The 112910-nt window shown below is 57.9% G+C and carries 109 protein-coding genes and 3 tRNA genes (2 of these 112 cut by a window edge); 43 read left to right on the top strand and 69 right to left on the bottom strand.

The annotated features are described in order from the left end of the window. On the top strand, positions 1 to 652 hold the 3' portion of the coding sequence (locus GS612_RS07035; RefSeq protein ID WP_171639498.1) for an acyl-CoA thioesterase II. Its footprint begins 218 nt before the window's first position; only the last 652 of its 870 coding nucleotides appear in the window; the start codon falls outside the window, past its left edge; the stop codon is at positions 650 to 652. On the opposite strand, the gene GS612_RS07030 is transcribed toward GS612_RS07035, so the two are convergent. From GS612_RS07030 to GS612_RS06980, 11 genes are all read right to left on the bottom strand, one after another. Beyond that, on the bottom strand, positions 649 to 1416 hold the full coding sequence (locus GS612_RS07030) for an SDR family oxidoreductase (protein ID WP_171168171.1): 768 nt from the start codon (positions 1414 to 1416) through the stop codon (positions 649 to 651). The two genes, GS612_RS07035 and GS612_RS07030, sit on opposite strands and share 4 nt — an antisense overlap. A gap of 185 nt (positions 1417 to 1601) precedes the next feature. Next, complete coding sequence (gene phoB / locus GS612_RS07025; protein WP_152457978.1) at positions 1602 to 2291, bottom strand: phosphate regulon transcriptional regulator PhoB; 690 nt, start codon at positions 2289 to 2291, stop codon at positions 1602 to 1604. A 12-nt stretch (positions 2292 to 2303) separates the two neighbouring features. Continuing rightward, positions 2304 to 3005 carry a phosphate signaling complex protein PhoU gene (gene phoU / locus GS612_RS07020; protein ID WP_171115921.1) on the bottom strand — a complete coding sequence of 234 codons (702 nt, stop codon included), beginning with the start codon at positions 3003 to 3005 and terminating at the stop codon, positions 2304 to 2306. Between the two features lie 16 nt (positions 3006 to 3021). Further along, positions 3022 to 3819: a phosphate ABC transporter ATP-binding protein PstB gene (gene pstB, locus GS612_RS07015; RefSeq protein ID WP_152457980.1), complete on the bottom strand. Its 798-nt coding sequence runs from the start codon at positions 3817 to 3819 to the stop codon at positions 3022 to 3024. Positions 3820 to 3831: 12 nt separating this feature from the next. Beyond that, positions 3832 to 5163: a phosphate ABC transporter permease PstA gene (gene pstA / locus GS612_RS07010; RefSeq protein WP_171639497.1), complete on the bottom strand. Its 1332-nt coding sequence runs from the start codon at positions 5161 to 5163 to the stop codon at positions 3832 to 3834. Beyond that, complete coding sequence (pstC, locus tag GS612_RS07005; RefSeq protein WP_171639496.1) at positions 5160 to 6632, bottom strand: phosphate ABC transporter permease subunit PstC; 1473 nt, start codon at positions 6630 to 6632, stop codon at positions 5160 to 5162. Before pstC ends, pstA begins: the two co-directional genes overlap by 4 nt. A 92-nt stretch (positions 6633 to 6724) precedes the next feature. Further along, the gene (locus tag GS612_RS07000; RefSeq protein WP_171639495.1) at positions 6725 to 7765 is read right to left on the bottom strand and encodes a substrate-binding domain-containing protein; all 1041 of its coding nucleotides are present in this window, start codon (positions 7763 to 7765) and stop codon (positions 6725 to 6727) included. 194 nt (positions 7766 to 7959) lie between these two features. Next, positions 7960 to 9000 (bottom strand): cell wall metabolism sensor histidine kinase WalK, encoded by a 1041-nt coding sequence (locus GS612_RS06995; RefSeq protein ID WP_171639494.1) that lies wholly within the window; start codon positions 8998 to 9000, stop codon positions 7960 to 7962. A 27-nt stretch (positions 9001 to 9027) separates the two neighbouring features. Next, positions 9028 to 9552: a gamma carbonic anhydrase family protein gene (locus GS612_RS06990; RefSeq protein ID WP_171639493.1), complete on the bottom strand. Its 525-nt coding sequence runs from the start codon at positions 9550 to 9552 to the stop codon at positions 9028 to 9030. Beyond that, positions 9549 to 10190: a guanylate kinase gene (gene gmk, locus GS612_RS06985; protein WP_171639492.1), complete on the bottom strand. Its 642-nt coding sequence runs from the start codon at positions 10188 to 10190 to the stop codon at positions 9549 to 9551. The genes GS612_RS06990 and gmk overlap by 4 nt, the downstream gene beginning before the upstream one ends. Before the next feature lie 17 nt (positions 10191 to 10207). Further along, positions 10208 to 11098, bottom strand: coding sequence for a YicC/YloC family endoribonuclease (locus GS612_RS06980; RefSeq protein ID WP_171639491.1), 891 nt, complete (start codon positions 11096 to 11098; stop codon positions 10208 to 10210). 245 nt (positions 11099 to 11343) lie between these two features. Between GS612_RS06980 and GS612_RS06975 the strand changes: the two genes are divergently transcribed. Further along, positions 11344 to 12018, top strand: a complete 675-nt coding sequence (locus GS612_RS06975) for a PAS domain-containing protein (protein WP_171639490.1) — start codon at positions 11344 to 11346, stop codon at positions 12016 to 12018. 68 nt (positions 12019 to 12086) lie between these two features. Here the strand turns inward: GS612_RS06975 and GS612_RS06970 are convergent, their stop codons facing one another. Beyond that, positions 12087 to 13457 carry a class II 3-deoxy-7-phosphoheptulonate synthase gene (locus GS612_RS06970; protein WP_171115908.1) on the bottom strand — a complete coding sequence of 457 codons (1371 nt, stop codon included), beginning with the start codon at positions 13455 to 13457 and terminating at the stop codon, positions 12087 to 12089. Between the two features lie 169 nt (positions 13458 to 13626). On the opposite strand from GS612_RS06970, the gene GS612_RS06965 reads away from it, so the two are divergent. Next, complete coding sequence (locus GS612_RS06965; protein WP_171168156.1) at positions 13627 to 14631, top strand: GlxA family transcriptional regulator; 1005 nt, start codon at positions 13627 to 13629, stop codon at positions 14629 to 14631. A gap of 9 nt (positions 14632 to 14640) precedes the next feature. Here the strand turns inward: GS612_RS06965 and GS612_RS06960 are convergent, their stop codons facing one another. Together GS612_RS06960 and GS612_RS06955 are read right to left on the bottom strand one after the other, a co-directional pair. Then, positions 14641 to 15168 carry a GNAT family N-acetyltransferase gene (locus tag GS612_RS06960; RefSeq protein WP_171639489.1) on the bottom strand — a complete coding sequence of 176 codons (528 nt, stop codon included), beginning with the start codon at positions 15166 to 15168 and terminating at the stop codon, positions 14641 to 14643. Between the two features lie 96 nt (positions 15169 to 15264). After that, positions 15265 to 16362 (bottom strand): PQQ-dependent sugar dehydrogenase, encoded by a 1098-nt coding sequence (locus GS612_RS06955; RefSeq protein WP_171639488.1) that lies wholly within the window; start codon positions 16360 to 16362, stop codon positions 15265 to 15267. Between the two features lie 153 nt (positions 16363 to 16515). Between GS612_RS06955 and GS612_RS06950 the strand changes: the two genes are divergently transcribed. The 7 genes from GS612_RS06950 (at position 16516) to GS612_RS06920 (ending at position 23061) form a co-directional block, all read left to right on the top strand. After that, positions 16516 to 17697 (top strand): ABC transporter substrate-binding protein, encoded by a 1182-nt coding sequence (locus GS612_RS06950; RefSeq protein ID WP_152457993.1) that lies wholly within the window; start codon positions 16516 to 16518, stop codon positions 17695 to 17697. 125 nt (positions 17698 to 17822) lie between these two features. Continuing rightward, a complete protein-coding gene (locus GS612_RS06945; RefSeq protein ID WP_152457994.1) occupies positions 17823 to 18611 on the top strand; it encodes an ABC transporter ATP-binding protein in 789 nt (262 codons plus the stop codon). Beyond that, positions 18608 to 19438 carry an ABC transporter ATP-binding protein gene (locus tag GS612_RS06940; RefSeq protein WP_171204766.1) on the top strand — a complete coding sequence of 277 codons (831 nt, stop codon included), beginning with the start codon at positions 18608 to 18610 and terminating at the stop codon, positions 19436 to 19438. Before GS612_RS06945 ends, GS612_RS06940 begins: the two co-directional genes overlap by 4 nt. Before the next feature lie 327 nt (positions 19439 to 19765). Further along, positions 19766 to 20095, top strand: a complete 330-nt coding sequence (locus GS612_RS06935; RefSeq protein ID WP_171639487.1) for a hypothetical protein — start codon at positions 19766 to 19768, stop codon at positions 20093 to 20095. 209 nt (positions 20096 to 20304) lie between these two features. Further along, on the top strand, positions 20305 to 21315 hold the full coding sequence (locus GS612_RS06930) for a branched-chain amino acid ABC transporter permease (RefSeq protein ID WP_152457997.1): 1011 nt from the start codon (positions 20305 to 20307) through the stop codon (positions 21313 to 21315). After that, on the top strand, positions 21312 to 22625 hold the full coding sequence (locus GS612_RS06925) for a branched-chain amino acid ABC transporter permease (protein ID WP_171639486.1): 1314 nt from the start codon (positions 21312 to 21314) through the stop codon (positions 22623 to 22625). Before GS612_RS06930 ends, GS612_RS06925 begins: the two co-directional genes overlap by 4 nt. Before the next feature lie 181 nt (positions 22626 to 22806). Beyond that, positions 22807 to 23061 carry a hypothetical protein gene (locus tag GS612_RS06920; protein WP_171115893.1) on the top strand — a complete coding sequence of 85 codons (255 nt, stop codon included), beginning with the start codon at positions 22807 to 22809 and terminating at the stop codon, positions 23059 to 23061. 32 nt (positions 23062 to 23093) lie between these two features. Here GS612_RS06920 and GS612_RS06915 read toward each other — a convergent pair whose 3' ends face one another. Then, on the bottom strand, positions 23094 to 24641 hold the full coding sequence (locus GS612_RS06915) for a helicase HerA-like domain-containing protein (protein WP_171639485.1): 1548 nt from the start codon (positions 24639 to 24641) through the stop codon (positions 23094 to 23096). Between the two features lie 448 nt (positions 24642 to 25089). Here GS612_RS06915 and GS612_RS06910 point away from each other — a divergent pair, with 448 nt between their 5' ends. Next, the gene (locus GS612_RS06910; protein ID WP_171228322.1) at positions 25090 to 25668 is read left to right on the top strand and encodes an invasion associated locus B family protein; all 579 of its coding nucleotides are present in this window, start codon (positions 25090 to 25092) and stop codon (positions 25666 to 25668) included. Between the two features lie 51 nt (positions 25669 to 25719). On the opposite strand, the gene GS612_RS06905 is transcribed toward GS612_RS06910, so the two are convergent. Genes GS612_RS06905 through GS612_RS06890 form a run of 4 tightly spaced genes read right to left on the bottom strand, consistent with a single transcriptional unit; the run spans position 25720 to position 29961 of the window. Continuing rightward, positions 25720 to 26928, bottom strand: a complete 1209-nt coding sequence (locus tag GS612_RS06905; protein ID WP_171639484.1) for a beta-ketoacyl synthase — start codon at positions 26926 to 26928, stop codon at positions 25720 to 25722. A 9-nt stretch (positions 26929 to 26937) separates the two neighbouring features. Further along, positions 26938 to 27195, bottom strand: coding sequence for an acyl carrier protein (locus GS612_RS06900; RefSeq protein WP_152458003.1), 258 nt, complete (start codon positions 27193 to 27195; stop codon positions 26938 to 26940). Between the two features lie 32 nt (positions 27196 to 27227). Next, positions 27228 to 28319 (bottom strand): UDP-3-O-(3-hydroxymyristoyl)glucosamine N-acyltransferase, encoded by a 1092-nt coding sequence (gene lpxD, locus GS612_RS06895; RefSeq protein ID WP_171639483.1) that lies wholly within the window; start codon positions 28317 to 28319, stop codon positions 27228 to 27230. A gap of 34 nt (positions 28320 to 28353) precedes the next feature. Continuing rightward, complete coding sequence (locus tag GS612_RS06890; RefSeq protein WP_171639482.1) at positions 28354 to 29961, bottom strand: L,D-transpeptidase family protein; 1608 nt, start codon at positions 29959 to 29961, stop codon at positions 28354 to 28356. Between the two features lie 351 nt (positions 29962 to 30312). Between GS612_RS06890 and GS612_RS06885 the strand changes: the two genes are divergently transcribed. Next, positions 30313 to 30882 carry a DUF882 domain-containing protein gene (locus tag GS612_RS06885; RefSeq protein WP_171639481.1) on the top strand — a complete coding sequence of 190 codons (570 nt, stop codon included), beginning with the start codon at positions 30313 to 30315 and terminating at the stop codon, positions 30880 to 30882. Positions 30883 to 30937: 55 nt separating this feature from the next. On the opposite strand, the gene GS612_RS06880 is transcribed toward GS612_RS06885, so the two are convergent. From GS612_RS06880 to GS612_RS06830, 11 genes are all read right to left on the bottom strand, one after another. Beyond that, complete coding sequence (locus GS612_RS06880) at positions 30938 to 31270, bottom strand: hypothetical protein (RefSeq protein WP_171639480.1); 333 nt, start codon at positions 31268 to 31270, stop codon at positions 30938 to 30940. Positions 31271 to 31736: 466 nt separating this feature from the next. Beyond that, positions 31737 to 31813: transfer RNA gene (locus GS612_RS06875), tRNA-Arg, on the bottom strand. 77 nt (positions 31814 to 31890) lie between these two features. After that, a complete protein-coding gene (locus tag GS612_RS06870) occupies positions 31891 to 33111 on the bottom strand; it encodes a cysteine desulfurase (protein ID WP_152458008.1) in 1221 nt (406 codons plus the stop codon). Positions 33112 to 33123: 12 nt separating this feature from the next. After that, on the bottom strand, positions 33124 to 33690 hold the full coding sequence (locus tag GS612_RS06865) for a YIP1 family protein (RefSeq protein WP_171168083.1): 567 nt from the start codon (positions 33688 to 33690) through the stop codon (positions 33124 to 33126). Then, positions 33687 to 34172, bottom strand: coding sequence for a YIP1 family protein (locus tag GS612_RS06860; RefSeq protein ID WP_171639479.1), 486 nt, complete (start codon positions 34170 to 34172; stop codon positions 33687 to 33689). The genes GS612_RS06865 and GS612_RS06860 overlap by 4 nt, the downstream gene beginning before the upstream one ends. Further along, positions 34172 to 35452: a SufD family Fe-S cluster assembly protein gene (locus GS612_RS06855; protein ID WP_152458011.1), complete on the bottom strand. Its 1281-nt coding sequence runs from the start codon at positions 35450 to 35452 to the stop codon at positions 34172 to 34174. The genes GS612_RS06860 and GS612_RS06855 overlap by 1 nt, the downstream gene beginning before the upstream one ends. Further along, a complete protein-coding gene (sufC, locus tag GS612_RS06850; RefSeq protein WP_152458012.1) occupies positions 35452 to 36207 on the bottom strand; it encodes a Fe-S cluster assembly ATPase SufC in 756 nt (251 codons plus the stop codon). The genes GS612_RS06855 and sufC overlap by 1 nt, the downstream gene beginning before the upstream one ends. A 49-nt stretch (positions 36208 to 36256) precedes the next feature. Further along, positions 36257 to 36460: a hypothetical protein gene (locus GS612_RS06845; RefSeq protein WP_152458013.1), complete on the bottom strand. Its 204-nt coding sequence runs from the start codon at positions 36458 to 36460 to the stop codon at positions 36257 to 36259. Then, positions 36460 to 37980, bottom strand: a complete 1521-nt coding sequence (gene sufB, locus GS612_RS06840) for a Fe-S cluster assembly protein SufB (protein ID WP_171639478.1) — start codon at positions 37978 to 37980, stop codon at positions 36460 to 36462. The genes GS612_RS06845 and sufB overlap by 1 nt, the downstream gene beginning before the upstream one ends. 18 nt (positions 37981 to 37998) lie before the next feature. After that, positions 37999 to 39042 (bottom strand): cysteine desulfurase family protein, encoded by a 1044-nt coding sequence (locus GS612_RS06835; RefSeq protein ID WP_171639477.1) that lies wholly within the window; start codon positions 39040 to 39042, stop codon positions 37999 to 38001. 50 nt (positions 39043 to 39092) lie between these two features. Further along, on the bottom strand, positions 39093 to 39551 hold the full coding sequence (locus GS612_RS06830; RefSeq protein ID WP_152458016.1) for an Rrf2 family transcriptional regulator: 459 nt from the start codon (positions 39549 to 39551) through the stop codon (positions 39093 to 39095). Positions 39552 to 39732: 181 nt separating this feature from the next. Between GS612_RS06830 and GS612_RS06825 the strand changes: the two genes are divergently transcribed. From GS612_RS06825 to GS612_RS06800, 6 genes are all read left to right on the top strand, one after another. Beyond that, positions 39733 to 40386 (top strand): alpha/beta hydrolase, encoded by a 654-nt coding sequence (locus GS612_RS06825; RefSeq protein WP_152458017.1) that lies wholly within the window; start codon positions 39733 to 39735, stop codon positions 40384 to 40386. Beyond that, positions 40386 to 40631, top strand: a complete 246-nt coding sequence (locus GS612_RS06820; protein WP_152458018.1) for a hypothetical protein — start codon at positions 40386 to 40388, stop codon at positions 40629 to 40631. Before GS612_RS06825 ends, GS612_RS06820 begins: the two co-directional genes overlap by 1 nt. Beyond that, entirely contained in the window at positions 40628 to 41791 is a 1164-nt protein-coding gene (locus tag GS612_RS06815; RefSeq protein ID WP_171639476.1) for an HD domain-containing protein, read from the top strand. The genes GS612_RS06820 and GS612_RS06815 overlap by 4 nt, the downstream gene beginning before the upstream one ends. Before the next feature lie 379 nt (positions 41792 to 42170). Next, positions 42171 to 42506: a multidrug efflux SMR transporter gene (locus tag GS612_RS06810; RefSeq protein ID WP_152458020.1), complete on the top strand. Its 336-nt coding sequence runs from the start codon at positions 42171 to 42173 to the stop codon at positions 42504 to 42506. 76 nt (positions 42507 to 42582) lie between these two features. Beyond that, positions 42583 to 44400 (top strand): translational GTPase TypA, encoded by a 1818-nt coding sequence (typA, locus tag GS612_RS06805; protein WP_152458021.1) that lies wholly within the window; start codon positions 42583 to 42585, stop codon positions 44398 to 44400. A 463-nt stretch (positions 44401 to 44863) separates the two neighbouring features. Further along, positions 44864 to 45343, top strand: coding sequence for a hypothetical protein (locus tag GS612_RS06800; RefSeq protein WP_171638650.1), 480 nt, complete (start codon positions 44864 to 44866; stop codon positions 45341 to 45343). 74 nt (positions 45344 to 45417) lie between these two features. Here GS612_RS06800 and GS612_RS06795 read toward each other — a convergent pair whose 3' ends face one another. From GS612_RS06795 to recA, 4 genes are all read right to left on the bottom strand, one after another. Continuing rightward, positions 45418 to 46041, bottom strand: a complete 624-nt coding sequence (locus GS612_RS06795; protein WP_253286106.1) for a transglutaminase-like cysteine peptidase — start codon at positions 46039 to 46041, stop codon at positions 45418 to 45420. 369 nt (positions 46042 to 46410) lie between these two features. Then, the gene (locus GS612_RS06790; RefSeq protein WP_170344227.1) at positions 46411 to 46698 is read right to left on the bottom strand and encodes a DUF1330 domain-containing protein; all 288 of its coding nucleotides are present in this window, start codon (positions 46696 to 46698) and stop codon (positions 46411 to 46413) included. A gap of 1 nt (position 46699) precedes the next feature. Continuing rightward, positions 46700 to 49372 carry an alanine--tRNA ligase gene (alaS, locus tag GS612_RS06785; RefSeq protein WP_171639475.1) on the bottom strand — a complete coding sequence of 891 codons (2673 nt, stop codon included), beginning with the start codon at positions 49370 to 49372 and terminating at the stop codon, positions 46700 to 46702. Positions 49373 to 49546: 174 nt separating this feature from the next. Further along, positions 49547 to 50614 carry a recombinase RecA gene (recA, locus tag GS612_RS06780; RefSeq protein ID WP_152458025.1) on the bottom strand — a complete coding sequence of 356 codons (1068 nt, stop codon included), beginning with the start codon at positions 50612 to 50614 and terminating at the stop codon, positions 49547 to 49549. 192 nt (positions 50615 to 50806) lie between these two features. On the opposite strand from recA, the gene GS612_RS06775 reads away from it, so the two are divergent. Then, positions 50807 to 51400 carry a sulfotransferase family 2 domain-containing protein gene (locus GS612_RS06775; RefSeq protein WP_171639474.1) on the top strand — a complete coding sequence of 198 codons (594 nt, stop codon included), beginning with the start codon at positions 50807 to 50809 and terminating at the stop codon, positions 51398 to 51400. Between the two features lie 5 nt (positions 51401 to 51405). Here the strand turns inward: GS612_RS06775 and GS612_RS06770 are convergent, their stop codons facing one another. From GS612_RS06770 to guaB, 3 genes are all read right to left on the bottom strand, one after another. Beyond that, on the bottom strand, positions 51406 to 53697 hold the full coding sequence (locus tag GS612_RS06770) for an ATP-binding protein (protein ID WP_171639473.1): 2292 nt from the start codon (positions 53695 to 53697) through the stop codon (positions 51406 to 51408). A 109-nt stretch (positions 53698 to 53806) separates the two neighbouring features. Continuing rightward, the gene (locus GS612_RS06765) at positions 53807 to 54964 is read right to left on the bottom strand and encodes an RsmB/NOP family class I SAM-dependent RNA methyltransferase (protein ID WP_171639472.1); all 1158 of its coding nucleotides are present in this window, start codon (positions 54962 to 54964) and stop codon (positions 53807 to 53809) included. A 93-nt stretch (positions 54965 to 55057) separates the two neighbouring features. Further along, entirely contained in the window at positions 55058 to 56506 is a 1449-nt protein-coding gene (gene guaB / locus GS612_RS06760) for an IMP dehydrogenase (RefSeq protein WP_171168056.1), read from the bottom strand. Positions 56507 to 56722: 216 nt separating this feature from the next. Here guaB and GS612_RS06755 point away from each other — a divergent pair, with 216 nt between their 5' ends. After that, positions 56723 to 58768, top strand: a complete 2046-nt coding sequence (locus GS612_RS06755) for an ASKHA domain-containing protein (RefSeq protein ID WP_171639991.1) — start codon at positions 56723 to 56725, stop codon at positions 58766 to 58768. 52 nt (positions 58769 to 58820) lie between these two features. On the opposite strand, the gene GS612_RS06750 is transcribed toward GS612_RS06755, so the two are convergent. The 11 genes from GS612_RS06750 to GS612_RS06700 all read right to left on the bottom strand — a co-directional run bounded on the left by GS612_RS06750 (position 58821) and on the right by GS612_RS06700 (position 67837). Then, positions 58821 to 59927: an alpha-hydroxy acid oxidase gene (locus GS612_RS06750; RefSeq protein ID WP_171639471.1), complete on the bottom strand. Its 1107-nt coding sequence runs from the start codon at positions 59925 to 59927 to the stop codon at positions 58821 to 58823. Next, positions 59927 to 60481: a sulfopyruvate decarboxylase subunit beta gene (gene comE / locus GS612_RS06745; RefSeq protein ID WP_171639470.1), complete on the bottom strand. Its 555-nt coding sequence runs from the start codon at positions 60479 to 60481 to the stop codon at positions 59927 to 59929. Before comE ends, GS612_RS06750 begins: the two co-directional genes overlap by 1 nt. Then, complete coding sequence (comD, locus tag GS612_RS06740; RefSeq protein WP_152458032.1) at positions 60478 to 60984, bottom strand: sulfopyruvate decarboxylase subunit alpha; 507 nt, start codon at positions 60982 to 60984, stop codon at positions 60478 to 60480. Before comD ends, comE begins: the two co-directional genes overlap by 4 nt. A gap of 49 nt (positions 60985 to 61033) precedes the next feature. Next, positions 61034 to 61444 (bottom strand): universal stress protein, encoded by a 411-nt coding sequence (locus GS612_RS06735; RefSeq protein WP_171115849.1) that lies wholly within the window; start codon positions 61442 to 61444, stop codon positions 61034 to 61036. A 23-nt stretch (positions 61445 to 61467) separates the two neighbouring features. Next, on the bottom strand, positions 61468 to 62448 hold the full coding sequence (locus GS612_RS06730; protein ID WP_171639469.1) for a zinc-binding dehydrogenase: 981 nt from the start codon (positions 62446 to 62448) through the stop codon (positions 61468 to 61470). After that, positions 62445 to 63206: an SDR family NAD(P)-dependent oxidoreductase gene (locus GS612_RS06725; RefSeq protein ID WP_171204787.1), complete on the bottom strand. Its 762-nt coding sequence runs from the start codon at positions 63204 to 63206 to the stop codon at positions 62445 to 62447. Before GS612_RS06725 ends, GS612_RS06730 begins: the two co-directional genes overlap by 4 nt. Next, positions 63199 to 64506, bottom strand: a complete 1308-nt coding sequence (hisD, locus tag GS612_RS06720; RefSeq protein ID WP_171639468.1) for a histidinol dehydrogenase — start codon at positions 64504 to 64506, stop codon at positions 63199 to 63201. Before hisD ends, GS612_RS06725 begins: the two co-directional genes overlap by 8 nt. A 12-nt stretch (positions 64507 to 64518) precedes the next feature. Beyond that, positions 64519 to 65847 (bottom strand): TRAP transporter large permease, encoded by a 1329-nt coding sequence (locus GS612_RS06715; protein ID WP_171639467.1) that lies wholly within the window; start codon positions 65845 to 65847, stop codon positions 64519 to 64521. Between the two features lie 11 nt (positions 65848 to 65858). After that, positions 65859 to 66371 carry a TRAP transporter small permease gene (locus tag GS612_RS06710; protein ID WP_171115839.1) on the bottom strand — a complete coding sequence of 171 codons (513 nt, stop codon included), beginning with the start codon at positions 66369 to 66371 and terminating at the stop codon, positions 65859 to 65861. A 111-nt stretch (positions 66372 to 66482) separates the two neighbouring features. After that, positions 66483 to 67628, bottom strand: a complete 1146-nt coding sequence (locus GS612_RS06705; protein ID WP_171168041.1) for a TRAP transporter substrate-binding protein — start codon at positions 67626 to 67628, stop codon at positions 66483 to 66485. A gap of 23 nt (positions 67629 to 67651) precedes the next feature. Beyond that, positions 67652 to 67837: a hypothetical protein gene (locus GS612_RS06700; RefSeq protein WP_171115836.1), complete on the bottom strand. Its 186-nt coding sequence runs from the start codon at positions 67835 to 67837 to the stop codon at positions 67652 to 67654. A gap of 134 nt (positions 67838 to 67971) precedes the next feature. Here GS612_RS06700 and GS612_RS06695 point away from each other — a divergent pair, with 134 nt between their 5' ends. Next, positions 67972 to 68994: a LacI family DNA-binding transcriptional regulator gene (locus GS612_RS06695; RefSeq protein ID WP_171639466.1), complete on the top strand. Its 1023-nt coding sequence runs from the start codon at positions 67972 to 67974 to the stop codon at positions 68992 to 68994. A 125-nt stretch (positions 68995 to 69119) separates the two neighbouring features. Here GS612_RS06695 and GS612_RS06690 read toward each other — a convergent pair. The 6 genes from GS612_RS06690 to GS612_RS06665 form a co-directional block, all read right to left on the bottom strand. Beyond that, positions 69120 to 69193, bottom strand: a tRNA-Gly gene (locus GS612_RS06690). A 70-nt stretch (positions 69194 to 69263) separates the two neighbouring features. Further along, entirely contained in the window at positions 69264 to 70091 is an 828-nt protein-coding gene (locus tag GS612_RS06685) for a polyphosphate kinase 2 family protein (RefSeq protein ID WP_152458042.1), read from the bottom strand. Between the two features lie 126 nt (positions 70092 to 70217). Next, positions 70218 to 71279: a methyltetrahydrofolate cobalamin methyltransferase gene (locus tag GS612_RS06680; RefSeq protein ID WP_171639465.1), complete on the bottom strand. Its 1062-nt coding sequence runs from the start codon at positions 71277 to 71279 to the stop codon at positions 70218 to 70220. Positions 71280 to 71288: 9 nt separating this feature from the next. Then, on the bottom strand, positions 71289 to 72215 hold the full coding sequence (locus tag GS612_RS06675; protein WP_171639464.1) for a methylenetetrahydrofolate reductase: 927 nt from the start codon (positions 72213 to 72215) through the stop codon (positions 71289 to 71291). A gap of 25 nt (positions 72216 to 72240) precedes the next feature. Next, positions 72241 to 72537, bottom strand: a complete 297-nt coding sequence (locus GS612_RS06670) for a virulence factor (protein ID WP_117868895.1) — start codon at positions 72535 to 72537, stop codon at positions 72241 to 72243. 247 nt (positions 72538 to 72784) lie between these two features. Next, positions 72785 to 74671, bottom strand: a complete 1887-nt coding sequence (locus GS612_RS06665) for a PhoX family phosphatase (RefSeq protein ID WP_171639463.1) — start codon at positions 74669 to 74671, stop codon at positions 72785 to 72787. Between the two features lie 180 nt (positions 74672 to 74851). On the opposite strand from GS612_RS06665, the gene GS612_RS06660 reads away from it, so the two are divergent. Together GS612_RS06660 and GS612_RS06655 are read left to right on the top strand one after the other, a co-directional pair. Further along, positions 74852 to 75964, top strand: a complete 1113-nt coding sequence (locus tag GS612_RS06660) for a Ppx/GppA phosphatase family protein (protein WP_171115826.1) — start codon at positions 74852 to 74854, stop codon at positions 75962 to 75964. After that, positions 75964 to 76686 carry an RlmE family RNA methyltransferase gene (locus GS612_RS06655; RefSeq protein ID WP_171204794.1) on the top strand — a complete coding sequence of 241 codons (723 nt, stop codon included), beginning with the start codon at positions 75964 to 75966 and terminating at the stop codon, positions 76684 to 76686. Before GS612_RS06660 ends, GS612_RS06655 begins: the two co-directional genes overlap by 1 nt. On the opposite strand, the gene GS612_RS06650 is transcribed toward GS612_RS06655, so the two are convergent. The 3 genes from GS612_RS06650 to GS612_RS06640 form a co-directional block, all read right to left on the bottom strand. Then, positions 76683 to 76874: a hypothetical protein gene (locus GS612_RS06650; protein ID WP_171639462.1), complete on the bottom strand. Its 192-nt coding sequence runs from the start codon at positions 76872 to 76874 to the stop codon at positions 76683 to 76685. The two genes, GS612_RS06655 and GS612_RS06650, sit on opposite strands and share 4 nt — an antisense overlap. Positions 76875 to 76961: 87 nt before the next feature. After that, complete coding sequence (locus tag GS612_RS06645; RefSeq protein ID WP_171639461.1) at positions 76962 to 78863, bottom strand: cytochrome c3 family protein; 1902 nt, start codon at positions 78861 to 78863, stop codon at positions 76962 to 76964. Beyond that, complete coding sequence (locus GS612_RS06640; protein ID WP_171231599.1) at positions 78860 to 79726, bottom strand: YihY/virulence factor BrkB family protein; 867 nt, start codon at positions 79724 to 79726, stop codon at positions 78860 to 78862. The genes GS612_RS06645 and GS612_RS06640 overlap by 4 nt, the downstream gene beginning before the upstream one ends. Before the next feature lie 170 nt (positions 79727 to 79896). Between GS612_RS06640 and GS612_RS06635 the strand changes: the two genes are divergently transcribed. The 8 genes from GS612_RS06635 to GS612_RS06600 all read left to right on the top strand — a co-directional run bounded on the left by GS612_RS06635 (position 79897) and on the right by GS612_RS06600 (position 88335). Then, a complete protein-coding gene (locus GS612_RS06635) occupies positions 79897 to 80982 on the top strand; it encodes an AI-2E family transporter (protein WP_171639460.1) in 1086 nt (361 codons plus the stop codon). A 3-nt stretch (positions 80983 to 80985) separates the two neighbouring features. Next, complete coding sequence (locus GS612_RS06630; RefSeq protein WP_171639459.1) at positions 80986 to 82098, top strand: acetoin utilization protein AcuC; 1113 nt, start codon at positions 80986 to 80988, stop codon at positions 82096 to 82098. Positions 82099 to 82214: 116 nt separating this feature from the next. Continuing rightward, positions 82215 to 83192, top strand: a complete 978-nt coding sequence (locus GS612_RS06625) for a MoxR family ATPase (protein WP_171168023.1) — start codon at positions 82215 to 82217, stop codon at positions 83190 to 83192. Between the two features lie 17 nt (positions 83193 to 83209). Then, positions 83210 to 84157: a DUF58 domain-containing protein gene (locus tag GS612_RS06620; RefSeq protein WP_171639458.1), complete on the top strand. Its 948-nt coding sequence runs from the start codon at positions 83210 to 83212 to the stop codon at positions 84155 to 84157. Next, positions 84154 to 84621 carry a DUF4381 domain-containing protein gene (locus tag GS612_RS06615; RefSeq protein WP_171639457.1) on the top strand — a complete coding sequence of 156 codons (468 nt, stop codon included), beginning with the start codon at positions 84154 to 84156 and terminating at the stop codon, positions 84619 to 84621. The genes GS612_RS06620 and GS612_RS06615 overlap by 4 nt, the downstream gene beginning before the upstream one ends. Before the next feature lie 5 nt (positions 84622 to 84626). Then, positions 84627 to 85610, top strand: a complete 984-nt coding sequence (locus GS612_RS06610; RefSeq protein ID WP_171639456.1) for a VWA domain-containing protein — start codon at positions 84627 to 84629, stop codon at positions 85608 to 85610. Between the two features lie 2 nt (positions 85611 to 85612). Continuing rightward, positions 85613 to 87109 (top strand): VWA domain-containing protein, encoded by a 1497-nt coding sequence (locus tag GS612_RS06605; RefSeq protein WP_171639455.1) that lies wholly within the window; start codon positions 85613 to 85615, stop codon positions 87107 to 87109. Then, positions 87106 to 88335, top strand: a complete 1230-nt coding sequence (locus tag GS612_RS06600; protein WP_171639454.1) for a BatD family protein — start codon at positions 87106 to 87108, stop codon at positions 88333 to 88335. Before GS612_RS06605 ends, GS612_RS06600 begins: the two co-directional genes overlap by 4 nt. A 3-nt stretch (positions 88336 to 88338) precedes the next feature. Here the strand turns inward: GS612_RS06600 and GS612_RS06595 are convergent, their stop codons facing one another. After that, complete coding sequence (locus tag GS612_RS06595; RefSeq protein WP_171204803.1) at positions 88339 to 89019, bottom strand: Crp/Fnr family transcriptional regulator; 681 nt, start codon at positions 89017 to 89019, stop codon at positions 88339 to 88341. 198 nt (positions 89020 to 89217) lie between these two features. Between GS612_RS06595 and GS612_RS06590 the strand changes: the two genes are divergently transcribed. From GS612_RS06590 to cls, 3 genes are all read left to right on the top strand, one after another. Continuing rightward, positions 89218 to 90828: an arylsulfatase gene (locus tag GS612_RS06590; RefSeq protein ID WP_152458060.1), complete on the top strand. Its 1611-nt coding sequence runs from the start codon at positions 89218 to 89220 to the stop codon at positions 90826 to 90828. Positions 90829 to 90902: 74 nt separating this feature from the next. Then, positions 90903 to 91877: an HAD family phosphatase gene (locus tag GS612_RS06585; protein ID WP_171639453.1), complete on the top strand. Its 975-nt coding sequence runs from the start codon at positions 90903 to 90905 to the stop codon at positions 91875 to 91877. A gap of 23 nt (positions 91878 to 91900) precedes the next feature. Beyond that, on the top strand, positions 91901 to 93313 hold the full coding sequence (gene cls, locus GS612_RS06580; RefSeq protein ID WP_171639452.1) for a cardiolipin synthase: 1413 nt from the start codon (positions 91901 to 91903) through the stop codon (positions 93311 to 93313). On the opposite strand, the gene GS612_RS06575 is transcribed toward cls, so the two are convergent. After that, positions 93310 to 93744: an ion channel gene (locus GS612_RS06575; protein ID WP_170344179.1), complete on the bottom strand. Its 435-nt coding sequence runs from the start codon at positions 93742 to 93744 to the stop codon at positions 93310 to 93312. The genes cls and GS612_RS06575 overlap by 4 nt on opposite strands. 173 nt (positions 93745 to 93917) lie before the next feature. Here GS612_RS06575 and GS612_RS06570 point away from each other — a divergent pair, with 173 nt between their 5' ends. From GS612_RS06570 to GS612_RS06560, 3 genes are read left to right on the top strand one after another with little or no spacing between them, the layout of a single operon-like run. Next, positions 93918 to 94565 carry an ABC transporter ATP-binding protein gene (locus GS612_RS06570; protein WP_171639451.1) on the top strand — a complete coding sequence of 216 codons (648 nt, stop codon included), beginning with the start codon at positions 93918 to 93920 and terminating at the stop codon, positions 94563 to 94565. After that, a complete protein-coding gene (locus tag GS612_RS06565) occupies positions 94562 to 96976 on the top strand; it encodes an FtsX-like permease family protein (protein ID WP_171639450.1) in 2415 nt (804 codons plus the stop codon). Before GS612_RS06570 ends, GS612_RS06565 begins: the two co-directional genes overlap by 4 nt. After that, complete coding sequence (locus tag GS612_RS06560; RefSeq protein ID WP_171639449.1) at positions 96966 to 98006, top strand: lipocalin-like domain-containing protein; 1041 nt, start codon at positions 96966 to 96968, stop codon at positions 98004 to 98006. The genes GS612_RS06565 and GS612_RS06560 overlap by 11 nt, the downstream gene beginning before the upstream one ends. Positions 98007 to 98084: 78 nt before the next feature. On the opposite strand, the gene GS612_RS06555 is transcribed toward GS612_RS06560, so the two are convergent. The 4 genes from GS612_RS06555 to GS612_RS06540 all read right to left on the bottom strand — a co-directional run bounded on the left by GS612_RS06555 (position 98085) and on the right by GS612_RS06540 (position 102866). Next, positions 98085 to 98516, bottom strand: coding sequence for a universal stress protein (locus GS612_RS06555; protein ID WP_171328294.1), 432 nt, complete (start codon positions 98514 to 98516; stop codon positions 98085 to 98087). Continuing rightward, a complete protein-coding gene (locus GS612_RS06550; RefSeq protein WP_171639448.1) occupies positions 98513 to 101122 on the bottom strand; it encodes a TRAP transporter permease in 2610 nt (869 codons plus the stop codon). Before GS612_RS06550 ends, GS612_RS06555 begins: the two co-directional genes overlap by 4 nt. Before the next feature lie 99 nt (positions 101123 to 101221). Continuing rightward, positions 101222 to 102190 carry a TAXI family TRAP transporter solute-binding subunit gene (locus GS612_RS06545; protein ID WP_171115786.1) on the bottom strand — a complete coding sequence of 323 codons (969 nt, stop codon included), beginning with the start codon at positions 102188 to 102190 and terminating at the stop codon, positions 101222 to 101224. A 590-nt stretch (positions 102191 to 102780) separates the two neighbouring features. After that, a tRNA-Leu gene (locus GS612_RS06540) sits at positions 102781 to 102866 on the bottom strand. A gap of 147 nt (positions 102867 to 103013) precedes the next feature. Here GS612_RS06540 and GS612_RS06535 point away from each other — a divergent pair. Then, complete coding sequence (locus tag GS612_RS06535) at positions 103014 to 103592, top strand: YqaA family protein (RefSeq protein ID WP_171639447.1); 579 nt, start codon at positions 103014 to 103016, stop codon at positions 103590 to 103592. After that, the gene (locus tag GS612_RS06530) at positions 103589 to 104059 is read left to right on the top strand and encodes a disulfide bond formation protein B (RefSeq protein ID WP_171639446.1); all 471 of its coding nucleotides are present in this window, start codon (positions 103589 to 103591) and stop codon (positions 104057 to 104059) included. Before GS612_RS06535 ends, GS612_RS06530 begins: the two co-directional genes overlap by 4 nt. Here the strand turns inward: GS612_RS06530 and GS612_RS06525 are convergent. Continuing rightward, positions 104056 to 104643 (bottom strand): HNH endonuclease, encoded by a 588-nt coding sequence (locus GS612_RS06525; protein ID WP_152458073.1) that lies wholly within the window; start codon positions 104641 to 104643, stop codon positions 104056 to 104058. The two genes, GS612_RS06530 and GS612_RS06525, sit on opposite strands and share 4 nt — an antisense overlap. A 213-nt stretch (positions 104644 to 104856) precedes the next feature. On the opposite strand from GS612_RS06525, the gene GS612_RS06520 reads away from it, so the two are divergent. Together GS612_RS06520 and GS612_RS06515 are read left to right on the top strand one after the other, a co-directional pair. Further along, positions 104857 to 105462 (top strand): rRNA large subunit pseudouridine synthase E, encoded by a 606-nt coding sequence (locus GS612_RS06520; protein WP_171639445.1) that lies wholly within the window; start codon positions 104857 to 104859, stop codon positions 105460 to 105462. 32 nt (positions 105463 to 105494) lie between these two features. Beyond that, a complete protein-coding gene (locus GS612_RS06515; RefSeq protein WP_171639444.1) occupies positions 105495 to 105920 on the top strand; it encodes a VOC family protein in 426 nt (141 codons plus the stop codon). 45 nt (positions 105921 to 105965) lie between these two features. Here GS612_RS06515 and GS612_RS06510 read toward each other — a convergent pair whose 3' ends face one another. Both GS612_RS06510 and GS612_RS06505 read right to left on the bottom strand, forming a co-directional pair. After that, the gene (locus GS612_RS06510) at positions 105966 to 106631 is read right to left on the bottom strand and encodes an alpha/beta hydrolase (RefSeq protein WP_152458076.1); all 666 of its coding nucleotides are present in this window, start codon (positions 106629 to 106631) and stop codon (positions 105966 to 105968) included. Continuing rightward, a complete protein-coding gene (locus GS612_RS06505) occupies positions 106628 to 107260 on the bottom strand; it encodes a DNA-3-methyladenine glycosylase (RefSeq protein ID WP_171115777.1) in 633 nt (210 codons plus the stop codon). Before GS612_RS06505 ends, GS612_RS06510 begins: the two co-directional genes overlap by 4 nt. Before the next feature lie 97 nt (positions 107261 to 107357). On the opposite strand from GS612_RS06505, the gene GS612_RS06500 reads away from it, so the two are divergent. Continuing rightward, entirely contained in the window at positions 107358 to 108584 is a 1227-nt protein-coding gene (locus tag GS612_RS06500; protein ID WP_171362803.1) for an MFS transporter, read from the top strand. On the opposite strand, the gene GS612_RS06495 is transcribed toward GS612_RS06500, so the two are convergent. Genes GS612_RS06495 through cysS form a run of 3 tightly spaced genes read right to left on the bottom strand, consistent with a single transcriptional unit; the run spans position 108585 to position 112395 of the window. After that, complete coding sequence (locus GS612_RS06495; protein WP_171639989.1) at positions 108585 to 109361, bottom strand: squalene/phytoene synthase family protein; 777 nt, start codon at positions 109359 to 109361, stop codon at positions 108585 to 108587. Positions 109362 to 109363: 2 nt separating this feature from the next. Further along, entirely contained in the window at positions 109364 to 110998 is a 1635-nt protein-coding gene (gene cimA / locus GS612_RS06490) for a citramalate synthase (RefSeq protein ID WP_171639443.1), read from the bottom strand. Next, positions 110998 to 112395, bottom strand: coding sequence for a cysteine--tRNA ligase (gene cysS, locus GS612_RS06485; RefSeq protein ID WP_171639442.1), 1398 nt, complete (start codon positions 112393 to 112395; stop codon positions 110998 to 111000). The genes cimA and cysS overlap by 1 nt, the downstream gene beginning before the upstream one ends. 218 nt (positions 112396 to 112613) lie before the next feature. Here cysS and GS612_RS06480 point away from each other — a divergent pair, with 218 nt between their 5' ends. After that, positions 112614 to 112910 carry the 5' portion of an MmcQ/YjbR family DNA-binding protein gene (locus GS612_RS06480; protein ID WP_171639441.1) on the top strand. 48 nt of this gene lie beyond the right edge of the window, so 297 of the gene's 345 nt are visible here — the first part of the coding sequence; the start codon lies at positions 112614 to 112616; its stop codon lies off the right edge, out of view.

The raw sequence follows: 112910 nt of genomic DNA, 5'->3' as shown, positions 1-112910 counted from the left end.
CGTTATTTATCAAGTAGATAGAGCGCGTGACGGGGGGTCGTTCACAACCCGTCGCGTTGTTGCCATTCAAAATGGCAAGCAGATCCTGAACATGTCAGCTTCCTTTCACGTTCAGGATGAAGGTTGGGATCATCAGCATCCGATGCCAACCGTGAATCCTCCACAGACATACCCATCACGTTCCGAGCTTCGACACGCATATGTGGATCGCGTGCCCGAAGGTTTTCGCGGTGAGCTTCTGCGTGAACGCCCGATCGAAGTCCGCGAGGTGGACCATCTGGATCCGTTCAACCCCGAAGTGTCGGACGACCGCAATAAAACCTGGTTTCGCATGGCGGCTGCCGTGTCTGCGGACGCGAAAACTCAACATCTGCTTTTGGCCTATGCGTCAGATATGAACCTGATGTCGTCAGGTTTGCGACCGCACGGGCTGAGCTGGTTTTCCGGAGAGTTCAACGGCGCCAGTCTGGACCATGCCTTGTGGTTTCATGCACCCGTGAAATTTCAGAACTGGCATCTGTATGTGATGGATTCTCCGTGGACGGGGCAGGGACGCAGCTTCAATCGCGGATCGATCTATTCAGAAGACGGAACCCTGGTCGCGTCGGTGGCTCAGGAAGGTCTTATGAGGAAGGTTCAGAGAAAACGTTAAGTATCTGGCGTAAACTGTTGATTCAACTTTCGCATCCCGCCCAGCCAGCGATCGTAGTCAGCCGCTTTGAGTTGCAGATAATCCAAAACCTGCGGATGCGGAAGAACCAGAAATCGTTCTTCCCGGATGGCTTGTACGCAGGTTTCAGCGACGTCATCGGGCTCCAGCATTCCGTCGATCGATGCCACTGAAACCTCATGTCCTTCAGTCATTTTTGACCGAACCGCCTGAGGACAAAGAACCGAAACCCGCAGACCTTTGGCCCCATATGTCAGCGACAGCCACTCGGCAAATCCGACTGCCGCGTGTTTCGTGACACCGTATGGCGCTGCACCCGGTTGGTTCAGCAAACCCGCCGCAGAGGCCGTCGTCAGAATATATCCGCCGCCGCGACCGATCATACGAGGCACCAAATGGCGCGCGGTCCACACGTGCGACATCACGTTGATTTTCCAAATTTTTTCCCATTGATCATCGGGAACATCCAGACCGCCAAGCGTCAGGATGCCGGCATTTGCGCAGAACAGATCAATTGGGCCAACAGTATCTTCGGTGAAATCAATCAACGCCTTGATCTGTTCCTCATCCGAAACGTCACATGTGAACGCAACACCGCCAGTTTGGGTTGCGACTTCACGGGCTCCGGCTTCGTCAATATCCGAACAGATGACGCGCGCACCTTCCTGAGCAAAACGTTCCGCCAAACCCCGGCCAATGCCATCTGCGGCACCGGTCACGATGACAGTTCTATTTCTGAGCTCCATGGCGCATTCCAAAACAAGTCTTATGTGTTCTGGGCAGAGTGTTCACTTTGCTGCCAAGTTACAAGCGGCCATTAATTACCATAATACTGATTATGCGAATACCGACTACCGCCACGGGGCGCCACCCACAAATACGGCTCCTGTCAAAATTCAAACGATTTTGGCGCCATATACGCAGGATGTGGTTATCCCAAGGCGTATCCAGCGCCGCGGACGGTTCGTACTGGATCGGTCCCACCATATTGCGTCAAAGCTTTGCGCAATCGCCCGATATGCACATCAACGGTTCGGGTATCGACATAGATGTCGCGACCCCAAACCCGGTCCAGCAATTGCTCGCGGCTCCAGACCCTGCCCGGCTTTTCCATGAATGTGCTTAGAAGACGGAACTCGGTCGGCCCGAGTTTTAGGGGTTTGTTGTCCCGGCTGACCTTGTGCGTCTCGGAGTCAAGAATGATGTCATCGAATTCCAGGCGCAAACCAACGGTCGAAGGACGGACGCGGCGCAATTGCGTGCGAACGCGCGCCATAAGCTCGACCACGGAATATGGCTTGACCACGTAATCATCCGCGCCGGTCTCAAGACCGCGAACTTTGTCGACTTCCTCGGTCCGGGCCGACAACATGATAATCGGGATTGAACGCGTGTCTGGGCGGCTTTTCAGGCGTCGGCAGACTTCGATTCCGCTCAGATTGGGCATCATCCAGTCCAGAACAATGATGTCCGGGCAGTCTTCGTCTACCAACAGCATGGCTTCTTCGCCGTTGCCAGCCTTGGAAACCCGAAACCCTTCAGCTTCCAGGTTGTAGGCCAAAACCTCACGCTGGGCCATTTCATCCTCTACAACCAAAACGGTAGGTTGATCTGCGGACATCTCGCTCGTCTCCTACACGGTTTGCGACGTGTTGTCAGCCTTGGGCCGGGCTTCGGCCGGGCGGTCGCCGGTTACCAGATACACGACCTGTTCAGCGATCGAGGTTACGTGATCGCCCATGCGTTCGATGTTCTTGGCGATGAAATGCAGGTGCATGCAGGCCGAGATATTGCGCGGGTCTTCGGCCATGAAAGTCAGAAACTCCCGGAACAGGCCGTTATACATCTGGTCAACCTCTTCATCGCGGTTGATGACGTCTGTGGCCAGTTCCGCATCGCGCTGAATGTAGGCATCCAGCGCATCACGCAGCATCCGTTCGACCTCGCGTGCCATACGGCGCAGGGCCGCAGCGCTTCCGTTGATCTCGCTGGCATTGACCAGAACCGTGGTTCGTTTGGCGATATTCTTGGCATAGTCGCCAATGCGCTCAAGGTTGCCGGATACCTTCAGAACCGACAGGATCAGACGCAAGTCACTGGCCGTGGGTGCCCGCAGCGCAATCAACCTGGCCGTTTCTTCGTTGATCAGTTCTTCAAGCGCGTCGATGGCTTTGTCGCCTTTTCGCACCTCTTGCGCCAACTCTTCATCACGGGTTTCCAGCGAGCGGGCCGCGCCTATGATGGCGGCCTCGACCAGCCCGCCCATCTTCATGATATGCGCTTGGATCGCCTCGAGGTCGCGATCAAAAGCAGTTGCAATATGTTGTTCGCTCATTGTCAGATACCTGTGCTTAGCCGATACGGCCTGTAATGTAGCTTTCCGTGCGCGGATCTATCGGATTGGTAAAGATCTGGCCGGTTTCACCGAATTCAACCAGATTGCCCAAGTGGAAGAAGGCCGTTTTCTGACTGACCCGTGCCGCCTGCTGCATCGAGTGGGTGACGATCACAACAGAAAACCGCGACCTCAGTTCATCGATCAACTCTTCGACCTGTGCGGTCGCAATCGGATCAAGAGCCGAACACGGCTCGTCCATCAACAGAACTTCGGGTTCGGTGGCGACGGCCCGGGCGATGCACAAACGCTGCTGCTGGCCGCCGGAAAGGCCGGTGCCCGGTGCATCCAGACGATCCTTGACCTCATCCCAGATCGCGCCGCGGCGCAGGGATTTTTCCACGATTTCATCCAGTTCCGCCTTGTTGCGGGCCATGCCGTGAATGCGCGGGCCATAGGCCACGTTGTCATAGATCGATTTCGGGAACGGGTTGGGTTTTTGAAACACCATTCCGACCTTGGCGCGCAACTGGACAGGATCGACACGCTTGTCATAGATGTCTTCACCATCCAGCAGGATGTCGCCTTCGACGCGGCAGATATCGATGGTGTCATTCATTCGGTTCAGGCAGCGCAGGAAGGTGGACTTGCCACAACCAGATGGCCCGATGAAGGCCGTGACAGTCTTGTCTTCGATCTCAACGCTCACGTCCTTGATGGCATGGGTTTCACCGTAGAAAACCTGTACGTTCTTGGCGTTGATCTTGATGTCTTTGGAGTCCACGGTTCTCTCCACTCGTGTCATGTCGTTCATTCCAGCCCCCATTTACCAGCGACGTTCAAAGCGGCGGCGCAGGATGATTGCGATAATGTTCATGGTCAGCAGGAAGATCAAAAGGATGATGATCCCGCCCCAGGCTTTTTCGTAAAAACCCACATCGGCGCGTGCTGCCCAGGTGTAGATCTGTGCCGGCATGGCTGAATTCGGCTCGGTAAAGCCTGCAAGAAAGCCGTCGGGATATCCGCGTGCGACAAACCCCACCATGCCGATCAGCAAAAGAGGTGCGGTTTCACCCAAGGCTTGCGCCAGACCGATGATGGTACCTGTCAGAATGCCCGGCGCAGCCAGCGGCAACACGTGGTGAAACACCGCCTGCATTTTCGACGCCCCTACCCCAAGTGCCGCGTCGCGGATCGACGGAGGCACCGCCTTCAAAGACGCGCGGGTCGAGATGATGATCGTCGGAAGCGTCATCAGGGTCAGAACCAGACCACCGACCAGCGGTGCCGATTGCGGCAGATGCATGAACTGAATGAAAACGGCCAGCCCCAGAATACCGAAGACGATGGACGGAACCGCAGCCAGGTTCGAAATGTTCACTTCGATCAGATCAGTCAACTTGTTCTGTGGCGCAAATTCTTCAAGATAGATCGAAGCTGCAACGCCAATCGGCAGAGACAGACACAGAACGACCAGCATCATGAAGAATGATCCCACAACTGAGACACCGATGCCTGCGCCGCCGGGGTTGTCCACGCCTGCGTCCGCTCCGGTGATGAAGGGCCAGTTAAATGCCTGCCTGATGATGCCGGCCTGTTCCAGCGCATCGACCAGATCCAGATCGCTTTTTTGCAGAAACCGGCTGTCCTGTATCGTGTCGCGGGATACGCGGCCTTTGAAATACCCGTCCACCCGGCTGGATGCTGCCAGATCGAATTTGACCGGTTGACCCAGCTTGTCCGGGTTTTCGGTGTAAAAGGTCCGAATCGTGCCGCCGACTTTACCCAAAAGACGCTCGATCGCGGCCTCATCAAAATCAACGCTGATTCCGCGTTCAGCAAGTTCACTGTTCAACTGGGCGACGAACAGGTTGGAATAGACTTTTGTCTTGAACAGGGCCCCTTCGGCCTCGTCCCGCTGCGGTTCGGTCAGTGTGAAATCAATGCTGACGACCGTGCGTTGGAAGGCCGGAATCCCCTGCGACAGGATCGAAGCGAACAGAACAACCAAAAAGAACAGACCGGTTGCGATTGCGGCGATGCCATAAGCACGGAACCGTTTCTCGGCCTTGGCACGTTTCTTCGTGCGTTCATCCGAAGCCGTGAGCGAGATCGTATGGCGACCAGATTGGGGGCTTTGCATACTGGTGTCGGTCATTCGTACTGCTCCCGGTACTTGCGCACGATATACAGGGCACACACGTTGAGCCCCAAGGTGAGAATGAAAAGGGTCATACCAAGCGCGAAGGCGACCAGCGCCTCGGGCGAGGCAAAGTCGGCGTCCCCCGTCAACTGGCTGACGATCTTGGCTGTCACGGTTGTCATGGCTTCGAACGGGTTCAGGCTGAGGCGGGCCGCGGCCCCTGCCCCAAGAACCACGATCATGGTCTCGCCGATGGCGCGCGATGCCGCCAGAAGGATCGCGCCGACGATTCCGGGCAACGCGGCGGGCAGAACGACCTGACGGATGGTTTCGGATTGCGTGGCGCCAAGACCGTAGGAACCGTCGCGCATGGCCTGCGGCACCGCGTTGATGATGTCGTCAGACAGAGATGAAACAAACGGGATCAACATGATCCCCATCACCAGACCAGCAGTCATGACGGCGGTGCCGGCTTTCATCCAGCCCAGGCCACTTTCACCAAAAACATCCAACAGCAGCGGGCCGACGGTCAACAAAGCGAAGAGACCGTAAACGATGGTCGGAATCCCCGCCAGCACCTCAAGCAGCGGCTTGGCGATAGACCGCAAGCGGGGCGAAGCGTATTCGCTGAGATAGATCGCGGCGAACAACCCGATCGGCACCGCAACCAGCAATGCCACGACAGAGATGTAGAGCGTCCCCCAAAGCAGCGGCAGGATCCCGAGTTCGGACAACCCGCCGCGGCCCGAAAAGCTGGGCGCCCAGGTCATGCCGAAAAAGAAATCTGACGCCGGGTACAGTTTGAAGAATTCCCAGGTGTTGAACACAAGAGACAGGACAATGCCTACCGTTGTCAGGATTGCAACCGACGCGGCCGCCAGAAGCAGGACACGAACCCCCTGTTCCACAACGTTGCGCGCACGGTATTCGGCGTTGGTTTGCAACCAGCCCGCTACGGCACCGATCAAGGCAACCGCGACAACTGCAATGGACATGATCGCATACCCGGTCGAGCTCATGGCGCGATAGCGCTGCGCGGCACGCAATACCGGTTGAGTGATGTCCGAGGTCACCACCTGCCCCGCGTCCTTCAAAAGCTGGGTGATCTCGGCGATATTTGCATCGGCATCACTGGCGGCGTTCTCGGTCAGGTTTCCTTGCGCAACCGCATTGTCCAGCCCGGCGGCGGTGCGGCGTACTTCGGCCATCACCAGGCTGCGGGAGGAACCTTCCTTTATCACGGAGTCCGGTATCATGTCCGACACCTGCGCATTGAGGAAGAAAGGCTGCGCCAACAGCCACACGATCAAGAGACCGAAGGCCGGAACAAGTGTCTTCAGCGCAACGTTTGCGCCGTAAAAGGATGGCAGGGAATGCAGATTCCGACTGTCACCACCTGCGTTTTGCAGTGCGCGTGTGCGTCCCAACAGATAGCCGACAGCCGCGATCGCCGAAACGATCAGAAAGAGCCAAAGTATCGGCATGACACCCCCATTGCCTTCGATTGCGAGTAGTAAAAAGACAGTGAAGGGGCGACTGATCCGTCGCCCCTATTTGCGTTAAACTGACGTCAGGCTTAGCTGCCCGAACCCATGGTGACTTCGTTGGCGATTGCGTCCTGAGTTTTTGCCAGTTCAGGATCGGCGACCAAGCCATAGTTGGCAAGCGGGCCCGAGGGACCGGCGATTTCGTCATGGGTGAAGAACTGCGCGTATTCCTTCAGGCCCGGGATCACGCCGATATGAGCTTTCTTCACGTAGAAGAACAGTGGGCGGGAAACCGGATATTCGCCGGTCGAGATGGTTTCGGTCGACGGTGCGACACCCGACATGGTGGCAACCTTCAACTTGTCGGTGTTGTTCTCGTAGAACGCCAGACCAAACACGCCGATACCGTTGGGGTTGGTGTCGATACGCGCCAGGGTTTCGGTATAGTCACCGTCGATATCGACCGATTTGCCATCGGTGCGTACTGCCAGACAGGCATCTTCAGCGTCGTCTTCGCTCATGCCGCCCGCGATCATGGCTTCCATGGCGCCGGTTTCTTCACAGCCGATCAGCAGAACTTTTTCTTCGAACACTTCACGGGTGCCGTGCTTGGTGCCCGGGATGAAGCTTGCGATTTCAACATCGGGCAGTTCCGGGTTGAACTCGGCCCAGGTGTTGTACGGGTTGTCAACGATCTGACCGTCTTTCAGAACTTTTGCACCCAGAGCGTTGAAAATGTCGGACGGTTCGAACGCGGTGAAGGCAGGCCCGGTCTGCTGGCTAGCGAATACGATGCCGTCATAACCGATGCGGACTTCCATGATGTCGGTCACACCGTTTTCGGCGCAGGCTTTGATCTCTTTTTCACGGATCGCGCGCGACGCGTTTGCAACGTCGATGGTGTTTTCGCCAACGCCTTCGCAGAAACGCTTCAGACCAGCCGACGAACCGCCGGATTCAACAACCGGAGTTGGAAAGTCTGTGTTTTCACCGAACAGTTCGGCTACGATCGAGGCATAAGGCAGAACGGTCGACGAACCGGCGATCTGAACGTTGTCACGCGCCGCAGCAGTGGTCGCCGAGACGGCAGCGATAGCCAGCGCAGATGCCGACAGTTTTACAAAGGACATTTCAGTCTCCCTGAAAAGGTGTACTTGATCACCACCATGATGATCCTGCGGGGACCCCTATGGGGCGTGCGTAAGCCTTTTGTGACACATGCGTAACGGTTTTATGACAGCAGGGCATTTTTTTGCGTTTGACCCCTGGAACAGCCAATGCCCCGTGGGGTCAGATTAAAAGCAAACTTGCATTCCAAGTTGTTTCAACGGGGCAAAATGACCGTAAAAACAGAACCTTTTCCCAATTCGCTTTCGACACGAAGTCTTCCACGATGGCGATTGACGATGTGCTTCACGATCGCAAGGCCAAGCCCGGTTCCACCCAGCTGCCGCGACCTGTGGCTGTCGGCGCGATAGAATCGCTCTGTCAGGCGCGGCAGGTGAACGGCATCTATGCCGGGCCCTTTGTCTATGAACTGGATTCGGACAGCCGGGCCGCGCATCGCCGGATCCCTGTCCGCCGGCAGGACACGTACCGTAACACTACCGCCACTGGCGCCATACTTGATCCCGTTCTCGATGAGATTGGTGAAAACCTGTCGCAACTGGTCGCTGTCACCGGTGACTGAAAGCGGACCGTTTTTCACATCCAGCGACAAAACCACGCCAGCATCCTCCGCAAGGGGCCGCAGCGAGTTTATTGTGGATTGAAGAAGACCGGTAAGTTCCAGCTGTTGCTTGGGTCGAACACGTTCTTCGCTTTCGACCCGGTTCAACGACAACAGATCCCCGACCAGACGGTTCATCCGGTTGGCCTCATCGGCCATGATCTTGAGGAACCGGTCACGCGCGGCGGGGTCATCCCGGGCCGGACCGCGCAGGGTTTCGATAAACCCCATCAAGGCAGTCAACGGCGTGCGCAATTCATGGCTGACATTGGCCACGAAATCCCGCCGCATCTGGCTGGCATGCTCCAGATGGGTGGTATCCTGAAACGTGACCATGACGGCCCCTTCGGAAGCGACCCCGTTCATGTATCTGCATTCAACTGTGTATGTTGTGTCCTGCGCACCGTCATTGGACAGATGACGTGCTTTCTTTGCGCTTCTGCTTGCCAGGCTTTGCTCGATCGCGTCCAGAACCTGCGGCTGTCGCAATATGGTCGCAAAATGACGTCCAACGATGTTCTGGCCCAGGAGGGACGTTGCATCCGTGTTCGCGGCAATGATCCGTTCGGTCTGATCCACCATCAGCGCCGGCAGAGGGATCGCAAGAACAATGTCCTCAAGAACGTCTTCGGTCATGGTTCAAAACCCACTCATTCCGCCACGTCAAAGCGCAGGTTTCAGGGATTCGCGGAATTTGCGCATGTTTTCCTGATAGTGCAGCGCACTGAACGTGATCCTTTGGGCTGCGGCCTCATCCAGCTGACGCACGACCTTGCCCGGCGATCCCATGACAAGCGAATTGTCGGGGATTTCCTTGCCCTCGGTGATCAGGGCCCCTGCTCCGATCAGACAGTTCCGGCCGATCTTTGCGCCGTTCAAAACGATTGCGCCCATTCCGACCAACGTGTTTTCGCCTATGGTGCAGCCATGCAGCATCACCTTGTGCCCGATGGTGCAATTTCGACCAATCGTCAGGGGAAAGCCGGCGTCGATATGCATCACGCAGTTTTCCTGAACGTTGCTGCCCTCGCCGATCCGGATTTCTTCGTGATCCGCGCGAATCGTGCAGCCGAACCAGACCGAGGCCCCCTGCTCCAGCACAACCTTGCCAATCAGATTGGCATCGGGCGCGACCCAGGTGTCCTCGTGAATGTGCGGAGCGTGCTCGCCCAAAGCGTAAATGGTCATGACAGTCCCTCGAATTCGCTCTGCAACTTGCGGACGTGCTGTTGCAACCTGGGTTGCTGAATGCGGCGCATCCGTTCCGCGCTGACGATGGTTTTCAGCTTTTCTTCGGTTGCCTCGAGGTCGTCGTTGATCAGAACGTAGTCGTAGTAGCCCCAGTGACTGATTTCATCCCAGCTTTTGAGCATCCGACGGGCGATGACGTCATCACTGTCCTGCCCGCGCGTTTCCAGCCGGCGGCGCAGCTCGGGGATGGACGGCGGCAGAATGAAGATCGACAAAGCGTGTTTGCCCAGATCCGAATTTCGGATCTGCACCTCGCCCTGCCAGTCGACGTCGAACAATACGTCCTTACCGGCATTGATCGAATTTTTGACCGGCTCGGCAGGCGAGCCATAGAAGTTTCCGAATACATGGGCGTGTTCCAGCATCTGCCCATCAGCGACCTGCTGTTTGAACTCGTCCTCGGACAGAAAGAAATACTCGCGCCCATGCTCTTCCCCGGGGCGTGGGGCGCGGGTCGTCGCCGAGATCGAGAATTCCAGATCCGTATCCCAGGCCATCAGCCGTCTGGCCAGGGTCGATTTGCCCGCTCCGGACGGAGAAGACAGGATGATTAGTAGGCCTCGGCGGTCCGCCATGTCAGTCGTTCCCATTCTTATTCCACATTCTGCACTTGCTCGCGCATCTGATCGATCACCGCTTTCAGTTCCAGCCCGACCGATGTCAGGTCCGAGCTTTGCGCCTTGGAACACAGCGTGTTGGCTTCGCGATTGAACTCTTGCATCAGGAAATCCAGCTTGCGACCCACGGCCCCGTCCTGCGCCAACAATTCACGAGCGGCCGCCACATGCGCGGTCAGGCGATCGATTTCTTCGGTGATATCCGCCTTGACCGCGATCATCGCCAGCTCTTGCGCGACACGATCGGGATCCGCGCCCTGCGCATTCTCCAGCACCCGCGCGAGATTCTCGCGCAGCCCCTCGGTCATCTTGTCCTTGCGCTGCTCGGCAATCTCTGCGGCTTGCGCCGTCAGTTCCGCGACCTGATCCAGTTGCGTGTTCAAAACCGCGGCCAAAGCTGCCCCTTCGGTTTTGCGCATATCTATGAACGCCGCCAGAAGATCTTTGAATTCGGACGTCAGATGAGCAACAAGCGGAGCCGGATCGTCGGCCTCGGTTCCTGCGTCCATCATCCCCTTGAGCGCCAAAAGATCTGACGCACGCGACGGCGCAAGCGTGATGCCGCGCGCAGCCGCCAGCGCTTCCGTTCGCTCAAGAGCCGTCAGGGCCGCAGCCATCGCGGTTTCGTTCAAGGCCAGTTCCGGGGGAGAATCCTCGCGGTTCAAGCGCATCGACAGGGTCACGTTTCCCCGGCTCAGGGATTTGGACAGGGACGCCCGCAACGCGACTTCGAGGCCGGTCAACCAGTCGGGCACGCGCAGACGCATGTCCAGCCCCTTGCCATTTACGCTGCGAAGTTCCCACGACCAACTGTGCGGGCCGAAAGTTCCCTTCCCCGAGGCAAACCCGGTCATGGATCTGATCATGATGGCCCTTTCCTGTTCCCCTGCTGTTTCGAGCATGTGCCGCACCTAATGCCATTGACTGGTGCAGAGCAAGAGTTTGCTGACGACGCAATTGTTTGGCGCAAGTTAACCATTCGTTAAAGAATTGCTCCAAAATTGAATTAACCCGAGTCAAAATGCCTATAGCAATGGTTTGCGGGCCGCAGATGCTTCCAATGTGTTGCATTTTATGAAAAAGGCGGCCAATTGACGGTAGGGTGATGAAAATGAAAACCTTTTTCGGGATAGGTTCCGGGTCAGAATTTGGAAAGATCGTCGCAATGGATCGCTTTGACAGTGGGCGCAGCCTATCGCCGATCCGCCAGGCCGAGGCGTATTGGACCGCATTGTTGAGCGGCGACAGCGTGCCGATGCGGTCTCAAATCGACCCGCGCGGTCTTGAGAATGTTCTTGAATATACTTTTATCCTGGAACGCATCGCACCCGGCCTGGCCCGTTTTCGTCTGGCAGGCAGTCATCTGAACGCGCTTGCAGGTATGGAAGTGCGGGGGATGCCGTTGACCGCGTTCTTTCAACCCGATGCCCGCGCGCAGACCAAAGATGTACTGGAACAGGTATTTGCGTCCCCCGCTGTTGCCGAATTGAGTCTGAAGTCGGGCGGGGTGTTGGGACGTACCCGGATGCAGGCCCGGATGATCCTTCTGCCGCTGAAAAGTGACCTTGGGGATGTCAGTCGTATTTTGGGGGTCATGATCGCCGATGGCGCAATCGGCAAGACACCGCGCCGGTTTACACTGACTGATACGCGGATCAAACCGGTTTCTGAAATTCAGGTACCCGCGCCCACACAGCGCCGCCCTGTGGACGGTTTTGCCGAGGAACAACGCGAATTCAAACGCTCTGCCGGCCATCTTCATCTGGTGGTGTCTCGCGACGACTGAGACCCGCCGATTGCCGTGATCAGAAACAGCGGGCCGATGGCCCGCTGTTGTCATTGTTACAGATGCGCTCAGCTTACCGCGCGTTTCGAACCGTTGCGGCGCAGGTTGGTCAACTCTTCCGCCACCAGGAACGCAAGTTCCAGCGACTGCGACGCGTTCAAGCGCGGATCGCAAGCGGTGTGGTAGCGGTCCGACAGGTCCTCTTCCGTCACGGCACGTACACCGCCGGTGCATTCGGTCACATCTAGCCCGGTCATTTCGAAATGCACGCCACCGGGGATGGTTCCCTCGGCCTGATGCACTCCGAAAAAGTCACGCACCTCGCGCAGAACAGAATCGAACGGGCGGGTTTTATAGCCCGTGGCCGATTTGATCGTGTTTCCGTGCATCGGGTCGCAGACCCAAGTGACCTTGGCACCCTCTTCCTTGACCGCCTTGATCAGACGCGGCAGATGCTCGCCCGCCTTGCCCGCACCGAAGCGCGCGATCAGGGTCAGACGCCCCTCTTCGTTGTCGGGGTTCAGCTTGGACATCAGAACTTTGAGGTCCTCGGCCGTGGTGGTCGGGCCGCATTTCAGACCGATCGGATTCAGAACCCCGCGGCAGAACTCGACATGCGCGCCGTCGGGCTGACGGGTGCGGTCGCCGATCCAGATCATGTGACCAGAGCCAGCCAGCCAGTTGCCCGAGGTGGAATCCAGACGCGTTAGTGCCTCTTCGTATTCAAGCAGCAGCCCTTCGTGGCTGGTGTAGAATTCGACGGTCGAGAATTCATGGGTTGTTTCCGCAGTGATTCCAGCGGCTTCCATGAAGTCGATGGTGTCCTGAATGCGATCGGCAACCTCGGAATATTTCTGAACGTCCTGTTCATCCGCGAAACCCAAAGTCCAGGCATGAACGCGGCTCATATCCGCGAATCCACCGGTCGAGAATGCGCGCAGCAAGTTCAGTGTCGCCGCCGCTTGCGTGTAGGCCTGCAACATCTTGTTGGGATTCGGAATCCGGGCTTCCGGCGTGAAGGCCAATTCGTTGATGATATCGCCGCGGTAGCTTGGCAGTTCCACACCATTCACGACTTCGGTCGGTGCACTGCGTGGTTTGGCAAATTGCCCGGCCATACGACCAACTTTGACCACTGGCACCTTGGCGCCATAAGTCAAAACCATGGCCATTTGCAGCATCACCTTGAAGGTGTCACGGATCGCATCAGCGCTGAATTGTTCAAAGCTTTCAGCGCAATCCCCACCTTGCAGAAGGAAGGCCTCGCCGCGCCCCGCGGCACCCAGATGCTGTTTGAGACGCCGCGCCTCGCCGGCAAAGACCAGCGGGGGATACTTTGAAAGCTGAGCCTCGACCTTGGCCAGCGCGGCCGCGTCGGTATAATCTGGCATCTGAACCCGGGGCTTGTTGCGCCAGTTCGATTTTTGCCATTCGGTCATAGCTTTGATCTCCGCTGAAGTTTTCAGGTGGTCTCTATACAAAATGCAATGAAGAGTGACCATATCCCATTTGCGCCTCTTGACGACGTAAACAAGCTTTGATCATGGTGGCTGTCAAATCTGCTGCTGGATAATCAACTGACCAGCAGCGAAGCAAGGACATCTCGCCATGCAAGAGCAACGCCAAGTTGTCACGGTGGAAGACACTGCGGCCCCACCCCGGAATTTCGTGTTTGTCCTTTTGGACAAATTTTCGCTTCTGTCCTTTGCTTCGGCGCTTGACAGTCTGCGCATCGCCAACCGCATGGCGAACAGACAGCTTTACACATGGAAGCTGATGGGAGAAGGCGGAGAGACGGTAACTTGCTCGGCTGGGACCGAGTTCAAGCTTGACAGTGATCTGGTAGAGTTGCAGCGAGACGACGTTGTTCTGATTTGCGGTGGCGTGGACGTTCAGGCGGCCACTAGCAAGCGCGTGCTGAACTGGCTGCGGCGCGAAGCCCGAAGGGGATTGCGGATCGGTGGCCTCTGCACTGCGGCCTATACTCTGGCAAAGGCCGGGTTGCTGGACAACAAGAAGGCGACGATCCACTGGGAGAACTCTGACAGTTTCATCGAGGAATTCGATGAGGTCGAACTGACCAAAGCCGTCTTTCAGATCGATGGCAGCCGCATGACGACTGCGGGCGGCACCTCGTCGATTGACCTGATGCTCAAGCTGATTGCAGATGACTATGGCGAGGATCTGGCCAACGCGGTGGCGGATCAGATGATCTATTCCTCGATTCGAACCGACCAGGACACGCAGCGCCTGTCAACTCCGACCCGAATCGGTGTGCGGCATCCGAAGTTGAGCCAGGTTATCCTAATGATGGAAAAAAACATCGAAGAGCCGATCTCGCCCTCGATCCTTGCCAAGGACGTAGGTATGTCGACCCGCCAGTTGGAGCGTCTGTTCCGCCGGTATCTCAGCCGTTCCCCCAAGCGCTATTACATGGAACTGCGCCTGCACAAGGCCCGCAACCTGCTGATGCAGACCGATATGAGCGTCATTAACGTGGCGCTGGCCTGTGGTTTCGCCTCGCCCAGCCATTTTTCAAAATGCTACCGGGCGCATTACAACACCACGCCCTATCGCGAGCGTGGTGCGCAAAGTGGAAGACTGTCAGTCTAAGGCTCAGCGTCAAAGCTCTTTGACGAAATAGTGCAAGTGCGGTCGGAGCATGGGCTGATCTTTGTAGGTTGTTGTCTCGATCGGAGAGTCCAGTTCCACAAACCCGAGCTTGGGATACAAAGATCTCATTTCCACATTTGGAGTGAGTGTATCTGCGATCAACCGCTTTAGCCCCATAGCTCTGGCGGCTTGTTCTCGTGCTTGAATCAATGCGCGCCCGACTCCGGTACCCCGAGCGTCTTCGGTTACAAATACACGTTTCAACTCGCCGGTAGACTGATCAAACCGTTTCATCATTCCACACCCCACGATTTTGCCATCGCGGTTTCTTGCGACGATCAGGCATCCGTTCGGAGGCATGTAGTCATCCGTGTTCGCCCAGAATTCCTCAAGTGCGCTTTGCGGTGCGGAAGGATCCAATTCGAACCCCATACCCTGCATTCTTTGAGCGATAAGAGCATAATATTGCTCCAAAATCATATTCAGCTCGGTTCTTGGCGGGATACTTGTGCACAATTCAATGTCGAAATCACTCATTGATATCCCCTTAACCGTGTAACCTGTTGGACAGAGTGACTGCGACGATGGAAACGCGCAAATGGAATTGTAAAGTCTGCTGGCATGCTTCGTATGTCACTGTTTGACAGACATCCTGTAAACCGCGCCCTGCCCGACTGAAATGAACCAGATCGCCCCATCCGGGGCCTGCACTATGTCACGGACCCGTTCGGTCTCGGGGCCCTTGATCTGCTCGACCTCGCGCAGCGGGTCTCCGGACAGGCGCGCGATATAGTCGAATTTCAGCGAGCCGACGAATATGTCGCCCCGCCATTCTGGAAACATGTCGCCGGAATAGACCATCAACCCCGACGGCGCGATAGACGGGTCCCAGTACAGGCGAGGCTGTTCCATACCGGGCTTGCTGGCGCCCTCGCCGATCTTCTCTCCGGAATAATGTGTGCCGTACGAGATGACCGGCCAGCCGTAATTAGCGCCAGGTTTGACAAGGTTCACCTCGTCACCGCCGCGCGCACCGTGTTCCGACACCCACAATCGGCCGCGCGCATCCAGATCGGCCCCCTGTGGGTTGCGGTGCCCATAGGTCCAGGTTTCAGGTCGGATATCTGCCTGACCGACGAAAGGATTGTCTGACGGCACCGAGCCGTCGCGGTTGATACGGATCACGGACCCTATGGCGTTCGAGCGATCCTGCGCCTGTGGCGCATCTCCTCGGTCTCCGATGGTTACAAAAAGCGTGCCGTCATTGGCTTCTACAACACGTGAGCCGAAATGCCGCCCGCCTGATCCGCCGGGGGAAGCCTCGAAAATGACCCGCAGATTCGTCAGACGCGTGCCGTTTTTAGACAGGCGCGCCACCGCGACAGCCGTGCCTGCGCCACCCTTTTGCGGTTTTGAAAAGGTCAGAAAGACCTCGCGGCTTTGATTGAAATCGCGCGGGATCGTAACGTCCAGCAATCCGCCCTGCCCCGAAGCTACAACCTTGGGAACGCCGGATATGGCATTCGCCTCTCCGTCCTTGACATACAGCAGGTTTCCGTCCCGTTCGGTGACAAGAAAACTGCCGTCAGGCAGGATGCCGACGGCCCAAGGCGTATCCAGCCCGCCTGCCATTTCGATAAGTTCAGTTTTCCCGACCGAGGTCGACAACGCCTGTGCCAAGGCGCTTTGAGTGCAAAAAGTGAAGAACAGAATCGCGGCAGCTCTGAGCATGTTGACACTTCTCCGGACAATCTTAGGCAAACCCTAACAAAACAGATAGATTTCCGATCGATAAAAGCACGATTGCGTTAGGACTTTTCTTTTCCGGGCAGCTTGCCTAGGTTCGTGGCCAGAACGAATACGTTCACAATAGGGAGTAACCATATGAAAAAGCTGCTTACAGCAACTGCAGCATCCGCTTTGCTGGCCGGACCTGCGCTGGCCGAAGACATTACGCTTGGTGTTTTGTTCGGATTCACCGGCCCAATTGAATCGCTGGCACCCGCAATGGGTTCGGGCGCTGAATTGGCGATGGCGGAAGTCACCGAGTCCGGAAAACTGCTGGATGGATCCAAAGTGACCGCATCGCGCGCCGACACCGGCTGCATTGATAACGGTCTGGCCACTTCGAACGGCGAACGCATGATTGCCGACGGTGTTGCCGGCATCATCGGCGGCGATTGCTCGGGCGTGACCGGTGCGATCCTTCAGAACGTCGCGATTCCGAATGGCATGGTCATGATCTCGCCCTCGGCGACCTCGCCGGGCCTGTCGACCATGGAAGACAACGGCCTGTTCTTCCGCACCGCGCCTTCAGATGCGCGCGAAGGCCAGGTGATGGCGGATATCCTGAAGGATCGCGGCATCAACTCGATCGCTCTGACCTATACCAACAACGACTACGGCAAGGGTCTGGCGGACGCGATCCAAACCTCTTTCGAGGCAGCAGGTGGTGAAGTGACCATCGTAGCAGCGCACGAGGATGGCAAGGCCGACTATTCGGCCGAAGTTGGTGCTCTGGCCTCGGCCGGTGGCGACATTCTGGTTGTTGCGGGCTATCTGGATCAGGGCGGTTTGGGCATCATCCAGTCGGCGCTGGACAGCGGTGCGTTTGACACCTTTGGCCTGCCCGGCGGCATGATCGGTGACTCGCTGCCGGCCAATGTCGGCCCCGACCTGAACGGTTCGTTCGGTCAGATCGCCGGTTCGGGCGGTGAAGGCGCCGAGAAGTATTTTGCCATGGCCGAGGCAGCAGGCTTCGACGGTTCGTCGCCCTATTCGCCCGAATCCTATGACGCTGCGGCTCTGTTCATGCTGGCCATGCAGGCTGCCGGATCGACCAATCCGGCCGACTATGGCGGCAAGATCATGGACGTTGCCAACGCTCCGGGCGAAAAGATCTATCCCGGCGAACTGGCCAAGGGTCTGGAATTGCTGGCAAACGGTCAGGACATCGACTATGTCGGTGCGTCCGGTGTCGAGCTGATCGGCCCCGGCGAAAGCGCGGGGTCCTATCGTGAGATCGAAGTGACCGACGGTGAAAACAAGACCGTCAACTTCCGTTGATTGATCGCCAAAAGCTATGAATGCAAGCAGCCCGGGCCTTGTGTCCGGGCTGTTTCAATGAAAAAAGACCGCACCCGGCAAACGGGGTCGAGACAACAGCGCCGAACAGGCGGCAAGGGGAAAAGATGATCGTCGTCGAGGACGTGCACAAGCATTTCGGCGGATTTCATGCGGTGGACGGGGCATCGCTGGAAATCCAGAAAGGGTCGATCACCGGCCTGATCGGGCCCAACGGGGCAGGAAAAACCACTCTGTTCAATGTGATCGCAGGTGTTCTGCCGCCGACCAGCGGCAAGGTGGTGATGGACGGCGAGGATATCACCGGTCTGCCCCCGCATGAATTGTTCCACAAGGGTCTGTTGCGCACGTTTCAGATTGCACATGAATTCCCGTCGATGACCTGCCGCGAAAATCTGATGATGGTGCCCGGCGCGCAATCAGGCGAGTCGCTGTGGAACACGTGGTTTGGCCGCAAACGCATCGCTGATGAAGAACGCGCGCTGAAGGCCAAGGCCGATGAGGTGCTGGAGTTTCTGACGATTGAACATCTGGCCGATCACAAGGCGGGTCAGGTCTCGGGTGGTCAGAAAAAACTGCTGGAGCTGGGCCGCACGATGATGGTGGACGCCAAGATCGTGTTTCTGGACGAGGTCGGCGCGGGTGTGAACCGCACCCTGTTGATGACCATTGCCGACACGATCCTGCGCCTGAACAAGGAGCGCGGCTATACCTTCGTCGTCATCGAACATGACATGGATTTCATCGGCAAGATCTGTGATCCGGTCATCTGCATGGCTGAAGGCAAGGTTCTGGCCGAGGGTACCTTGGACGAGATCAAGGCGAACGAGCACGTGATCGAAGCCTATCTGGGCACCGGCCTTAAGAACAAAGACAAACTGGAGGCAGGCGCGTGAGCGACAACCCCTATCAGGATGACAAGGGCAACAAGGACGCCTCGATCACCAATCCGCACGGTGTCGGCACCATGACACCGGCCCATAGAAAAAGTGGTGCGACGCATAAGGTCGAGGGCGGCCCGTTTCTGATCGGCGACACCATGACGGGTGGCTACGGCAAAGGGCCCGACATCCTGCATGATTGCACCATCGCGGTGGACAAAGGTGAAATCGCAGTCATCGTCGGCCCCAACGGTGCGGGAAAGTCTACGGCGATGAAAGCCGTGTTCGGGATGCTGGATGTCCGTTCAGGGTCTGTGCGTCTGGATGGCGAGGATATTACAAACCTCACCCCGCAGGATCGGGTTATGCGTGGCATGGGCTTTGTGCCGCAGACACAGAACATCTTTACCTCGATGACGGTGGAGGAAAACTTGGAAATGGGCGCCTTCATCCGTCGCGACGACATCAGCCAGACGATGGAGCAGGTCTATGACCTGTTCCCCATCCTCCGCGACAAGCGCAATCAGGCCGCCGGAGAGCTGTCGGGCGGACAACGCCAACAGGTTGCCGTGGGCCGCGCCTTGATGACCCAGCCCAAGGTGCTGATGCTCGACGAGCCTACGGCAGGTGTTTCGCCGATCGTGATGGATGAGTTGTTCGACCGGATCATCGAAGTGTCCCGCACCGGCCTGCCGATCCTGATGGTCGAGCAAAACGCCCGCCAGGCCTTGGAGATTGCCGACAAGGGATACGTTCTGGTTCAGGGGCGCAACGCCTATACCGGAACAGGCAAGGAACTGCTGGCCGACCCCGAGGTGCGAAAGTCGTTTTTGGGCGGCTGATCGACGCTTTTCAATGGCAGGTTTTCATGTGGGGCCAGTCGAGATTCTCGGCTGGTCCTTTTGCTTGATCGCAATGCGCAAAATTGAAGGCCAGAACATGGCAAACGGTGCTTCAAACCGAGGCTCAGGACATGAGAGCCTGTATTAGGTGTCTGAAAAATATCAATTAATCTCCTGCGGGCCGCTGCGGAAAAAGACTTTGAAAACGCGCCGAATGCCAATCTGCTGCTTTAATCAGGCCCAATTTCAAAAATATCGCTGCGCCCGAACACCTAAACCAATCCCCGAAACGCGCCCCGGTTGGGGATACAAGAATTGGAAGTCAAAATGAAAAAATGGATGATCGCCGCCCTGGTCGCACAACTGGCAACCGGTGCCGTCGCTCAGCAGCGCGAATTTGTGTGTACATCGGAAATTGATGGAACCGAGTATCGGCTGACACGGTTCGAAGGTGCGCAAAAGGGATCGGTCAAATTCGGTGACACGACCGGGGACGCGCAGGTGTTTCCGGGGCTGAACAACTTGACGTTCATCCTGACGACCGAGCAGCATGTCATGACGTTCTTCGTCAAAAGCCCGGATCTGTCCTACAACCTGTCCATCCGCCGCCCGGTTCTGCACAATGACCGCGGCCAATGCACGGAAACCGGTGCCTAGCCCCGCGATCTTTCACGATTTCGGACCGCGCCCCTCAGTGTGGCGCGGTCTTTTTCTTTGGGGAAGAACCAAGGGGCCTCTGCCAACGTGTCCGAAGCCTGCCAAGCGGCATAAAAACATGCATCAAGCCCTAAAAATCATGTTCCAAATTGTTGTGTCTTTCGTCGGCGTCGTGCCATAAAGCCGCACCCGGACAGTGAGAAGAAATAATGGATCTACTCAACGCGCTTGTTGCGCTTGCGAATTTTGTGTTGGTGCCAGCGGTCGCCTATGGCAGCCAACTGGCATTGGGTGCGCTTGGCGTGACCCTGATCTACGGCATCCTGCGGTTTTCGAACTTTGCCCATGGTGACACCATGGCCTTTGGCGCGATGGTCGCTGTACTGGTCACATGGGGGTTGCAGGCCGCCGGAATCAGCTTTGGACCGTTGCCAACCGCCCTGCTTGCCCTGCCCTTTGCCATCCTGGGCTGTATCGTGCTGGTGCTGATCACCGACAGGCTGGTCTACAAATTCTACCGTGAACAAAAGGCAAAGCCCGTTATTCTGGTGATCGTCTCCATGGGCGTGATGTTCATCATGAACGGCCTTGTCCGGTTTATCATCGGGCCGGATGACCAACGGTTCTCGGATGGGGCTCGGTTCATTGTTTCGGCACGCGATTTCAAGGCGATGACCGGTCTGCGTGAGGGTCTGGCCATCAAGACGTCGCAAGGTATCACGGTGATCGTGGCCGTTGTTGCCGTGGCGCTGCTGTTCTGGTTTCTGAACAAGACGCGCACGGGCAAGTCGATGCGGGCCTATTCGGACAATGAGGATCTGGCGCTGCTGTCAGGCATTAACCCGGAACGTGTGGTGATGATCACATGGATCATCGTTGCGGCGCTGGCCACAACTGCTGGCGTACTTTACGGGCTGGACAAAAGCTTCAAACCCTTCGTCTACTTCCAGCTTCTGCTGCCGATCTTTGCCTCGGCCATCGTGGGTGGTTTGGGCAATCCTCTGGGCGCCATCGCAGGCGGGTTTATCATCGCGTTTTCCGAAGTGACGATAACATACGCCTGGAAGAAGGTGCTGACCTATGTGTCGCCTGAAAGTCTGGCGCCGTCAGGTTTGGTCCAGCTCCTCTCGACCGATTACAAGTTCGCGGTCAGCTTTGTCATCCTGTTGATTGTGCTTTTGTTCAAGCCCACGGGACTTTTCAAGGGAAAGGCCGTATGACCGACTCTGTCAAAAACACGCTGCTGTTCGCAATTGTCGGTGGCCTGATCCTGTTGACCGGTTTCACGCAAAGCTGGAACACCGCGATCCTGATCCTGAATATGGGGCTGATTTCCGCCATCATGGCGATCGGTGTAAACCTGCAATGGGGTTTTGCCGGTCTGTTCAATGTGGGCGTGATGGGCTTTGTCGCACTGGGCGGTCTGGCCGTCGTACTGGTTTCAACGCCGCCTACGCCCGGTGCTTGGGCCGCCGGAGGTTATGGCATCGTTCTGTCTTTGCTGCTGGGCGCCGCGACAGTGGTTGCCGCCGTTCTGGTGGCAACAAAGCTGCCGAAGGGCCGTGTGCAAACCCTGACGATCATCGCCGTTCTTGTCGTGGGCTTTTTTGTCTATCGCGCGGTGTTCGATCCCAGCATTGCGGCGGTCGAGGCCATCGACCCGGCAATTGCCGGCAATATCGGAGGTTTGAATCTGCCGGTTCTGCTGGCCTGGCCGGCGGGTGGTTTGCTGGCGGCGGGTGCTGCGTGGCTGATCGGTAAAACGGCGCTGGGCCTTCGCTCGGATTATCTGGCGATTGCCACATTGGGGATCGCCGAAATCATCATCGCCGTCATGAAAAACGAAGACTGGCTGGCCCGGGGCGTCAAGAATGTCTACGGCATTCCTCGCCCGTCCCCCGTTGTGGGCTACGAAGTGGATTTGCAGAACGACCCGGCCTTTCTGGCGCGGGCAGAATGGTTGGGGTTGGACTCCGTCACCGCGTCCACCCTCTCGGTCAAACTCGGCTATTCGCTGCTGTTCATGATAGTACTTCTGGTTCTGCTCTGGATGGCACAGATGGCGCTGAAAAGCCCTTGGGGCCGGATGATGCGCGCAATCCGTGACAATGAAGTGGCGGCTGAGGCCATGGGCAAGGATGTCACCCGTCGTCATCTGCAAATATTCGTACTGGGTTCGGCCATTTGCGGTATCGCGGGTGCGATGATGACAACGCTGGACGGCCAGTTGACGCCAAGCGCCTATCAACCGCTGCGCTTTACCTTTCTGGTCTGGGTGATGGTGATCGTGGGTGGTTCGGGCAACAACTTCGGGGCCGTTCTGGGCGCATTCCTGATCTGGTTCCTGTGGGTTCAGGTTGAACCGATCGGGTTGTGGCTGATGAATGTCATTACCGCCGGCTTGCCGGACGGAAGTGCATTGAAAGCCCACCTGCTGGACAGCGCTGCGCATATGCGCCTGTTCACGATGGGTCTGATCTTGTTGATTGTTCTCAGATTCAGCCCAAGAGGGCTGATCCCAGAGAAATAGATCACTTCCACCTTCAATAAGCGAAACCGCGCCTCTCATCCGGCGCGGTTTCTTGATTCTTAACGATTTTTTGAATAAACGGACACACCGCAGTGTTTTCTTTTTGCGGTATGTCGCCGGCACTCACATCCGTCTACGCCGATCTGTAACGATCATTTACACGTTTTGAAAAGAGTCAAAAATGAAAGCACCACGGTTCAAGACACTGCTTCTGTTTCCGGTTGTTGCCATCGTAACAACCGCCTGCATTCCCACTCCGGAAGAACTTGAAACAACTCCCGTCAAGGTTCAAACGCCCAAAGGTGTCGTAACCTGTCAGCTATATCGTCACGACCGGGTGACTTGGGACCGGGCGATTGACTTCCCGGCTTCGAAAATGTCCGTGCCGGAGGCTGACGCCTACTGCCGTCAGGAAGGCCAGCGTCGTTTGAAGTAAGTATTGCGGCGCCCGTGATGGGCGCCGTTCCGTCATCTGTTGCGGAACAATCCACCCAGAATACCACGAACGATCCGGCGTCCGGTCGTTCCCTTCAGTTCCTTGATCACCGCGTCGGTCATCGCCGATGCAAACGTGTCTTTCCGCCGTTGCACCCGGGACGAGGATCTGCCGACCCGGCTTCCTGAATATCTGCGGGCCGAAGAATACTCTCGTTCCATCGGTGATTGTGCCTCCAGAACTTCATCGGCCTCTGCCTGTTCAGCGGCCTTAGCGGCGGCCTCAGCCCGAGCCTGAAGGATTTCAAAGGCCGATTTTCGATCAATACCATCGTCATATTTAGACGCCATCGGCGAGGCATCGAGAATGGCCCGCCGCTGGGCATCAGAAATGGGCCCCAACTGGGATCCCGGGGGACGAATCAACGTGCGCTCGACAATTCCGGGAACACCTTTTTTCTGCAGCATCGACGTGACAGCCTCACCAACGCCCACCTCACGAATTGCGGCTTCGGTGTCAAAGGCGGGGTTTTCGCGATAGGTTTCCGCCGCCAGACGCAGGTTCTTTCGGTCACGCGCCGTGAAGGCCCGCAAAGCATGCTGAACGCGATTGCCCAACTGCCCCAGAATATCCTCGGGAATATCGGCGGGATTCTGGGTGATGAAATAGACTCCCACGCCTTTGGACCGGATCAGGCGCGCAACCTGTTCGACCTTGTCCACCAGCACTTTCGGAGCACCGTCAAACAACAGATGCGCCTCGTCGAAGAAGAACACCAGCTTGGGTTTGTCAGGATCACCGACTTCGGGAAGCTCCTCAAACAATTCGCTCAGCAGCCACAGCAGGAATGTCGCATACAGCCGTGGCGCGGCCATCAGTTTGTCCGAAGCAAGGATGTTCACCATCCCCTGCCCGTTTTCATCGGTGCGCATCAGATCGGACAGACCCAGCGCAGGTTCGCCAAACAGCTTTGTTCCGCCCTGATTTTCCAACACCAGCAATCGCCGCTGGATCGCGCCGATCGAGGATGTCGATACATTGCCATATCGCAATGAAAGCTGGGCCCGGTTCTCGCCGATCCAGACCAGCAGCGCCTGAAGGTCCTTGAGATCCAGAAGAGGCATTCCCTCTTCATCGGCCACGCGGAACGCGATGTTCAGGATGCCTTCCTGCGCTTCGCTCAATTCCATCAACCGGGACAGCAGCAAAGGGCCCATTTCAGTGACCGTCGTCCGCACCGGATGGCCTTGTTCGCCAAAAAGATCCCAGAACGTAACCGGGCAGGCGGAATAGGCAAAATCGTCGAACCCAATGCGTTTGGCACGATCCATAAATGCCTGATGCAGTTTATGCGCGTCGCTTCCGGGCAAAGCCAGGCCCGACAGATCGCCTTTGACATCGGACAAAAACACCGGAACTCCGGCTTGGGAAAAGCCTTCCGCGAGGATTTGCAACGTTACGGTCTTACCGGTCCCGGTGGCGCCGGCAATCAGCCCATGGCGGTTCGCATATTTCAGCGCCAGTTCCTGCGGCTGGCCATAGCCTTCGCCTCCGCCACCCAAAAATATATTCTTGCCCATTAACATTGCCTTATGTTTCACCGATCCGTGACCAGCATACAAAGTTAACCTTTGACTGCGATAGTCAATTTGCCCCGCGTTTGTTTCCTTCACGTGGGGCAGACTTCCTCCCTGTCGACTGGCCGTGCCTTCGGGCACGGCTTTTTTGCAGGCGCGAATTTGGTTTCAAAGTTCTGACCGTAATATTAAAATTTGAGGATAGCTGTTGACCCGTCTGCGCCCCTTTCGTAGGGTTTGCGCATAAATAAGTCGGCCAGTCCGACGGGGAGAACCTTTTGGAAAAGAGAGCTGGCTTATACAGCTCTCTTTTTCTGTCTCAGGGCAGTTGGTTTCTGGTGTTCTGGCAAGAATCCGTTCACGTTCAGACATGGCGTTCTGTTAGTGCCTGACACCAGTTCAGAAGAGTGTTAAACGAAGCAAAAAGCTCAAGCATCAAGTCGAGGCATTCATGATCAAGAAAATCCTCTCGCTAAGTACAGTGGCGGCAATTCTTCTATGTGGCGCAGCTTATGCGCAGGACACAACGACATCCGAACCGGACAACGGTCTCGATTTGGGTCAGGAAGGCCCGCGCCCCGGAGAACAGTTCGTCAAGGAAAAGTTCGGCGACTGGGACTTGTCCTGCATCAAGGCGCAGCAAGGCGAAGACCCGTGCGCCATCGTCCAGATTCTGAAGGGCAACCAGGGTGATCCGATAGCTGAGGTGTCGATTGGAAGACTGCCCGAGGGCGGCGCGGCAGTTGCATGGGCGAATGTGATCGTTCCCTTGGAAACACTGCTGCAAGCTCAGCTCGCCCTGTCCATCGATGGTGCGCCCCGCAAGTTGTACAACTATCATCATTGCCTGCCTGTTGGCTGCGTCGCGCAGCTGGGCCTGAGCCAGGGCGATATCGATGCAATGAAAGCTGGCACCAAGGCGATCTTCTCGCTGGTTCCGGCCCGCTTCCCTGATCAGGTACTGGAGATGGAGATGTCGTTGTCCGGCTTTACGTCCGGCTATGACACTCTGACCGTCAACGCGAACTGAGGGTGCGTTTACGATTGTGCCGCCGCACCGACTGCGGCGGCGCTTCGCGGATCAAATCCGCTTTAAAGCAAGAACCGCATTCAGCCCGCCGAAAGCAAACGCATTGCTGAGCGCGACGTCAACTTTGGCTTCCCGAGCCTCGTTTGGCACAACATCAAGCGCGCATTCCGGATCGGGTTCCTCGTATCCGATGGTGGGTGCAATAACACCGTCCCGTAGCGCCATGATACATGCCAAGAGTTCCACCGCACCGGTTCCACCAATCAGGTGACCATGCATGGATTTGGTCGACGATATCATCAGGTCGTCAGCATGGGGCCCAAAAACATCCGCCACGGCGGCACATTCGGTTTTGTCATTCGCAGCCGTCCCGGTGCCATGCGCGTTGATATAGCCCACATCGCTTGCATTCAATCTGGCATCGGCCAAGGCACCAGACATGGCCCGCGAAGCCCCTTGCTTGCTGGGCATCACGATATCGGCCGCATCCGACGACATGGCAAAACCAACGACTTCGCACATGATCTCGGCGCCACGGGCGCGGGCGTGCTCGTATTCCTCGAAAACAAAGATACCGGCCCCTTCGCCCTGTACCATTCCGTTGCGGTTGGCACTGAACGGACGGCACGCATCCTTGGACATGACGCGCAACCCTTCCCAGGCCTTGACGCCTCCAAAGCACAACATGGATTCGGACCCGCCAGAGATCATGACCGGGGCCATGCCGCTTCGGACCATCTGAAAGGCCTGAGCCATGGCATGGTTCGACGACGCACAGGCGGTCGACACGGTGAAGCTGGGGCCTTTGAGATTGTGTTCCATGGACACATGGCTGGCCGCCGCATTGTTCATGAGTTTGGGAACGACAAACGGGTGTACCCGGTTCTTTCCGTCCTCATAAACCGAGCGATAATTGTCATCCCAGGTCGATACGCCACCGCCGGCGGTCCCCAAAACAACACCTGATTTTGCGGCCAACTCTCCGTGAAACTCGATGCCGGATTGATCGATGGCCTCTTTGGCGGCGGTCAGAGTGAACTGAGTGAACCGGTCATACAGCGACATCTGCTGACGGTTGAACCGACCTTCGGCCTCAAAGCCGCGAACCTGCCCGCCGATCTTGATGGCCAACCGATCAACGTCCCGAAATTCCAGTTCCGAGATGCCGCAACGGCCTTCGCGCATGGCTTCCAGCGTGTCAGGAACCGAATGGCCCAGTGAATTGATCGTACCTGCGCCGGTAATGACTACACGTTTCATGAGCGCCAGTCAGACCTTTTCCGACACGAGCTTTTCGATCCCTGCAATGATCGCAGCGACATTGGATATGTCAAAGTCGTTGGCCTCGGGTTCGTTGGCGTTGAACGGGATTGAAATGTCGAACTCTTCCTCGATGGCGAAAATACTTTCGACCAGACCAAGGCTGTCGATTCCCAGATCTTCCAGCGTGCTTTCGGGCGTCACATCCGATGGCTCCAGCACGGCCTGCTCTGCAATGATTGCGATGACGCGGTCGCTGATGCTCATGTCGATCCCCTGATTTTCAGTTTGACGATGATTTAATCGCTTGGGGTCTGTTTGAAAACAGCCTTTTTCAGTGCCTCAACGTCGCGTGCCATTCGCGGCAGTCGCCGCTGCGCCTTGTAGACATCGGTATGGGTCTCCATTTTGATGCCCGGATACCCCATTATGACGCGCCCGGCGGGCACATTTGACAGAATCTTCGTGCCCCCACCCGAAATGACGCCGTCCCCTATGAAAATATTGTCGACCACTCCGGTCTGGCCACCCAGAACAACGTTGTTGCCGATCTCGACCGAGCCGGACACACCCGTCTGACCGCACAGCAGACAATCCCGCCCGACGCGGGTGTTGTGTCCGACATGGACAAGATTATCCAGCTTGGTGCCGTTACCGATCCGCGTGTTGCGGATGGTTCCATTGTCGACGGTGCAATTGGCGCCAACCTCGACATCGTCACCGATCTCAACCGCGCCCAAAGAATGAATACGAAGCCAGCTTTGGGCCTTGGCGTCCCCCTGATCACCCAACGTTTCGCGGGCGCGCTCAGCGCCAGAGACCTCGGGCGTTACGAAACTGAACCCGTCGCCGCCAATCCTTGCACCGGGTTGCGCGATGAACCGATCCCCGATTTGTGCGCGCGCGCCAATACTAACCATTTCGCGCAACAGGGCCTGTTCGCCAAGAATGGCGTCCATTCCCACCACGCAGTGTGCACCGATGACCGAGCCCGAACCTATTCGCGCCCGAGCACCAACAACAGTCAGAGGTCCTATCGCCACATCTGGTCCAATTTCGGCCGTTGGATCGATCACTGCGGAAGGGTGAATGCCCGGTTCAATCCCTTGCCCGCGATCCAGCATTGCGGTGATCCCCGCCATCGCCATGCGCGGACGCTTCACGAAAATGGCCGCTCGCAACCCCATTGCCTGCCAATCCGCGCCTTCCCACAGAACGGCGGCGCGCGCTTCCCCTTTCGAAAGCGCTTCGGCGAATTTCGGTGACATGGCCATGGCCAGATCTGTTGGTCCGGCATCGCCCGGCTCGGCCGCCCGCACGATCGTCAGGCCACCATCGCCTTGGCATTCGGCACCCAAAGCGTCGGCGATTTGCTGAATGGTAAACTGCATCTCGGGCTTCCTTTTGGCAGGATTTGCCCTGTGCTTAACCCTGAACGTCCGGCAGGGCCACCCCTGCCTTTTGCAGGGCTTCCCAAATCTTGCGGTCCCGGCCATAGACATCGCGGCGATACTGCACCTCGCCTTTTGGACCGACATATGCCGTTCTATAGATCAGGTGGACCGGAACTTTTTGTTCCAAATCAACCTTGGTTTCCTTTCCCGTGTTCAGAACACGATGAAAGAATGCTTTGGGGTCCTCTTCCTGTTTGGCCAGCAATGCATAAGCAAACTCGAAAGGCTGAGCCAGTCGGATGCAGCCGTGCGAGAACGCCCGCACCTCACGCGCGAACAGGCTTTTCTGAGGCGTATCATGCAGATAGATATTGTACTTGTTGGGGAACATGAACTTGACCAGCCCCAAAGCATTGCTTTTGCTGGGCGGCTGGCGCATCGCAAAAGGAAAGCTTCGCGCGGTGAACTGATTGAAATCAACCGCCCCGCGATTGACCTGCCGCCCCCTGCTGTCCGTGATCTGGATATGACTGACCGCGTTGGGGTTCGCTTTCAGCTTCGGAAGGTATTCCTTGGTGATGATCGAGCGCGGGACATACCAGCTGGGGTTTATCACCATATGTTCCATCACGTCCGAGAACTCCGGGCTGCGGCGATCATGCGTGTTCTTGCCGATCACCGCACGGGTTTCAAACGTGACTTGCCCGTCATCCACGATCTTTGCCGAAAAATCTGTCTGGTTGACAAGAATATGACGTGCGCCGCGTTCCCGAGGCAACCAGCGTTCCCGTTCCAGAGCGACATAAACAGCCTTGAGCCGGTCCACGGCCGGGCGATTCAACTCGGCAATCGTGCCCTTGCCTGCAACGCCATCGGGTTCCAATCCATGCGCGTTTTGAAAGGCCCTGACCCCTTCCAGCAGCGCGGCGTCGAAAGACGGGTTGGCCGATGGTTTCATGTAGCCCATCAACACCAACCGATTGCGAAGCTTTACAACATTGGGCCCGGTATCACCGTATTCCAGCTTGGTTTCCGGGACAGTCGCCCCCCAACCGCCTTGATCTACCAAATCCTGTAGCGCCAGTTTCTGCTTCATCAGAGCCCGGTACTGACGGGTTTGAGGAGCCAATTGCGCAAGATACGCGGCGCCATGTGTGTTCAGGGCGTTCAGATGCTCGGCCGCGCTGCGACGATCCACCGACCGAACAAGTCCGTCGTCGATGTTTCCGGGCCGAAGAAAACCCGAGTACAATGCGTCGGCAAACTCTACGAAAACCCGGCTCAGTTCCGCCTCAGCGGCGCCAAGGTCGCGTGTCGAGCGTGCATCCTGCATTTTCTGAATCAAGGATGAAACAGTGGCATCAGCCTGCGGCAGACCGTGCAGATGCGCATGTGACAGTGCCTGGATCAATGCGGCCCGGCGTTGCATATGCTCATCGGATTCACCCACCCAAATCGGCGAAAACCCGTTTGTCCGGTAAAACTCTGCGATCTGCGATTCCCGTGGGGTATGTTCTGCGACGGCCATCTGAAACGCAGTATTGTGCGCGGGTTCAGAAGTGGTGTTTGCCATACTGGCTGTGGCCGCAAAACAGGCGGCAAGCAGGATACTGGTACGGGTTCGGAAAACAGAAAGCATTGGATGGCCTTGGAATCAATGGCTTGGTTGGTGATATGTGCGTCGAACAACTATGAGTTTGACTGCGCAGACTTGTCTATTCACAAATTCCTTACCGAATTGCTTCTGTAGTCGTCTGATGCGCGTTTGCATCGACCCGGTGATGCGCAGCCCACACCTGAAAATATTCTGCGCTCGGCTGTGACATTTGCGCAAAAATCTGCCGAAAATTCCCCCTTGAAAAGGTGACTATGAAACACTTCTTGGCCGTCGAATCCGATTGTGTCATAAATTCCGCATCTGGGATGGGAAAAAATTAAGACAGCGCGCGTAACATCGTGCGCAGGCAGGAACAGTACGGGACGAACCAAAATGACCAAGAGCAGTTCCTCGGGCTTGACCCGACGTGCCCTATTGGGTGCGTTTGCAGCAACAGCAGTCGCAGCAGCACCCACCTACTCCAAAGCAGCAGGCTTTTTGCGCGGCGGCGGCGATATCCGTCGCATTCGCATGTATTCCGGTCGCACGGGCGAACGGTTGGACATGATTTATTGGGTCGATGGTAAATATATCAAGGACGCTGTCAAAGAAGTGAACCATTTCATGCGCGATTGGCGCACGGATCACGTAAAATCCATCGATTTACGCACGATTGATATCATGGCGGCATCACACAACCTTCTGGATGTCAACGAACCTTACATGTTGCTGTCGGGCTATCGCTCCCCCCAGACCAACGCCATGCTCCGCGCCCGCTCTCGCGGCGTCGCCCGGAAGTCGCTTCATATGAAGGGACAAGCGGCAGACGTGCGCCTGTCTTCCCGCTCGGTCTCGCAGATGGCTAAGGCTGCTATGTCATGCCGGGCCGGCGGTGTCGGTCAATATTACGGGTCCAATTTCGTGCATATGGACTGCGGTGTCGTCCGCACCTGGCGCGGCTAAGACAGCGACTTCACGATCTCGGCTTATTTGACAGGGATTTGACTGGGGCGGCCAGTTACATCCCCGCGTCTCCCCCTCCGCCACCGGCATCACCGCCTCCGGTGTCATTGCTGGATGCTGTCGCCGCAGTGGAATTGCTGGTCTCACGAGACTTTTCATCACCGACGTCAGTGGGAACACTGGAACCGGAAGCATTGTCGCTTTCTGAATCATCATCGCTATCGGGTTCTTCATCATCGGTCAGCTTTCCAAGGATAAACGCCAGAATTACGGCGACCACGATCCATCCTAAAACGCTTGAAGCTGAAACCCCGGTAATCGCGCTACCCAATAGTGCTACAATCACGACAACGATTATCAGCTTCTTATTTGAAGAGATGACTTTCACATTCCTTCCTCCATTAAAGCTGACGCGCGCCAGCCTCGTTCGGAAAGTGTACATCAAAAAAACCACTGCTTGAGGGGTTAAGCCTCAAAATGATTGTCAGGATTGTTAGGGTGGTGGCAAGCGGGCGAAAAACGGAGGCGTGCAGACACTATCCATGGCCCGAAAGGGTATTAGCGTTGAAATATCCCGAGAGGGGATCAGCCAGGGCACCTTTCATAGTTTCAACAGCAGACGTGGGTTGAAACTGTCGGAAGCCAAGAAGCTTCGGGCGCTGGAAACCGAAAATGCGAAAGCTAAAGAAGCGCTTGGCCGGGGCAGATGTTGAATGACGCTATTCTGTGGCATATCCTCGGACCAGCGCAGGACCCTTGTCCTTCAGTAGCGACGGCCATGTGGCCCGCGAACTTCTGCCAATTCGGAGCAGAAGTTCCTGTTTTGCCAAAAAACCTTAGAAATATGGCGATGGTGGCGCACCTGAGAGGATTCGAACCTCTGGCCTCTGCCTTCGGAGGGCAGCGCTCTATCCAGCTGAGCTACAGGTGCCTTGGCCGTTAGCTAACCTTGTTCCAATCCGGGTGCAACTGAAAATCGTGATTGTTTCACCCTCTTTGAAACCAAAATCAGGCGAAAAGATCATGCGCCAATTCAAGCGCTTCGATCAGCGTGTCGACCTCATCCGTCGTGTTATAAAGACCAAAGCTGGCGCGGCAGGTCGCCGTGACGCCCAGGTGATCCATAAGCGGGCCCGCACAGTGATGCCCGGCGCGGACGGCAACCCCCTTTTTGTCCAGAATCGTGGACACATCATGGGCATGGCCCGCCCCGTCTAGCGTAAAGCTGAAGATGGCTGCCTTGTCTGGCCGCGTGCCCTGAACCTGAAGCCAGTTGAGACCGTTCAGGCGCTGCATGGCATAATCCCGCAGGCCGGATTCATGGGCTGCAATGTTGTCCATTCCCAAATCCATCATGTATTCCAGCGCAACGCCCAGGCCGATGGTTTGGACAATGCCGGGTGTTCCGGCCTCGAACTTCATTGGCGGGTCATTGTAGATCACCTGATCCTTGCTGACCTCTTTGATCATGTCACCGCCACCGACAAAGGGGCGCATCTCGGCCATGCGTTCGGACTTGATGTAGATCGCACCCGACCCCGACGGGCCATACAGCTTGTGGCCGGTAATGGCGTAAAAGTCGCAACCGATGTCCTGCACGTTCACCGGCATATGCACCGCGCCCTGACTGCCATCAACCAGCACCGGGACGCCCCTGGCATGTGCACCTTCGGTGATGGCTTTGACATCCACGACGGTACCCAGAACATTGGAACATTGCGTCACGGCTACAAGTTTGGTTTTCGGGCCGATCGCATCGATTACCGCCTGCGGATCCAGCCCTCCGTCCGCGTCCACATCCACCCACTTCAGAACAACGCCCTGCCGTTCCCGCAGGAAATGCCAGGGCACGATGTTGGCGTGATGCTCCATGACGCTCAGGACGATTTCATCCCCGGCTTCCAGGCGCGGCATGGCCCAGCCATAGGCAACAAGATTGATCCCTTCGGTCGTTCCTGAATTCAGAACGATCTCATCCTCGTTCGATGCCCCCAGAAAACGGGCGATGATGCCGCGAACAGCTTCGTATTTCTCGGTCGACAGATTGGACAGATAGTGCAATCCACGGTGAACATTCGAATACTCTTCGGAATAGGCACGGGTCACCGCGTCAATGACGACCTGAGGCTTTTGAGCTGACGCCCCGTTGTCCAGATAGGTCAACGGCTTTCCATTCACCTGCCGTGACAGGATCGGAAAGTCAGAGCGGATTTTCTGCACATCATACATGATACGGTTTTCCTAGACAGGCGCGGCCGGTGTTAAATACAGGACGAAGGGAACCGCAATCAGGGCTGACAACAGAATTACGGCGAAGGACTTCCAAAGGGATCCGAATTGATGCGCTTCGTTCAGGAAATGAAGCGTGATGTAAAGGCTCAGGATCGCCGTCGCGAACAGCATCATCATCATCAGAAACGGCATCGTGAGGCTTAGAACAAGGGTCATGACCAGGGCGACGATTTGCAGGAACTGCAACCACACCGTCAGGACCATCAGATCGTCAAAGCTTGCTTTGCCGCCTATCGCTTTTCCGACGACGAAGAACGCGAGGATGCTCAGCAGCATCGCGCCGGCGGATCGCAGTAAAACAACGGGGATGCTTTCGGGAGGCGGTGCGATTTGACCTTGCGGCACGGGCACCGACAAGTCGATTCCCAACTGGACGAGACAGTTCAATACCACTGCCAGCGCAAAGGCCAGCCACAACCCTTCCCGCCCCGGTTTCAGGGACAACAGCTGGCGGGCGGCTTGGTCGGGGCTTCTGATCGTCAGAACCGCCAGAGCGCCGAGGGAATTGATAGTCATGCAGCGGACCTTTGTACTTGTCTCAGACCGGATAACCAGAACCAGACAAAAACAGCAACCCAGGCGATGCCCACAATCGTCAAAGCGGGCCCGGGCCCGATGAACCCGGCAATCAGACCATTCAACAAGACCAGGGGGGCGGATGCCAACAACGCCCAGAACAGGGCAAGTCGCGCGCCATAAGCAGTGCCCTGCCCGCCCGCCATCCGCGCCGCCCAATAGGAAATCAGCGCCAGCGTGTAGAAAAACAACGGCAGTATGAACACCGACCCCAGCAAAGCGCCGCCCAAAAGCATGTTCAGCTCGACACCTTCAAGATGCGCTTTGCGGGCAAGGCCGGGCATTTGCGCGATAAAGGCCACCACGCAAAATGCCATGACAAACACCAGCGCCCTGTCTTCCCGCTGACCCATTTCAAGAAGCCGGCGCACCACGCGCCCCGGCCCCCGGTATGTGGCCAATATGTCAGACGAGACGGCCATCAGCTACGACGCGCCAGCCACCCTTCCAGACGGCTTACGATCTCTTCCGCCAAGGCGCTGTCTTCGATCTCATCCACCGCTTCGGCAAGAAAGGCCAAAGTCAGCATGTTGGTTGCGTCCTTGACCGGCACGCCACGGGACCGCAGATAGAACAGCGCGGTTTCATCGATCGCACCCGAGGTCGAGCCATGCGAACACGCCACGTCATCGGCATAGATCTCAAGCTCGGGCTTGGCGAGGAATTGGCTGTCATCATCCAGAAGCAGCGATTGGCTGATCTGGTAACCGTCGGTCTTCTGGGCGCCTTCCTTCACGAGGATCTTGCCCTGAAACACGCCGGTCGCCCCGTTTCGCAGAACTTTCTTGAACACCTGACGGCTTTCGCAGTTCACCGCGTCATGGGTGATGAAAACCGTGTCATCATGATGGAAGTCTCCATCGCCAACACAGGCTCCGGCCACATGGGCGACCGCGTCATCGCCTGTCAACTCGACGACTTGCTCATTGCGGGTCAGCACGCCATTCACGGTCAAAGTGAAGGATTTATAGACCGATTCCGTGCCCAGACGGGTGAACATATGGGTAGCGGCCCGGCGTTCATGGTCCCTGCCCTGGGCGCGCACATGGTGCAGCGTGCCCTTGTCGGCGATGTCGATCTCCATGCATTTGTTGAAGCGTGACGCAGCCGGACCGGTTTCCAGAATGGTGGCCTCGGCCCCGCTTTCGACGCGAATAACGTGGTGCAGGATCGCATCCGAGGTCGGCGACGCATGACGATAGATCAGGTTGATCGGTTTGGACGGTTTGCCGGTGACATGAATGGCCACACCATCCGACGCAAAAGCCGTGTTCAGCGCCGCCAGCGGGCGCTGGACCGGAGACTGACCGCGCGTCTCAAGCACGCCATACAGGTCTTTCGCCCAATGAATGTCCTTGCAGCAGATATCCTCGAGCCGGTCGATGGTCACGCCTTCCAGCGTCAGGTCATCCGACTCTTCGGCGCTGAATTCACCGTCCACGAAGACGATGTTCAGCCGGTCGAGTCCGCTGAACATCAACGGCTCATCATCGGCAAACACCGCAGCCGGAGGCGCGTCTGGCGAGACCAGAGTGTCCGGTTGAGTGTATTTCCAATATTCGTCACGCCGTCCGGGCAAACCGGTTTCCAGAACACGGGCCAGCGCGTCTTCGCGCGCGGCGCGGGTGCATCCCGCGTCGGGCATGGTCAAGGCGGACAGCCGGGCCTCGGTCGCGGTTTGTTTGACTTCGGGCAAGGCCATCAGTTCACCTCGGCAAGAATGTCGGCATAACCGTTGTTTTCAACCTCAAGCGCCAGATCTGGGCCTCCGGTTTTGACAATGCGGCCATCGGCCATGATGTGCACGACGTCGGGTTTGATGTGATCCAGCAGACGCTGGTAATGGGTAATGACCAGGAACCCGCGACCTTCATCGCGCAGCGCATTCACACCTTCGGCGACCAATTTCATCGCATCCACATCCAGACCCGAGTCGGTTTCGTCCATGATGCACATCTTGGGTTCCAGCATGGCCATTTGCAGGATTTCATTGCGCTTTTTCTCACCGCCCGAGAAGCCCACATTGACCGGACGCTTGAGCATATCCGCGTCGATCTTCAGCGTCTTGGCCTTGGCACGCACTTCCTTGAGGAAATCCGCGGCGGACAGCTCGTCCTCACCCCGCGCCTTGCGCTGTGCATTCACGGCGGTGCGCAGAAAGGTCATGTTGCCCACGCCCGGAATTTCGACCGGGTATTGGAAGGCCAGAAACACGCCGGCAGCGGCGCGCTCTTCCGGTTCCATCTCCAGCAGATCCTCGCCATCCAGCGTGGCGGAACCCTCGGTCACTTCGTACCCGTCGCGGCCCGACAGCACGTAGCTGAGTGTTGACTTGCCTGACCCGTTCGGCCCCATGATCGCGTGTACCTTGCCGGCTTCAACCGTCAGGTCCACACCCTTTAGGATCTGCTTGTCTTCTTCTTCAAGCTTCACGTGCAGATTCTTGATTTCCAGCATTTTTTATCCTTTTGCGTATCGCAGGGGGCACCGTGGCCCCGAAACCTTCTTATCCCAGCAACTTGCGGATCAGACGCGCGACGATCCAGCCCAGGATCGCCCCTCCGCCAACCGCCCAAACCGGGTTGATGAATTCCATGTGGTTGATGTTGACGTAAGCCATACCCAGCAGACCGCCAAGAACCGGCAACGCGTAACCCAGCCAGGTCAGCACGTCTTCTTTCCGGATGCCGCTTCGTGACGCCCGCGTCATCAGCCAACCGACCCTTCCAGCGAGATTGCCACCAGTTGCTGCGCTTCCATGGCGAACTCCATCGGCAGTGCTTGCAGAACGTCCTTGCAGAACCCGTTGACCACCAAAGCCACGGCCTCTTCTTCATCCATGCCGCGCTGACGGCAATAGAACAGCTGATCGTCATCCACCTTGGACGTCGTCGCCTCATGCTCAACGCGGGACGAGTTGTTCTTGACCTCGATATACGGAACCGTATGCGCGCCGCATTTGTCGCCGATCAGCAAGCTGTCGCACTGGGTATAGTTGCGGCTGTCCTTGGCCTTCGGGTGCATCGAGACCAGACCACGATAGGTGTTCTGCGCCTTGCCCGCACTGATGCCCTTGGACACGATGCGCGATTTGGTGTTCTTGCCCAGATGAACCATCTTGGTGCCGGTATCGGCCTGCTGATAGTTGTTGGCAATCGCAATGGAATAGAACTCACCCTGGCTTTCGTTGCCGCGCAGGATGCAGGACGGGTATTTCCACGTCACGGCCGAGCCGGTTTCGACCTGCGTCCACATCACCTTGGACCGGTCGCCCCGGCAATCGGCGCGCTTGGTCACGAAGTTGTAGATGCCACCCTTGCCGTTCTCATCCCCGGGGAACCAGTTCTGAACGGTCGAGTATTTCACTTCGGCGTCTTCTTCGACTATGATCTCGACCACTGCCGCGTGCAGCTGCGCGGTGTCGCGCTGGGGCGCGGTGCAGCCTTCCAGATAGGACACGTATGAGCCTTTGTCAGCGATGATCAGCGTGCGCTCGAACTGGCCGGTGTTTTCGGCGTTGATGCGGAAATAGGTGCTCAGCTCCATCGGGCAGCGGACACCGGGCGGAATGTAGACGAAGGACCCATCCGAAAACACCGCCGAGTTCAATGTCGCGTAAAAGTTGTCCGACACCGGAACCACAGTGCCCAGATACTTTTTGACCAGCTCAGGGTGTTCCCTAATCGCTTCGGAAATCGAACAGAAAATCACACCGGCCTTTTTCAATTCGGCCTGAAAGGTCGTGCCGACGGACACCGAGTCAAACACCGCGTCCACAGCAACCTTGCGCCCCTCGGCCGGGGCATCCTCAGCGCCTTCGACGCCGGCCAGAATCATCTGTTCTTTCAGAGGGATACCCAGCTTTTCGTAAGTAGCCAGCAGCTTGGGGTCGACGTCGTCCAACGATTTAGGTTTCTCTTCCATCGATTTCGGACGCGCATAGTAATACTGATCCTGAAAATCGATCTTCGGATATGTGACCATGGCCCATTTCGGTTCTTCCATCTTGGTCCAGCGTTCAAACGCGGCCAGACGCCACTCGGTCATCCATTCCGGTTCTTCATTCTTTTCCGAGATCAGACGAACGATGTCCGGGTTCACACCTTTCGGCGCGTACTCCATCTCAATGTCAGTTTCCCAGCCGTACTTGTAGGTTCCGACCTCGCGCACCGCATCCACGGTTTCCTGATCGACACCCTCTTTCACCTGGGTCTGGTCCAAAGCGGCCATAACTTACCCTCCGTCAGATCACGCGGCGCGCGCGCGATGCTTTTTCTCTTTCTCAAGCCACGTTTCGGCGAAACGCAGCACATCTTCTTCCGTTGTCCGAGGTCCCAGCGATACGCGGATTGCGCTGCTGGCCGTTTCCTCGTCAAATCCCATGGCGGTAAGCACCGCGCTGGAACGAACCTTGCCGCTGGAACAGGCAGAGCCCGCACTGACCGCAAATCCCGACAGGTCCATTTGCATAACCTGGGTTTCGCCCTTCCACCCGGGCGCAGCAAAACACAGGGTGTTCGGCAGGCGTTGCCGCCCTTTCCCGACAAAAATAGGTGATTTTACAGCGGCCTCAAGAGCGTTTTCTAGAATATTTCTAAATTCTTCGACCTGCTCCCAAACGCCATTGGCCAGATCCCGAATCGCAGCTTCAGCTGCGGCCCCGAACCCCGCGATACCAATAACATTTTCGGTTCCTGACCTGCGGCCCATTTCCTGGCCGCCCCCCTTGATCTGTGCCGCCAGATCGGTTCCGCGTTGCATCACAACGGCACCGACACCCTTTGGACCGCCCAGTTTATGCGCCGAGACCAGGGCCATCTGGGCATTCATCCAGTTGAACGCGACGGGCAGCTTGCCAAAAGCCTGAGTGGCGTCTGTCACGGCCAGGCCAGACGGCAGTGTCTGAACAATCCCCGTCTCTGAGTTTGCCAGTTGCAATGTCGACATTTCAGGCGCGGTTACCTGCACGTCTCCGGCCTCGGAAACCGTAAGATCCTCGTTGATCCAGGCTCTTACCGCGTCATGTTCAATCGCCGCGCCGTGCAATTGGCGCCCCGACAATGCCAGCGCCGCACCTTCGGTTGACCCAGATGTAAAGACGATATCCGCCCCATCCGCCCCAAAGGCCGATGCAACCTGGGCCCGGGCGCGCTCGATCAGAGCTTTGGCGGCCCGACCTTCCGCATGAACCGACGAGGGATTGCCGCAGACATCCATCGCCGCAATCATCGCGTCCCTCGCTTCGGGGCGCAGCGGCGTTGTTGCATTGTGATCCAGATAAACACGTTTCATGGATACATCTTTTTGCCGACAGACTTCATTTCATATCCCGCCCGTTCACATCATTCATCCACAACGGAAAACAGGCTCGGCACGGCCGGGCACGGGGCGAGGTCGTTCTTGATCACATCTGACAAACGGGTTTGATGCAGGAACACATAGACATGCGCGCTGAGACTTTCCCAAAGCCGATTGGTCAACGATTGTGCGCGGCTGCCGGACGAGGCCCCGGATGCTCCTGCCCCTTTTTGCAGCGCATCAACGGTTTCGTCAACGGCGGCCAGAATTTCGACGACACGAATTTCGGATGCCGGGCGTGCCAGTCGATACCCGCCGCCGGGCCCCCGCACGGAAGACACCAAGTCCGCCCGGCGGAGTTTGACGAAGAGCTGCTCGAGATATGGCAATGAAATGTCCTGCCTCTCGGAGATTTCCCCAAGCGTCACCAGTCGTTCCGTCGGCTGGAGCGCAATATCCGCCAGGGCGACCATTGCGTAACGCCCTTTGGTCGACAGCTTCATTCCATGTCCCCTTTCAGCAGGATTTGCGCGAAATCATTGACGCCGACGTTGCCAGTGCGTATCTCCGACTGACAGCGCTGGTATGCGCCAAGCAATGTAATTAGAACCGTTCTAAGGTGCCCGACGATTATCGTCAAGTATATCCGGGCACCGGCACGAAAAAGACAGGACCAAAGCACACATGCCCGAGGTGATTTTTCCCGGACCCGAAGGCCGCCTGGAAGGCCGCTACCACCCGCAAAAGGAAAAAGACGCACCGATCGCCATCGTGCTTCACCCGCACCCTCAGTTCGGCGGGACCATGAACAACAAGGTGGTCTACAACCTGCACTATGCCTTCTACAACATGGGTTTCACCGTGTTGCGCTTTAACTTCCGCGGCGTCGGTCGCAGCCAGGGCGAGTATGATCAGGGCGTGGGCGAGCTGAGCGATGCGGCGTCGGCGCTGGACTACCTGCAATCGATGAACAACAATTCGAAACACTGCTGGGTCGCAGGTTTCTCGTTCGGTGCGTGGATTGGTATGCAACTGCTGATGCGCCGCCCTGAAATCACGGGGTTCATCAGTGTATCGCCCCCTGCAAACATGTATGACTTTTCGTTCCTTGCCCCCTGCCCGTCTTCCGGCCTGATCATCAACGGCACGGCTGACAGGGTGGCGCCTCCGGCTGACACGACCTCGCTGGTGAACAAGCTGCACGAACAGAAGGGGATCACCATTACGCACACCGAAGTGGAAGGTGCAGATCACTTCTTTCAGGATCGTCACATGGACACGCTGATCACCAATGTCAGCGACTATGTGAAACGCCGCCTGACCGAGAACACCCGCTAATGTCCGACACCATCACATCTCTAGCCGCCAAACTGGCCGAAGATACGATGAAGGTTATGGATGAGACAGGCGAAGACAGGTTCTTTGTCGAAGTTGGTGAAGTGCTCGGGGCCGCGTCTCAGTCTCTGGAAGAGGCGTTTCTGACGGAAATCCGTGTTCGGTTGGCTGAACGGAAAGCCAGGCAGTTCGTGATCAAACGCTTGTCTGCGCATCGTGCAAAGCAGAAGGCGATCGAAAAGCAATGACCGACCGTCTGTCGGCGCAAATCGCATTTCTGAAACGGGCCGACGAACTGAAAATGGTCGAGCGGGCAAATGTCCTGCTTGACCAATCCAGACCCGAAAATTCGGCAGAACACAGCTGGCATCTGGCCTTGTGGGCCCTGGTCATGGCCCCGCTGGCAGGGCCGGATGTCTCGATTGATCGGGTCATACGGATGCTGTTGCTGCATGACCTGGTTGAAATCGTTGTCGGCGACCACCCAATTCACCTTGAGACTGATTGGAACGCGGTCGCCAAGGCCGAGCAAGCCGCAGCCAAAGAGCTGTTTGGGCTGTTGCCAAAGGATCAGGCCGAATTGTTTCACGCTGTCTGGCTTGAATTTGAAGAGGATCAGACCGCCGACGCCCGGTTTGCAAAGGTTCTGGATCGTTGTCAGCCACTGTTTCAGGTTCTGTGTGCCCCGAACCCCAATCCGGATCACGTGGACATAGCGCGTTCAAATCTCGAAGGCGGTCGCGCCGCCTATCTGGAACAGGTTTTTCCACTGGCCTACGAGCACGCCGCAAACCTGCTGGCTGGTGCAGATACGCAGGCCAACGCGTTTACGACACGGCTGGCGTTTCTGACCGAAGCTGATCAGCTGAAGTCTGTTCTACGTGCCTCGCGGCTGATGGCGGGTGATCGTTTCGAAAACTCGGCAGAACACTCGTGGCACATCATGCTCTACGCCTGGGTCCTGGCTGAAAACGCGCCCCCGGGGATCCGTGTTGATCGGGTCCTTCAAATGCTGTTGCTGCACGATATCGTCGAAATCGACGCTGGCGACAATCCGATCCACGGGCAGGTCGATCATGCCGCGCAAACCGCCAAGGAACAAGCGGCCGCCAAGCGCTTGTTCGGGCTGCTGCCCGACACGCAATGCAACACCTTCACGTCCCTGTGGCACGAGTTTGAAGCGGCAGACAGCCCCGACGCCAGGTTCGCCAAAGCCGTTGATCGTTTTCAGACACCTGTCGCCAATCTGGAAACCGGTGGCGGATCGTGGGTCGATTACAAGGTAACATATGCCCAGCTTGAGGCGCGCGTTCAGCCTGCGATTGCAGCAGGTTCTCCAGGGCTGTGGGATTGGCTGCAACCGCAACTGGCAGCACACTTCCAAAGCGTCGAGACTGTACATCGCTAATCAGAAAAGAAAAAAGGAGCCCTATGGCTCCTTTTTCCCTGCTAAGCTCTACGTGGCGCTTAAAAAACACTACTACCATCAAACTGTTGAACCATGTTGGCTGCTTCAACTTCGACGGACCCCCCGTCAGCAAGCCACCCAATCGCCACTATCAGACCCGCAGCAAATATTACGGATTTCGAAAATGTCGTCATGACTCAAAACTCAATAACAAATCATAAAATACGTCGAGAAGACTACACCAATTCGTTTCTCTGAATAGTCAGGTATACCTGACCTCAGATGGTATTCTCATATCCTCAGACCCAAAAAATCGCCTTGCCCACCCCTTCGGTTTCATGCTCAACGCGAGGGTATCTTTCCTGTTTCGAGGATCAAAATGCCCCAAGCGTATCTGTATCTGATGCTGGCTGTTGTTGCGGAAACCATTGGCACCACGGCCTTGCAGGCTAGTCAACAATTCACGCGGTTCTGGCCGTCCGTCCTTGTGGTCGTAGGGTACGGACTCGCATTTTACCTCATGGCGCTGACGCTGAAATACATGCCTGTCGGTATCGTTTATGCGATCTGGTCCGGTCTGGGCATCTTTCTGATCGCCGTGATCGGATTCATCGTGTTCGGCCAAAGGCTGGATTGGCCTGCGATCCTGGGGTTGACGTTGATCTTGTCCGGAATCCTGATCATTCACCTCTTTTCCAAGACTGCCGGTCACTGATCATCGGTTAGGGCTGGTATATTTTGTCGCGCCGCGCTATGCGCGCGGCAACTTTCCGTTCAAAGGCTGACCTCTCATGGACCTGCGCAACATCGCAATCATCGCTCACGTGGACCACGGCAAGACGACCCTGGTGGATGAGCTGCTCAAACAATCCGGCGCGTTCCGGGAAAACCAGGCCGTGGCGGAACGCGCCATGGACAGCAACGATCTGGAGCGCGAGCGTGGCATCACCATTCTGGCCAAGGCAACTTCGGTCGAATGGAAAGACACACGCATCAACATCGTCGACACCCCCGGCCACGCCGATTTCGGTGGTGAGGTCGAGCGTATCCTCAGCATGGTCGATGGCGTTGTCCTGCTGGTTGACGCCGCCGAAGGCCCGATGCCGCAGACCAAATTCGTGACGTCGAAGGCGTTGGCGCTGGGCCTGCGCCCGATCGTGGTTCTGAACAAGGTCGACAAGCCGGATGCGGAACCTGACCGCGCACTGGATGAATGCTTTGACCTGTTTGCCAACCTCGGTGCCGATGATGATCAATTGGATTTCCCGGCCATGTATGCCTCGGGCCGTTCCGGCTGGGCGGATATGGAGCTGGACGGCCCGCGCAAGGACCTGAGCGCACTGTTTGATCTGATCGTCGATCACGTTCCTGCCCCGAAACAGATCGCGCATAAGGGTGAACCGTTCCGGATGCTGGCCACCACTTTGGGCAGCGATCCATTCATCGGCCGCATTCTGACGGGTCGTGTGGAAAGCGGCACATTGAAAGCTGGCGACAGCCTGAAAGCCCTGAGCCGTGACGGATCGTTGATCGAAAACTTTCGCGCCTCAAAAATATTGGCATTCCGCGGGCTGGCTCAGCAACCTATCGATGTGGCCGAAGCCGGTGACATCGTCACCATCGCCGGCATGAGCAAAGCCACCGTGGCGGATTCTCTGGTCGCTCCGCAGGTCGAAGAAGCCCTGCCTGCACAGCCCATCGACCCGCCGACGATCACCGTAACTTTTGGTATCAACGATTCTCCGTTGGCCGGTCGTGACGGCAAGAAAGTTCAGTCGCGCGTCATCCGTGATCGCCTGATGAAAGAAGCCGAATCCAATGTCGCGATTCGCGTCACCGACACACCCGGCGGCGAGGCATTCGAGGTTGCGGGCCGCGGCGAATTGCAGATGGGTGTTCTGATCGAGAACATGCGCCGTGAAGGGTTCGAACTCAGCATCTCGCGCCCGCAGGTTCTGTTCCGCGAGGAAAACGGCCAGCGGCTGGAACCGATCGAGGAAGTCACCATTGACGTGGACGATGAATACTCGGGCGCCGTGATCGAAAAGATCACCGGGGCCCGCAAAGGTGAACTGGTCGAGATGCGCCCGGCAGGTGCAGGCAAGACCCGCATCATCGCGCACGTACCGTCCCGTGGCCTGATCGGCTATCACGGCGAATTCCTGACCGACACCCGCGGCACAGGCGTTCTGAACCGCGTGTTCCATGGCTGGGCCCCGCACAAAGGCCCGATCCCGGGCCGCCGGGCGGGTGTTCTGATCTCGATGGAGAATGGCCAAGCCGTGGCCTATGCCCTGTGGAACCTGGAGGAGCGTGGCCGGATGTTTGTCGGTCCTCAAACGGATGTCTATCAAGGCATGGTGATTGGCGAGCATTCTCGTGACAATGATCTGGAAGTGAACCCGCTGAAAGGCAAGAAGCTGACAAACGTACGCGCCAGTGGCTCGGACGATGCGGTTCGTCTAACGCCGCATATTCAGTTCTCGCTGGAAGAGGCAATTGCTTACATTGACGACGATGAACTGGTCGAAGTCACCCCGAATGCAGTGCGCTTGCGCAAGCGTTATCTTGACCCGCACGAGCGCAAGCGGATGGCCAAGTCGGCCTGATTTACCCGGCAGACCGCTGCCGCAATCGGAAACAATTGCCCAAGTGTGGCAATTTTGCGTCCAAACAGACAAAAGATGAAAAACGGACAACCGGGCACTACGCCCGGTTTTCAATTGAAAAGAGTAGCTTTTCTTCTTTAGGTTGCATTAATTCTCCATCACTCCCCCAATCCACATATTGTGATTGAGACCCGTTTAAGGTGAAAATGTGCCAGTTGTGTGACGTCGTTCATAAACACACTCGCTTCGGTGGTTCATATGAACACGTAGTAAAGTATCGAGTTTCGAGGAGTTCCAAATGGGTATCCGGTCCCGCAATATCCCGCTGTATTTTGTTGCAACGACGTTTTTGTTTTCGCCCGCGGGCGAAGCTTTCGCAGCCGGAACATGTACCGTTCAAACAGCCAGACAATCCGCAGCATCCGCACAGGTGTTATGTGAGTGCGACGCTGTGACATCGGGCATGATCCGATACATTCAACGCCGGCACGATTTCGATCAAATTCTGGCGCGTGTGGGTGCTGAATGTGCGCCACTTGCAGACTTGCTTTCAGATTTGCCGACGGCGTCGATCGGCGCAAGTGATCAGCGGTCAGGAGATGGTCCGTCCGATGAGACTGTCGATAGCAGCCCGGATTTCGGAGGAGGCGGCGGTTCAAGCGGTGGATCTGGCGGCACAAGCGGTGAAAACGGCGGCACCGGCGGCGGTGGCACTAGCCGAGGGGGCGAAGGCAGCGGCTCTGGCGGCGGTGAAAACGAAGGTGGCGGAGAAAACGAAGGCGGCGGCGAAAACGAAGGTGGCGGCGAAAACGAAGGTGGCGGTGAAAACGAAGGCGGCGGCGAAAACGAAGGCGGCGGCGAAAACGAAGGCGGCGGCGAAAACGAAGGTGGCGGTGAAAACGAAGGCGGCGGTGAAAACGAAGGCGGCGGCGAAACGTTCTAATTCGGAAGCAAAAATACCGGTGCAAGATACGATTGCACCGGTATTCAGTTTCTCAAAAAGACTTTCAGGTTTCCTCAGCTATGGCCGTACACACCAACCCAACGTCCGGGGCGGTTCGGGTCTTGCATACGAAGAAACAGATACCGCGTTGCTGTCCAGGGCTTGATACGGTTTGTGAGGTTGTCCAAAACCAAATCACCGTTTGAAGAGCGGTACACCAGCACCGCGTGAGGCACCCGACGCGTGTCCAGAACCGTAGCGATCAACAGTTTACTTGGATCGACGCCTGCATGGATCAAATCCCTTTTCTTCAACAGCGCGAAGTCTTCGCAATCGCCACCCCTGGCTGTCGGAAGCGCCCAACGCTCAGTCATCTTGTACTGAGATTGATCGGTGACTTCTCGCGTCGATCTGTTCACGCGCCGATTTACCTGTTCGACAACCTTCAGTTCTTGCTGGCTGGACATGGATACGGATCGTTTTCCTGCGCAGGCCCATTTGTACTGAGCGCACAGGTTGATGGCTCCTGACGGTGGCGGCGAGGACGCGACACTTGGGATAAACCCGTTCCCGGACGCATGTGCGGCGGGGGCCATGGCGATGGTGCAGACGCCCAAAAAACTGATGCTGAAAGCGCGCACTGAAACCGGCAGAAGTCTTGCACCAAACCGCTTGGCCAGATTTGTGAAGTGTTTCATGCCTGTACCCCAATCCGATGTTCTTCGTACGATTGCACGTCAAACAGGGTCGCATTCCGATTCGTGAAACTATCTGCGAACAACCCCGCTCAGGCAATCACCTAAAAAGTTGAAGGGGAAAAAGGGCGGAAATTCGTCCGTCAATCTGACCTTTTTGCGCAAGAATTTGGGTGACGCAGCCACAATTCAGGCGTTTACCGCACTAATCCGCGACGGCATGGCCCGACAAGTGATTGAAATAATGCAAAAATAAACTCAGCCCATATTTGCGGGCTGAGTTTCCAAGGTCGATCGTGGCATAAGCCAATGATTGCCTATTGGCTGCCCGTTTACCGGGCAAACCGCGCTACACGTCGTGAACGCAGACGTTCACTCCGTGATTTCTACCACAACCAATTCACGTTCACTGGCGTCGCGCGCGTGACTCAATGCTTGTTGATAGTCATCCGAGTTGTAGCATTCGACAGCCGCTTCAAGCGACGGGAAACGGGCAACAACGTTGCGTGGCCGCTCCTTGCCTTCCAACTGAACGTAACGCGCCGCGCGGGCGATGAAAGTGCCCCCGTGCTTGGCAATGGCTGGCCCGGCCAATTCGGCATATTTTCCATACGCCTCGGCATCGGTCACCGTCACATGTGCAATCCAGAGTGCGGCCATCTTATCCTCCCAAAACCTGTTCTGCGGCCTTGATCGCCGAATCCGCGTTCGACGCATCCCGACCACCGCCCTGGGCCATGTCCGGGCGGCCGCCGCCGCCCTTGCCGCCCAATTCCACCACGGCGGCCTTGACCAGATCGACCGCCGAAACGGTTCCTGTCAGGTCTTCGGTGACGCCAGCCGCAACCGCGGCCTTGCCGCCGGTATCCGCGATGAGCAGCACCGCCCCCGATCCAAGACGCGCCTTGTGTTCGTCGATCAATGCCGGAAGATCCTTGCCGGACACCCCGCTGAGGGCCTGCGCTATGAACTTCACGCCGTTCACATCACGCGCTTCGGCACCACCGCCCTGCCCGTTCCCGCCGGCCATCGCCAGATCTCGACGCAGTTGAGCCACTTCGTTCTGCAATGACTTGCGTTCCTCCAGCAGGCTTTTCACGCGGGCCACCACATCATCCGGCTGCGCCTTCAGTTCCGACGCCACCTGCGCAAGACGATGATCCTGTGCCGAAAGGTAACGGAGCGCTTCATCCCCGGTCAGTGCCTCGATGCGGCGGACGCCTGCACTGCTTGCGCTGTCGCCCAGGATGACAAAGGTGCCGATGTCACCCGTCTGGCGCACATGGGTGCCGCCGCACAGTTCGATCGACCAGGTTTCGCCATCATGGCCCTTGCCCGTAGGTGCCTTGCCCATCGAAACAACACGCACCTCGTCACCGTATTTCTCGCCGAACAGTGCCTGCGCGCCCAGTTTGCGTGCGTCATCCGGTGTCATGACCCGTGTCTCGACAGCCGAGTTCTGGCGGATGAAACCGTTCACCTCACGTTCGATCTTCTGGATTTCCTCCAGGCTCAGCGCTTTGGAATGGCTGAAGTCGAACCGCAGACGATCCGCCGCATTCAGCGAGCCGCGCTGCGCCACATGGTCGCCCAGCGTTTCCCGCAGCGCTTCATGCAGCAAGTGCGTGGCCGAATGGTTGGCCCGGATTGCCGTGCGGCGCGCATGATCGACTTCCAGCTCGACAGAATCGCCTTTTGACACGGCACCGCTGAAGACCGTCACCTTATGTGCATAGACCTTCCCATCGGCGAATTTTCTGGTGTCCTCCACCCGGCTGAGGTGATCGCGATCTTCAAGACGCCGCAACTCGCCAGTGTCGCCCACCTGGCCACCAGCTTCGCCATAGAACGGCGTCTGGTTCACCACGACCCAGCCGCTGTTGCCCGCTTGGATCTTGTCAACCAAGGCACCGTCGACAACCAGTGCCACAACCTGAGCTTCGGCTTTCTCGGTGTCATAGCCAAGGAAGTCGGTCGCCCCGGCGCTGTCCAGAACATCGAACCATACCGCCTGATCCGCGGCTTCACCGGACCCGGCCCAGGCAGCCCGCGCTTTGGCCTTTTGTTCGGCCATCGCCGTTTCAAAGCCTTCGGTGTCAACTGTCCGGCCTTTTTCACGCAGAGCATCCTGTGTCAGGTCCAGTGGGAAACCGTAGGTGTCATACAGTTTGAATGCCGCTTCACCGGACAAAGGCGCACCCTCGGAAAGGCCAGACACCTCATCGTCCAGCAGCCTCAACCCCCGGTCCAGCGTCTGCTTGAAACGCGTTTCTTCAAGCAACAAGGTCTCTTCGATCAATGGCTGTGCCTGGGTCAACTCGGCATAGTGACCGCCCATCTGTTGTACCAATGACGGGACGAGCCGGTGCATGACCGGATCCTTGGCACCCAACAGATGCGCATGACGCATGGCACGACGCATGATGCGGCGAAGAACATAGCCGCGGCCATCATTGCTGGGCATCACGCCATCAGCAATCAGGAACGAAGTCGAACGCAGGTGGTCCGCGATCACGCGGTGGTGCACGTTCTGATCCCCGTAAGGATCCACGCCAGTTGCATCGGCCGATGCCTCGATCAGTGCCTTGAACAGATCGGTGTCATAATTGTCATGGCTGCCCTGCAACAATGCACCGATCCGCTCGAGCCCCATGCCCGTATCAATCGACTGCATGTCGAGCTCGACCATCGAGCCGTCTTCGAACTGCTCGTTTTGCATGAAGACGACGTTCCAGATTTCAATGAACCGATCGCCGTCCTCTTCGGCAGAGCCCGGAGGACCACCCCAGATGTGGTTTCCGTGGTCGTAGAAGATCTCGGTACACGGGCCGCAGGGGCCGGTCGGTCCCATCTGCCAGAAATTGTCGCTGGTGGCGATGCGGATGATCCGGTCTTCGGGAACACCGACCTTTTTCCAGATTTCAAACGCCTCGTCATCGGTATGATAGACCGTTGTCAGCAGGCGGTTCTTATCGATCCCAAATTCTTTGGTGATCAATTCCCACACGAATGGGATCGCTTCGTGTTTGAAGTAATCACCAAACGAGAAGTTCCCCAACATCTCGAAGAATGTATGGTGGCGCGCCGTGTAACCCACATTGTCGAGATCGTTGTGCTTGCCGCCGGCACGCACACATTTCTGCGCCGTGGTGGCGCGCTTGTAGTCACGTGTTTCCAATCCGGTGAACAGGTTCTTGAACTGCACCATGCCCGAATTGACGAACATCAGCGTCGGGTCGTTGCGCGGCACCAGCGGGCTGGACGCCACGACCTCATGCCCCTGTTTTTCAAAGTAGTTCAGAAAGGTCGATCGGATGTCGTTCAGGGTTGGCATAGGGCTCTCTCGGCGCACAAAAAACTTGGTCCCCGCAGGTTTATCCCCCTGTCAAACGAGTGTCCACAGCAGAGGCGTGTCCGAACGAAACAAGGCGGCCCGGGGACCGCCTTGTTCATGTATTTTCAACACAGCGCCTCGGGTCGGGAACGTATCGCACCCCGTCAGCGATCGTCAGGCTTCAAGGATGTCATCATCCTCGGCTGCGCCCGGAGGCATGTCGAAATCCAGCCCGTGAGCCGCCCGAATCTTGTCTTCGATCTCAAAGGCAATGCGGCTGTTGTCGCGCAGATATTGTTTGGCATTCTCACGCCCCTGCCCGATCCGTTCGTCGCCATAGCTGAACCATGACCCTGACTTTTCGACCACACCGGCTTTGACACCCAGATCCAGCAGTTCGCCCATCTTGCTGATGCCTTCGCCGTACATGATGTCGAATTCCACCTGCTTGAAGGGAGGTGCAACCTTGTTTTTGACGACCTTGACGCGCGTCTGGTTGCCGACAACTTCGTCCCGGTCCTTGATCGCGCCGATGCGGCGGATATCCAGACGGACCGAGCTGTAGAATTTCAGTGCATTCCCGCCGGTGGTGGTTTCGGGGCTGCCGAACATCACGCCGATTTTCATCCTGATCTGGTTGATGAAGATCACCATGCAGTTCGAGCGGCTGATCGAGCCCGTCAGTTTCCGCATCGCCTGGCTCATCAGTCGGGCCTGAACGCCGACATTGCTGTCACCCATGTCGCCTTCCAGTTCGGATTTCGGCGTCAGCGCCGCAACCGAATCGACCACGACCATGTTGACCGCGCCCGAGCGCACCAGTGTATCGGTGATTTCCAGCGCCTGCTCTCCGGTATCGGGCTGCGAGATCAGAAGCTCATCCAGATCAACGCCCAGCTTTCGCGCATATTGCGGGTCCAGCGCGTGCTCGGCGTCGACAAAGGCGCAGACGCCGCCGCGTTTCTGCTGTTCCGCAATGCAATGCAGCGTCAGCGTCGTCTTCCCCGAGCTTTCGGGGCCGTAAATCTCAACAATCCGCCCCATCGGCAGACCACCAATTCCCAGCGCTATGTCCAGCCCGAGCGAGCCTGTCGAACTTGCGTCGATGTCCTGTTTGGCTCCTTCGCCAAGCTTCATGATGGAGCCTTTGCCGAACTGCCGTTCGATCTGGGCCAGCGCGCTGTCGAGCGCCTTTTGCTTGTCTGCGTTTTTCTTGTCGCTCATTGTCAGAAGATCCGCCATTGTCCTGTCGCCTTCCCTTTTGTCACACCCTTGATCGGGCGGCAATCGCTGCTTTGTTCGCCTCTTGTTCCTTATGGGACCAAAAGAAGAACATTTCAATAAAAACTTACGGGATTTAGTCTTCAGCAATTGTATTAAGAAGTCCTTTACGACAATCTGCGCGCATAGCCGGATGACAATTGGAGCAATTAAATGCTTGTTTTCTATGAGGAACGCCTTGCCTTCCTTGCCGTTCCGAAAACCGGCAGCACGGCTTATCACACGGCGTTGCGGGATCGCGCTGATATCGTTGTCACTCATCCGCCCGAGCTCAAACATGCTCCGGTGCGCAGGTATGATCGGTTTTTCCAGAACATTTTTCGGAAAATGTACGATACCGAGATGGAGATCCTGGCAATTGTTCGCGAACCCGTTGACTGGCTGGGCAGCTGGTATCGATTTCGCAGCCGCGCCGACCTGATCGGTCACGTCCATTCGACCCGAGGCATGAGCTTCGACACGTTTGCGCAGGCCTATATGACAAACCCGCGCCCGGATTTTGCCGATGTTGGCAGCCAAAGCCAGTTTTTCCGTACCCGCAGCAATGGTCGCGGCGCCACGCATATCTTCAAATACGAAAACCAGGGCAAAATTCTCGACTTCCTGCAAGCGCGGCTGAATATGCAGATCGACCTGCCGCAAGAGAATGTATCACCACCGGGTGATCTGACGCTGACGCCCGAGACACGGCAGAAATTTCGCAAAAGACACGCAGAGGAATTCGCGCTCCACGATGCAGCCTTGTAGGGTGCTCAGTTCAGCTGTTGGAAAACCGCCTCGGTCAACTGGGTGAGTGAAAACGGCTTGGGCAGGAAGGTTGAATTGGCGATCTCGGGTTCTGAATCGCCAAAGGCACCTTCCGTGTAACCCGATACGAAGACCACGCGGGCATCCGGGCGTGTTTCCCGAGCTTTGCGCACCCACGTCGGCCCATCCATGCCGGGCATGACCACATCCGTTACGAATACGTCCACGTTCAAAGACGGATCCTCCAGAAGCCGCAGGGCTTCCTCGGCCGAATCCGCTTCCAGCACGGTATAGCCCTTGAGCCGAAGGGCCCGGGTTGCAAAGGCGCGGACCGGCGCTTCGTCTTCAACCAAAAGCACGACGCCCTCTCCTTGCCGGGCGCTTTGAGCTTCGGGCTGGGCCGGAGTGTCCTGTTCAGCCTCTGCCACCGTGGCGCAAACCGGTAGAAAGACGGTGAATTCGGTGCCTCGACCCACCGTACTGTCGACAAAGATGAAACCGCCCGTCTGCTTGACGATACCATACGCTGTTGAAAGCCCAAGCCCTGTCCCCTCGCCCGTACGCTTTGTCGTATAGAACGGCTCGAAAACCTTTTGCAGTTTGTCGGCAGGTATTCCCACGCCGCTGTCCATGACCCTGACCGTAACGTATTCGCCGGGTTGGACGGTCGCCCTGTCCCTGCTTAGCGGTTGCGACAGGTTCAATACCTCGGTCTCGATGCGGATCTCGCCCCCGTCAGGCATGGCATCGCGCGCGTTGACGACCAAGTTCATCAACACCTGTTCCAACTGCCGTTTGTCCGCCCGAACCGGCTTTAACACCGGATCATGGCTGAGGGTCAGCAGAACTTTCTCGCCCACCAACCGGTTCAACAAGTGAATGAGGTCCGAGATCGTGTCGCGCAAATCCAGAACTTCGGGCCTGAGAGTCTGTTTGCGCGAGAATGCCAGAAGCTGGCTGACCAGCGCAGCTGCCCGGTTGGCGTTCTGATTGATCTGAACCAGATCCCCATAATCCGGGTCATTCTGATCGTGACGCAACAACAGCAGATCGCAGTGCCCGGAAATGGCCGTCAGCAGGTTGTTGAAATCATGTGCGACCCCGCCGGCCAATTGACCCACAGCTTGCATTTTCTGCCCTTGGACGAATTGAGCCTCCAAAGTCTTCAACTCGGTCGCGTCATTCAGAACCGCGATCAGACAGATCTTGCCATCGACAACGACACGGCTCAGCGTGACCTGTACGAAGACTTCCTTGTCTTTTCGGGTCAACTGAAGAAATTCGGATCGTTGCGCATCTTCTTGCGCGGCCGTCTGCGCCAGCCAATCCAGAATGGGGTGCCCCATACCCCGCATTATGTCGGCTATGTTCGTGCCTTCCAGGTTTTCATTTCCCAGCAGCTTATTCGCCAGCCTGTTGGCATTCAGAATGGCCCCCGCCGGAGACAGGGTGAGAACCGGAACCGGAAGATCTGCAAAAGACGTGCTGGCCCCGGGCGCCGGAGTTTCAATGAGCGGCACCAAACCAAGGCTTTGTTCCTTGCTGGATCGGGAAAGCTCCGTCACAGCGACCGGTATCATTCCGTCCTGTGACTTGATGATGTTTGAGGCTCCGATCCGGGCGTCAGCATCACCGAAGATGTCGCGCACCCGACCGGGACGCGGCCCAAGCAACTTTTTCGCCGCCGGATTCGGGCGCACCACGTCATCCGCGCATCCGATAGTCAGAACCGGCAGGTTGAGAGATTGCCAGCTTTCCTGTTCTGACTGTTGAAACCGCCAGCAAAAAATGTCGGGAGCCAATTGAAACACGGTTACACTGCTTGTGTTTCCCCTGATCACGCAGTCTTCGCGGGCCCGACCGAATGATCGGGCCTGAGATTGCAACCTCAACAAAATCACCTGAGGGGTCGAGAACGTCGAACCGAGGCAGGTTTCAAGGCTGGCTCCTTTCGCCGCGCCGAACTGTTCCCGCGCTGGTGCGTTGGACGCCAGAATGTCGCCATAGGTGTTTGCGATCAGGAAAGGTGAACCTTCCTGTTCTGCAAACGCGGCCATGACGGCAGTGGTTTGTTGCGCATGTCTGGCGTCGACCTGGCCTTTGATCACGACGCATAGTGCCACGATCAAAAGAGTAGTTCCCGCGACCATCATGCCCATGGTCCAATCCGGTGGCAGCAACCCGATCATGGGGGCAATGCTGATCAACAATGCCACCGCCACCAACGACCATAGACGAGATGCCGAAGGCGTGTGGACAAGAGATGGGTCGCTGAAAAATTCTGCTGTGTCAGACATAAACGGCTCGGGCGCAAAGCTATCGGCTATAACGGCCAAAATTGGTTAATTCCCGCTTAACGGCGTTCGGAAAGCAGTTATCTACCCAAGGTTGTTATTTGCCAAAAGCTCAGCGCGTCAAGTGCGACGTAAAGAACCCGTCAGAGGCGTGTGTAACGTGCCACGTTTTCCGGAAGGTTTCCCGCCACTGGGAAAAATGATCCAGAAAACCGTCTATGATCGCGCCGTTTTCATCGTTCAGAACCGAACAGGTTGCGTAAGCCAGCAGGCCGCCCGGATGCACCAAAGGCGCAATGTCAGATAGAATACGGGCCTGAATGGTGCTGAGGTCTCGCAAGCGATCCTCGGTCAAGGCCCATTTCCCGGCCGGCGCCCTTCGCCACGATCCGCTGCCAGAGCACGGCGCATCAACCAGAACCACATCAAACGGATCAGCACCTGAAAGGTCATCGGAGTTGAGGATGGTTATCTTTGCGCCTGCTCGTTCCGCCCGGGTCGGAATATCCTTCATGCGGCCGGCATTCACATCATGTGCAAACACGTCGACGCCCTCGTGCGCTGCAAGCGCTAGCGCCTTGCCGCCACCACCCGCGCAATAATCCAGAACGCGCATCCCCGGCCGCAGATCCAGCGCGGCCACGACCGCCTGGCTTGCAGCGTCCTGAAGCTCGACCAGACCCCGGGCATAGGCCTGGCTTTGGGCAATGCGCCGGGCCCCCTCTGTCACCTCGAGCGCGGTTTGGCATACCTGAACCGGATGGGCGATCACGCCCTCGGACTTCAAGGCGTCGATGGCCCCGCCCAGATCGGTTTTTCGCAAGTTGACCCGCAGGTGAACAGGCGCCCGGTGCTGCAATGACATCGCGCAAGGAACCAAGGCATTCTTCAGAGAGTCAACGAACCGAGGCCACAGCCACTCCGGAATGTCATATCTCTCGGCCTCGGACACGAAATCCCGCGCCGTTTCCGTTTCCTCAACCGGCATCGGAGCGTGACGGTCGCCGGTGAACAGGTCGGCCAGATCCCAGCCTGACGCACGGGTCGCACCGATCATCAAACCGCGCCCGGTGTCGGACCCTCCCAACGCAGCGTACGAGCGCTTACGTCGTAGCGCGTCGAATACGTGATCGCGAATGGCCGCGCGATCCTTGGATCCAGCAAAGCGACTGCGCCGCGCCCAGCCGGTGAGTGCTTTTTCGACCGGCGCGCCAGCCAGGATATCATCCAGAATTTCGATCGAGGCCTGAACACGGGCGGCGGGTGTCATTGTGGAATACCTTGGCGAAAAATGGGCCCGGCTGGCCGATCCAAGTGGCAAATAGGCACCCGTTCCAGGGTGCCTTGTGTCTTGCTGGATGGCTTACATGACCCGGTAGTTCGGGCTTTCGCGGGTGATCTGCACGTCGTGGACGTGGCTTTCCTTCAGACCGGCGCCCGTAATTTTCACAAAATTGCAGTTCTTGCGCATCTCTTCGATGGTGGCGCAGCCGGTATACCCCATCGCCGCACGCAAGCCGCCAACCAGCTGGTGGATCACGGCACTGGCCGAACCTTTGTAGGGCACCTGCCCTTCGATGCCTTCGGGCACCAGTTTGTCATTGGCTGCGTCTTTCTGAAAATAACGGTCGGCTGATCCGCGCGCCATTGCACCCAGGCTGCCCATGCCGCGATAGGATTTGAACGAACGGCCCTGATACAGGATCACCTCGCCCGGGCTTTCGTCGGTGCCCGCAATCATCGACCCGACCATGGCACAGGATGCCCCGGCCGCGATCGCCTTTGCAAAGTCACCCGAGAACTTGATGCCCCCATCCGCGATGACCGGAACGTCGCCCGCTGCCGCCGCACAATCGCTGATCGCGGTCAACTGAGGCACGCCAACCCCCGCCACCATCCGTGTAGTACAGATCGATCCCGGGCCGATGCCCACCTTGATCGCGTCGGCACCAGCATCGATCAGGGCTTTGGTCGCTTCTCCTGTTGCAACGTTTCCGGCAATGATCTGAACCTCGTTCGACAGGGTCTTGACCCGCTTTACAGCGTCCAGCACGCCCTGCGAATGACCATGCGCAGTATCGACGACGATGATGTCGACCCCCGAATCCACCAATTGCTCGGACCGTTCGAACCCGGCATCCCCGACCGACGTCGCCGCAGCGACCCGCAGGCGACCCAGGCGGTCCTTGCAAGCGGTTGGGTTCAAAACGGCCTGCTCTGTATCCTTCAGCGTCAGAAGACCGGTCAGCTTGCCTTCACCATCCACGACCAGCAGCTTTTCGATACGGCGCGCCCGCATCAGGCTTTTGGCTTCTTCCAGATCGGCCGGTTCCTGTAGCATCGCCAGGTTTTCCGAAGTCATCATCGCGTGTACCGGCGTATCGTCCGAGTTCGCAAAGCGCATGTCGCGGTTGGTCAGGATACCCACCACGCGGCCCTGCTCGTCGACGACCGGAAAACCGGTGAAGTTGTAGCGCTGTACCAGCGCGTTGGCGTCGGCCAATGTCTGATCCACCCGCAATGTCACCGGGTTATAGACAATACCGGATTCAAACCGCTTGACCCGGCGGACTTCGCGGGCCTGTTCTTCCACTGAAAGGTTCTTGTGTACCACACCGATGCCGCCCGCCTGAGCCATGGCAATGGCCATGCGCGCCTCGGTCACGGTGTCCATGGCCGAACTCAGCAATGGGATGTTCATGGTGATTTCGCGCGTCACACGCGTGGTCGTATCCGCCGTTGCCGGCAGCACGGAAGATGCGCCCGGAACCAGGAGAACGTCGTCAAAGGTAAGTGCCTCACGAATCTGCATCTGAATACCCCATGCAAAAGCCCGTTTGGCGGTGACCCTATTACATGGATTGAACCAAAGGAAAAGCCCTTGGGGGCAACTCTTTGGCTCTGGTTGTCGATGCAGTGGAAGAAAACGACGCTCGTTGTGCAGATCGTGCCGCTGATGGCCTTTCCCTTTTCGCGCAAACCCATATCTTGCCCGGCATACGCGCGAATATGAAAAGGTATGTCACTGATGACCACCGACCCTCTTGTCGTCTTTACCCCGTCCGGCAAACGCGGGCACTTCCCCGTCGGCACCCCAATTCTGACGGCGGCCCGTCAATTGGGGGTGGATCTGGATTCGGTCTGCGGGGGCCGCGGAATCTGTTCAAAGTGCCAGATCACACCCAGCTATGGCGAATTTCCCAAGCACGGCGTCACGGTGTCAGAGGATGCGTTGAGCGAATGGAACGCCGTCGAACAGCGTTATGACGACAAACGCGGTCTGAAACCGGGCCGCCGTCTAGGCTGTCAGGCCTCGGTTCAGGGCGATGTGGTGATCGACGTACCGCCCGAAAGCCAGGTGCACCGGCAGGTCGTGCGCAAGGCGGCAGCCGCGCGTGCCATCACGATGGACCCGGCCACGCGCCTTTACTTCGTTGTGGTGGAAGAACCCGACATGCATTCGCCCACCGGTGATCTGGAACGGCTCGAGCGCGCGTTGCGCGAACAGTGGGACATCGAAGCCGTCACGGCGGACCTGACGCTTATGTCCAAACTTCAACCGGTTCTGCGCAAGGGCAAATGGGAAGTCACCGTGGCGCTCCACAAAGGTCACAAGGACAGCGTGGCGCGTATCGTCGAAATCTGGCCCGGCCTGCATGAAGGCGGGCTGTATGGTCTGGCCATCGACCTCGGCTCGACCACGATCGCCGCGCATCTGACCGATCTGGAAACCGGCGAGGTCAAGGCATCCTCTGGCCTCATGAATCCCCAGATCCGGTTCGGCGAAGACCTGATGAGCCGTGTTTCGTATTCCATGATGAACCCCGGCGGCGATCAGGAGATGACCAAGGCAGTGCGCGAGGCAATCAATGACCTGGCCACGTCGATTGCCGAAGAGGCAGGCATCGATGCCTCTCTGATCGTGGAAACGGTGTTCGTCTGCAACCCGGTCATGCATCACTTGCTGCTGGGTCTGGACCCGGTGGAACTGGGTCAGGCCCCGTTTGCGCTGGCAACGTCGGAAAGCATGTCCCTGCCCGCCCGCGAGATGGATCTGACAACCATGAACCCACGCGCGCAGGTCTATATCCTGCCCTGTATCGCGGGCCATGTGGGCGCGGATTGCGCGGCGGTGGCCCTGTCCGAAGAACCCGGAAAGTCGCAGGATCTGGTTCTGATCGTCGACGTGGGCACCAACGCCGAAATCCTGCTTGGCAATACCAGCCGCGTGCTCGCCTGCTCCTCGCCCACCGGGCCTGCCTTTGAAGGCGCTCAGATCAGTTCAGGCCAGCGCGCCGCACCCGGGGCGATCGAGAGAATCGAGATCGACCCTGTCACCAAGGAACCCCGGTTCCGCGTCATCGGGTCCGATAAATGGTCCGACGAAGACGGCTTTGATCAGGAGATCGCCACGACCGGGATCACAGGCATCTGCGGATCCGGTATCATCGAGGCAGTGGCCGAGATGCGTATCGCAGGCCTGCTGGACGAAGGCGGCCTGATCGGATCGGCGGAACAGACCGGCACTGCCCGCTGCGTGCCCGAAGGTCGCACACATGCCTATCTGATCCACGATGCCAGCGCTGAGGGTGGCCCCCGCATCACGGTCACGCAGGGTGACATCCGTGCCATCCAGCTTGCGAAATCAGCATTGTACGCAGGTGCACGCCTGCTGATGGACGAAATGAATGTCGAAAAGGTGGATCGCGTGGTTCTGGCCGGTGCGTTCGGCGCGCATATCTCGACCAAACACGCCATGGTGCTGGGAATGATACCCGACGCGCCACTGGAGAAAGTCTCCAGCGCGGGCAACGCCGCAGGCACCGGCGCACGTATCGCGCTGTGCAATATCGGATCGCGCGCCGAGATCGAGCGCGTCGTGCGCGAGATCAACAAGATCGAAACCGCCATTGAGCCGAAGTTTCAGGATCACTTCGTGGCCGCCAATGCGATCCCGCACAAGACGGATCCGTTCCCGGAACTGGCCCGGGTTGTCACTTTGCCCAACCCAAGCTTCAACACCGGCGGCGAAACCGAAGCAGGTGGCGGTCGGCGTCGCAGGCGCCGAGGTTGAACCGACAGTTCAGTGACCCGTGGGAAACCTCGGGTCATTGCCGTCACCCACATCAGGCGTTGCGTCGGACTTCGTCCAGCGACGTGACGCCCAGCTGGGCCATGGCGATGCTGATTTCTTCGCTGAGTACCGACCATAGCTGCGCCAGACCCTTTTCGCCTTCGGCCGCAATTGCAAACTGAAGGATACGGCCGAAAAAGGCAAAGTCCGCCCCGTTCGCAAGCGCCTTGAGAACGTCTTCACCAGAACGCAGCCCGCTGTCGTAGAAAAGCGGAAAATCCGGACCGACGGCCTTGCGTATCTCGGGCAGAAGCGTGATTGGCGCGGGCGCACTTTCCAACTGGCGTGCACCATGGCTTGAGACCTGAATGGCGTCCACGCCCGCTGACTTGAGCCTTTGCGCGTCGTCTGCATCCAATACGCCTTTGACCACCAGATTCCCGGCCCACTGGTCGCGCAGACGAGCCAATGTCTCCCACGTTGCCTTGGCGCGGCTTTCGGTGCGGTCGAAATCGTAGCCATCCATCCGGAAATTCGCCATTTCCGGCTTGCCTTTCAGCAGGACCGGCAAGGACCACCGGGGGTGCAGGGCAAAATCCATCACCTGCTTTGGCCCCATTTTGAAGGGCATTTTGAACCCATGACGCAATTCGCGCGGGCGTCGGCCAACCTCGGGCACATCCACGGTCAGCACCAGTGTTTCGTACCCCGCTGCCTTGGCGCGATCGACCAGCTTGAATGTGCCGCTGCCATCGCCGCTGAAATACAACTGGAACCAGGCATGGCCTTCCGCTTCGACGATCAGATCCTCCATCGCGGTCGAGGCGACAGTCGAAACCCCAAGCGGCACCTCGTGGCGTGCCGCGATGCGGGCCAGCATCATGTCGGCCCCCGGCGCGGACAAATTGCACATGCCCATCGGCGCGATACCAAACGGGCGTTTCGCGGGCCGGTCGAACAGCAAACTTGCCAGAGACCTTTCACTGACGTCGCGCAGGATACGCGGGCGCAAGGTCATTGCATCCAAAGCGGACCGATTGCGACCGGCACCCCTCTCGGCCCCGGCTGCACCATCAATATAGTCGAACACCATCCACGGAAGACGCCGCCGCGCCAGGCGGCGGGCGTCCTCGGCGCTGTGGATGGCGCTTGCGCCCATCAGGCCTGAACGGCCTTCATGAAGCGGTCGCGGATGACGACCGGATCCATCGTGATCGGCGGCATCTTGGCATTGCCGCTTTCGCATTTGCTGACGATGATTGTCATCTGCTTGGCATCCAGCGCCTCTTGCAGCACACGCCCGGTGTCTTCGGCGGCACATTCGATCACGCGCTCACACCCGGCGGCCTCGGCCATTTTGGCCAGCGACGTCTTTTGCCCCGCATAGGTCGGCTGATCGCCGGTCGAGCCGTACGAGCCGTTGTCCACGATCAGCAGGATGTAATTGTCCGCCACGTTGTTGGCGATCGTTGGCAGGGTGCCCAGATTGGTCAGGATCGAGCCATCGCCGTCAATCACGATCACCGGTTTGGGTTGCGACAGCGCCAGCCCCAGGCCGATCGAGGACGCAAGCCCCATGGTGCCAAGCATGTAGAAGTTGGTGGGCTGGTCGTCGATGGTATGCAGTTCCTGGCTGGGAATGCCGATGTTGCAGACAACCAGTTGATCACGCAGGATCGGGGCGATTTCCTTCAGAATTTCAGAACGGATCATTGGTCGCCATAGCCTCCCCAGAAATTGGCGTCGGTCAGGATGGCGACCGGCTTGTTGCACATGAAAGTGTATTTCAGGATCGCGTCGAGCTCTTCGACATCGGCCTGATGGTGGAAGTGGTAGGTGGGGATGTTCAGCTGAGCCAGCAGCGCCTTGGTGTGAACCGCCATCTCAACCTGGCAGGCAATGGGTTCGCGCAATTCTCCCCGGTACGATATCAGCATCGGCAGCGGCATCCGGTAATACTGGATCAGCGTCGCCAGTGTATTGATCGTCACGCCAATGGCTGTGTTCTGCATGATGATCGCGGGCCGCTTGCCGCCCATCCACGCCCCTGCACACAGGCCCATCCCTTCGTCTTCCTTGTTGGAGGGGATGTGATAGATGCCCTCGCGCTCGTCGATTTCTGCGATGACACCTGCCAATTGCTTGCACGGGACAGTGGTGACAAACGAGATATCGTTGGCCACCAGATCGTCGGTGATCTTTTTGTCTATGTTCATGATCCAGCTTTTGGTCCTGTTTGGGGCGCTAGATGCGCGATTGAGGAATTCAGGCCCTTCGGTGCACGTGCACGGCACAGGGGGCATGGCGGACGACGCGCGAAGCGGTCGATCCAAGGAAGTAGTCGCTTAGGTCCGGCTTGTGCGAGCCGATAACGATACAGTCGACATCCTTGCTGCTGGCATAGTCGATGATGGACCGCGCGGTATGGCCTTTGACGATTTCGGCCGTCACCCCTTCAAGCCCTTCGACTTTTTGCAACAGTTGCAAACGGGCCCGTTCAAACCCTTCGGCGACAACCGATTTGTCCAGATAGGCGCTGACCGATCCCTGAGGCATCTCGTAGACATGCAGCGCAATTATTTCTGCGCCCTCTCCTGACAAGGCCCGTGCGATTTCCAGCGTGTGTTGCGATATGCCGTGATCCAAAGCTAACGGGACCAGTATTTTTGTGTACATGAAGGTCTCCAGTTCTGTCAGTTCTATCCCCAGGGTCTCAGGATAATCTTCGGTGCGGCCACGGCGCCAGACCGGATATCGCAAAACGCTTGCGCGCCGTCGGCCAGAGCGCGTTCTTCCATCCAATCCAGAGCCCCCAGCCGCCCGTCAAAGATCGCCTGAGCCGTCTGGCGAAAGTCTTTGGCGGTGTATGTGTAAGTCCCTATGAATGTGATTTCCTGCAAGGTCATCCGGCGAACATCCAGACCACCGGTATCCTCACCCAAACCCACATGCGCGATCACGCCGCCCGGTTCGGCCATGGCCGAGGCAACCGACCGCGTCGCAGCGTACCCCACGGCATCTATGACCAACGGGTAAGTCCCTTTGGTTGACTCCACCAGCGCAAAGCTTTCGATTTTCGCCAGGTAGTTGCGACGCAGCTCATGTGGTTCCGCGATGGTCACATCGTCAACGCCCATTGCCCGCAAGGCCAATGCCGCTGCAAGGCCGATGGCCCCGCCGCCGATCACCAGTGCGCGACGGTCCATCGCAGGATGCAGAGCCTCGATCCCCAACCGGACCGTATGCCAGCTGACGGCAAGCGGTTCCGCCAGCGCGGCTTTGGCGAACGAAACATCCTCCGGGACCTCAACAAGATTGCTGGCAGGCATGGTGACGTATTGAGCAAACGCCCCTTCGCGCGGAGGCATCGAGATGATCTGGCGATCCGGGCACAGGTTTTCCCGACCGGCAAGGCAGGCCGCACATTGACCGCAGCTTACCAGCGGATTGATCGTGACACGATCACCGGCTCGTATCCCGTCGACAATCACACCGGCCGCCTCGTGCCCCAGAATCAGCGGAGCCGGACGGCGGGCATCATGGCCCAGATAGGCGTGCATGTCCGACCCGCAGATGCCAACCGCCTCGATCCGGATCAAATGCTCGGACGGACCCGCCTCGGCATCCGGCACATCGCCGAACACCATCTGCTCCACACCTTGGTAAACCAGTGCCTTCATTTGGCTGTGAACCCTCCATCAACCATAAGAACCTGCCCCGTGACATAGCCGGACGCGTTCGAGCACAAAAACAGGATCGGCCCGTCGATATCCTGCATCTGCCCATTGCGCCCAATGCAGGTTTGAGCGGCGTTGCGTTCCGCGCGCTGGGGGTCGTCAAACACGGCCTGGGTCAGCTCGGTCGGAAAGAACCCCGGACCGATTGCGTTGGCGGTAATGCCAAAGGGCGACCAGGCTTCGGCCATGGCACGGGTCAATTGCGCGATCCCGGCCTTGGTCGCGCCATAGGCAATGCCGCCCGGAAAGGCCCGCGTCGTTTGCAGCGAGGCGAAATTGACGATGCGCCCCCACCCCTTTTTTTTCATTTCGGGCACCATCGACTGACTCAGGAAAAACGGCGCGCTCAGGTTCAGGGCAAGCGTGGCATCCCAGCCATCAGGTGTCACCTCGTCGGCGGCCTCACGCGTGTTGACCCCGGCCGCATGCACCAGAATATCCGGTGCGCCAAACTTGGAATTGATCACCTGCACCAGCCCGCCGATTCCGGCACGATCCGCAACATCAGCAACGACGGCTTCTGCGTGTTCGCCGATTTCGGCCTGCATCTGCGCCAACGCGTCGCTGCGACGCGCCACGCCGACGACACGCGCGCCGGCCGCGGCAAGCGTTCGCGCCACCTGCCGCCCCAGCCCCGAACTGGCGCCGGTGATGCAGGCCACCCGGCCCGTCAGGTCAAACAATGTGCGCGGGTCATCCATCAGCGGTCAGATCGAATTGCTCATCCGGGAAATACTTGGCCAGACGCACATCAGCGGCACGGGCGTGACCTTCCATACCTTCCAGTCGGGAAATCCGTGCGGAGGCTTCGGCGATCGATTTCGATCCTTCACGTGTTGCGCGCTGCCAGGTGACGATCTTCATGTATTTGTGAACACTCAAACCGCCGGTGTAACTGGCCGCACCCGAAGTCGGCAGAACATGGTTCGTTCCGGTTGCCTTGTCCCCGTAGGACACGGTGGTTTCCTCACCCAGGAACAGCGAACCATAGCAGGTCAAGCGATCCAGCCACCAATCCAGATCCTCGGCCTGAACCGTCAAGTGCTCGGGCGCATATTCATCGGAACACGCGGCCATCTCTTCGCGGTCGGAACAAACGATGACTTCGGCATAGTCGCGCCACGCGGCCGAGGCGTTTTCCCGGTTCAGCTCTGGCAGATCGTCGATCAAAACCGGAACCAGCTCCATGACTTTCTGCGCAAGGTCGCGATCATCCGTCACCAGCCAGACGGGCGAATTGTATCCGTGCTCGGCCTGACTGACCAGATCGGTTGCCACCACGTGGGCGTCCGCGGAACTGTCGGCAAGGATCAGGCTGTCGGTCGGGCCCGCGATCATGTCGATACCAACCTTGCCGTACAGGATGCGTTTGGCCTCGGCCACGAACTGGTTTCCCGGCCCCACAAGGATATTGGCGCGCGGCAAACCGAACAAACCATAGGTCATGGCGGCCACGCCCTGTACACCGCCCATGGCCAGAATGCTGTCGGCTCCGCAGATATGCGCGGCATAGACAATCGCTGGTGCAACGCCCTCACCCGGACGGGGCGGAGAACAGGCCGTGATATGACGGCATCCGGCGACCTTGGCCGTTGTCACCGTCATAATCGCGCTGGCGATATGGCTGTAGCGCCCACCGGGAACATAGCATCCTGCTGCATCCACCGGGATCGCCTTTTGCCCCGCAACAAAACCGGGAACGATCTCCATCTGTACGTCCGACACGGTGGCCTTCTGCGTCTCGGCAAAGCGACGGACGTTGTCGTGGGCAAAGCGTATATCGGCCTTCAGTTTTTCCGGCACCTGTGCGATGGCCGCATCAATCTCGTCCTGCGTCATCAGGACATTCCCTTCGTACTTGTCGAACTTGAGGGCATATTCCAGTGCTTTGTCGTCGCCACCCGCCTCGATGTCGGCAAGGATGGTCTTGACCGTATCATGCACCTCAGAGGCATGCGATTGAGCGGTGAGAGTCGCCTTTTTCAAATATTCACGAGGCATGTTCAGCAGGTCCTATTGGTAGATTTCAGGAAGCAGGGTGGTCGACACAGCAGGCACGTAGGCGATCAGGATCACCACGATAAGCATGGTCAGTACAAAAGGAATGGCCCGGGCGGCAATCTTCAGAATGGACTCACCGGTAATGCCAGATACGACGAACAGGTTCAGTCCCAGCGGCGGCGTGATAAAGCCCACACCCAACGCGGTGATCATCATGATGCAGAACTGAATCTCGTTCATGCCGATATTGTCGGCCAGCGGTTTCAGGATTGGTGCCAGGATCACGATGTTCGGCGTTGTCTCCATCACGCAGCCTGCCGCGATCAGGATGCCGATCATCAGCAAGATCAACAGATAGGGATCATCGGTCATCGACGTGACCGAGGCCACGAAACCCTGCGGGACCCCCATGATCGCCAGTGCTTCGGCCAAGGGTGCCGAGAATGCGATGATCGGCAGGATGACTCCGTTCACCTTGGCCGAACTGACCAACATCGATGGAAAGTCTGCCAGCGTCAGTGTGCGCAGGATGAAACCCATGATTATGGTGACGACAACGGCCGTTGCGCCGGCTTCGGTCGGGGTCAGGCGACCTGAGAAGATGCCGTAGAAGATGATCCCCGGCACGATAAACGCGTACCAGCCCGATTTCAGCGCCTTGCCCAGATTGGCCAGCCATTCCCCCATGGTCATCATGCCGCCACCCTCATAGGCATAAAGGCGGTTCACGATGATGTTTGTGATCAGGATCGACACCAGGATGGCCAGACCCGGGATCAAGGCTGCAAGAAACAGGGTCGAGGCGGAAATACCCAGCACGAGGCCGATGATGATATAGGCGATCGAGGGCGGGATCAGGATGCCGGTACAGGCACCAGCCGCAACCAGAGCACAGGCATAGGGGCGCGGATAGCCGCTTTCCACCAGGCGGTTGATAGTCATGCGACCCACCGCAGCCGCCCCGGCGGCATCCGACCCCGAAATCGCGGCAAACATGCCGCAGACCAAAACCGTGGCCGACCCGAACCCGCCCTTGGCAAAGCATGTCAGCGCCTCGGCCACGTCCAGGAATTTGCGCGACAGGCCGGTCCGCACCAGAACGTCTCCGGTCAGGATGAACAATGGCACAGCGGTCAGGGCGAATGCGTCGATACCTGTGAACAGGCTTTCTCCGACCAGGCTGAGTGGCAGATCACCGGACATGATCAGCATCACGATCGCCGCTGTGCCAATGGCGGCCCAAACGGGCACGGCCAAGGCGATCAGGCCTACGAACAGGATCACCGGCAGGTAAAAATCCCAGCCCAGTTCAACGGTTTGATTGAGGGAATTCCAAAGCATTCGTGTTCTCCTCAGTCAAACAGCTTGTCGCCTTCGAAGACGGGGGTGCCGTCACGAAGTGATTTCACGTCACGCAGGAAAGATTGTATCAGCCGCCATATCATCAGGGCGAATCCGGCGGGCACCGCCATAAGGAACCAGACTTTCGAGACCCGAAGCCCATCCGTGACCGAGCCGAACTTGGCCGAGACATGAACCGCCTCATACGACCAGTAGAGCGCGATGATCGCCACGCCGAACATCACGAGATCGCCGAAAATATACAGCACCGCCTTGGGGCGAGGCCCGATGTAATGCATGATCACATCGATCCGGATATGCGCCCGCTCTTTCACCGCAGCCGCGGCACCGATCCAGGCCAGGTAGATGAAGGAATATCGAACGATTTCCTCGCCCCAGATCGACGAATAAGCAAAAATCTCGCGCCGCAGCACTTCGATGGCCATGGTAATCACAAGCATCACGTAGAACACCAGCAGCAACCAGCGTTCTGCGTTTCGGTCTATGTTTTGAAGAATGGTCATCTGATCCTCCGGCGCAGGGACAGCCTGACCCGCGCCTGATGTGGCGGGTTGTTGTCGGGCTGACTGAAAGTAAGGTTCGTGGACGCCCGTCAGGCGTCCACGGCTTGGGCCTTAGGCGTCGTGGACGTAATATTTGCCCTGAGTACCGGCGGCTTCGACCAGCTTTTCGAAGTTTTCCATCGATCCAGCCAGTTCCATCTTGAACGGATCCCAATCGGCGTTTTGATACCCGCCGGCATCCTGCCATTCCGCCAGTTGGTCGTCACTGAGCGAGTGGAACTGCACCCCGGCCTTGTTCAGCTCGGCCATGGCATAGGCGCGGGCCGACGGAACCTTGGACAGGTTCTGATGGCTGGTCATTTCCGACCCCCACATGATGCCTTCCTGCACATCAGCCGGCATCGAGTTGAACCATTCCAGATTACAGGAATAAACTTGGCTGTCCGGCACCGCCTGCGTGAAGGTCACATGGCTGAGGATGTCCTTGAAGCCGAAGACATAGAGTGCGCCAACCGAAGGATCGAGCGCATCCGCAACGCCCTGCTTGATGGCCGAGGGGGTCTCGCCCCAGGCAACGGGCGTCGGGTTGGCGCCGACCATCCGGTAGTATTGTTGCAGCATCTTGGATCCCGGCACGCGGAACTTGATCCCGCTCATATCACCGGGTGTGAGCACGGCATTGCCGCCCTGACGAACCGCAACGACGCGCGGGTCGATGTTCACATAGAACAGAGCCTTGAACCCTGCCGCTTCGACCTTGGGGTGAACCTCACTTTTCCACGTGTCCGAATGGACAAGGTTCGTGAAACGCTGGTTCGAGCCACACAGGTACGGCATGTTGATCAGGTCGACTGTCGACGCGAACGGCGCGAAATTCGACAGCGAATGCTGCGCCGCCTGAATGGTGCCGCCCTGCACTTTCTGCACCAGCGCGCCGCCTGCACCAAGCTGACCGCCGGGGGCCAGTTTGACATAGACCTTTCCGTTGGTGGCGTTCTGAATGTTTTCTTTCAGGTCCAGCTGCATGATCGGATAGCTGCGCGACGCGCCAAGCACATAGGCCGTGGCCACGGTCATCACGTGATCTGCGGCCTTTTCACGCTCGCTTTCTTCCTTCGCGGTCTGCGCAGCGGCCTCGGAAGACCACAGAACGCCCCCTGCCCCAGCGACCAATGCAGCAGTAAACGCGCCACTGGCGCTCAGTTTCAGAAAATTGCGGCGCTCGGCCGATGCCAGTTCGGTCTTGTCGGTTTTCATCAATTGCCCTCCCAAGCAAAAGTTCAGCTGCCGTCTTGTGCGTCCCGGTCAGCTTCCTTTTTCAGAATTGCGACAACGAACAGGATCGAAGCCGCGAACAGAACCAACATCTCTCCAACGTCGCCAAGAAACGCGCTGCTGGCAAAAGCACCCAAAGCGACATTTGCGAAATAGATCGCAAAAACGATGACTGATGCAGCGAGATACATTTCCGGGACTCCCTTCAGAATCGGCTCAAATACCTTTGTAAGCGCTTACATCTTAAATGCAAGCGCTTACATAAACGCTTTCATCCTTGAAAAAATGCGACTAACTTAGGCGAACCGGAATTGAGAGTTCGAGAATGTCAAAACATCGGTCCGCACCGACGCTGGATGACGTCGCCAAGGCAGCAGGCGTTTCAACTGCCACCGTGTCACGGTGCCTGAACACCCCGCAACAGGTGGTCGAGGCAACGCGGAAACGTGTTCTGTCTGCCGTAGAGACCCTTGGCTACACGCCGAACTTTGCAGCCCGAGTGATGGCTGCACGGCGTTCCTTCACGATAGGTGCGATAATACCGACGATGGAAAATGCAATCTTCGCAAGGGGGTTGCAGGCGTTCCAAGAGGAGATTCACAAACAGGGCTACACCTTGCTGGTCTCCAGCTCGGCCTACCAGCCGGCCGCAGAAGAAGATCAGATCCGAACGCTGGTTGCACGGGGCGTGGACGGGCTGTTGCTGATCGGGCATGACCGGGACGTGCAAATCTACGATTATCTCGAAAAGCGAAAAGTGCCGGCCCTGGTGGCGTGGTCCTTCCTGCCAGACGAACCAATACCGTCCGTCGGGTTTGACAACAGGCGGGCGATGGAGGCTTTGACAAGCAAGATCATCGAATTGGGCCACACGCGGTTGGCAACGATTTCAGGCATCAGCAAGGGCAACGACCGTGCGCGCTTGAGGATCCAAGGGATAAAAGACGCGATGTCCCGACATGGACTGTCGCAAGACGACCTTTCGGTGATCGAAACCTCGTACGAGATTGAAAACGGCGCCGATGCGTTCAAGCATCTCATGTCGAATTACAACCCGCCGACCGCGGTGTTGTGCGGCAATGACGTTCTGGCCGTCGGTGCGGTACGGCAAGCTCAGCAGATGGGACTTCGGGTGCCCGAAGATGTATCGATCACCGGCTTTGATGATATCGAACTTGCGCGCATTGTCGCCCCTGCCCTGACAACTGTCCATGTTCCTCATCGTGACATGGGACGCAAGGCTGCCCAAGCGTTGATTCAGATGATCGAATCCAATGCACCGGGCAAATCTGTTGAACTGCCGACGCACATCGTTGGCAGAGAGTCCTTGCTTGGCCTCAACAGCTAGAACCGGCTATACAAGCCCTTTGATCAAATCCGTGGAAACACGTGCCGATTAGATCCGCGAAGGTGGTGGCAAAGCCACGCAGCGTCACCTTTTTCGATGAAATAACAGCGCCTTGCAGTCCGATTTGGAGCGGGTAGCGGGAATCGAACCCGCGCGTTCAGCTTGGGAAGCTGACAGGCTACCATTACATCATACCCGCCTTGTCAGATGAAATAACACCAGAACATCCAGACGTTCAACCCGGATCGCAACCAACCTTTTTCGGGTTCTTACTCGGTTCGGGCTCGCAGGCTGTCGATCAGGGACTGGTCGACTGCCAAGGTCTTGCCTGCCGCTTCCAAGGTACGGCGATCCAGATGCTGGGGGTTCAGATCAACCCCTTCCGAAAACGCCTCGACAATGGCCTTCATTGCCGTGATCCTCGCATATTTCTTGTTGTTGGACGGGATCACGTGCCAAGGGGCAACTTCTGTAGACGTCCGTGCCAGCATTTCATCCACGGCCACCTCTGCGACATCCCATTTTTCGCGGTTTCTGAAATCTTCATAAGTCAGCTTCCAGCGTTTCATCGGGTTGGTCAGCCGCTCAGTAAATCGGCGCATCTGCTCTTCCTGTGAAATGTGGAAGAACAGTTTCACGATTCGAGTCCCGTCATCGACAAGCATTCGTTCGAAATCATTGATTTCCTGATACGCGGCCCGCCAGCGTGTTTCCGGAGTCAGCTTTTCGATCCGCTCAACCAAGACCCGGCCATACCAGCTGCGGTCGAAGGCGGAGATCGCACCCGAAGGCGGCAGGCGTTCCCAGAAACGCAACAGATAATGCCGGTTGAGATAGTAGTTCCGGGGCGCACCGATCGGCCAGACCTTGAAGCTGCGCGGGTCCAGGGCCTGACTGATCCGGCGAATGGTCCCCCCTTTTCCGGCAGCGTCCCACCCTTCGAAAACCAACACGCCCTTGAGCCCATGAAACAGATAAGCTTGCTGAATTCTGGCTAATCGTGTCTGCAATTCGATCAGCTGATCGAAGTAGACCTTTTTATTCAGTTTCCTGGTCAGATCCGCATCCGAGAGTTTTGGGGGGTGATGTTTACTCATGCTGCTACCTGATCAATGCATCCTGGATCAGGGTATTCTGAAGCCTTCTGCAAATTCGACATTGATCAGGGTCAAATGCAAAAGGCCGGTCGCTGAGCCCGGCCTTTGCAGTCTGTGTCGTTCAGATCAGGCGCGGCGCCGACGGCCACCACCGCGACGGCCACCTACGGGTCCTGCGGCACCGGCTTCGTCCGGTGCTTTGTTGAACCGGATCCACTCACCGCCATGCGGGTCGTTGTTGGTCAGCAGGTTTGCCGCGCGGATGGCTTCCATTTCCTTGCCGGCGCGCGGCTTGGTCGATCCCAGACCGAACATCTGCACGAAGGTTTCATCGTCCATGCCTTCAGGCAGGATGATACCGGCTGCAGCCACGGCCTCTTTTTTCTCGGCGATCTTCTTCTGCGTCACGGGCAACGCCACCGGGTTCATGATGGCCGAGGTCATGCCCGCGCCCATTGCCATCGGCAGGAACGCGTTGTTGATGCCGTGACGGTTCGGCAGACCGAACGAGATGTTGGACGCACCGCAGGTGGTGTTCACACCCAGTTCTTCGCGCAGACGACGGACCAGCGCGAACACTTGCTGACCGGCGGTCGCCATCGCACCGATGGGCATGACCAGCGGGTCAACCACGATGTCATGTGCAGGGATGCCGAAATCGGCAGCGCGCTCGACGATCTTCTTGGCGACGTCAAAGCGCACATCGGGGTCTTCCGAAATACCAGTGTCATCGTTCGAGATAGCCACGACCGGTACGTTGTACTTTTTGACCAGCGGCAGAACCAGTTCCAGACGCTCTTCTTCGCCGGTGACCGAATTCAGCAGCGGACGACCTTCAGCCGCCTCAAGACCGGCTTCCAGCGCGCCCGGAACCGACGAGTCGATACACAGCGGCACGTCAACCAGACCCTGCACCAGCTCGACGATCTTTCGCATCAGCGGTGGTTCGGTCTCGTTCGGGTTGGGGTTCGAGTTGTAGACAACGCCCGCATTGATATCCAGAACGGTCGCGCCAGCCGCTACCTGAGCAATGGCGTCTTTCTCAACGGTTGAAAAGTCGCCCGCTTCCAGCTCGGCGGCCAGTTTCTTACGTCCGGTCGGGTTGATCCGTTCACCGATCACGCAGAACGGTTCGTCAAAGCCCAGGACGGCTGTTTTTGTTTTTGATTCTACGACTGTTCGGGTCATGTCCGTTCCTTAGGAGTTTACAGGCTTTGCCGAAGCGCCGCCGTTATTGATCGCCCAGTTGGCGTTGGTCTTGATCCCGCCCAGCGGGAAGAAGTGCACGTTGGTGATGTTGAAATCCGGGCTGGCCGCCTTGTGGTTGGCCAGTTCGGTCACGACATCGGTCGGCTCGTAGGGCAGCAACAGCTTGGAGACATCCATGGCGCGCTTTTGCAGAACCTTCAGAGACGGCCCAACGCCACACGCGATGGCGAATTTGATCAGGGTTTGCAGCTTGGCCGGGCCCGCGATTCCGATATGTATCGGCAGATCGATGCCCGCTTCTTTCAGGCTGTCGGCCCAGGCGATGATCGGCTTGGCATCAAAGGCGAACTGTGTTGCCAGCGCCATTTCGGCATCCGTGGTCTCGTTGAACTTCTGCTTCCAGCGCAACGCGTCATCGACGTTCTTGGTCGAACCGTCGGGGTCGATGTCCTTGTTGCCTTCGGGGTGGCCCGCCACGTGCAAGCGCTTGAAGCCCGCCTTGTCAAACAGACCACTTTCCAGCAGCTGCATCGAGCTGTCGAACTCGCCGTGCGGGTTGGCGACACCGCCCGCCAGCAACAACGCCTGTTCAACACCCGCTTCGCCCTGATACATGGAAATCCAGTTTTCCAACGTCGCCGCATCCTTGATGATGCGTGCCGGAAAATGCGGCATGACAGGGTAACCTTCCGCCGCAATTCGCTTGGCCGTCTTGACCATGTCTTCGATGGGCGTGCCCTCGATATGGGCGATGTAAACGCGTGTCCCCTCGGGCAGCAGCGCGCGGAAATCGTCGACCTTTTCGGCGGTACGCGGCATGACCTCGATCGAATAGCCTTGCAAAAAGGCTTCGACGGTCGGATTTACTGGGCCGCTTTCGACCGCATCACGTTTCTTGAAGTTCAGCAAAGCCATTTCGGCCTCCCATAAAGTCTGGGGCTCATGCCCAACCGTCATTTGCGATCAGCGCTTTGACGCGGTCCTGATCGTATTCCGTTTCCAGACGCACAGCCTCGGCTTCGGCAATCTCGGCAGGATCGCCTTCAACCGCGAAAGGTTCGGCTTTGCGCCATTCGGCCAGATAGGCATCACTGTCCTTGGCGTTCACCTTCATGGCGGCACGGTCGATGGCTTGTTCAAACCGTTCTTCCAACTGCCGCTTTGCGCCACGACGGCCTTTGCCGACGATGACCTGAGCGGGAATGTCGCGCCAATACACGATGGTGACGTCAGGCATTGCTGTGATTCCTCCTAACCCGATGGGCCGGTTCTAAACTTCAATGTAGGCCTGGGTCGGTCGATTTTCGACACACGACGCTTTCCAAACGACGTTTTGTGCCCACTGCTGTGTAGTGGCTTTTACCCAGTTTCCGGGAAAACGCGCATATCAAAATTCTCATTGTCTCTATGAAAGCGCTGCATGAAAAAGAAAAACCCCGGACGGGAAAAACCGTCCGAGGTAAGAATTGATGGGGCAAATGGCCTTAGCCGACCAAACCGCCATCATCGCGCGTAATGGCGATAATGGCCGAGCGTGGCACCGAGTCCCCGCCTTCAGGCCAATGGCTGTTGCCATCTTCGCCCGGGTGCTGAATGCCGACAAACATCGTACGACGGTCCGGCGACCAGCTGAGACCGGTGACCTCGCATTCGTTGGGGCCAACCAGAAAACGGCGGATTTCGCCGGTGACAGGGTCGCCTGCCAGCATCTGGTTGTTGCCCTGCCCGGCGAAGTCACCTTCGTTGCCATAATTGCCATCGGTCTGGATCCACAGCAAGCCGTTGCTGTCGAACTTCAATCCATCGGGTGAGTTGAACATATTGTCGGCGTTCACGTTCTCGGATCCGGCATAGGCGTCTTGGTGGACAGTGGGATTGCCTGCCAGAACGTACAGATCCCAGCCGAAGCCAGCCGCAGCATGATCGCCGCCATCCGGGCGCCAGCGAACGATCTGACCGTAGTTGTTCTTGTCCCGCGGGTTCGGGCCGTTGGCCGAGGTATCGTCGCCCCCTGCATTCGGCTTGACGCCACGGTTCTTGTTGTTGGTCAAGCAACAGTAAACCTCGGGCGCGTTCGGATTTGCCGCAACCCACTCGGGACGATCCATGGTGGTTGCTCCAACCGCCGAACCAGCCTGACGGGTGTGGATGCTGATCTCGGCCTGCGAGGCCATGCCAGTGCTTTCCGGCGTCAGATCAAGCCACTCACCGGTTCCATCGTCGTTGAACTTGGCAACCGAAAGTGTGCCTTGTTCCAACAGTGCGTTTGTGTCCACACCAGCGGCATAAACACCTTCCGAGACAAAGCGGTAAAGAAACTCGCCGCGTTCATCATCGCCCATGTAAACGACGACGCGACCGTCATTGTTTACTATGACTTCGGCGTTTTCGTGCTTGAAGCGTCCCAGAGCGGTCAGTTTTCGCGGAGTCGAGGTTGGGTCAGTCGGATCGATCTCAACCACAAAACCAGCACGGTTCGGTTCGTTTGGGTTTTTCGAGACGTCGAACCGGTCATCAATTTTGGCCCAACCGTAACCCCAGTCTTTTGACGATACGCCATAACGTTTCAGATCAGCATTGACCTCGTGATTTTCGTCTTCGGCCGAGAAGTAGCCATTGAAGTTTTCTTCACAAGCCAGGTAAGTGCCCCACGGCGTCACGCCATTTCCGCAATTGTTCCATGTTCCCTTGCACGTCGTTCCGGACGGATCGGCGGCCGTTTTCATCAAGTCATGACCGGCGGCCGGACCCGTAATGGACATTTCGGTCTGCGGTGTAACGCGGCGGTTATAGGGGCTGTCCTTCACGATGCCCCACTTGCCATCGGTGCTCGCGACTTCCACGATCGTGACACCATGCGCCATCATGCCCTTTGCGATGTCGTCATCGGATGCTGGCTTGGCGTCCGGATTGTTGCCCCACAGGATGTCACGATTGGTATATTCGTTGTTTACAACCAGCAGAACGTGACCGTCATGCAAGAAAATGTCCTGACCATCGGTATTGTCACCAAAGGCGCGTTCCTGGCTGGCAGCCGTACCACGGGTCGCGTGATCGAACTCTGGCGCGTCCGACCAAAGCGGATCGCCCCAGCGCACCATAACATCCGCCTTGTATCCAGCGGGAACAATGACCTCGTCCGCAGTCGACACGGGAATCGCCTCAAACGCGAAGCGGTTGGAAACCGCGTGAGCCCCTGAAGGAATCAGCGAGCCACCAACAGCTGTGAAACTGCCCATCGCCAAAACGCCGCCCAAAAAACCGCGACGGGACAATGCGCGTTCGACAACGCGATCAAATTCACATTCTTCTGGGCGCGGATTCACGACTTCATCGAATTCGTCGAAGGAAAGGATGCGCTCATCTTTCATTGCGGTCTCCGTATCTGGCTGAGAGCTAATAGATAAACCCGAACGTGGGTTCGCCCATGGAGATCGCATCATTTTGTGAACGGCATGTGACACGCGCGTTAATTTCAAAATTGAAATCACTTGCACGTCAGCAATCCCCCGCCTAGGGTCGGGGTAACTCGAAAATCGGAGGGCGTAAAGATGGCGCCCAAGCGTCCCAAAGGTGCGGGCGCGTTCCCGAAAGCGGTCGAAAGCCCCGCGCCGGCAAGACCCGATCCGGATGCTCTTTACGCGGCACTGGATCTGGGGACAAATAGTTGCCGCATGTTGATAGCCCAGCCCAAGGGAAGTGGGTTCCATGTGGTCGACAGCTTCTCCAAATCCGTGCAGTTGGGCGCGGGTCTGGAACGCACCGGACGACTGTCGCGGGCGTCGATGTCGCGTACCGTTCAGGCATTGCGAATCTGTCAGCAAAAGCTGAAACGCAACAAGGTCAAACGGATGCGTCTGATCGCGACCGAGGCGTGCCGCCGCGCCAAGAACTCGCGCGAATTCATCCGGCAGGTGAAGCGCGAAACCGGCCTGACGCTCGAGATCATTCAGCCCGAGGAAGAGGCCCGTCTGGCGGTGATTTCCTGTGCCCCACTGGTTTCGACCAAGACCGAGCAGTTGCTGGTCGTCGATATCGGAGGCGGCTCGACCGAATTGGTCTGGATCGACATCTCGTCCGTTCCACGGCGCGACCGACCTGCGGCCATCATGCGGCTGCATCACGGGTTTCACACTGTCGACAGCCCTTTTCCAGCGGCCAAGGTCGTTGACTGGATCAGCGTGCCGCTGGGCGTCGCAACGCTGCGGGACCAATTCAATGATGTCGAGGATGACGCGGCCCGTTTTGCGTTGATGAGTTGGTTTTTCGAGGAAAACCTTGCCGACTTTGCCCCCTACAAGGACGAACAGGCGCGCGAAGGGTTTCAGATCGTCGGCACCAGCGGCACGGTCACCACTGTTGCGGCCTCGCACCTGGGCCTCAAGCGCTATGACCGGACCAAAGTGGACGGGCTGCGCATGACCAGCGATCAGATTGACAAAGTCATACGCGGGTATTTAGAACTCGGCCCTCATGGGCGGCGCCGGGACCCTCGCATTGGTGAAGACCGGCAAGCTCTGATCATGTCCGGCTCGGCCATATTGCAGGCGTTGCTCCGTTGCTGGCCCACTGACCGCCTTTCGGTGGCGGACCGGGGGCTGCGCGAAGGTCTGCTTTACGCACAGATGAGCGCGGACGGTGTATTGGAAGACGGACCGTTCTGATGGCGAAAACACCAAGTGGAAAAAACAACTCGGGCCGCGGGCAACGCGACCTGAAGGTCAAGGTCAAGACAGCGCGCGGGCGCAAGCTCAGCTCGACCCGCTGGCTCGAGCGGCAACTGAACGATCCCTATGTCAAGCGTGCGCAGTCCGAAGGCTACCGCGGGCGCGCAGCTTACAAGATTTTGGAACTGGACGACAAATTCCGCTTTCTCGTGCCCGGGGCGCGGGTTGTGGATCTGGGCTGTGCGCCCGGCGGCTGGTGTCAGGTGGCGGTCAAGCGCGTGAACGCGCTGGGCGAAAAGTCAGGCAAACGGATCGGAACCGTGCTGGGCATCGACCTGCAAGAGGTCGAACCAATCGCCGGGGCCGAAATCCACGTACTGGATTTCATGGAAGATGACGCCGACCAGAAGGTCAAAGACTGGCTGGGCGGCAAGGCAGACGTCGTGATGTCGGATATGGCGGCGGCATCTTCGGGGCACAAGCAGACCGATCACCTGCGCATCATGGCGCTATGCGAAACTGCCGCCTATTTCGCCTTTGACGTTCTGGAAGAAGGCGGCACTTTTGTTGCCAAGGTTCTGGCTGGGGGGGCTGAGGGCGATCTGCAAAAGTTGCTCAAGCAGAAATTCCAGAAAGTCGCCAATGTCAAACCGCCGGCGTCTCGCTCGGACAGTTCGGAAAAATTCGTTGTGGCAACCGGGTTTCGAGGCGGCTCTTAATCATCCAGCCGAATAAGATTTCCGCTCAGACGCTGTTCACGCAAGGACGTGGCAGCCATGCCCTGCAACATCAATGTGTCACCATGGGTCAGGTATTCAGGTTCGCGGCTGCGCAACTCTTCAATACGTTGCGCCAACGAAGTAGATCGTACACCCGTTGGTCTCTGCTTTGACACTTCAATGGACATCCTTCACCTCTGAACAGCACACCTGAAATGTTGTTAGCGGGGAATTTTGCCGCGAACATGGAGCAAATCGGGCACGGATGTGCCGGATCAACGCCCAAACTGTTGCGACAATTGCAGCAGGTTCGGATCATCCGGCAGCCTTTCCAGCGCCTCTTGCAGCACTATGCGCGCAGCTTCCGGGCCACGATTGATCTGCGCCAATTGAACCAGTATCGGCCATGCCTCTGCCCTCTGCGGGTCCAGCGTCACGACCTCTCTGAACGCCTGTTCCGCCGCCTGCGCGTTGCGAAGCGTCAATGCCATGCCCCCTAGAACAAGATGGGTTTCCGGGGCGTCCAACCTGTTCGAAATGACCTGCTGCCATTCCGACATGCCCTGCCCAAGCTTGGCCCGCTGCTCGGCCGTCAAGCCCTGCGGCGGTATGCCCAGGAACTCTTTGGCGGCGGCGATGCGCACGTTTCGCAGAGGATCAGACAGCAACGGCTCGAGCCTGCGCACCTGATCTGCCGGGCTGGCCTTACGTTGCAGCACCGCTGCATTTGCTCGTATCAGCGGGTCAACGTCCTGCAAAAGCGGCGCTGTGTCGGCGGCGATCTCTGGCGACCCAAACGGTTGCAACAGATAAGCGGCGGTCGCTCTGACGATCCCGGGCTGCGACGCATCCATTGCTACGGCAAGCAAACCTTCGGGCGTGTCGATCTGCCCTTCGGCCGCAGCCTTGAAAACTGTCCCATAATGCGGGCGTCGATTTGGCGACCCCGGAAACCAGCCCTCTATCTGACTTGCGGCCCAGGCCTGATCCTGGTCTTGATGGCAGTCCGTGCAGGCATCAACGCCCAGCCCAAGATCCGGTCGCGGTATGCGAAAGCTGTGATCGCGTCGACCGTCGACACCCATGTAGGTCCGCTCGATCATGTGGCAGCTTTTGCACTGGGCGCCTTCGCTGTCTTCCGGGTGATTGTGATGCGCAGGCGTGTCATAGTCCTTTGCGGAAAGGGTTGCGAATTCCGGATTTCCGGCAGGCGAATGGCACTGTGTGCAAACCCCGTTTCCGTCGGCTTTCAAGTCTGCGCTGTGTGGTTCGTGGCAGTTCATGCATCCGACGCCCTGCGCGTACATCCGGGATTGCAGGAACGAGCCGTAGACGTAGACCTCATCCAGAATTTGCCCGTCGGGATGATAGGACCCGGGGCGCAGCACGGCCAGATTATAGGCATCATGGTACGGGGTTCCCGGAACCGGGTTTCCGTTGCCATGCGCCTCGCGCCGGGAATGACATCCGGCGCATTGCTGTATTTCTTGTTCGGTCCGCCCCTTGCCCCAACTCAACAGAAAGCCGGCATTGGCCAAGCCATCTGAAGAACGCTTTTCCCGGACCCAGTCGATATGTGCGGACCCCGGCCCATGGCAGGCCTCGCACCCGACCCCGATTTCGACCTGTTGTGACGTGTAGCTTCTGGTTTGAGGGTCGTAGTTCTTCTCAAAACCCGTGGCATGACATTCGGCGCAGCGCGCGTTCCAATTCTTGTAAGGACCGGTCCAATGCAACCCGTCATCAGGCGGCAGGTCCTGATCAGGGTACAGGTGATACCAGCGCTTTTGCTCGGTGTCCCAAACCACGTCGAAACTTTGCAAACGGCCCGGTTCGGTCTCGAAAAGGTATTGCTGCAAGGGTTCGATTCCAACGACGGAATGTACGTCATATTCCGTCGTTGCACCGTCTTTTTCCGTTACGCGGGCGGTGAACCTACCCGCCTCATTTTTGAATTGGACGGACATCCCGTCATGATCGAACCGGGTACCGTTGAAATCCGCCACAACAGCGCCGTCAGCGGGGTCTGTCCAGGCCAACGCATGGTGTGACGCGGCCCAGGCTTCGGCTTCTTGCAGATGACAGTCGGTACACTGGTCTGAACCCACATACTCTGCCGTCTGCGCCTGAACTTCACCAGCAATTGCAAGGCAGGCCAGTATCAGGGCAAATCTCATGCCGTATCTCCTTGGGCGGCTTTTTGCAGATCAATCAATGCACCGTTGTATTCGGCACCCAAGATCAGGATCGCCGAATAGAGATACAGGAAAATCAATGCCGCCATGGCCCCCGCCAATCCAGCATAGGTGGCGCTGTAGGTGGCGAACTGGCTGATATAAATTGAAAACGCCCACCCACCAGCCGCCCACAAGACCAAAGTCAACAAGACGCCAGGCAAAATTTGCATCAGGCTGTGCCTGCGAGTCGGCAGCACAAGATGCGCCAGAAGAACGGTGCCCGCAGGAACCGCCACGGTGAACGTCCAGCGCAGGCGATCCACGGAAAACCAGTTGGCCACGGCAACTTCCGTGTGTTCAGCCACCAGTTTCGTATAGACCGGCAAAACCACCTCGACCGCTGCAATGATCAGAATGGCCGACCCGCCCAGAATGACCAGCACCAGACAGAGCAGTCGGGTTTTCCAGAAAGGCCAACTGTCTTCGTCGTGGTAGGCCTGGTTCATGGCTGCACGTACGGCAGCCACGCCGTTGGAGGCGAAGTAAATCGCCAGCAGCCCCCCCAAGGTGATGACACCCGAGCCGGATCCTGCCAGAACGGCCCGCAGTTCGGCCACGATCGGATCTGCGACGTCCTTGGGCCACGCGCCGAAAATCAGGTCAATCAACTCATCGGTGACATAGCCTTGAGATAACGCCCCTGCCAGCGCCACGGTGAACAGCACAAAGGGAAACAGCGCCATCATCAGCGACATGGCCACGTGGCTGCTCATGACGAAACCGTTCTTTCTGCTGAACCGGCGGATCGACAGCCAAAGTGCCTGAATAGGTCGGCCAAATAAGGGATTCGCGGCAGTGGTCATGCTGCAACCCTAACCTGCCGAAATAGAACACAGAACCCGTCGTAAAAATCTATTTGTAGAATGAGCGCCAACAAACGCCTGAACGCATTGCATAAACAAGACCTCGCGTGCAGGATTGGGTCACGCAGGATGGGAAATGGGCACTGCTTGTGCCGGACACAGGATACCGAATGACCCCGGATCAAAAAGACATCACGGTTAGACCCAAGCTTCGATTGTCCGTTGTCCGGGATACATGCATCATCGCGACCCTGATCGTGCTGGGCCTCTATGCCGGTGCGAACTTCCTGATTCCGCTGGCCATGGCGCTGCTGGTCAATGTTCTGATCATCGCACTGAGCGATCGCGTCGTAGCCCTGACCCGCGCTCCGGTCTGGCTGGCAAATATTGCCGGTGTGACCGTCGTTCTAGCGGGTTTGTTCATGATTATGTACGTGCTGGGCAGTCAGGCGACGCAGTTTGCACGATCCATCAGCACCTATGAAAACCAGTTTGACGGTGCGGTCGAGCGTGTAACGGGGCTGGTCGGCAACGACGTGACCACCTTCATTCGTGACAATCTGGTCAGTATCGACATGTCCTATGTCGCACGCGTGTTGCTGGGCAGCGCCACTTCATTGTTGAACCAGTTCTTCTTGATCAGCCTTTATGTCGCCTTTCTGATGGCCGAACGGCTTGCCTTTCGGAAAAAGATCCAACTGGCCGCCGGAAATCCTGTCGCCGCAGCAGAGTTTTCCACCATGCTCGATGCGATTTCGGTCAGCTTGCAGCGCTATGTCGGCGTCAAAACCCTGATCAGCCTGATAACGGCAACCATCAGCTATACGGTTTTCCGCTCGCTTGGTCTGGAATACGCGGAAACCTGGGCCGTATTGACCTTTGCCCTGAACTTCATCCCCTCGATCGGTTCGATCATAGCGGTGTTTTTTCCGGCCATGATCGCGCTTGTTCAATTCGAAACGATCCTTCCCTTCCTGGTGATCGTGCTGGGATGTGGAACGATCCAATTCCTGATCGGCAATTTCCTGGATCCGGCCATGCTTGGCCGATCCCTGAACATGTCGACCTTTCTTGTCATTCTGGCCCTGACCTTCTGGACAACGGTCTGGGGCCTGATCGGAGCGTTTCTGAGTGTGCCTCTGACCGTATGCATCCTGATCGTTTTCAGCCACATCCCTGCACTTCGGCCGGTCGCTATACTGATGTCTCTGGATGGCAGGTTGGGCGAGGATAACAGTCGGGCCACAGCAAGCTAGGCCATGAAGCGCCCCCTGTTCATCGGATCGGATATCTACCGCAACTCGACCTACGGTTCAAAGCACCCGCTGGCCATCCCGCGGGTTTCAACTGTCATCGATCTGTGTCGCGAACTGGGATGGTTGACCTCCGAGAACTACCGCGTCAGCCCCTGCGCAAAACCCGGAGTACTGGAGACGTTTCATACGCCGGACTATATCGCCGCCCTGCAAAAGGCGGAAGCGGACCAGCATGTCACGGACGAAACACGGAAAAGATACGGTTTGGGGACGCTGTCGAACCCGGTCTTTGCCGAGATGTATCGCCGGCCGGCAACCGCCGCAGGTGGTTCCATGCTGGCCGCCGAACTGATCCGGGATGGAGGGATCGTTTTCAACCCTGCGGGCGGTACGCATCACGGCCTTGCGGACCGGGCTAACGGGTTTTGCTATCTGAACGATCCGGTTCTGGCGATACAGACCCTTTTGAACACTGGCTTGGATCGCGTGGTCTATGTCGACATCGACGCCCATCATTGCGATGGGGTTGAACTTGCATTTCACGGGTCGGACAGAGTCCGGATGATCTCGGTCCATGAAACGCGGCGATGGCCTTTCACGGGCCAACTTGAGGAAGACGCCGGTGGCGCGGCCTTCAACCTGCCTGTTCCAAGACATCTGAACGACGACGAATTCGCCGCCATTCTGGATCACTTGATCCTGCCAGCGACCGAGGCGTTCAAACCGCAAGCGATTGTCCTGCAATGCGGTGCAGACGCCGTGGCCGAAGACCCGCTTTCGCGTTTGACCCTGTCCAACAACGCGCATTGGCGAACGGTCGCGGCGCTGAAGCCTCTTTCGCCTCGTTTTCTGGTTCTGGGTGGCGGCGGATACAATCCCTGGTCCGTAGGCCGCTTGTGGAGCGGCGTCTGGGCCACCCTGAATGATTTCGAAATTCCTGACACACTTGACGTCGGTGCACAGAAAATCCTGCGGGATCTGACCTGGAGCAGGGCCGCGGGACAGGCGCCTCACCCCCACTGGCTGGACAGTTTGCGCGACACGCCCAACACCGGGCCCATACGACAGGAACTGAGGAAAGATTTGCGCCACCTCACCGCCAGGCATTCACGGTAGATCGGTCCGCCAAAGCCTGTTAGCATTCCGATATTTCGGGATATTCCTGACCGGCCTACCCCCTGTTCCGTTATCAATTCGTTTCTTCCAGCTTGGCACCGATTGGACCACTACCCATGAATGCACTTAATCAGATACTTGATCTCAAAACCCGCATGGGCCAGTCCATCATCGGGCAAACCGAGGTCATCGACCGACTGCTGATCGGGATGCTGGCCAACGGAAACCTTCTGATCGAAGGTCTGCCCGGATTGGCCAAAACACGTGCCGTCAAGGCGATGGCGCGCAATTTGGATGCAGACTTCAGCAGGATCCAGTTCACACCTGACCTGCTGCCTTCAGACGTGACGGGAACCGAGGTGTTTCAACAAACTGACGAAGGCGGCACCTTTCGGTTCGAACCCGGGCCGATCTTTGCCAATATCGTCCTCGCTGACGAAATCAACAGGGCACCGGCCAAGGTGCAGGCCGCTTTGCTGGAGGCGATGGAAGAACGGCAGGTTACGGTTTCCGGGACCACCCACAAGATGGAGCCGCTGTTCATCGTGATGGCAACCCAGAACCCCATTGAACAAGAAGGCACCTATCCCCTGCCCGAAGCGCAGATGGACCGGTTCCTGATGCATGTTCAGATCACCTATCCGCCGGTCGAGGACGAGGTTGAAGTGATCCGGCTGGTGCGGGGCGAAGAGATCGCCGCCGGGAAAGGCGCGTCAAGCGAGCCACCACCGACAATCCCGCAGGACGCCGTTTTTGCAGCGCGTTCGGAAATTGGGCAGATCCATGTTTCGGATGCAATGGATCGCTATATGGCCGATCTGGTTCAGGCGACCCGGACGCCTGCGGCGCTCAGCGAAGAACTGGCCAGCTGGATCGAAATCGGCGCCAGCCCGCGTGCCTCATTGGCATTGGACAAATGCGGTCGGGCGCATGCGTGGATGAACCAGCGTGACTATGTGGACCCTGCGGATATTCGAGCCATTGCACATGACGTGTTCCGTCACCGCATCACGCTGAGCTTCGAGGCGCAGGGGAACGCCAAAACGGCAGATGACGTGATCGCGGAAATCCTGCGTCTCGTCGCGCTGCCCTGACTGTTAGGGTTGGCCGGGTGCAGCGATCCTCAGCATATCCCGATGATCCCCGCATTCACGTCGATGCGGATCACCTGTTGCGTCTGGAACTGCATTCCCGTGCCCTGAGCTTTTTACCACGTCAGCCTGCCCGCTCGATCCTGAATGGCAGACACGCATCACGCCTGCGCGGACGCGGCCTGAATTTCGAGGAATTGCGCAACTACCAACCGGGCGACGACATCCGAACAATTGACTGGAAAGTCACGGCGCGAACCGGTGAGCCCCATGTTAGGGTCTATACCGAGGAACGAGACCGCCCTGCCCTGTTGCTGGTCGATCAGCGCGTTTCGATGTTTTTCGGAACCGAAGTCTACATGAAATCGGTCATCGCAGCCGAAGCTGCCGCAATCACCGCGCATCGTGTTCTTGGTCAGGGCGATCGTGTCGGTGGTCTGGTATTCAACGACACAAGCGTTGCTGAACACAGGCCGCAGCGCCGCGCGGCGGCGCTCATGCGGTTTCTGTCTTCCATCGGGGCTGCCAATTCGGCCTTGCATGCTGCTTTGAACCCGCAACCCACCGTAGCTTTGAATGACATGTTGTCGGAAGCCGCGCGTATGCCCCAAACCAACGGGCTGGTTTGCCTGTTTTCCGACTGCGACGGGCTTGACGAAAAATCGGAATCCGTGCTGCGCCGCATTGCGGTCTCAAACGATCTGATCGTGTTCAATATTGCTGACAAGACAGCCAAGGGGCTGGCGCCCGATCTGAAACTCACGGTCTCGGACGGGCGCGACCAGATCGAAATCGACAGCGCCGCCCCCAAATTGTCCGGCAAAATTCGCAAGTCCATGGAAGACAGGTTGAACCACCTGCACACATGGTCCCGTCGATACGGTTTTCCGGTTGTTCCATTGACGACCGCGGAACCTGCCCTGGATCAGTTGCTGTATCTGTTCGGACATCGCAGGGGGCAGAAATGAGCATCGACACGACAGGGAAATCTCTGGTTGATCTGCTGAATATGCTCGAGCCGGCACCGGAACCCGCGCCCGTTTCGATGTTTCCGCAGACATGGGGGTGGCTGGCGCTGGCCGTCATACTGCTTGGCCTTGTCGTACTGGTCAGTGTTCTTTTCGTCCGGCGAAGGCGGGAGAATGCGTATCGCCGCCATGCGCTGTCCGAGCTGGCAGACCCGGATATCACGTCGGCAAAAGTTGCCGAAATCCTTCGCCGCACCGCGTTGGTGGCGTATCCGCGCAGGCAGGTTGCAGGGATTCACGGGGATGATTGGTTGAATTTCCTTTCACAAACCTCTGATGAAAATTCTTTTTTATCAGAGGCCGGGCAAACACTGATCGACGCGCCGTACAAGGACCTGCCGCCAAACCGCGCCTTGACCCAGCTTGCTCGGCATTGGGTCAAGTCCCATAAACGGTATCGGTGAACGTGATGTTTTCCTTCTCAGCCCCCTGGGTATTTCTGCTTTTGCCGCTGCCGCTGCTGGTTTACGCCATTGCTCCGCCTCGGCGGGAAACAACCGTGTCCATTCGCATTCCGTTTTTTCGCCGCGTGGCCCAGGCGGCGGGTGTCGAGCCGCAATCCGGGTCAATGATCCGAACCCGGGCCCGGCTGCAAACGGCCAGCGCCGGCTTGATCTGGATACTTCTGGTTCTGGCGCTGGCGCGTCCGGAACGTCTGGGCGACCCCGTGGTGATGGAAAAATCTGCACGCGATGTGGTTTTGGCGCTGGATATCTCTGGCTCGATGGATCAGCGCGACTTCCAGACCGGATCCGGTGCCCCGATGCAACGGTTGGAGGCGGTCAAAGAGGTTCTCAAGCAGTTCATCGCTGAAAGAGATGGTGACAGGATGGCGCTGATCATCTTTGGAACACGCGCGTTCATTCAAGCGCCCTTCACGGAAGATCTGAACAGTTTGAATGGGTTCCTGGACCAAACTCAAGTTGGCATGGCGGGTCCGAACACGGCTTTGGGCGATGCGATCGGGCTTGGCATTCGAACTTTTGAATCCAGCGAGGTTGACCAGCGCCTGATGATTGTTCTCAGCGATGGCGCCGATACGTCCAGTCGCATGACACCCGTCAATGCCTCGGCCATTGCTGCGGAAAAGAACGTGGTTGTGTATACGATTGGTGTCGGAGACCCGAATGCCACGGGCGAAGACCGTGTCGATCTTCAGGCACTGAAGGACATAGCCGATCGCACGGGCGGAGAATATTTCTTTGCCGACGATGCAACGGCCCTTGAACAGACCTACGCACGCATTGACTCACTGAACCCCAGAATGGTGGAAACGCAAAGCTATCGCCCCAAGCAAAGCCTTGCCCATATTCCGTTACTCATCGCGTTGATCGTCATTATGGTCAGCATGACCTGGTTCCATTTCTCACAGCGACAACAGGGGGCCGTCTGACAATGGATCTGGCTGATTTCCATTTTATCCGAGGCTATTACCTGCTGCTTCTCATCCCCATCCTTGTGTTGTGGTGGCGGATCAGACCCAGACCGATGGCAGACACCAAACTGCCATCAGGGATCGCCCCGCACCTTGCAGAGGCCTTGCTGATGGGCAAGGAAGAAAACAGGCGCATCCAGCCCATTGATGTTGCACTGATCATTACGGCGCTTGTCACATTGGCGGCCTCGGGTCCGACATGGTCGCGCGCGCCCAACCCGTTGATCGCAGACACGGCCCCGTTGGTGATCGCTCTCAAAGTCACCGACAGTATGGAAAGCTCGGATCTTGCGCCATCGCGGCTGGATCGGGCACGGTTCAAGATTTCCGACCTGATCACCGAACGTGCCGGCGCACGAACCGCTTTGATCGCCTATGCAGGAACACCGCACCGAGTTGCGCCGTTGACCGAAGATGCGAACATACTTCGTCCGTTGCTTGAGGGGTTGACCCCCGCGGTGATGCCGACGGATGGCGATGCAGCAGCCGATGCGCTTGCGTTGGCTCAGTCCATTCTGGACGACAGCGACAGCCCGGGGGCGATTCTGTTTGTATTGGACGACCTTGATCCATCTCAGGTAGCTGGGCTAAGCTCCTCTTCTTCTGATATTTTCTTTCTCACCATGCTGCCGGATGGTGGTCGAATCGCGCAGCTGGACAACATCCCCAACGCCTCAGTGGTCGCGTTTTCGGACGACGATCAGGACATCAATCAACTGATGCGCCGCATTCAATCGGCCTATACTGCCGCCCTGGATGACGATGATCGTCTGGACTGGCAGGACAAGGGCTGGATCCTGGCTTGGCCTGCTGCGGTGTTGTCTCTGCTGTGGTTCCGTAAGGGCTGGGTAATTCGTTGGGCGGTTCTGGTTTTGATTGCGTTGCCTTCATCCGGCGCGCGGGCAGAAGGATGGCGAGACTGGTTTTTCACCCCCGACCAACAAGGCCAGACCGCGTTGAACCAAAAACGATTTGGCGACGCGGCCGAGATGTTCGAAGACCCATATCACAAGGGATATGCCTATCTCAGGGATGGTCAATATGAAAAGGCGTCGTCCGTGTTTTCCACACTGGACACACCGGAAGCTGCGTTTGCCGAAGGTATGGCCCGCATAAAAAACCGCGAGTATCGCCCAGCCATATCGGCGTTCGAGACCGCCTTGGAACGTCGCCCCGACTGGCCCGAAGCCCAGCATAATCTCGACCTGTCCAAGGCCATCCTGGACTATGTCGAAACGACGCGTGAACAGTCTGACACAGGGGAGGAGGCTGGCATCGGTGCCGATGATACGGTGTTTGACAACGATGCAGCACGTGGCAGTGACACCACGGTTCAAGCCCCCAAGGACGGGCCACAGTCACTGTCCGCCGACCAGTGGATCAGCATGATCGACACCGACATGCAGGATTTTCTGAGAAACCGTTTCCTTTTGGAAATTCAGGAGCAAACAGAATGAGATACCTAACTGTCTTCATCCTGTTGTTGCCGTTATCCGTGTCCGCACAGGAAAACTCAGCCTATCAACCTCGGGTGTCAGTGGACGTCCCGAACGAGGCCGTCATCGTCGGCCAACCCGCCATCGTCCGCATCAAGGTTCTGGTTCCAACCTTCATGCCGCAGCCGCCGGTATTCCCATCATTGGAGCAACAAAATGTCCTTGTTCGCCTGCCTGAGAGGGCTTCTGGCCCGATAAGCGAAACGGTAGACGGAGAAACGTGGTCCGGAGTACAGCGCAGTTATCGCCTGTATCCGCTGACATCAGGGCCGGTCGCGTATGATGCGCAAGAGGTTGTCGTGACATTTGCCGACCCGCAGTCCAATGACCCGGTTCAGGTTTCGGTGACGCTTCCTTCCATACAGCTGAACGCAGAGATCCCAGAGGGCGCTCAAGGTCTTGACCCGCTGATCATCGCAGGTGGTTTCTCTCTTGATCAGAATCTGGACGGTCCGACCGATATGCAGGCCGGTGATTCCATCACGCGCGAGATAAGCGCGCAGATCGCTGGCACCACGGCCCTGACAATCCCGGCGCTGACGCCGCAGGATCAAAGCCAACTGCTTCGCGCCTATCCCAAGGAGCCCCGCTTTTCGGAAACAGAAGACCGGGGCATCCTGTCCGGGCAGCGGGTCGAAGAAACCGTGTATATCGCCCAGGATGGTGGCGAAACACAGTTGTCGGCCGTTTCCATCGACTGGTTCAATCTGGACACCGGTCAGATCGAAACGGCATCACTTCCCCCGACCAAGCTGACATTGGCACCACCCAGGCGACAGCCGCCTGACGCGCAAACCATCATCAAATCAGTTCTCTACCTTGTCATTGTTGTAGTCGCATTGTGGACATTGGGAAGGTTTCTGCGCCCGCGCTATGCAACCTGGAAAACGGAACGGCGCCGCAGATATCTGGCATCGGAGAAGTATGCCGTCGATGCCTTGCGATCCGCTTTAATATCACGGGATTTGCCCGCGGTTTATCAGGCATTGGATCTTTGGAAATCGCGAAGCGCGCATCCAGAGCGTTCTTTGGATCTTGAGAAGAGCCTTATGAATATCGGTGCGGCGCGGTATTCAGCGACGGCTTGCAACAGCCCGGAAGACTGGGAAGCGGCCGTGCAACACCTAGGCGCACTGAAAAGCGCAACAGAACGAAAGAGCGGGTCTTTGCCCCCGCTCAACCCTTAGACTTCAACTTTGACAGTTGCTGATCAGCTTGCGCCGGTCGATCAACCGCAGCCGGCCATACCCCAATTCCACAAGGCCCAGATCCGCCAGATGATGCAGGTGTCGATGCAAGGTCGGCTGAGATACCGCAACCATTTCAGCAAGTTCTTCCTGAGACACAACAATCCATCCGTCCGAACTCAAGGCGCCTTCGTCAAGATGCAGCAGACGCAGCACAAGGCGCTTTTCAGACCCCGTAACCGCAAGATTGGCCATGATGCGCAGAGCAGTCTTCATGTTTTCATGCGTCAACGCATAGAAATCACGGATGTATTCCGGGTTCTTCTGAACCAGGCGTTCTACCCGCGAGCCGGGAAAATACAAGGTGCGGGTCTTTTGCGTTGCCACGACGCTGACCAGGCGTTTGGCTTCGGCAAACAGCGCAAGATCCCCGATCCAGAATCCTGATCCATCCTGATGCAAAACGAATTCCTGTCCATCATCGGCAGGTGCCGTGATCTGAAGCGCGCCTGCGAGCACCGCATGAATACCGTTGGCGCGGTCACCGTGGTGGTACAGGGTTTCTCCGGAATCGAAGGTTCTTTGAATTGCGCACGTCATAAGATCGCTCTGAAACTTTGAATCGCGCGTGCCAAACCAGTCGGTCTTGGCCAGAATCCGCATATCGTCATCAGAATCAAACATTTGTATCTTTCAAAGTGATCATATGATAAGTTTTCGATACGTTTCATCGCGTAAAATAGCTGTGTTCACTGCCCGAACAAGAAATTGTTTTTATTCGGGCAATCAAGAACTTGCTTGCAGCTTCAAGTTATAAGCTAGCGGCTTCAATTAAATTTCAATTTTCCGGGTCATTAAGGCTCGACTGATCAGGAGCACTTCATGTCTTCTCCACGAATGATTGCAGATAATTGGCGTAGAACACTGCGCCGGTTCGCAGTGGCGACCGTAACTGTCGCCCTTGCCGTGCCCGCCTGGGCGCAGGATCAAAAGCCCAATATTCTTGTGATATGGGGCGACGATATCGGTCAATCCAACATCTCGGCCTATACCATGGGTCTGATGGGATATCAGACACCCAATATCGACAGGGTTGCCAAAGAAGGCATGATCTTTACCGATTATTACGGTGAACAATCCTGTACCGCCGGCCGTTCGTCATACATCATGGGGCAATCCGTGTTCCGCACCGGTCTTTCCAAAGTCGGCCTGCCTGGGGCAGATCTTGGAATGCAGGTTGAAGACCCAACTATCCCGGGGCTTCTTAAAGACCACGGCTATGTGACCGGTCAATTCGGCAAAAACCACCTTGGTGACAAAGACGAACATCTTCCGACAAACCACGGTTTTGATGAGTTTTTTGGCAATCTTTACCACCTGAATGCCGAAGAAGAGCCGGAAAACGAAGACTATCCGGGTGATCGCGTTCTGGCGGATGGGCGCACCTTCCGCGAGGCCTATGGCCCGCGCGGCGTCATCAAGTCCAAAGCGGATGGCACGATCGAAGACACCGGACCCTTGACCCGCAAGCGCATGGAAACGGTAGATGACGAAACCGTGGCCGCGGCCATCGACTTCATCAAGCGGGCGCATGAGCAAGGTCAGCCCTTCTATGTCTGGTGGAACGGTACCCGCATGCACTTCCGCACCCACGTCAAAGACGAGATGCGCGCCAAGGCCAATGAGTTGTCGGGGCGGGTCGCTGATGAATACACCGCCGGTATGATCGAACACGATATGCATGTTGGACAGCTGTTGGATCTGCTGGACGAGCTTGGCATAGCCGACAACACGATCGTCCACTATTCCACTGACAACGGCCCGCACATGAACACCTGGCCGGATGCAGCTGCGACACCGTTCTGGGGCGAGAAGAATACCAACTGGGAAGGTGGTTGGCGTGTTCCGTCAATGGTACGCTGGCCGGGCAAGATCGAGGCCGGATCAGTCACCAACGAGATCGTGCATCACATGGACTGGCTGCCCACTTACCTCGCCGTGGCCGGCGATCCGGACATCAAGGAAAAGCTTAAGGCCGGCTACAGCTCATCGGGCATGGGGCGCGACTACAAGGTGCACCTTGATGGCTACAACATTCTGCCGCTGCTGACTGGTGAGACTGCGGCAAGCCCCCGGAAAGAAATCTTCTATTTCTCGGACGATGGTGACCTCACGGCGCTGCGCTTCGAAGACTGGAAGCTCATCTTCCTCGAGCAGAAAGCCTGGGCCACGTTGCGTGCCTGGATCGAGCCATGGACCGAACTGCGCATCCCGCTGATCGTCAACCTGCGCCGCGATCCGTATGAACGCGCGTACCGCACGTCCAACACCTATTACGATTGGCTGTTGGACCGGGCCTATTTCCTTGTGCCCGCCCAGCAATACGTTGGCAACTTCCTCAGCACGTTCCAGGAGTTCCCGCCACGACAGAAAGCAGCCAGCTTCAACCTGGATCAGGTCATGGAGAAGCTGACAACGCCGACCAACAACTAGGCCCGGCGGCCCCACGCTGTAGGCCGCCCTGTGCAGGGCGGCCTTTTTTCAACACAACAGATATCGAGAGCTTCATGAAACACGTTCTTTTGGGTGCCTTTCTGACCTGTGTTCCCGTATCCCTGCTCGCTGATCCGCTGCCCAGTTGGAACGCCACAGCGGCAAAAGAGGCGATCCTTGATTTCGTGTCCAGTGTTACCGACGCGGAAGGACCTGACTATGTGACGCCTTCAGATCGGATCGCGGTATTTGACAATGACGGCACACTCTGGGCCGAACAGCCGGTTTATTTCCAGTTTATCTTTGCCATGGATCGGCTTTCTGAACTGGCTGAACAAGATCCTTCGATCCTGTCCACACCCGTTTTGAAAGCCGCTGCCGAAGGTGATCTTGCGACGGTTCTTCAAGGGGGCCACGATGCGTTGATCGAAGTTGTCAACGCGTCACATTCCGGAACGACTGTCGAGGCGTTTCAGGCCCAAGTCGCGGAATGGTTGGCCGAGGCCCGACACCCGGACACCGGATTGCCTTATGACCAGATGACCTATCAGCCCATGGTCGAGCTGTTGCGCTATCTTCGGGACGAAGGGTTCAAGACCTATATTGTCTCGGGCGGCGGTATTCACTTCATGCGGGTTTTCGCGGAACAGGCCTATGGCATTCCGCCGGAACAGGTTCTGGGCACCTATGGAAACTCGACATTCGAAGATGTCGATGGCGTTCCAACTGTCATCAAGGCCCCCGGGATTGCCTTCATCGACGACAAGGAAGGCAAACCCATCAACATCGAACGCACGATCGGCAAACGCCCCATTCTGGCCGGAGGAAACTCAGACGGCGATTTCGCCATGCTGGATTGGACAACCTCGGGTAGCGGGCCACGGCTGGGTGTTCTGATCCACCATACGGATGCCGAACGTGAATGGGCCTATGATCGGGAAAGTCCGATCGGGCGGTTGGTTGATGGTCTGGATCAGGGGCCGGACAAAGGCTGGGTTATCGTCGATATGGCGAAAGACTGGTCGCGGGTCTACACTGGAGGAAACTGAACGACCCGAAAGACTTAACGCCCATGTGGACATTGCTTGTATCCATCTTTGTTTTTGCGTTGTACGCAACCGCAGTTGTGTTTTCGGTGCGCGCGGCACAAACCGCGCGCACACCGCAAGGAGCCGTTGGCTGGGTGGTCTTTTTGGTATCGGCGCCAATCTTTGCGGTTCCGATGTACCTGTTTCTGGGGCATCACAGGTTTCGCGGCTACCGCATCTCGCGCCAACAAAGCGAACGGGTCGTCGAAGGCATCAAGACCTTTGCTGACTACTCCAGACCTGACCCATCCACGATGTCGGTCAATCCACGACCATTCGAATTTCTGGCTCATCTTCCGGTATCCAGTGGCAATGGCGCTCAGCTTCTGATCGATGGCCAGGCAACGTTTGACGCAATTTTCCAGGCGATAGACGAGGCCAGCAACTACATCCTGATCCAATTCTATATCGTCAGAGACGATACATTGGGCCGACAGCTTCAGACCAAGCTGATCGAGGCTGCGAAACGCGGGGTGCATGTCCGTTTCATGACCGATGCCGTCGGCAGCTATGGATTGGCAAGCACCTATCTGGACAAAATGCGCGACGCCGGAATTGATGTGGCCGACCCGCGTGAGCAACGCGGGCCGAATTTCAGGTTTCAGCTGAATTACCGGAACCATCGCAAAACCGTCATCATCGACGGTGAAACAGGCTTTATCGGCGGTCACAACGTGGGTGTTGAATATCTGGGCGAAGACCCGCATTTCGGCCATTGGCGCGACACGCATATCAAGATGACCGGCCACATCGTCCGGCAATTGCAGCTCATCTTCACCGAAGACTGGCACTGGGCCCGCGATGAAGACCTGATTGACGACCTCGACTGGGCAGGCAGCGAGGCCGAGCAAGACATGAATGCCCTATTGGTGGCCACCGGACCCGGAGACGAAACCGAAACCGGCGCCATGATGTTCTTTTCGGCCATCGCCGAGGCGAAAGAAAGACTGTGGATTGCCTCGCCTTATTTTGTGCCCGACATCGACGTCATGACCGCCCTGCAACATGCAGCGATGCGCGGTGTGGACGTGCGCATTCTTGTCCCGGATATGATTGATCATCGGCTTCCGTGGCTGGCTGCTTTTGCCTATTTCGACGAAATCCGCGACTGCGGCGTGCGCGTGTTCCGATACACGGACGGTTTCATGCACCAGAAGGTTTTCGTGGTTGACGACACGCTGGCTGCGGTCGGCACGACCAATCTGGACAACCGGTCCTTCCGGCTGAACTTCGAGGCGATGGCCCTGTTCTTCGATGCCCGCGCAGCCCTGGCTGTCGATCGCATGCTACGCGCGGATTTCGAGGCAAGCTATGAATTGACGCGCAGTCTGGCCCAGCAACCCGCGCATATCCGGTTCGGCGCCCCATTGGCGCGGTTGTTTGCGCCTATCCTCTAGGTAAAGAACTTCTCTTGAAAGACGCGCGTCATCATCGCCACCAGATAAGCGGTCGACAGACCAAAGGCCAGAAGACCAGCAACCGCAGCAAAAGACCCAAAGATGCGCAACCCTTCGCCCAAAACGATATCGCCATATCCCAGGGTCGTGAACGTCACCAATGAGAAATAGATGGCCGAGTTCCAATCCGGCAAAACCTCAAGCAACACCCAGACGATGGCCCAAATCCAGACCTGAATCGTGTGCGTGGCGACGATAAAGGCCAAAGATACCGCGATTGGTGCTGCCGTTCCAAAGAACACCCCCTTGGCGGACCATTTTTCATCCCACTTGATGATCGTGACGGTACACCAGGTCAGCAAGAGAATCTCGACCAAGAAGCAGAGCGCCAGAAATGTACTGCCCCAAACGATCTGATGCAGCAACGTCATGTTTTTCATCCCGATTTACGACAGTTTACCGTCCGGGCAGAATGGCCCTTTGAGGTGCAGGGCACAACCCCGGCGATCGTGAGGAACGCCTGCGGCGAATGGAACCGAGTGCGGGTCCGCACTGGACAGTTTGGAATTCCATCGCACATCCTTGGAAGAAAAAAGGCCAGATCATGCTGTTGACCATCGACCGTGTTCAGAAAACCTATCCCGGCGGGCGCCCGGTTCTGCGCGACGTGTCGCTGACATTGGATGAAGGGCAGACACTGGCCCTGACCGGCGAAAGCGGCAGTGGCAAAAGCACTCTGCTGAACCTTGCCGCAGCGCTTGACTGTTTCGACAGCGGTGAAATCATCTTGAACCGAACGCCTCTGTCCAATCTGGACGATGCCGGGAGGGCCGAATTGCGGCGCAGTCAGCTTTCGTTGGTGTTTCAGCAGTTCAATCTGATCCCTTCGCTGACCGTTGCGCAGAACCTTTCCTTTCACGCCCGCCTTGCCGCCGCCGAGGATGCCGATTGGACCGCGCATCTGACCGAACGCTTGGGCCTGTCCGATCTTTTGGACAGATATCCCGAAAACCTGTCCGGCGGCCAACAGCAGCGGGTGGCGATTGGTCGTGCCATGGCAGCGCGTCCGAAACTGCTGCTGGCGGATGAGCCCACGGGCAATCTGGATGAAACCGCCAGCGCAAGGGTTCTGGATCTGATGTTGGCCTTGGTGGCTGATACCGGCGCAGCCCTTCTGTTGGTCACGCATTCCCAACAGATTGCAGCCCGCTTGGATCGAACCGTCCAGCTCTGCGGTGGTCGTATCCAATGACACGCGCCGTCATTCAGGCTTTGATGTCCCACTGGCGGGTGCACTGGGTGCAACTGGCGACGCTTTTGACAGGCATCGCGTTGGCCACCGGTCTCTGGTCCGCGGTTCAGGCCATCAATGCCGAAGCGCGCGCCAGCTATGCCCGGGCCAACGCGCAGCTTGCCCTTGGGCAGTTCGACGAGCTGCGCGATCCTTCCGGTCTGATCCCGGTTTCTCGTTACGTCGATCTGCGTCGTGCTGGTTGGCAGGTGGCGGCCGTCCTGGAGGGCCCCTATCGAATCCAGGGCCGCACATTGCGCCTGATGGGTGTGGACATGGTCGCCTACCCGGCCCTGCCAGCCGTCACCGAAGCCGGCCAAAGCGCCGCGCCGACTGAGCCGGCGGACATGCTGACCGCTCCGGGGCGACTTCTGGTCGCGGCAGAGCTGGAGCTGCTGTTGCGCGACCAGAACAACCTTCCGCCGGTTTCGTTCACCACGGCGCTGCCACCAGACGTAATTCTGACGGATATCGGCACAGCCGAAGCCCTGCTGAACCAAACCGGTTTCATCTCGCGCCTCATTGTATTACCGGATCAGCCGCGTGATCGGCCACCTTTGGCCGAAGTCGCGCCCGAACTGGAGCGCGCCAGCCCATCCTCGCAAGTCGATACTGCTCGGCTGACTGACAGTTTTCACCTGAACCTGTCGGCTTTTGGCCTGCTGTCCTTTGCCGTTGGCCTGTTCATCGTGAACGGCACCGTCGGGCTGGCTTTTGCCCAACGCCGAGGCATGATCCGCACCCTGCGTGCACTGGGCGTTTCGATGCGGCGGCTGGTCTTCCTAATCCTGACCGAACTGACGGGGCTGGCCCTGATCGGTGGAACCTTGGGTCTGCTTCTTGGGTTCTTTCTGGCCGGAGCGTTGTTGCCCGATGTCGCAGCAACCCTTCGCGGCCTGTATGGTGCGCCCGTGACCGGACAGCTGACACTGCACCCCCATTGGGTGTTTGCCGGGATGGCGATGGCTGTCTGCGGCACCTTGTTTGCCAGTGGCCATGCGCTGTGGCGATTGTCTCGTATGCCCCTTCTGGCGGGGCCCGGTGTGCAAGCCTGGCAGGGCAATGCCGGCACACGTCTTGTGACAGGTTTGCTCGGCTTGTCCCTGATCGTCGGCGGTGTCATCGCCTATCTCGGCATCGGTGGTCTGGTTGCCGGTTTCGTGCTGTTGGCCGGATTGCTGACGGGTGCCGCGCTTTTGTTGCCGGCGCTTCTGACCTTTGCGCTTTCCGTCTTTGGCAACAGGTCCCGTGGCGCCATCGCGCAGTGGGTCTGGGCCGACATGCGCGCCCAATTGCCCGGGCTGTCGCTTGCCCTGATGGCCCTGTTGCTTGCGCTTGCGGCAAATATCGGTGTGGGCACAATGGTTTCAAGTTTCCGGCTGACCTTTGTCGGCTGGCTCGACCAGCGTCTGACCTCAGAGCTGTATCTGACCGTCCGTGACGAAGAACAGGGACGCGAGATCACGGATTGGCTGCGGCCACAGGTCGACGCCATCCTTCCAATTCGCAACATGGAACTGTCGCACGAAACCGGCCCCCTGTTTCTATACGGGGTCATTGACGATCCGGTCTATCGGCAGCACTGGCCCTTGATATCGGCAAACTCGACCGTATGGGACGACGTCATGGCCGGAGACGCGGTTCTGATCAACGAACAACTGGCACGGCGCGCGAACCTCTGGCCCGGAGATACGCTGACACTGTCCCCAGATCACACGCTGACCATCGCCGGGGTTTATTCGGATTATGGAAACCCAACCGGGCAAGCCATTGTGTCGATGAGCCAACTTGACCGGATCGCACCAGGTGCTGAAACGCGACGGTTTGGCATCCGTTTGAACCCCGAACAGGCGACTGAAATGGCGCAAGCCTTGCGCGCGCGGTTTGCCCTGCCGCGTCAGGCCGTGGTCCAGCAGGCCGCCATGAAGGCGCAATCATTGGCAATCTTTGAAAAGACCTTTGTCGTGACCTCGGCGCTCAATGTTCTGACCCTCGGCGTGGCGGGATTTGCCATACTCACCAGCCTGCTGACCCTGTGGACCCAGCGCTTGCCTCAGATTGCTCCGATATGGGCGCTGGGGCTGAACCGGGCGCAACTGGCGCGGCTGGAGCTTTTGCGCGGTGTGCTGCTCGCGGCTCTGACCGCGTGTCTGGCGTTGCCGCTTGGTCTGATCCTCGCCTGGGTTCTGCTGGCGGTGATCAATGTGCAAGCCTTTGGCTGGCGGTTGCCGATGTTCGTGTTTCCCTGGGATTGGTTGTGGCTGTTCCTGCTGACCCTGCTGGCCGCCCTGGTTGCAGCCGCCCTGCCCGCGCTGCGTATGTTGCGTCTGCCCCCTGCCGATTTGCTGAAGGTGTTTGCCAATGAACGTTAATGCCCTTTTGGCCATTCTGGTGTTTTTGTGCCCATCGCCTCTTTGGGCGCAGGGCTATGCAGGTCTTGGAGGGTCTGCGGAAGGGTTCGAGGTTCCGCAGGCGGGGATTGCGTTCGACTTTCCCAAAGACCACGGACATCACCCCGCCTATCGGATCGAATGGTGGTATCTGACGGCTAACCTCAAAGGCGAGGACGGGCTTGACTATGGCATCCAATGGACCCTTTTCCGGTCGGCCCTGAAACCGTTTGAAACAGATGGATGGCAAAGCCCGCAGATCTGGATGGGCCATGCGGCTGTCACCACGCCTGACACCCACTTTTTTGCCGAACGCCTGTCGCGTGGGGGGATTGGGCAGGCAGGTGTTGCGGTGCAACCGTTCGAGGCCTGGATCGACGAATGGCGCATGGCCGGACCGGATATGGACACCCTGACCCTGACGGCAAACGGGGCCGATTTCGGGTACGATCTTGCGCTGAGCGCACAAGGCCCGTTGGTGTTTCATGGCCAAGCGGGCTATTCTGTCAAATCCGCCGACGGGCAAGCCAGCTATTACTATTCGCAACCCTTCTATTCAGTCGAAGGCGTACTGCACCTGCCGGATGGCGATATGCGCGTCACCGGTCAGGGCTGGCTGGACCGGGAATGGTCTTCGCAACCCCTGGCCGAGGATCAAACCGGCTGGGATTGGTTCTCGCTCAGCTTCGAAGGCGGGGACAAGCTGATGGCCTTTCGCCTGCGCGGTGGTCGCGGCGATTTCACTTCGGCCACATGGATCAATTCAGACGGCAGCACCGATGCCATCCCCGACGGATCCGTCAGGCTTGAGCCGCTTGCGACCGATCAGGTGGCAGGGCGCGACGTCCCGACGCAATGGCGCGTCGTGCTTGCGGACCGAGGCATCGACGTCAAGGTATCCGCCCTGACGCCGGACGCCTGGATGGGGACACGTTTTGAATATTGGGAAGGTCCGGTCACGGTCACCGGCAGCCACGAGGGCGTCGGGTATCTCGAGATGACGGGCTACTGACCTGGCTGCGGGAGCCCGAACGGCGGCAGGCGACCGTCGGGGCTCCGGCTCCTCTGTGCATGGTATCTGCTTTTCGCGTCAGCGCACCACGTAAACCGAGACGTTGGAATGTCGCACCACGCGTGCCGCATTCGGGCCCAGCAGGTAATCCTTGAAATCCGGCTTGTGGGCTCCGATTACGATCAGGTCAGAGCCGGCACTTTCGGCCGTCTTCAAAATCTCCTGATAGGCTGTTCCTGTCGCAACCACATGGCGGATGGTTTCGTTGCGCTCGGCCCCCAGGGCCGACACGCACAGCGCCGTCAGCTTGGCCTGCGCTTCCTCCAACGCCTTGTCGTGAAAATCGGATTCGAAAAACCCCGACACCCAGCTTTCCCCGAAATCGGGGAGCACTGTCACCACGTCAAGTTGCGCCCCTTCCATATCCGCCAGCGCGGCCGCTTTTTGCAGAACCGGTGCATCAATCTCGCCGTTGCTGATATCAACGGCACACAGAACGGAACGTGTCATACGAGCACCTCTTGTCTGGCGGCACGGCCGCGTTGCAGGAAAGCGATCAGACCCAGCAGGATCAGCGCCGGGATATAGACCAGTTGCTTCGGAGGCTGGCTGGACGGCAGGCTGACCGAGCTCAGACGCACGGCCTCGTCACCGTAATAGTCAAAGTTGGCCAGATCTTTGGCAACCGGTGATCCAAACATCGGCTCGTCAAGTTTGACGAGGCCATCCTCTTCGAGCAACAGGAGCCCCATCGCATCGACGCGCGCTTCACCGCCCTCTTCGGATCCGACTGGCACGACAACCGTGGTGTCCACCATCTTGCCGGTGTCAAAATCCGGCCCGCTGATCACCATGCGAACCTCGGTTCCCGGCGGAGTCTGGCCAATGGTTTCGACAAACGCCGCAGGTTCGACCGAAGTGTATGGAGGCGCGATGCGATCCATGAAGAAATCCGGCCTGAACAGGGCGAAGGCCACGGCGATCAGAGCGATACTTTCGTAGATGCGGCTGTGGGTCAGGAAATACCCCATGGTGCCTGCCGTAAAGACAAGGATCGCTATCGTCGCGAAAATCGCCACTATGATCCCTTCGACCCATGTCACATCGATCAGCAGAAGATCGGTGTTGAAAATGAACACGAAGGGCAGCGCCACGGTGCGCAGGCTGTAGAAGAAGGCCGTGAAACCGGTTTTGATCGCATCACCGCCCGACACGGCCGCGGCAGCAAAACTGGCCAGCCCGACCGGAGGTGTCACGTCGGCCATGATCCCGAAATAGAACACGAACAGGTGGACAGCGATCAAAGGAACGATCAGCCCGCTTTGGGCGCCCAACTCAACAACCACTCCGGCCATCAACGAGCTGACAACGATATAGTTCGCGGTTGTCGGCAGACCCATGCCCAGGATCAGGCTGAGCAGCCCGACCATGACCAGCATCAGGATCAGATTGCCGCCCGACAGGAACTCGACCAGATCGGCCATCACCTGACCAACACCCGTCAACGTGACGGTTCCCACGATCACGCCCGCGGTCGCCGTGGCAAGCGCGATACCGATCATGTTGCGTGCCCCGTCGATCAGACCTTGCCACAGGTCGGCAACACCATCGATGAAAGTGTTGTACAGGTTGCTCTGCCCGCGGAACATCGCTTTCAGCGGCTTCTGCGTCAGCAGGATGACAAACAGCAGCGATGTGGCCCAGAAGGCGGACAGGCCCGGTGATTTTTGTTCGATCATCAGGAAATAGACCAGAACGATGATCGGCAGCAGGTAATGCAGGCCAGCTTTGTAGATATCGGCGATGACCGGAAGCGTAACCTCTTTTGCGTTAGGGTCGTCGGGTTCCAGATCCGGAACCTGTGCCGCCAGATAGAGCAGTGCGACATAAACCGCGCAGATAATCAGGCTGAGCACGATCCCAGCGGCCGACGGCACCCAGCTTGTCACGGCATCCACCGGGAATTGTGAGCCATAGCAAAGACCTGCAAACACTAGGAAGAAGCCCAGCATCCCCACCACGGTCCGCGCCAGATGCACATCGCGGTCGCCCAGCGTGGGCATGTTCCGCTTCACGGCCTCGAGGTGCACGATGTAAACGAGTGCGATGTAGGAAATCGCTGCCGGCAGGAAGGCATGGGTGATCACCTCGACATATGAGATGCCCACATACTCCACCATCAGGAATGCAGCGGCCCCCATCACCGGCGGCATGATCTGTCCGTTGACCGAACTGGCAACCTCGACCGAGCCCGCTTGTTCACTGCTGAACCCGACGCGCTTCATCAGCGGTATGGTGAAAGTACCGGTGGTGACAACATTGGCAATCGACGAGCCCGAGATCAGGCCGGTCGCAGCCGAGCCTACAACTGCCGCCTTGGCCGGACCACCACGCAGGTGGCCCAGGGCCCCAAAGGCCATCTTGATAAAGTAGTTTCCTGCCCCGGCTTTATCCAGCAATGCGCCAAACAGAACGAACAGGAAAACGAATTTCGTGGAAACACCCAGAGCGATACCAAACACGCCCTCGGACGTGATCCACATGTGGCTCATCGCCTTTTTCAGGCTCGCGCCCTTCCAGCGGATAACTTCGGGCACCCATTCCGAGGCACCGAAGAAGACATAGGCCAAAAATATGGTCGCGATAATTGCCATGGCCGGGCCAAGCGCACGGCGCGCGGCCTCGAACAACAGCACCAGGCCAAGCAACGCAACCCATTTGTCGGTGTCGTCGGCCAAACCGCCCGCATTGACGATCTTGTCATAGAAGAAATAGCCGTACAGCGCGACGAACGCGCCCACCAATCCCATGATCCAATCCTGAACCGGAATATAGTTCCGAGGGCTGGATTTGAGTGCCGGATAAGCCGCAAAGGCCAGAAACAAAGCAAAAGCCAGATGGAATTGCCGTGCATTGTTCACAACGCTTCCGGGCAAGACATAATTCGCCAGGGGCGAGGCCAGAACAACTTGAAATATCGACCAGATCGCGGCCACGACCGCAAGGAAAACGCCCACGTTCCCGACCGGATTGCGCCCTCCTGCGTCAGAAGATGCAACCAGATCCTGAAGCTCTTCTTCGGAAAGCGGACGATTGGATTGAGTGTCGGAATTCATCAAATGTCTCCCCGTCGCGGCCATTGTTCGGCCTTCTGAAATCCCGTTTCACACGGGTTTTGTGCAGGGCGCCCTTGGGCACCCTGCGTCAGGTCTGGTTTACTGAATCCAGCCTTTTTCTTTGTAGTACTTCTCGGCACCCGGATGCAGCGGAGCCGACAGGCCATCCGCAATCATCTCTTCTGGCTTCAGGTTCGCAAACGCCGGGTGCAGCTTTTTGAAGTCATCGAAGTTTTCGAAGACCGAGCTTACAACCGCATAAACCGCGTCATCCGACACGTCTGCCGAGGTTACGAAAGTCGCGCCAACACCAAAGGTCGAGGTGTCTTCGTCAGATCCACGGTACATGCCACCGGGAATGGTTGCCTTGCGGTAGAACGAGTTTTCGTTGACCAGCTTGTCCACGGCCTCACCGCTGACGTTCACCAGAACCGAGTCACACGCGGTGGTGGCTTCCTGAATCGAACCCGAGGGGTGGCCAACGGTGTACACCATCGCATCGATCTGGTTGTCGCACAAGGCTGCCGACTGTTCAGCCGCTTTCAGCTCGGTCGCCAGTTCGAAATCATCTGTGGTCCAGCCCATCTCGCCCAGCAGAACTTCCATGGTGCCGCGCTGACCGGAACCGGGGTTGCCGATGTTGACGCGCTTGCCCTTCAGGTCTTCAAAGTTGGTGATGCCGGAATCGGCGCGGGCCACCACGGTGAAGGGTTCGGGGTGCACCGAGAACACGGCCCGCAGGCCTTCGAACGGGCCGGCTTCTTCGAATTTCGAGGTGCCGTTATAGGCGTGGTACTGCCAGTCGGACTGGGCCACACCGAACTCCAGCTCGCCTTCGCGGATGGTGTTGATGTTGTAGACTGAACCACCGGTCGATTCGACCGAGCAGCGCACGCCGTGCTCTTTCCGGCCTTTGTTGACCAGACGACAGATCGCGCCGCCGGTCGGATAGTAAACGCCGGTGACACCGCCGGTACCGATCGTAATGAACTCTTCGGCATATGCCGCCGGAGCCAGAAGGGCTGCGGTGACGAAGGCGCCGACGCTCAGTTTGCTGCTGTTTTTCATCTGTTAACTCCCACTTTTTTTGTCTGGCAGTTGGAAATCAAGTTTGATCACCTGCTCAGGGAAGCGTGCCGATAATACAAACCGGCCCGCATCGCAACGGCTACAAATCTTTGAATTTCCCAATTTCTCCCAACCCTTTCGAGGTTTCATTCAGATACCCGCAATGTCAAGGCCGGCACCGGTCTGACCTGCGCCAATTCGCATATATGAGCATAAATCCCGAACTTTCCCCTTCAGTTCACAGGGAGCCGTCTGGGTTCATGCGGTCACTCCAAATCCAAAACCTGCCCTCATTCCCGGCGCTAATCACCGTGAAACAGAGCGAACCGCGTTTCGGATAAGGAGGCAGGGCATATCACGTTTGTACGTTCTGGCGAATCTGACAAAGGCCCTTCAACACCAACCCGGTTCAAGATCCCCCCCGGCCGGGGCCTGATGATCTGTCACTGAAGCAGGTCCGGAACGTTGTGGCATTCACGGCCCGCTACAGAGGACCTCAAACAGGACATGAAGATCTAGGTTGCGGATCATCACCTTGATCACGGCACCCCGCCAAGAGGACGGACGGTGTTCTGAGTTTGTCGGAATTGTGGTGCCCAAGGAGAGACTCGAACTCTCACGCCCGTGAAGGCGGGGGATTTTGAATCCCCTGCGTCTACCATTCCGCCACTTGGGCCACGAACACTGGATTAGCGCCCATCCGAGCGAAGGTCCAGAGGCAAAAACCATCCAATATTCCATTTGTTTCGCCCTCGACTGTTGACGGTCCGTCAGGCGCATGGTTTGGCTGGGCTTCAGACCGAAAACGGGATTTGAGTGCTTTATGTTACGATCGCTTTATGACTGGACCATTCGTCTGGCCGAACACCCTCACGCGCTGTGGGCGCTGGCCATCGTGGCTTTCATCGAAAGTTCGTTCTTCCCGATTCCCCCCGATGTGTTGATGATTCCGATGATTCTGGCCCGCCCGTCCCGGGCGTGGCTGATCGCAACCGTGGCACTGGTGGCTTCGGTTCTGGGGGGCATGCTGGGCTATGCGATTGGTGCGTTTTTCTATGAAAGCATCGGGCAGCCCATTCTGGAATCCATGGGGAAAGGCCATGCCATGGAAGAATTCAATACCCGTTTCAACGACTTCGGGTTCTGGGCCGTTCTGGCCGCTGGTGTGACCCCCTTCCCTTACAAGGTCATCACCATTATGTCCGGCTGGACCGGCATGCCGCTTGGAACTTTCATCGCGACCTCGATTCTGGCTCGCGCCTTGAGGTTCTTTCTGGTTGCAGGTCTGCTCTGGGGATTCGGTGAGCCGATCCGCGACTTCATCGAAAAGCGCCTGGGGCTAATGTTCACTTTGTTCATCATCCTCCTGTTTGGCGGTTTCCTGGTGGTGAAATACTTATGACGAGACGTTCGCAACTTGTCGCGGTGGCAAGTCTAGGATCACTGGCCCTTCTTCTGGCCGCTTTTGGCTTTCAGCATCTCGGCGGGCTTGCGCCATGCAAGATGTGCATCTGGCAGCGCTATCCTCATGCAGTGGCCATCGCGATCGGCGCCGTGGCGCTGGCATTGCCAAGGCTGACCTTTCTTCCTTTGCTGGGCGCAGCGGCGGCCGCGACAACTTCGGCGGTGGGTGCATTTCACGCCGGCGTTGAACAAGGCTGGTGGGAAGGCCCAAGCAGCTGCACATCCGGCAGCATCAGCGGTCTGTCCGCAGACGATCTGTTCGATCAAATCATGTCCGCGCCTTTGGTGCGGTGCGATGATATCCCCTGGGAGATGTTTGGCATCTCGATGGCTGGCTGGAACGCTATTGCTTCTGCTGTGCTGGTCCTGATCTGGCTGGCCGCGTGGAAAACCCGCGCGGCTTAGAACTCGTCCAGCTCTGCATCCCAATACAGGAAATCGATCCAGCTTTCATGCAGGTGGTTCGGCGGAAACTTCCGTCCGATATTGCGCAACGCTTCGGCATCGGGCTGACGTGGCGGCTTGCGCAAGGTCATCCGAGCCTGGCGCAGCGATTTCGACCCTTTGCGCAGATTGCAGGGGCTGCACGCCGCCACCACGTTCTGCCAACTGGTCACACCACCAGCGGCCCGTGGTACCACATGGTCAAAGGTCAGGTTGTCACGGCTGCCGCAGTACTGGCAGCGGAATTCATCCCGCAAAAATAAATTAAAGCGCGTGAAGGCCACGCGCTTTCTGGGTTTTACATAGTCTTTCAAAACAACGACCGAGGGTATTCGGATCTCGGTGCTCGGGCTGCGGACGACCTCGTCATATTCAGCCACGATATCGACCCGATCCAGCCAAGCCGCCTTGATCGCTTCTTGCCAGGGCCACAGTGACAGCGGGTAATAGGATAAGGGGCGATAATCGGCGTTCAAAACCAGGGCCGGGTGTTGTTTGAGCGCACCCGGCTCCCTTACAAATTCGGTCCTGAAGTCTCCGTCCATCACAGAATCGCTCCTCGCTCTCAGCTGCCCGTTTGTGACACCAGAGCGGGGAGCACCCGCCCCGGTCTTTTTATAACTATATATCGTGTTAAAACTCTGACAAGCCCTGATTTTCCACAATATGTCGCAGACGGGGTAACGCGAATCCGTAACAGGCACATGACAGTTATCCACAGCTTGCACCGGGGGTGATCTTCAGGCTATGCGCAGATCATGTCCTGGTTCATTCGCTTCAACAAACCTTATGATGTTCTGCCGCAGTTCACCGACCGCGCCAATACGGACAGCCCGCGCAACACGCTGTCCGATTTCATCGATCTGCCGGGCGTCTATCCCGCGGGCAGGCTGGACCGTGACAGTGAAGGTTTGATGCTGCTGACGGATCATGGAAAGCTGCAATCCCAAATCTCTGACCCAAAGCACAAGATGGCCAAAACCTATTGGGTTCAGGTTGAGGGCACCCCCGACGAGGCTGCCCTGAAAACGCTTCGCAACGGGGTGGAATTGAAGGACGGTCTGACCCGTCCTGCCAAGGCCCGCCAGATCGACGAGCCCGAAATGCTCTGGCCGCGCACCCCGCCGATCCGTGAACGCAAGACGGTACCGGACAGCTGGCTTGAACTGACCATACGTGAGGGCAAAAACCGACAGGTGCGTCGGATGACTGCTGCCGTGGGCCTGCCGACGCTGCGCCTGATCCGGTACCGCATCGGAGACTGGACCCTGAATGATCTTGAGCCCGGGCAGTGGGACAGTCTGCCAATGCCGACACTGAACGCGGCCCCCCAACGCAAGCGCGACCGTCGCGCACGCCGGTGACAGACCCTGCCCCGATCTGCTAAACTGGGGGAATGAAGAAAACGCCTGACATCCCTGCCCCTTCGGCCATTCTGGAAGCGGCGCTCTATGTTGATGATCTGGACGCGGCAGAACAGTTTTACGGCGAAGTTCTTGGGCTCGAACGCATACAACGTGTCGCTGACCGCCATGTTTTCTATCGCATCGGCGGATCGGTCCTGCTGATTTTCAATCCCGACCAGACCGAACAACCGCCGCTTGACCCCGGTATGCCGGTTCCGCCCCACGGCGCGCGCGGCCCCGGACATGTGTGTCTTGTGCTGTCACGAGAGGAAATCGCAGTGATGCGCAAACACCTTCTGGACTGGAATATTCCGGTAGATGCCGAGTTTGACTGGCCCGGCGGCGTGCGGTCTTTGTATGTGCGCGACCCGGCCGGAAACTCGGTCGAGTTCGCCGAAGCGCACCTTTGGGCTTGATCTGGCGCGGAACACATGGGCGCTCCGCTGATCAGGTTGCAAACACTAAAGGCTCAGCTTGTCGCGCATGAAAGCCAGCGCAACGCTCAGCCCGTCCGGGGCGATACCGTGCCCGGTGCCTTTCATGACATGGGCATAGACCTCTTTGAAACCCGCAGCCTGCAAGGCTTCGGCCGCTTCCGGCAGGGACTGTGGGGGAACGACGTCATCGGCGTCGCCATGCACCAGCAAGACAGGCATCCGGCTGACGGTTTCATCCACCAGCAGATCGGGTTCCAGCAAACGGCCTGAAAAGGCTACGATCCCGGCCACGGGATCTTCCCGCCGCGGCGCAACGTGCAGGCTCATCATGGTGCCTTGGCTGAAGCCAAACAGCACAACCTGTTCGGGCAGAACATCTTCGTCCACCATCAGCGCGTCCAGAAAGGCGTTGAAGTCCTCGACAGCCATTTCCATGCCCCGGCGGGCTTCTTCTTCGGAAGATCCATCGATCCACGGAATCGGGAACCACTGATACCCGTTGGGCATTCCGGGGATCTGCTCGGGGGCGTCGGGGGCCACGAACAACGTGTCGGGCAGGTGTTCGCCCAGCGGATCGGCCAATCCCAGCAGATCGGCACCGTTTGCGCCATAGCCATGCACGAACACCACGACCGAGCGCGTGTCGCCCGAAACAGGCTCTTTCCGGAGCGCATTTAAAACCCGTGTCATCTGATCCCTTCTCTTTGTTTTGCAACCCGGTAATAGGCCCACAGCACCCGTGCCGCAACCGAACGCCAGGGCGACCAGGCCTCGGCCATTTTGCGCAGCTCCTTGTCCGTTGGACGTTCAGGCAAGTCATAGAGGATGCGCGCCGCCTCTTGCAGGGCCAGATCACCGGGTGCGATGACATCTGCGCGACCCAGTGAGAACATGGCATAGATTTCGGCTGTCCAGACACCGATACCCGGAACTTGCGTCAATATGGCGACGACATCGGCGTCAGTTGCATCGCGCAGTGCCTTATAGTCGATACGTGCCTCGGCCAGTGCCCGCGCATATCGGATCTTCTGTCGGCTCAGCCCAACTGCCCGCAGATCATCATCCGTTGCCCACAGGATCTTGCGCGGGCCGGTCAACCTTGCATCCTGAAGCCGTTTCCAGATCGCATTGGCCGAAGCCACGCTGACTTGCTGACTGACAATTGCACTCAATAATTGAGCAAACCCATCGGGGCGGCGGCGCAGCGGCAAAGGGCCGGTCTGATCCATCGCATACGCCATGCGCGGACAGGTTTTGGCCAGCCACTCGGCCCCTTCGGCCACACAGTCCGATGTTTCGATGATGCGGCCCGCGGGCATGCGGCCTCCCTGCTCTGTTGTTTCGGGCAGGTTAGGCGCATGTGACGCAGATGCAACCCGCTTGTGCCGCAAACACTTAGCCGATAACCATTCGCCCATGACGATGATTTCAACCCTTCCGGACGACCGGCAGGCCAAACGCAATGTGGCCGTACTGGTGGCTGCCCAAGCCATTCTGGGCGCGCAGATGCCGATGATGTTCATCGTCGGCGGGCTTGCAGGTCAGTCGCTGGCCTCGAACCCCTGCCTGGCGACGCTGCCGATATCCCTGATCGTTCTGGGATCGATGCTGGCAGCCACGCCGATCTCGGCCATCATGCAAAAATGGGGCCGTCGCGTGGGGTTCCTTGTCGGGGCAACGGCCGGTGCACTGGGCGGGTTGATCGGGGCCTATGGTCTGTTTCTGGGCTCGTTCCCCATCTTTCTTGTCGGCAGCCTGCTGACCGGCATCTACATGAGCGCACACGGGTTCTATCGCTTTGCTGCAGCAGACACCGCGTCAGACGATTACCGCCCAAAAGCGATTTCATACGTGATGGCCGGCGGGCTGGCGGCCGCCATCATCGGGCCTCAGATCGTGAAGCTTACCTCTGAAGCATACGTCATCCCTTTTCTGGGAACATATATGGCCGTAATCGGCATCAACGTTCTGGGCTCGGCGCTGTTCTTCTTTCTCAACATTCCGACACCTGCGAAACCTGCGGCCGATGAACCCAAGGGGCGGTCACGGATCGAGTTGCTGAAAACACCCCGCATCGCCGTCGCGATCATCTGTGCCATGGTGTCTTATGCGTTGATGAATCTGGTCATGACCTCGACACCGCTTGCGGTTGTCGGATGTGGGTTTTCGGCCAATGACGCGGCGGATATCGTGACAAGTCACGTGCTGGCAATGTATGTCCCCAGCTTCTTCACCGGGCACCTGATCGCCCGGTTTGGCGTTGAGAAGATCGTCGCTCTGGGTTTGGCCATACTTGCCGCATCAGGGGTGGTTGCGCTGCAAGGCGTTGAATTGGGAAACTTTTTTGTCGCCCTTGTTCTTCTGGGCATTGGTTGGAATTTCGGCTTCATCGGCGCGACCACGATGCTGGCCGCGTCGCATGAACCGCAAGAGCGCGGACGGATGCAGGGCCTCAATGACCTGTTGGTGTTTGGCGGTGTGACATTGGCATCGCTGGCCTCGGGCGGGTTGATGAACTGCTCGGGCGGATCCGCGATCGAGGGGTGGAATGCCGTCAACCTGGCCATGATCCCTTTGCTGACACTGGCAGGTGGCGCATTGCTGTGGCTGGTTCTGCGCCCGGCCGATCCCGAAAGGGTCTGATCACCAGCGCCCGCTGCCGACGGTCCACATCAGGGACAGTCGCTGACGCATTTCGCCTGGTTCAAGCGTTCCGGCCGCCACCCGCTCGGGTTGGGCGATGGCCTGCTTCAGCACCCGTTCCGCCAACCAACCTGCATACAGCGCGGGACGCGCCTCAGGTGCGATGTCACCCCGGTTTGATCGTGCGTTGCGCAATCGGTCCAAAGCGGATTGGGCCAGTTGCTGAACGCCGCCCGTCGTACCATCAAGCAAAGGTACGCGACCCCGCTTTTCCAGTTCGGGAATGGCGCGGAACCAATTTGCCACACCGACTCCGTACCCGAAATCGCGCAACACGCTTTCATCCGCCGCACCCAGCGCCTGCGCCGAGGCGACGAAAAGAGATCCGGAACTGTGGTGGATATAGGCGTCAAAATGTTCCTGATCCTCGAACGGATCCCGGTATATATCCCAACGTCTTACGGCAACAAATTCATCCAGTACGCCTGCCAGATGCGGCGACAGGACCCGCGACAGAGGCGTCACCACCTCGTGCCGCCGCACCGCGGCCCCTTCCGCAATCTCCAGCAACGCGTCGCGCCACCATTGCAGCCGCATTTCGGCAATCATGGCCTCTTGCGTTACCCATGGCGCGCGGGCGACTTCAACATTCAACGCATAGATCGGAAACAAAACCACGCGGGCCGCGACCGGAGCAGCCATCGTCGCGCGGAACCGATCAGGATCCGCACGCTGTACCAGCGCGGCGCAGGCTTTGACATCATCGTCGAAGGTCACACTCACTCGGCCGCTGCCTTTTGCGGATCGCAATCACGGACCAGTTTCCACTGGATCGCATCCAGCAGCGCCTCAAAGGACGCATCAACTATGTTCGCACTGACACCCACCGTCGACCAGCGTCGCCCCTGACCATCTTCGCTGTCGATGATGACGCGGGTCACCGCTTCGGTCCCGCCCTGGGTGATACGGACCTTGAAGTCGACAAGGCGCATATCCGACAAGACCTGCGAATATTGGCCCAAATCCTTCGCCAGCGCCTTGGCCAGCGCGTTCACAGGCCCCCTGTCATTGCCAGACTCGTCCATGGACTCGCTGACGGACAGTTTCTTTTCACCGTCCACTTTGACCACGACGACAGCCTCGGACAGGCTGACCATCTTGTTGTATTTGTTCTTCCGGCGCTCAACAGTGACCTTGTAGCGCTTGACCTCGAAGAATTCAGGCAGTTGTCCCAGTTCATCCCGCGCCAACAGTTCGAAACTGGCCTGCGCGGTGTCGTAGGAATACCCAACCGCTTCACGATCCTTGATCCGTTCAAGGATGCGGCCCAATGCGGGATCACCGGCTTTGACGCTCAGCCCCGCCTCGGTCAGGCGTTTGCGCAGGTTCGACTGACCCGCCTGGTTCGACATCGGAATGATACGTTCATTGCCTATGCTCGCCGGGTCCACATGTTCGTAAGTCGATGGGTCCTTCAGGATCGCGCTGGCGTGCAACCCCGCCTTATGCGCAAAAGCCGACGCACCCACATACGCCGCCTGCTTGCTGGGAACCCGGTTCAGGACATCGTCCAACATGCGGCTGATGCGGGTCAGCCCGGCCAGCGCATCAAGGCTGACGCCGGTTTCGAACTGCGAGGCGTAGGGTTCTTTCAGCAGCAATGTCGGGATCAGCGCCGTCAGGTTTGCGTTGCCGCAGCGTTCCCCCAGACCATTCAGCGTTCCCTGAATTTGCCGTGCACCTGCTTCGACCGCCGCCAGAGAACAGGCCACCGCGTTCTCGGTATCGTTATGGGTGTGGATACCCAACCGTTCACCCGGCAGACCGGCCGCGATCACTTCGGACACGATCCGCCCGACCTCGGACGGCAATGCACCACCGTTGGTGTCACACAGCACAACCCATCGCGCGCCCGCCTCCAGCGCGGCCCGGCAAACTTGTGTCGCGTATTCCGGGTTGTCCTTGTACCCGTCAAAGAAATGTTCGGCATCGAACAACGCCTCGCGCCCTTGCGCCACGATATGCGCGACCGAAGCGCGGACATTTTCCGTGTTCTCGGCAAGCGAAATGCCAAGCGCATGGGTCACGTGATAATCATGCGACTTGCCAACCAAACAAACGGCCTGCGTTCCCGCATTCATCACCGCAGCCAGCACATCGTCATTCTCGGCCGAGCGCCCCGCCCGCTTGGTCATGCCAAAGGCCGTCAACCGGGCCGCGGTCTTTGGCGCAACCTCGAAAAACGCGCTGTCGGTGGGGTTGGCACCGGGCCAGCCGCCTTCGATGTAATCCACCCCCAAAGCATCCAACGCCTGTGCGATCTGCACTTTCTCCGCCGTCGAGAACTGCACACCCTGCGTCTGCTGCCCGTCACGCAGGGTCGTGTCATAGAGATAGAGGCGTTCTTTGGTCATCAGACCTCCTCCAGCTTGGCGGCATCAAAACCGGCGCCCGGCACCAGTTCAACACCCTCCTTGCTCATTCGAACCTCAAGCCCTGCCGCAACATACGCCGCCTTGAGGCGATCGACCTCCGAGAAATCCTTGTTTTCCATTGCAGATACACGCGCCTTTGCCAACCGATCTGCATGGGCACTCAGGTCTATGGACGCCGTGTCAGCCCACCCTCCCATCTGGGGCAGAAGCAAACCCAGCATTTGCGCGCTTGCCAGCAATCCCGCAGCGTCACCATCTGACGCCAGACGGTAAAGCTCGGCCATGGCACCTGCTGTGTTCAGATCGTCACTCAGCGCTGCGATCACTTCAGGTGCCGCGCTGGCAGCGGGTTCGATGCCCGATGTCAGCGCCCGCCACTTGCGCAGCGTCACCTCTGCTTCGCGGGCCTTCTTCTCGGTCCAGTCCATCGGCTTGCGATAATGCGTCTGCAAGAAGACAAAGCGGATCACTTCGCCCGGAACGCCCTGCTCCAGCAGATCATGCACGGTAAAGAAATTGCCCAGCGATTTGGACATCTTCTTGCCTTCGACCTGCAACATCTCGTTATGCAGCCAGACCCGCGCGAATTCACCGTGCGGGTGCGCGCATTTGCTCTGGGCGATCTCGTTCTCATGGTGCGGGAACATCAGGTCGTTGCCGCCACCATGGATATCAAAACTCTCACCCAGCAACTCATAGCTCATGGCCGAGCATTCGATGTGCCAGCCCGGACGTCCCCGCCCCCATGGGCTGTCCCAGCCCGGCAGTTCATCGGTCGAGGGTTTCCACAAGACAAAATCCATCGGGTTCTTCTTGTAGGGCGCCACCTCGACCCGCGCGCCGGCGATCATGTCATCCACCGAGCGCCCCGACAGCTTGCCGTAGCTTTCTTTCCAGCTATCCACCGCGAACAGAACATGGCCTTCGGCGGCATAGGCATGACCCTTAGCGATCAGGTCTTCGATCATCGCGATCATCTGCGCGATGAACTGGGTCGCGCGCGGCATCTCGTTCGGCTCCAACGTGCCCAAAGCGCCCATATCATGCAGGTACCAGCCGATGGTTTCATCCGACCGTTGCTGCACCAATTGTTCCAGCGTACCTTCCGCGCCCGCCTGTTTGCGGGCCAGCGCCGTGGCGTTGATCTTGTCGTCTACGTCGGTGAAGTTGCGCACATAGGTCACGTGTTCTGCGCCATAGACATGGCGCAACAGACGATACAGCACATCGAACACCACCACCGGGCGGGCATTGCCCAGATGGGCGCGGTCATAGACCGTCGGACCACAGACATACATCCGCACGTTATCAGGGTCGATCGGTACGAAATCTTCCTTCGTCCGCGTCCGCGTGTTGTGCAGCTTGATCGTCGTCATCGGTCGGGCTCCTAGAAAACAGCAAAGGCTTGCGCGTTGGCGCGGGCTTAGCAACTTGTCTCAGGGATGAAAACGAAAGAAACCGGCCCGCTTGATAAATCAGCAGGTAATGCAGCAGATAATGATGCGGGTCACCGGGTTCATGCCCCTCGGTTAGCACGGGATCCCCGCCAAGCCAAGCGTTGAGTTTGTTCACCGGGTCCGTCAAAGTGCCCGTCATGGACCGAAACGTCATCAATTCCATCTGCAAGGAATTTCCCGGTGCAGAACTGTCAGACCCGTGGGGCGGCGGTCATGACGCGTGGAAAGTTGGCGGCAAGATGTTTGCCTGTATCGGAATTGCAAATGACGGTGTTTCCGTCAAAACACCCGATGCGGAAACGGCTCAGATGCTGATTGATGCCGGTGTCGCGGTGAAAGCCCCCTATTTTCACCGCAGCTGGGTCCGCCTGCCGTTTGATGCCGAGACAGGCGAACTGCGCCATCGTTTGGCGGTTTCCTATGACCTTGTACGC

Source organism: Ruegeria sp. HKCCD6157 (assembly GCF_013110685.1).
Classification (GTDB): domain Bacteria; phylum Pseudomonadota; class Alphaproteobacteria; order Rhodobacterales; family Rhodobacteraceae; genus Ruegeria.
The sequence above is the reverse complement of the archived record's forward strand: the minus strand, read 5'-3'. Positions and strand labels throughout refer to the sequence as shown.

What these genes read in the sequence shown, in the direction of transcription:
- GS612_RS07030 (WP_171168171.1), bottom strand. Translation starts at nt 1,416, where the DNA reads ATGGAGCTCAGAAATAGAACTGTCATCGTGACCGGTGCCGCAGATGGC.
- phoB (WP_152457978.1), bottom strand. Translation starts at nt 2,291, where the DNA reads ATGTCCGCAGATCAACCTACCGTTTTGGTTGTAGAGGATGAAATGGCC.
- phoU (WP_171115921.1), bottom strand. Translation starts at nt 3,005, where the DNA reads ATGAGCGAACAACATATTGCAACTGCTTTTGATCGCGACCTCGAGGCG.
- pstB (WP_152457980.1), bottom strand. Translation starts at nt 3,819, where the DNA reads ATGAACGACATGACACGAGTGGAGAGAACCGTGGACTCCAAAGACATC.
- pstA (WP_171639497.1), bottom strand. Translation starts at nt 5,163, where the DNA reads ATGACCGACACCAGTATGCAAAGCCCCCAATCTGGTCGCCATACGATC.
- pstC (WP_171639496.1), bottom strand. Translation starts at nt 6,632, where the DNA reads ATGCCGATACTTTGGCTCTTTCTGATCGTTTCGGCGATCGCGGCTGTC.
- GS612_RS07000 (WP_171639495.1), bottom strand. Translation starts at nt 7,765, where the DNA reads ATGTCCTTTGTAAAACTGTCGGCATCTGCGCTGGCTATCGCTGCCGTC.
- GS612_RS06995 (WP_171639494.1), bottom strand. Translation starts at nt 9,000, where the DNA reads ATGACCGAAGACGTTCTTGAGGACATTGTTCTTGCGATCCCTCTGCCG.
- GS612_RS06990 (WP_171639493.1), bottom strand. Translation starts at nt 9,552, where the DNA reads ATGACCATTTACGCTTTGGGCGAGCACGCTCCGCACATTCACGAGGAC.
- gmk (WP_171639492.1), bottom strand. Translation starts at nt 10,190, where the DNA reads ATGGCGGACCGCCGAGGCCTACTAATCATCCTGTCTTCTCCGTCCGGA.
- GS612_RS06980 (WP_171639491.1), bottom strand. Translation starts at nt 11,098, where the DNA reads ATGATCAGATCCATGACCGGGTTTGCCTCGGGGAAGGGAACTTTCGGC.
- GS612_RS06975 (WP_171639490.1), top strand. Translation starts at nt 11,344, where the DNA reads ATGAAAACCTTTTTCGGGATAGGTTCCGGGTCAGAATTTGGAAAGATC.
- GS612_RS06970 (WP_171115908.1), bottom strand. Translation starts at nt 13,457, where the DNA reads ATGACCGAATGGCAAAAATCGAACTGGCGCAACAAGCCCCGGGTTCAG.
- GS612_RS06965 (WP_171168156.1), top strand. Translation starts at nt 13,627, where the DNA reads ATGCAAGAGCAACGCCAAGTTGTCACGGTGGAAGACACTGCGGCCCCA.
- GS612_RS06960 (WP_171639489.1), bottom strand. Translation starts at nt 15,168, where the DNA reads ATGAGTGATTTCGACATTGAATTGTGCACAAGTATCCCGCCAAGAACC.
- GS612_RS06955 (WP_171639488.1), bottom strand. Translation starts at nt 16,362, where the DNA reads ATGCTCAGAGCTGCCGCGATTCTGTTCTTCACTTTTTGCACTCAAAGC.
- GS612_RS06950 (WP_152457993.1), top strand. Translation starts at nt 16,516, where the DNA reads ATGAAAAAGCTGCTTACAGCAACTGCAGCATCCGCTTTGCTGGCCGGA.
- GS612_RS06945 (WP_152457994.1), top strand. Translation starts at nt 17,823, where the DNA reads ATGATCGTCGTCGAGGACGTGCACAAGCATTTCGGCGGATTTCATGCG.
- GS612_RS06935 (WP_171639487.1), top strand. Translation starts at nt 19,766, where the DNA reads ATGAAAAAATGGATGATCGCCGCCCTGGTCGCACAACTGGCAACCGGT.
- GS612_RS06930 (WP_152457997.1), top strand. Translation starts at nt 20,305, where the DNA reads ATGGATCTACTCAACGCGCTTGTTGCGCTTGCGAATTTTGTGTTGGTG.
- GS612_RS06925 (WP_171639486.1), top strand. Translation starts at nt 21,312, where the DNA reads ATGACCGACTCTGTCAAAAACACGCTGCTGTTCGCAATTGTCGGTGGC.
- GS612_RS06920 (WP_171115893.1), top strand. Translation starts at nt 22,807, where the DNA reads ATGAAAGCACCACGGTTCAAGACACTGCTTCTGTTTCCGGTTGTTGCC.
- GS612_RS06915 (WP_171639485.1), bottom strand. Translation starts at nt 24,641, where the DNA reads ATGGGCAAGAATATATTTTTGGGTGGCGGAGGCGAAGGCTATGGCCAG.
- GS612_RS06910 (WP_171228322.1), top strand. Translation starts at nt 25,090, where the DNA reads ATGATCAAGAAAATCCTCTCGCTAAGTACAGTGGCGGCAATTCTTCTA.
- GS612_RS06905 (WP_171639484.1), bottom strand. Translation starts at nt 26,928, where the DNA reads ATGAAACGTGTAGTCATTACCGGCGCAGGTACGATCAATTCACTGGGC.
- GS612_RS06900 (WP_152458003.1), bottom strand. Translation starts at nt 27,195, where the DNA reads ATGAGCATCAGCGACCGCGTCATCGCAATCATTGCAGAGCAGGCCGTG.
- lpxD (WP_171639483.1), bottom strand. Translation starts at nt 28,319, where the DNA reads ATGCAGTTTACCATTCAGCAAATCGCCGACGCTTTGGGTGCCGAATGC.
- GS612_RS06890 (WP_171639482.1), bottom strand. Translation starts at nt 29,961, where the DNA reads ATGCTTTCTGTTTTCCGAACCCGTACCAGTATCCTGCTTGCCGCCTGT.
- GS612_RS06885 (WP_171639481.1), top strand. Translation starts at nt 30,313, where the DNA reads ATGACCAAGAGCAGTTCCTCGGGCTTGACCCGACGTGCCCTATTGGGT.
- GS612_RS06870 (WP_152458008.1), bottom strand. Translation starts at nt 33,111, where the DNA reads ATGTATGATGTGCAGAAAATCCGCTCTGACTTTCCGATCCTGTCACGG.
- GS612_RS06865 (WP_171168083.1), bottom strand. Translation starts at nt 33,690, where the DNA reads ATGACTATCAATTCCCTCGGCGCTCTGGCGGTTCTGACGATCAGAAGC.
- GS612_RS06860 (WP_171639479.1), bottom strand. Translation starts at nt 34,172, where the DNA reads ATGGCCGTCTCGTCTGACATATTGGCCACATACCGGGGGCCGGGGCGC.
- GS612_RS06855 (WP_152458011.1), bottom strand. Translation starts at nt 35,452, where the DNA reads ATGGCCTTGCCCGAAGTCAAACAAACCGCGACCGAGGCCCGGCTGTCC.
- sufC (WP_152458012.1), bottom strand. Translation starts at nt 36,207, where the DNA reads ATGCTGGAAATCAAGAATCTGCACGTGAAGCTTGAAGAAGAAGACAAG.
- GS612_RS06845 (WP_152458013.1), bottom strand. Translation starts at nt 36,460, where the DNA reads ATGACGCGGGCGTCACGAAGCGGCATCCGGAAAGAAGACGTGCTGACC.
- sufB (WP_171639478.1), bottom strand. Translation starts at nt 37,980, where the DNA reads ATGGCCGCTTTGGACCAGACCCAGGTGAAAGAGGGTGTCGATCAGGAA.
- GS612_RS06835 (WP_171639477.1), bottom strand. Translation starts at nt 39,042, where the DNA reads ATGAAACGTGTTTATCTGGATCACAATGCAACAACGCCGCTGCGCCCC.
- GS612_RS06830 (WP_152458016.1), bottom strand. Translation starts at nt 39,551, where the DNA reads ATGAAGCTGTCGACCAAAGGGCGTTACGCAATGGTCGCCCTGGCGGAT.
- GS612_RS06825 (WP_152458017.1), top strand. Translation starts at nt 39,733, where the DNA reads ATGCCCGAGGTGATTTTTCCCGGACCCGAAGGCCGCCTGGAAGGCCGC.
- GS612_RS06820 (WP_152458018.1), top strand. Translation starts at nt 40,386, where the DNA reads ATGTCCGACACCATCACATCTCTAGCCGCCAAACTGGCCGAAGATACG.
- GS612_RS06815 (WP_171639476.1), top strand. Translation starts at nt 40,628, where the DNA reads ATGACCGACCGTCTGTCGGCGCAAATCGCATTTCTGAAACGGGCCGAC.
- GS612_RS06810 (WP_152458020.1), top strand. Translation starts at nt 42,171, where the DNA reads ATGCCCCAAGCGTATCTGTATCTGATGCTGGCTGTTGTTGCGGAAACC.
- typA (WP_152458021.1), top strand. Translation starts at nt 42,583, where the DNA reads ATGGACCTGCGCAACATCGCAATCATCGCTCACGTGGACCACGGCAAG.
- GS612_RS06800 (WP_171638650.1), top strand. Translation starts at nt 44,864, where the DNA reads ATGATCCGATACATTCAACGCCGGCACGATTTCGATCAAATTCTGGCG.
- GS612_RS06795 (WP_253286106.1), bottom strand. Translation starts at nt 46,041, where the DNA reads ATGAAACACTTCACAAATCTGGCCAAGCGGTTTGGTGCAAGACTTCTG.
- GS612_RS06790 (WP_170344227.1), bottom strand. Translation starts at nt 46,698, where the DNA reads ATGGCCGCACTCTGGATTGCACATGTGACGGTGACCGATGCCGAGGCG.
- alaS (WP_171639475.1), bottom strand. Translation starts at nt 49,372, where the DNA reads ATGCCAACCCTGAACGACATCCGATCGACCTTTCTGAACTACTTTGAA.
- recA (WP_152458025.1), bottom strand. Translation starts at nt 50,614, where the DNA reads ATGGCGGATCTTCTGACAATGAGCGACAAGAAAAACGCAGACAAGCAA.
- GS612_RS06775 (WP_171639474.1), top strand. Translation starts at nt 50,807, where the DNA reads ATGCTTGTTTTCTATGAGGAACGCCTTGCCTTCCTTGCCGTTCCGAAA.
- GS612_RS06770 (WP_171639473.1), bottom strand. Translation starts at nt 53,697, where the DNA reads ATGTCTGACACAGCAGAATTTTTCAGCGACCCATCTCTTGTCCACACG.
- GS612_RS06765 (WP_171639472.1), bottom strand. Translation starts at nt 54,964, where the DNA reads ATGACACCCGCCGCCCGTGTTCAGGCCTCGATCGAAATTCTGGATGAT.
- guaB (WP_171168056.1), bottom strand. Translation starts at nt 56,506, where the DNA reads ATGCAGATTCGTGAGGCACTTACCTTTGACGACGTTCTCCTGGTTCCG.
- GS612_RS06755 (WP_171639991.1), top strand. Translation starts at nt 56,723, where the DNA reads ATGACCACCGACCCTCTTGTCGTCTTTACCCCGTCCGGCAAACGCGGG.
- GS612_RS06750 (WP_171639471.1), bottom strand. Translation starts at nt 59,927, where the DNA reads ATGGGCGCAAGCGCCATCCACAGCGCCGAGGACGCCCGCCGCCTGGCG.
- comE (WP_171639470.1), bottom strand. Translation starts at nt 60,481, where the DNA reads ATGATCCGTTCTGAAATTCTGAAGGAAATCGCCCCGATCCTGCGTGAT.
- comD (WP_152458032.1), bottom strand. Translation starts at nt 60,984, where the DNA reads ATGAACATAGACAAAAAGATCACCGACGATCTGGTGGCCAACGATATC.
- GS612_RS06735 (WP_171115849.1), bottom strand. Translation starts at nt 61,444, where the DNA reads ATGTACACAAAAATACTGGTCCCGTTAGCTTTGGATCACGGCATATCG.
- GS612_RS06730 (WP_171639469.1), bottom strand. Translation starts at nt 62,448, where the DNA reads ATGAAGGCACTGGTTTACCAAGGTGTGGAGCAGATGGTGTTCGGCGAT.
- GS612_RS06725 (WP_171204787.1), bottom strand. Translation starts at nt 63,206, where the DNA reads ATGGATGACCCGCGCACATTGTTTGACCTGACGGGCCGGGTGGCCTGC.
- hisD (WP_171639468.1), bottom strand. Translation starts at nt 64,506, where the DNA reads ATGCCTCGTGAATATTTGAAAAAGGCGACTCTCACCGCTCAATCGCAT.
- GS612_RS06715 (WP_171639467.1), bottom strand. Translation starts at nt 65,847, where the DNA reads ATGCTTTGGAATTCCCTCAATCAAACCGTTGAACTGGGCTGGGATTTT.
- GS612_RS06710 (WP_171115839.1), bottom strand. Translation starts at nt 66,371, where the DNA reads ATGACCATTCTTCAAAACATAGACCGAAACGCAGAACGCTGGTTGCTG.
- GS612_RS06705 (WP_171168041.1), bottom strand. Translation starts at nt 67,628, where the DNA reads ATGAAAACCGACAAGACCGAACTGGCATCGGCCGAGCGCCGCAATTTT.
- GS612_RS06700 (WP_171115836.1), bottom strand. Translation starts at nt 67,837, where the DNA reads ATGTATCTCGCTGCATCAGTCATCGTTTTTGCGATCTATTTCGCAAAT.
- GS612_RS06695 (WP_171639466.1), top strand. Translation starts at nt 67,972, where the DNA reads ATGTCAAAACATCGGTCCGCACCGACGCTGGATGACGTCGCCAAGGCA.
- GS612_RS06685 (WP_152458042.1), bottom strand. Translation starts at nt 70,091, where the DNA reads ATGAGTAAACATCACCCCCCAAAACTCTCGGATGCGGATCTGACCAGG.
- GS612_RS06680 (WP_171639465.1), bottom strand. Translation starts at nt 71,279, where the DNA reads ATGACCCGAACAGTCGTAGAATCAAAAACAAAAACAGCCGTCCTGGGC.
- GS612_RS06675 (WP_171639464.1), bottom strand. Translation starts at nt 72,215, where the DNA reads ATGGCTTTGCTGAACTTCAAGAAACGTGATGCGGTCGAAAGCGGCCCA.
- GS612_RS06670 (WP_117868895.1), bottom strand. Translation starts at nt 72,537, where the DNA reads ATGCCTGACGTCACCATCGTGTATTGGCGCGACATTCCCGCTCAGGTC.
- GS612_RS06665 (WP_171639463.1), bottom strand. Translation starts at nt 74,671, where the DNA reads ATGAAAGATGAGCGCATCCTTTCCTTCGACGAATTCGATGAAGTCGTG.
- GS612_RS06660 (WP_171115826.1), top strand. Translation starts at nt 74,852, where the DNA reads ATGGCGCCCAAGCGTCCCAAAGGTGCGGGCGCGTTCCCGAAAGCGGTC.
- GS612_RS06655 (WP_171204794.1), top strand. Translation starts at nt 75,964, where the DNA reads ATGGCGAAAACACCAAGTGGAAAAAACAACTCGGGCCGCGGGCAACGC.
- GS612_RS06650 (WP_171639462.1), bottom strand. Translation starts at nt 76,874, where the DNA reads ATGTCCATTGAAGTGTCAAAGCAGAGACCAACGGGTGTACGATCTACT.
- GS612_RS06645 (WP_171639461.1), bottom strand. Translation starts at nt 78,863, where the DNA reads ATGAGATTTGCCCTGATACTGGCCTGCCTTGCAATTGCTGGTGAAGTT.
- GS612_RS06640 (WP_171231599.1), bottom strand. Translation starts at nt 79,726, where the DNA reads ATGACCACTGCCGCGAATCCCTTATTTGGCCGACCTATTCAGGCACTT.
- GS612_RS06635 (WP_171639460.1), top strand. Translation starts at nt 79,897, where the DNA reads ATGACCCCGGATCAAAAAGACATCACGGTTAGACCCAAGCTTCGATTG.
- GS612_RS06630 (WP_171639459.1), top strand. Translation starts at nt 80,986, where the DNA reads ATGAAGCGCCCCCTGTTCATCGGATCGGATATCTACCGCAACTCGACC.
- GS612_RS06625 (WP_171168023.1), top strand. Translation starts at nt 82,215, where the DNA reads ATGAATGCACTTAATCAGATACTTGATCTCAAAACCCGCATGGGCCAG.
- GS612_RS06615 (WP_171639457.1), top strand. Translation starts at nt 84,154, where the DNA reads ATGAGCATCGACACGACAGGGAAATCTCTGGTTGATCTGCTGAATATG.
- GS612_RS06610 (WP_171639456.1), top strand. Translation starts at nt 84,627, where the DNA reads ATGTTTTCCTTCTCAGCCCCCTGGGTATTTCTGCTTTTGCCGCTGCCG.
- GS612_RS06605 (WP_171639455.1), top strand. Translation starts at nt 85,613, where the DNA reads ATGGATCTGGCTGATTTCCATTTTATCCGAGGCTATTACCTGCTGCTT.
- GS612_RS06600 (WP_171639454.1), top strand. Translation starts at nt 87,106, where the DNA reads ATGAGATACCTAACTGTCTTCATCCTGTTGTTGCCGTTATCCGTGTCC.
- GS612_RS06595 (WP_171204803.1), bottom strand. Translation starts at nt 89,019, where the DNA reads ATGTTTGATTCTGATGACGATATGCGGATTCTGGCCAAGACCGACTGG.
- GS612_RS06590 (WP_152458060.1), top strand. Translation starts at nt 89,218, where the DNA reads ATGTCTTCTCCACGAATGATTGCAGATAATTGGCGTAGAACACTGCGC.
- GS612_RS06585 (WP_171639453.1), top strand. Translation starts at nt 90,903, where the DNA reads ATGAAACACGTTCTTTTGGGTGCCTTTCTGACCTGTGTTCCCGTATCC.
- cls (WP_171639452.1), top strand. Translation starts at nt 91,901, where the DNA reads ATGTGGACATTGCTTGTATCCATCTTTGTTTTTGCGTTGTACGCAACC.
- GS612_RS06575 (WP_170344179.1), bottom strand. Translation starts at nt 93,744, where the DNA reads ATGACGTTGCTGCATCAGATCGTTTGGGGCAGTACATTTCTGGCGCTC.
- GS612_RS06570 (WP_171639451.1), top strand. Translation starts at nt 93,918, where the DNA reads ATGCTGTTGACCATCGACCGTGTTCAGAAAACCTATCCCGGCGGGCGC.
- GS612_RS06565 (WP_171639450.1), top strand. Translation starts at nt 94,562, where the DNA reads ATGACACGCGCCGTCATTCAGGCTTTGATGTCCCACTGGCGGGTGCAC.
- GS612_RS06560 (WP_171639449.1), top strand. Translation starts at nt 96,966, where the DNA reads ATGAACGTTAATGCCCTTTTGGCCATTCTGGTGTTTTTGTGCCCATCG.
- GS612_RS06555 (WP_171328294.1), bottom strand. Translation starts at nt 98,516, where the DNA reads ATGACACGTTCCGTTCTGTGTGCCGTTGATATCAGCAACGGCGAGATT.
- GS612_RS06550 (WP_171639448.1), bottom strand. Translation starts at nt 101,122, where the DNA reads ATGAATTCCGACACTCAATCCAATCGTCCGCTTTCCGAAGAAGAGCTT.
- GS612_RS06545 (WP_171115786.1), bottom strand. Translation starts at nt 102,190, where the DNA reads ATGAAAAACAGCAGCAAACTGAGCGTCGGCGCCTTCGTCACCGCAGCC.
- GS612_RS06535 (WP_171639447.1), top strand. Translation starts at nt 103,014, where the DNA reads ATGTTACGATCGCTTTATGACTGGACCATTCGTCTGGCCGAACACCCT.
- GS612_RS06530 (WP_171639446.1), top strand. Translation starts at nt 103,589, where the DNA reads ATGACGAGACGTTCGCAACTTGTCGCGGTGGCAAGTCTAGGATCACTG.
- GS612_RS06525 (WP_152458073.1), bottom strand. Translation starts at nt 104,643, where the DNA reads ATGGACGGAGACTTCAGGACCGAATTTGTAAGGGAGCCGGGTGCGCTC.
- GS612_RS06520 (WP_171639445.1), top strand. Translation starts at nt 104,857, where the DNA reads ATGTCCTGGTTCATTCGCTTCAACAAACCTTATGATGTTCTGCCGCAG.
- GS612_RS06515 (WP_171639444.1), top strand. Translation starts at nt 105,495, where the DNA reads ATGAAGAAAACGCCTGACATCCCTGCCCCTTCGGCCATTCTGGAAGCG.
- GS612_RS06510 (WP_152458076.1), bottom strand. Translation starts at nt 106,631, where the DNA reads ATGACACGGGTTTTAAATGCGCTCCGGAAAGAGCCTGTTTCGGGCGAC.
- GS612_RS06505 (WP_171115777.1), bottom strand. Translation starts at nt 107,260, where the DNA reads ATGCCCGCGGGCCGCATCATCGAAACATCGGACTGTGTGGCCGAAGGG.
- GS612_RS06500 (WP_171362803.1), top strand. Translation starts at nt 107,358, where the DNA reads ATGACGATGATTTCAACCCTTCCGGACGACCGGCAGGCCAAACGCAAT.
- cimA (WP_171639443.1), bottom strand. Translation starts at nt 110,998, where the DNA reads ATGACCAAAGAACGCCTCTATCTCTATGACACGACCCTGCGTGACGGG.
- cysS (WP_171639442.1), bottom strand. Translation starts at nt 112,395, where the DNA reads ATGACGACGATCAAGCTGCACAACACGCGGACGCGGACGAAGGAAGAT.